The sequence below is a fragment of the Klebsiella sp. 141240 genome, from assembly GCF_050600805.1.
In the GTDB taxonomy this organism is placed as follows: Bacteria; Pseudomonadota; Gammaproteobacteria; order Enterobacterales; family Enterobacteriaceae; genus Klebsiella; species Klebsiella aerogenes.
In genome coordinates this window covers 1-115,343 of sequence record NZ_JAQIRK010000002.1, presented here as the reverse complement: position 1 = coordinate 115,343, position 115,343 = coordinate 1, and the positions used below count along the sequence as shown (strand labels likewise).

General features: G+C 53.1%; 110 protein-coding genes, 1 tRNA gene and 2 pseudogenes (1 of these 113 running past the window's edge). 40 read left to right on the top strand and 73 right to left on the bottom strand.

Going from position 1 to position 115,343, the window contains the following annotated elements; translation table 11 throughout:
• The 16 genes from PGQ95_RS03555 to PGQ95_RS03480 form a co-directional block, all read right to left on the bottom strand.
• A protein-coding gene (locus tag PGQ95_RS03555; RefSeq protein ID WP_395226814.1) for a hypothetical protein crosses the window boundary here: on the bottom strand, positions 1-873 show its 5' portion. Its footprint begins 516 nt before the window's first position; 873 of the gene's 1,389 nt are visible here — the first part of the coding sequence; its start codon is at positions 871-873; its stop codon lies beyond the left edge, outside the window.
• Positions 870-1,658 (bottom strand): outer membrane lipoprotein-sorting protein, encoded by a 789-nt coding sequence (locus tag PGQ95_RS03550; protein WP_271032001.1) that lies wholly within the window; start codon positions 1,656-1,658, stop codon positions 870-872. The genes PGQ95_RS03555 and PGQ95_RS03550 overlap by 4 nt, the downstream gene beginning before the upstream one ends.
• Before the next feature lie 8 nt (positions 1,659-1,666).
• Positions 1,667-2,977, bottom strand: coding sequence for an ABC transporter permease (locus tag PGQ95_RS03545; protein WP_348854123.1), 1,311 nt, complete (start codon positions 2,975-2,977; stop codon positions 1,667-1,669).
• Entirely contained in the window at positions 2,978-3,628 is a 651-nt protein-coding gene (locus PGQ95_RS03540) for a hypothetical protein (protein WP_228302394.1), read from the bottom strand.
• Entirely contained in the window at positions 3,603-4,319 is a 717-nt protein-coding gene (locus PGQ95_RS03535) for an ABC transporter ATP-binding protein (RefSeq protein WP_087860385.1), read from the bottom strand. The genes PGQ95_RS03540 and PGQ95_RS03535 overlap by 26 nt, the downstream gene beginning before the upstream one ends.
• Positions 4,320-4,330: 11 nt before the next feature.
• The gene (locus PGQ95_RS03530; protein WP_348854122.1) at positions 4,331-5,293 is read right to left on the bottom strand and encodes an ATP-binding protein; all 963 of its coding nucleotides are present in this window, start codon (positions 5,291-5,293) and stop codon (positions 4,331-4,333) included.
• Position 5,294: 1 nt separating this feature from the next.
• Complete coding sequence (locus PGQ95_RS03525) at positions 5,295-6,515, bottom strand: beta-ketoacyl synthase (RefSeq protein ID WP_348854121.1); 1,221 nt, start codon at positions 6,513-6,515, stop codon at positions 5,295-5,297.
• A 4-nt stretch (positions 6,516-6,519) separates the two neighbouring features.
• Positions 6,520-9,078 (bottom strand): beta-ketoacyl synthase N-terminal-like domain-containing protein, encoded by a 2,559-nt coding sequence (locus PGQ95_RS03520; protein ID WP_430916982.1) that lies wholly within the window; start codon positions 9,076-9,078, stop codon positions 6,520-6,522.
• Between the two features lie 71 nt (positions 9,079-9,149).
• Positions 9,150-10,319 (bottom strand): aminomethyltransferase family protein, encoded by a 1,170-nt coding sequence (locus PGQ95_RS03515; RefSeq protein ID WP_113373741.1) that lies wholly within the window; start codon positions 10,317-10,319, stop codon positions 9,150-9,152.
• Between the two features lie 29 nt (positions 10,320-10,348).
• Positions 10,349-10,630, bottom strand: coding sequence for an acyl carrier protein (locus PGQ95_RS03510; RefSeq protein ID WP_087860388.1), 282 nt, complete (start codon positions 10,628-10,630; stop codon positions 10,349-10,351).
• 19 nt (positions 10,631-10,649) lie between these two features.
• Positions 10,650-11,198 carry a 3-hydroxyacyl-ACP dehydratase FabZ family protein gene (locus PGQ95_RS03505; RefSeq protein ID WP_087860389.1) on the bottom strand — a complete coding sequence of 183 codons (549 nt, stop codon included), beginning with the start codon at positions 11,196-11,198 and terminating at the stop codon, positions 10,650-10,652.
• A gap of 3 nt (positions 11,199-11,201) precedes the next feature.
• Entirely contained in the window at positions 11,202-11,957 is a 756-nt protein-coding gene (locus tag PGQ95_RS03500; protein ID WP_308958229.1) for an SDR family oxidoreductase, read from the bottom strand.
• Positions 11,958-11,976: 19 nt separating this feature from the next.
• Positions 11,977-12,345: a holo-ACP synthase gene (gene acpS, locus PGQ95_RS03495; protein ID WP_308958230.1), complete on the bottom strand. Its 369-nt coding sequence runs from the start codon at positions 12,343-12,345 to the stop codon at positions 11,977-11,979.
• Positions 12,346-12,363: 18 nt separating this feature from the next.
• Positions 12,364-14,010 carry a ShlB/FhaC/HecB family hemolysin secretion/activation protein gene (locus PGQ95_RS03490; RefSeq protein ID WP_395226813.1) on the bottom strand — a complete coding sequence of 549 codons (1,647 nt, stop codon included), beginning with the start codon at positions 14,008-14,010 and terminating at the stop codon, positions 12,364-12,366.
• Positions 14,011-14,068: 58 nt separating this feature from the next.
• Positions 14,069-16,768: a filamentous hemagglutinin N-terminal domain-containing protein gene (locus PGQ95_RS03485; RefSeq protein ID WP_308958232.1), complete on the bottom strand. Its 2,700-nt coding sequence runs from the start codon at positions 16,766-16,768 to the stop codon at positions 14,069-14,071.
• 735 nt (positions 16,769-17,503) lie between these two features.
• Positions 17,504-17,995, bottom strand: coding sequence for a YajQ family cyclic di-GMP-binding protein (locus PGQ95_RS03480; protein ID WP_087860394.1), 492 nt, complete (start codon positions 17,993-17,995; stop codon positions 17,504-17,506).
• Positions 17,996-18,133: 138 nt separating this feature from the next.
• Between PGQ95_RS03480 and panE the strand changes: the two genes are divergently transcribed.
• The 3 genes from panE to PGQ95_RS03465 are packed head-to-tail and all read left to right on the top strand — an operon-like array spanning position 18,134 to position 20,130.
• Positions 18,134-19,045, top strand: a complete 912-nt coding sequence (gene panE / locus PGQ95_RS03475; RefSeq protein WP_308958233.1) for a 2-dehydropantoate 2-reductase — start codon at positions 18,134-18,136, stop codon at positions 19,043-19,045.
• On the top strand, positions 19,008-19,601 hold the full coding sequence (gene yajL / locus PGQ95_RS03470) for a protein deglycase YajL (RefSeq protein WP_308958234.1): 594 nt from the start codon (positions 19,008-19,010) through the stop codon (positions 19,599-19,601). Before panE ends, yajL begins: the two co-directional genes overlap by 38 nt.
• A 52-nt stretch (positions 19,602-19,653) precedes the next feature.
• Positions 19,654-20,130: an SRPBCC family protein gene (locus PGQ95_RS03465; protein WP_308958235.1), complete on the top strand. Its 477-nt coding sequence runs from the start codon at positions 19,654-19,656 to the stop codon at positions 20,128-20,130.
• A 57-nt stretch (positions 20,131-20,187) separates the two neighbouring features.
• On the opposite strand, the gene thiI is transcribed toward PGQ95_RS03465, so the two are convergent.
• On the bottom strand, positions 20,188-21,636 hold the full coding sequence (gene thiI / locus PGQ95_RS03460) for a tRNA uracil 4-sulfurtransferase ThiI (protein ID WP_087860398.1): 1,449 nt from the start codon (positions 21,634-21,636) through the stop codon (positions 20,188-20,190).
• Positions 21,637-21,870: 234 nt separating this feature from the next.
• Here thiI and xseB point away from each other — a divergent pair, with 234 nt between their 5' ends.
• The 4 genes from xseB to PGQ95_RS03440 are packed head-to-tail and all read left to right on the top strand — an operon-like array spanning position 21,871 to position 25,928.
• Positions 21,871-22,113: an exodeoxyribonuclease VII small subunit gene (gene xseB / locus PGQ95_RS03455; protein ID WP_015367987.1), complete on the top strand. Its 243-nt coding sequence runs from the start codon at positions 21,871-21,873 to the stop codon at positions 22,111-22,113.
• Positions 22,114-23,013, top strand: a complete 900-nt coding sequence (ispA, locus tag PGQ95_RS03450; protein WP_087860399.1) for a (2E,6E)-farnesyl diphosphate synthase — start codon at positions 22,114-22,116, stop codon at positions 23,011-23,013. It begins immediately after the preceding gene.
• 18 nt (positions 23,014-23,031) lie between these two features.
• Positions 23,032-24,894: a 1-deoxy-D-xylulose-5-phosphate synthase gene (gene dxs / locus PGQ95_RS03445; RefSeq protein WP_308958236.1), complete on the top strand. Its 1,863-nt coding sequence runs from the start codon at positions 23,032-23,034 to the stop codon at positions 24,892-24,894.
• A 59-nt stretch (positions 24,895-24,953) separates the two neighbouring features.
• Positions 24,954-25,928, top strand: a complete 975-nt coding sequence (locus PGQ95_RS03440) for an aldo/keto reductase (RefSeq protein WP_045381017.1) — start codon at positions 24,954-24,956, stop codon at positions 25,926-25,928.
• A 38-nt stretch (positions 25,929-25,966) separates the two neighbouring features.
• On the opposite strand, the gene pgpA is transcribed toward PGQ95_RS03440, so the two are convergent.
• From pgpA to nrdR, 6 genes are all read right to left on the bottom strand, one after another.
• On the bottom strand, positions 25,967-26,479 hold the full coding sequence (gene pgpA / locus PGQ95_RS03435; protein WP_259678433.1) for a phosphatidylglycerophosphatase A: 513 nt from the start codon (positions 26,477-26,479) through the stop codon (positions 25,967-25,969).
• The gene (gene thiL / locus PGQ95_RS03430) at positions 26,460-27,437 is read right to left on the bottom strand and encodes a thiamine-phosphate kinase (protein WP_087860403.1); all 978 of its coding nucleotides are present in this window, start codon (positions 27,435-27,437) and stop codon (positions 26,460-26,462) included. The genes pgpA and thiL overlap by 20 nt, the downstream gene beginning before the upstream one ends.
• 73 nt (positions 27,438-27,510) lie before the next feature.
• Positions 27,511-27,930 carry a transcription antitermination factor NusB gene (gene nusB / locus PGQ95_RS03425; RefSeq protein WP_015367993.1) on the bottom strand — a complete coding sequence of 140 codons (420 nt, stop codon included), beginning with the start codon at positions 27,928-27,930 and terminating at the stop codon, positions 27,511-27,513.
• 20 nt (positions 27,931-27,950) lie between these two features.
• Positions 27,951-28,421: a 6,7-dimethyl-8-ribityllumazine synthase gene (ribH, locus tag PGQ95_RS03420; RefSeq protein WP_430916977.1), complete on the bottom strand. Its 471-nt coding sequence runs from the start codon at positions 28,419-28,421 to the stop codon at positions 27,951-27,953.
• A gap of 86 nt (positions 28,422-28,507) precedes the next feature.
• The gene (ribD, locus tag PGQ95_RS03415) at positions 28,508-29,611 is read right to left on the bottom strand and encodes a bifunctional diaminohydroxyphosphoribosylaminopyrimidine deaminase/5-amino-6-(5-phosphoribosylamino)uracil reductase RibD (protein ID WP_087860404.1); all 1,104 of its coding nucleotides are present in this window, start codon (positions 29,609-29,611) and stop codon (positions 28,508-28,510) included.
• Between the two features lie 3 nt (positions 29,612-29,614).
• Positions 29,615-30,064: a transcriptional regulator NrdR gene (nrdR, locus tag PGQ95_RS03410; RefSeq protein ID WP_002890417.1), complete on the bottom strand. Its 450-nt coding sequence runs from the start codon at positions 30,062-30,064 to the stop codon at positions 29,615-29,617.
• 147 nt (positions 30,065-30,211) lie between these two features.
• Between nrdR and PGQ95_RS03405 the strand changes: the two genes are divergently transcribed.
• Together PGQ95_RS03405 and PGQ95_RS03400 are read left to right on the top strand one after the other, a co-directional pair.
• Complete coding sequence (locus tag PGQ95_RS03405) at positions 30,212-30,751, top strand: DUF3251 domain-containing protein (protein WP_213794264.1); 540 nt, start codon at positions 30,212-30,214, stop codon at positions 30,749-30,751.
• A 301-nt stretch (positions 30,752-31,052) separates the two neighbouring features.
• Entirely contained in the window at positions 31,053-31,937 is an 885-nt protein-coding gene (locus PGQ95_RS03400) for a nucleoside-specific channel-forming protein Tsx (protein ID WP_015367996.1), read from the top strand.
• A 56-nt stretch (positions 31,938-31,993) separates the two neighbouring features.
• On the opposite strand, the gene PGQ95_RS03395 is transcribed toward PGQ95_RS03400, so the two are convergent.
• From PGQ95_RS03395 to queA, 7 genes are all read right to left on the bottom strand, one after another.
• Positions 31,994-32,683 (bottom strand): helix-turn-helix transcriptional regulator, encoded by a 690-nt coding sequence (locus PGQ95_RS03395; protein ID WP_213794265.1) that lies wholly within the window; start codon positions 32,681-32,683, stop codon positions 31,994-31,996.
• A 24-nt stretch (positions 32,684-32,707) separates the two neighbouring features.
• Positions 32,708-33,073 (bottom strand): VOC family protein, encoded by a 366-nt coding sequence (locus PGQ95_RS03390; RefSeq protein WP_213794266.1) that lies wholly within the window; start codon positions 33,071-33,073, stop codon positions 32,708-32,710.
• A gap of 136 nt (positions 33,074-33,209) precedes the next feature.
• Positions 33,210-34,181: a protein translocase subunit SecF gene (secF, locus tag PGQ95_RS03385; RefSeq protein ID WP_015367999.1), complete on the bottom strand. Its 972-nt coding sequence runs from the start codon at positions 34,179-34,181 to the stop codon at positions 33,210-33,212.
• A gap of 10 nt (positions 34,182-34,191) precedes the next feature.
• Positions 34,192-36,039, bottom strand: coding sequence for a protein translocase subunit SecD (gene secD / locus PGQ95_RS03380; protein ID WP_015704558.1), 1,848 nt, complete (start codon positions 36,037-36,039; stop codon positions 34,192-34,194).
• A gap of 26 nt (positions 36,040-36,065) precedes the next feature.
• The gene (gene yajC, locus PGQ95_RS03375) at positions 36,066-36,398 is read right to left on the bottom strand and encodes a preprotein translocase subunit YajC (RefSeq protein WP_003859109.1); all 333 of its coding nucleotides are present in this window, start codon (positions 36,396-36,398) and stop codon (positions 36,066-36,068) included.
• Positions 36,399-36,420: 22 nt separating this feature from the next.
• The gene (gene tgt / locus PGQ95_RS03370) at positions 36,421-37,548 is read right to left on the bottom strand and encodes a tRNA guanosine(34) transglycosylase Tgt (protein WP_430917259.1); all 1,128 of its coding nucleotides are present in this window, start codon (positions 37,546-37,548) and stop codon (positions 36,421-36,423) included.
• Positions 37,549-37,656: 108 nt separating this feature from the next.
• A complete protein-coding gene (gene queA, locus PGQ95_RS03365) occupies positions 37,657-38,721 on the bottom strand; it encodes a tRNA preQ1(34) S-adenosylmethionine ribosyltransferase-isomerase QueA (RefSeq protein ID WP_015368002.1) in 1,065 nt (354 codons plus the stop codon).
• A gap of 150 nt (positions 38,722-38,871) precedes the next feature.
• On the opposite strand from queA, the gene acpH reads away from it, so the two are divergent.
• Together acpH and PGQ95_RS03355 are read left to right on the top strand one after the other, a co-directional pair.
• A complete protein-coding gene (acpH, locus tag PGQ95_RS03360; RefSeq protein WP_430916974.1) occupies positions 38,872-39,453 on the top strand; it encodes an ACP phosphodiesterase in 582 nt (193 codons plus the stop codon).
• Positions 39,454-39,622: 169 nt separating this feature from the next.
• Positions 39,623-40,225, top strand: a complete 603-nt coding sequence (locus PGQ95_RS03355; protein WP_015368004.1) for a peroxiredoxin — start codon at positions 39,623-39,625, stop codon at positions 40,223-40,225.
• A 102-nt stretch (positions 40,226-40,327) separates the two neighbouring features.
• Here the strand turns inward: PGQ95_RS03355 and PGQ95_RS03350 are convergent, their stop codons facing one another.
• The 3 genes from PGQ95_RS03350 to PGQ95_RS03340 all read right to left on the bottom strand — a co-directional run bounded on the left by PGQ95_RS03350 (position 40,328) and on the right by PGQ95_RS03340 (position 43,593).
• On the bottom strand, positions 40,328-42,196 hold the full coding sequence (locus PGQ95_RS03350) for an amidohydrolase (RefSeq protein WP_047740003.1): 1,869 nt from the start codon (positions 42,194-42,196) through the stop codon (positions 40,328-40,330).
• Between the two features lie 25 nt (positions 42,197-42,221).
• Positions 42,222-42,767 (bottom strand): antibiotic biosynthesis monooxygenase, encoded by a 546-nt coding sequence (locus tag PGQ95_RS03345; RefSeq protein WP_087860410.1) that lies wholly within the window; start codon positions 42,765-42,767, stop codon positions 42,222-42,224.
• 184 nt (positions 42,768-42,951) lie between these two features.
• A complete protein-coding gene (locus tag PGQ95_RS03340) occupies positions 42,952-43,593 on the bottom strand; it encodes a hydrolase (protein WP_020079504.1) in 642 nt (213 codons plus the stop codon).
• A 277-nt stretch (positions 43,594-43,870) separates the two neighbouring features.
• Here PGQ95_RS03340 and PGQ95_RS03335 point away from each other — a divergent pair, with 277 nt between their 5' ends.
• The gene (locus tag PGQ95_RS03335) at positions 43,871-44,773 is read left to right on the top strand and encodes a LysR family transcriptional regulator (protein ID WP_047740004.1); all 903 of its coding nucleotides are present in this window, start codon (positions 43,871-43,873) and stop codon (positions 44,771-44,773) included.
• Here PGQ95_RS03335 and malZ read toward each other — a convergent pair.
• The 5 genes from malZ to phoB all read right to left on the bottom strand — a co-directional run bounded on the left by malZ (position 44,770) and on the right by phoB (position 51,971).
• On the bottom strand, positions 44,770-46,587 hold the full coding sequence (malZ, locus tag PGQ95_RS03330) for a maltodextrin glucosidase (RefSeq protein WP_430917257.1): 1,818 nt from the start codon (positions 46,585-46,587) through the stop codon (positions 44,770-44,772). The genes PGQ95_RS03335 and malZ overlap by 4 nt on opposite strands.
• Positions 46,588-46,734: 147 nt before the next feature.
• Positions 46,735-48,108 (bottom strand): proline-specific permease ProY, encoded by a 1,374-nt coding sequence (proY, locus tag PGQ95_RS03325; protein ID WP_047044535.1) that lies wholly within the window; start codon positions 48,106-48,108, stop codon positions 46,735-46,737.
• A gap of 123 nt (positions 48,109-48,231) precedes the next feature.
• Entirely contained in the window at positions 48,232-49,551 is a 1,320-nt protein-coding gene (gene brnQ, locus PGQ95_RS03320; RefSeq protein ID WP_015368011.1) for a branched-chain amino acid transporter carrier protein BrnQ, read from the bottom strand.
• Between the two features lie 413 nt (positions 49,552-49,964).
• Positions 49,965-51,260 carry a phosphate regulon sensor histidine kinase PhoR gene (gene phoR / locus PGQ95_RS03315; protein ID WP_045390952.1) on the bottom strand — a complete coding sequence of 432 codons (1,296 nt, stop codon included), beginning with the start codon at positions 51,258-51,260 and terminating at the stop codon, positions 49,965-49,967.
• 21 nt (positions 51,261-51,281) lie between these two features.
• Positions 51,282-51,971, bottom strand: a complete 690-nt coding sequence (gene phoB / locus PGQ95_RS03310) for a phosphate response regulator transcription factor PhoB (protein WP_004099401.1) — start codon at positions 51,969-51,971, stop codon at positions 51,282-51,284.
• A 219-nt stretch (positions 51,972-52,190) separates the two neighbouring features.
• Between phoB and sbcD the strand changes: the two genes are divergently transcribed.
• Positions 52,191-53,393 carry an exonuclease subunit SbcD gene (gene sbcD / locus PGQ95_RS03305; RefSeq protein WP_113373725.1) on the top strand — a complete coding sequence of 401 codons (1,203 nt, stop codon included), beginning with the start codon at positions 52,191-52,193 and terminating at the stop codon, positions 53,391-53,393.
• Positions 53,390-56,524 carry an exonuclease subunit SbcC gene (sbcC, locus tag PGQ95_RS03300; RefSeq protein ID WP_308958598.1) on the top strand — a complete coding sequence of 1,045 codons (3,135 nt, stop codon included), beginning with the start codon at positions 53,390-53,392 and terminating at the stop codon, positions 56,522-56,524. Before sbcD ends, sbcC begins: the two co-directional genes overlap by 4 nt.
• Before the next feature lie 36 nt (positions 56,525-56,560).
• Here the strand turns inward: sbcC and mak are convergent, their stop codons facing one another.
• Positions 56,561-57,466, bottom strand: coding sequence for a fructokinase (gene mak / locus PGQ95_RS03295; RefSeq protein WP_087860416.1), 906 nt, complete (start codon positions 57,464-57,466; stop codon positions 56,561-56,563).
• Between the two features lie 91 nt (positions 57,467-57,557).
• Here mak and rdgC point away from each other — a divergent pair, with 91 nt between their 5' ends.
• Positions 57,558-58,469: a recombination-associated protein RdgC gene (gene rdgC / locus PGQ95_RS03290; protein ID WP_047050739.1), complete on the top strand. Its 912-nt coding sequence runs from the start codon at positions 57,558-57,560 to the stop codon at positions 58,467-58,469.
• Positions 58,470-58,523: 54 nt separating this feature from the next.
• Here rdgC and ppnP read toward each other — a convergent pair whose 3' ends face one another.
• The 4 genes from ppnP to aroL all read right to left on the bottom strand — a co-directional run bounded on the left by ppnP (position 58,524) and on the right by aroL (position 60,612).
• Positions 58,524-58,808, bottom strand: coding sequence for a pyrimidine/purine nucleoside phosphorylase (gene ppnP, locus PGQ95_RS03285; protein ID WP_015368017.1), 285 nt, complete (start codon positions 58,806-58,808; stop codon positions 58,524-58,526).
• An 87-nt stretch (positions 58,809-58,895) separates the two neighbouring features.
• Positions 58,896-59,573, bottom strand: coding sequence for an AroM family protein (locus tag PGQ95_RS03280; protein WP_015704547.1), 678 nt, complete (start codon positions 59,571-59,573; stop codon positions 58,896-58,898).
• Positions 59,574-59,824: 251 nt separating this feature from the next.
• Positions 59,825-60,016, bottom strand: a complete 192-nt coding sequence (locus PGQ95_RS03275; protein ID WP_015368019.1) for a YaiA family protein — start codon at positions 60,014-60,016, stop codon at positions 59,825-59,827.
• Between the two features lie 71 nt (positions 60,017-60,087).
• On the bottom strand, positions 60,088-60,612 hold the full coding sequence (gene aroL, locus PGQ95_RS03270; protein WP_213317087.1) for a shikimate kinase AroL: 525 nt from the start codon (positions 60,610-60,612) through the stop codon (positions 60,088-60,090).
• Positions 60,613-60,946: 334 nt separating this feature from the next.
• Here aroL and PGQ95_RS03265 point away from each other — a divergent pair, with 334 nt between their 5' ends.
• Positions 60,947-61,654, top strand: a complete 708-nt coding sequence (locus tag PGQ95_RS03265) for a DUF2076 domain-containing protein (RefSeq protein WP_087860417.1) — start codon at positions 60,947-60,949, stop codon at positions 61,652-61,654.
• Here the strand turns inward: PGQ95_RS03265 and PGQ95_RS03260 are convergent.
• Positions 61,651-62,109, bottom strand: a complete 459-nt coding sequence (locus PGQ95_RS03260; RefSeq protein WP_015368022.1) for a YaiI/YqxD family protein — start codon at positions 62,107-62,109, stop codon at positions 61,651-61,653. The genes PGQ95_RS03265 and PGQ95_RS03260 overlap by 4 nt on opposite strands.
• 115 nt (positions 62,110-62,224) lie before the next feature.
• Between PGQ95_RS03260 and proC the strand changes: the two genes are divergently transcribed.
• Positions 62,225-63,034, top strand: coding sequence for a pyrroline-5-carboxylate reductase (gene proC, locus PGQ95_RS03255; RefSeq protein ID WP_015368023.1), 810 nt, complete (start codon positions 62,225-62,227; stop codon positions 63,032-63,034).
• Positions 63,035-63,083: 49 nt separating this feature from the next.
• Here the strand turns inward: proC and PGQ95_RS03250 are convergent, their stop codons facing one another.
• From PGQ95_RS03250 to PGQ95_RS03235, 4 genes are all read right to left on the bottom strand, one after another.
• Positions 63,084-63,395 (bottom strand): PsiF family protein, encoded by a 312-nt coding sequence (locus tag PGQ95_RS03250; protein WP_045390969.1) that lies wholly within the window; start codon positions 63,393-63,395, stop codon positions 63,084-63,086.
• 91 nt (positions 63,396-63,486) lie between these two features.
• Complete coding sequence (phoA, locus tag PGQ95_RS03245) at positions 63,487-64,902, bottom strand: alkaline phosphatase (protein WP_087860418.1); 1,416 nt, start codon at positions 64,900-64,902, stop codon at positions 63,487-63,489.
• Between the two features lie 100 nt (positions 64,903-65,002).
• Positions 65,003-65,263 carry an anti-adapter protein IraP gene (gene iraP / locus PGQ95_RS03240; RefSeq protein WP_015368026.1) on the bottom strand — a complete coding sequence of 87 codons (261 nt, stop codon included), beginning with the start codon at positions 65,261-65,263 and terminating at the stop codon, positions 65,003-65,005.
• Between the two features lie 310 nt (positions 65,264-65,573).
• Positions 65,574-66,773, bottom strand: coding sequence for a multidrug efflux MFS transporter (locus tag PGQ95_RS03235; protein WP_430916969.1), 1,200 nt, complete (start codon positions 66,771-66,773; stop codon positions 65,574-65,576).
• Between the two features lie 302 nt (positions 66,774-67,075).
• Here PGQ95_RS03235 and ddlA point away from each other — a divergent pair, with 302 nt between their 5' ends.
• Positions 67,076-68,173 carry a D-alanine--D-alanine ligase gene (gene ddlA, locus PGQ95_RS03230; protein ID WP_063446054.1) on the top strand — a complete coding sequence of 366 codons (1,098 nt, stop codon included), beginning with the start codon at positions 67,076-67,078 and terminating at the stop codon, positions 68,171-68,173.
• A 52-nt stretch (positions 68,174-68,225) separates the two neighbouring features.
• Here ddlA and PGQ95_RS03225 read toward each other — a convergent pair whose 3' ends face one another.
• Positions 68,226-68,429 carry a DUF2754 family protein gene (locus PGQ95_RS03225; protein ID WP_047046270.1) on the bottom strand — a complete coding sequence of 68 codons (204 nt, stop codon included), beginning with the start codon at positions 68,427-68,429 and terminating at the stop codon, positions 68,226-68,228.
• A gap of 242 nt (positions 68,430-68,671) precedes the next feature.
• Between PGQ95_RS03225 and PGQ95_RS03220 the strand changes: the two genes are divergently transcribed.
• Positions 68,672-68,977, top strand: a complete 306-nt coding sequence (locus PGQ95_RS03220) for a DUF2755 family protein (protein WP_015368031.1) — start codon at positions 68,672-68,674, stop codon at positions 68,975-68,977.
• On the opposite strand, the gene PGQ95_RS03215 is transcribed toward PGQ95_RS03220, so the two are convergent.
• The 3 genes from PGQ95_RS03215 to PGQ95_RS03205 form a co-directional block, all read right to left on the bottom strand.
• Positions 68,974-70,077 carry a DUF1615 domain-containing protein gene (locus PGQ95_RS03215; RefSeq protein ID WP_430916966.1) on the bottom strand — a complete coding sequence of 368 codons (1,104 nt, stop codon included), beginning with the start codon at positions 70,075-70,077 and terminating at the stop codon, positions 68,974-68,976. The genes PGQ95_RS03220 and PGQ95_RS03215 overlap by 4 nt on opposite strands.
• A gap of 18 nt (positions 70,078-70,095) precedes the next feature.
• The gene (gene sbmA / locus PGQ95_RS03210; RefSeq protein WP_046884025.1) at positions 70,096-71,316 is read right to left on the bottom strand and encodes a peptide antibiotic transporter SbmA; all 1,221 of its coding nucleotides are present in this window, start codon (positions 71,314-71,316) and stop codon (positions 70,096-70,098) included.
• A gap of 116 nt (positions 71,317-71,432) precedes the next feature.
• Positions 71,433-71,945, bottom strand: a complete 513-nt coding sequence (locus PGQ95_RS03205; RefSeq protein ID WP_183269041.1) for an isochorismatase family protein — start codon at positions 71,943-71,945, stop codon at positions 71,433-71,435.
• A gap of 221 nt (positions 71,946-72,166) precedes the next feature.
• On the opposite strand from PGQ95_RS03205, the gene ampH reads away from it, so the two are divergent.
• The 3 genes from ampH (at position 72,167) to PGQ95_RS03190 (ending at position 76,738) form a co-directional block, all read left to right on the top strand.
• Entirely contained in the window at positions 72,167-73,327 is a 1,161-nt protein-coding gene (gene ampH / locus PGQ95_RS03200; RefSeq protein WP_020079517.1) for a D-alanyl-D-alanine-carboxypeptidase/endopeptidase AmpH, read from the top strand.
• A 107-nt stretch (positions 73,328-73,434) separates the two neighbouring features.
• The gene (gene hemB, locus PGQ95_RS03195) at positions 73,435-74,409 is read left to right on the top strand and encodes a porphobilinogen synthase (RefSeq protein ID WP_015704537.1); all 975 of its coding nucleotides are present in this window, start codon (positions 73,435-73,437) and stop codon (positions 74,407-74,409) included.
• A 628-nt stretch (positions 74,410-75,037) separates the two neighbouring features.
• The gene (locus tag PGQ95_RS03190; protein ID WP_430916964.1) at positions 75,038-76,738 is read left to right on the top strand and encodes a lysophospholipid acyltransferase family protein; all 1,701 of its coding nucleotides are present in this window, start codon (positions 75,038-75,040) and stop codon (positions 76,736-76,738) included.
• Positions 76,739-76,742: 4 nt separating this feature from the next.
• On the opposite strand, the gene tauD is transcribed toward PGQ95_RS03190, so the two are convergent.
• From tauD to PGQ95_RS03155, 7 genes are all read right to left on the bottom strand, one after another.
• Positions 76,743-77,594 (bottom strand): taurine dioxygenase, encoded by an 852-nt coding sequence (gene tauD / locus PGQ95_RS03185; protein WP_015704533.1) that lies wholly within the window; start codon positions 77,592-77,594, stop codon positions 76,743-76,745.
• The gene (tauC, locus tag PGQ95_RS03180; protein WP_430916962.1) at positions 77,591-78,418 is read right to left on the bottom strand and encodes a taurine ABC transporter permease TauC; all 828 of its coding nucleotides are present in this window, start codon (positions 78,416-78,418) and stop codon (positions 77,591-77,593) included. The genes tauD and tauC overlap by 4 nt, the downstream gene beginning before the upstream one ends.
• Positions 78,415-79,182, bottom strand: a complete 768-nt coding sequence (gene tauB, locus PGQ95_RS03175; RefSeq protein ID WP_045380937.1) for a taurine ABC transporter ATP-binding subunit — start codon at positions 79,180-79,182, stop codon at positions 78,415-78,417. Before tauB ends, tauC begins: the two co-directional genes overlap by 4 nt.
• Before the next feature lie 12 nt (positions 79,183-79,194).
• Positions 79,195-80,157 carry a taurine ABC transporter substrate-binding protein gene (tauA, locus tag PGQ95_RS03170; protein WP_047042419.1) on the bottom strand — a complete coding sequence of 321 codons (963 nt, stop codon included), beginning with the start codon at positions 80,155-80,157 and terminating at the stop codon, positions 79,195-79,197.
• Positions 80,158-80,378: 221 nt separating this feature from the next.
• The gene (mmuM, locus tag PGQ95_RS03165; RefSeq protein WP_015368104.1) at positions 80,379-81,311 is read right to left on the bottom strand and encodes a homocysteine S-methyltransferase; all 933 of its coding nucleotides are present in this window, start codon (positions 81,309-81,311) and stop codon (positions 80,379-80,381) included.
• Complete coding sequence (gene mmuP, locus PGQ95_RS03160; protein WP_430916959.1) at positions 81,298-82,707, bottom strand: S-methylmethionine permease; 1,410 nt, start codon at positions 82,705-82,707, stop codon at positions 81,298-81,300. The genes mmuM and mmuP overlap by 14 nt, the downstream gene beginning before the upstream one ends.
• A gap of 228 nt (positions 82,708-82,935) precedes the next feature.
• Positions 82,936-83,112: a hypothetical protein gene (locus PGQ95_RS03155; RefSeq protein WP_015368101.1), complete on the bottom strand. Its 177-nt coding sequence runs from the start codon at positions 83,110-83,112 to the stop codon at positions 82,936-82,938.
• Between the two features lie 280 nt (positions 83,113-83,392).
• Between PGQ95_RS03155 and PGQ95_RS03150 the strand changes: the two genes are divergently transcribed.
• The 4 genes from PGQ95_RS03150 to PGQ95_RS03135 are packed head-to-tail and all read left to right on the top strand — an operon-like array spanning position 83,393 to position 86,469.
• Entirely contained in the window at positions 83,393-84,202 is an 810-nt protein-coding gene (locus PGQ95_RS03150) for an ABC transporter substrate-binding protein (protein ID WP_430917255.1), read from the top strand.
• Between the two features lie 5 nt (positions 84,203-84,207).
• Positions 84,208-85,026, top strand: a complete 819-nt coding sequence (locus PGQ95_RS03145; protein ID WP_430916957.1) for an amino acid ABC transporter ATP-binding protein — start codon at positions 84,208-84,210, stop codon at positions 85,024-85,026.
• Positions 85,023-85,775, top strand: a complete 753-nt coding sequence (locus PGQ95_RS03140; protein ID WP_430916955.1) for an amino acid ABC transporter permease — start codon at positions 85,023-85,025, stop codon at positions 85,773-85,775. The genes PGQ95_RS03145 and PGQ95_RS03140 overlap by 4 nt, the downstream gene beginning before the upstream one ends.
• Positions 85,765-86,469 (top strand): amino acid ABC transporter permease, encoded by a 705-nt coding sequence (locus PGQ95_RS03135; protein ID WP_213794279.1) that lies wholly within the window; start codon positions 85,765-85,767, stop codon positions 86,467-86,469. Before PGQ95_RS03140 ends, PGQ95_RS03135 begins: the two co-directional genes overlap by 11 nt.
• On the opposite strand, the gene PGQ95_RS03130 is transcribed toward PGQ95_RS03135, so the two are convergent.
• Entirely contained in the window at positions 86,429-87,337 is a 909-nt protein-coding gene (locus PGQ95_RS03130) for a LysR substrate-binding domain-containing protein (protein WP_213794280.1), read from the bottom strand. The two genes, PGQ95_RS03135 and PGQ95_RS03130, sit on opposite strands and share 41 nt — an antisense overlap.
• A 134-nt stretch (positions 87,338-87,471) precedes the next feature.
• Here PGQ95_RS03130 and PGQ95_RS03125 point away from each other — a divergent pair, with 134 nt between their 5' ends.
• On the top strand, positions 87,472-88,665 hold the full coding sequence (locus PGQ95_RS03125) for an MFS transporter (RefSeq protein ID WP_430916953.1): 1,194 nt from the start codon (positions 87,472-87,474) through the stop codon (positions 88,663-88,665).
• Between the two features lie 11 nt (positions 88,666-88,676).
• The gene (locus PGQ95_RS03120; RefSeq protein ID WP_113373711.1) at positions 88,677-89,858 is read left to right on the top strand and encodes an amidohydrolase; all 1,182 of its coding nucleotides are present in this window, start codon (positions 88,677-88,679) and stop codon (positions 89,856-89,858) included.
• 17 nt (positions 89,859-89,875) lie between these two features.
• Here the strand turns inward: PGQ95_RS03120 and PGQ95_RS03115 are convergent, their stop codons facing one another.
• From PGQ95_RS03115 to ecpR, 6 genes are read right to left on the bottom strand one after another with little or no spacing between them, the layout of a single operon-like run.
• A complete protein-coding gene (locus PGQ95_RS03115) occupies positions 89,876-90,571 on the bottom strand; it encodes a fimbria/pilus periplasmic chaperone (protein WP_087859193.1) in 696 nt (231 codons plus the stop codon).
• Positions 90,540-92,132, bottom strand: a complete 1,593-nt coding sequence (ecpD, locus tag PGQ95_RS03110; protein ID WP_430917253.1) for a fimbrial adhesin EcpD — start codon at positions 92,130-92,132, stop codon at positions 90,540-90,542. Before ecpD ends, PGQ95_RS03115 begins: the two co-directional genes overlap by 32 nt.
• 43 nt (positions 92,133-92,175) lie before the next feature.
• The gene (locus PGQ95_RS03105; RefSeq protein WP_430916950.1) at positions 92,176-94,701 is read right to left on the bottom strand and encodes a CS1-pili formation C-terminal domain-containing protein; all 2,526 of its coding nucleotides are present in this window, start codon (positions 94,699-94,701) and stop codon (positions 92,176-92,178) included.
• 25 nt (positions 94,702-94,726) lie between these two features.
• Positions 94,727-95,395 (bottom strand): hypothetical protein, encoded by a 669-nt coding sequence (locus PGQ95_RS03100; RefSeq protein WP_047080978.1) that lies wholly within the window; start codon positions 95,393-95,395, stop codon positions 94,727-94,729.
• 57 nt (positions 95,396-95,452) lie between these two features.
• Positions 95,453-96,040, bottom strand: a complete 588-nt coding sequence (ecpA, locus tag PGQ95_RS03095; RefSeq protein ID WP_015704519.1) for a common pilus major fimbrillin subunit EcpA — start codon at positions 96,038-96,040, stop codon at positions 95,453-95,455.
• A gap of 60 nt (positions 96,041-96,100) precedes the next feature.
• On the bottom strand, positions 96,101-96,643 hold the full coding sequence (gene ecpR / locus PGQ95_RS03090; protein WP_047063962.1) for an ECP biosynthesis operon DNA-binding transcriptional regulator EcpR: 543 nt from the start codon (positions 96,641-96,643) through the stop codon (positions 96,101-96,103).
• A gap of 803 nt (positions 96,644-97,446) precedes the next feature.
• Between ecpR and phnC the strand changes: the two genes are divergently transcribed.
• The 4 genes from phnC (at position 97,447) to phnE (PGQ95_RS03070) (ending at position 101,085) form a co-directional block, all read left to right on the top strand.
• The gene (gene phnC / locus PGQ95_RS03085) at positions 97,447-98,289 is read left to right on the top strand and encodes a phosphonate ABC transporter ATP-binding protein (RefSeq protein ID WP_213794284.1); all 843 of its coding nucleotides are present in this window, start codon (positions 97,447-97,449) and stop codon (positions 98,287-98,289) included.
• Between the two features lie 31 nt (positions 98,290-98,320).
• A complete protein-coding gene (phnD, locus tag PGQ95_RS03080; protein WP_430916948.1) occupies positions 98,321-99,262 on the top strand; it encodes a phosphonate ABC transporter substrate-binding protein in 942 nt (313 codons plus the stop codon).
• A gap of 69 nt (positions 99,263-99,331) precedes the next feature.
• Positions 99,332-100,204: a phosphonate ABC transporter, permease protein PhnE gene (phnE, locus tag PGQ95_RS03075; protein ID WP_046884032.1), complete on the top strand. Its 873-nt coding sequence runs from the start codon at positions 99,332-99,334 to the stop codon at positions 100,202-100,204.
• Complete coding sequence (phnE, locus tag PGQ95_RS03070; RefSeq protein ID WP_430916946.1) at positions 100,201-101,085, top strand: phosphonate ABC transporter, permease protein PhnE; 885 nt, start codon at positions 100,201-100,203, stop codon at positions 101,083-101,085. The genes phnE (PGQ95_RS03075) and phnE (PGQ95_RS03070) overlap by 4 nt, the downstream gene beginning before the upstream one ends.
• A 57-nt stretch (positions 101,086-101,142) precedes the next feature.
• Here the strand turns inward: phnE (PGQ95_RS03070) and PGQ95_RS03065 are convergent, their stop codons facing one another.
• Positions 101,143-101,808 carry an HAD family hydrolase gene (locus PGQ95_RS03065; protein ID WP_087859187.1) on the bottom strand — a complete coding sequence of 222 codons (666 nt, stop codon included), beginning with the start codon at positions 101,806-101,808 and terminating at the stop codon, positions 101,143-101,145.
• A gap of 81 nt (positions 101,809-101,889) precedes the next feature.
• On the bottom strand, positions 101,890-102,687 hold the full coding sequence (locus PGQ95_RS03060; protein WP_430916944.1) for a sulfite exporter TauE/SafE family protein: 798 nt from the start codon (positions 102,685-102,687) through the stop codon (positions 101,890-101,892).
• Between the two features lie 101 nt (positions 102,688-102,788).
• On the opposite strand from PGQ95_RS03060, the gene PGQ95_RS03055 reads away from it, so the two are divergent.
• Both PGQ95_RS03055 and PGQ95_RS03050 read left to right on the top strand, forming a co-directional pair.
• Positions 102,789-103,586 carry an AraC family transcriptional regulator gene (locus tag PGQ95_RS03055; protein ID WP_430916942.1) on the top strand — a complete coding sequence of 266 codons (798 nt, stop codon included), beginning with the start codon at positions 102,789-102,791 and terminating at the stop codon, positions 103,584-103,586.
• A gap of 226 nt (positions 103,587-103,812) precedes the next feature.
• A complete protein-coding gene (locus PGQ95_RS03050) occupies positions 103,813-104,379 on the top strand; it encodes a C40 family peptidase (RefSeq protein WP_430916940.1) in 567 nt (188 codons plus the stop codon).
• Between the two features lie 64 nt (positions 104,380-104,443).
• On the opposite strand, the gene phoE is transcribed toward PGQ95_RS03050, so the two are convergent.
• Positions 104,444-105,496 (bottom strand): phosphoporin PhoE, encoded by a 1,053-nt coding sequence (gene phoE / locus PGQ95_RS03045; protein ID WP_015368078.1) that lies wholly within the window; start codon positions 105,494-105,496, stop codon positions 104,444-104,446.
• 289 nt (positions 105,497-105,785) lie between these two features.
• On the opposite strand from phoE, the gene proB reads away from it, so the two are divergent.
• From proB to PGQ95_RS03015, 6 genes and pseudogenes are all read left to right on the top strand, one after another.
• Positions 105,786-106,889: a glutamate 5-kinase gene (gene proB / locus PGQ95_RS03040; RefSeq protein WP_015368077.1), complete on the top strand. Its 1,104-nt coding sequence runs from the start codon at positions 105,786-105,788 to the stop codon at positions 106,887-106,889.
• A gap of 10 nt (positions 106,890-106,899) precedes the next feature.
• On the top strand, positions 106,900-108,153 hold the full coding sequence (proA, locus tag PGQ95_RS03035; protein ID WP_087859184.1) for a glutamate-5-semialdehyde dehydrogenase: 1,254 nt from the start codon (positions 106,900-106,902) through the stop codon (positions 108,151-108,153).
• 114 nt (positions 108,154-108,267) lie between these two features.
• Positions 108,268-108,343: transfer RNA gene (locus tag PGQ95_RS03030), tRNA-Thr, on the top strand.
• Between the two features lie 151 nt (positions 108,344-108,494).
• Positions 108,495-109,681: pseudogene (locus PGQ95_RS03025) on the top strand (tyrosine-type recombinase/integrase).
• Complete coding sequence (locus PGQ95_RS03020) at positions 109,665-110,591, top strand: HamA C-terminal domain-containing protein (protein WP_395226773.1); 927 nt, start codon at positions 109,665-109,667, stop codon at positions 110,589-110,591. The pseudogene PGQ95_RS03025 and the gene PGQ95_RS03020 overlap by 17 nt, the downstream one beginning before the upstream one ends.
• A 2-nt stretch (positions 110,592-110,593) precedes the next feature.
• Positions 110,594-113,125 (top strand): DEAD/DEAH box helicase, encoded by a 2,532-nt coding sequence (locus PGQ95_RS03015; RefSeq protein ID WP_430916937.1) that lies wholly within the window; start codon positions 110,594-110,596, stop codon positions 113,123-113,125.
• A 271-nt stretch (positions 113,126-113,396) separates the two neighbouring features.
• Here the strand turns inward: PGQ95_RS03015 and PGQ95_RS03010 are convergent.
• The 4 genes and pseudogenes from PGQ95_RS03010 to PGQ95_RS02995 all read right to left on the bottom strand — a co-directional run.
• Positions 113,397-113,743 (bottom strand): annotated as a pseudogene (locus PGQ95_RS03010) (phage polarity suppression protein).
• Between the two features lie 67 nt (positions 113,744-113,810).
• The gene (locus PGQ95_RS03005; protein ID WP_430916935.1) at positions 113,811-114,386 is read right to left on the bottom strand and encodes a hypothetical protein; all 576 of its coding nucleotides are present in this window, start codon (positions 114,384-114,386) and stop codon (positions 113,811-113,813) included.
• Positions 114,374-114,889, bottom strand: coding sequence for a DUF3304 domain-containing protein (locus PGQ95_RS03000; protein ID WP_430916933.1), 516 nt, complete (start codon positions 114,887-114,889; stop codon positions 114,374-114,376). The genes PGQ95_RS03005 and PGQ95_RS03000 overlap by 13 nt, the downstream gene beginning before the upstream one ends.
• Positions 114,890-114,993: 104 nt before the next feature.
• Positions 114,994-115,343: DUF3304 domain-containing protein (locus PGQ95_RS02995; RefSeq protein WP_430916931.1), on the bottom strand; the 350-nt coding region annotated here is incomplete at its 5' end.

The following is a 115,343-nucleotide window of genomic DNA, read 5'->3' as shown; positions in this document are numbered from 1 at the left end:
AGGATATTTCCCAGATAATATCTCATCTCGTTTTTCACGGGAAAAATGACGCCATTGTTGCGTTTTGTGTAAAGCCGCCTCGACGTTGACAACAAACTGCGGAGTTAGATTGTAGCTATCTGCCAGAGCCAATGAAGGAGAATCGCCAAGCATCATATCTGCTGCCAGTCGATGATTAACAAGACGATAATCGGTGTAAGTTAATAAATAATACTCACTACTGTTGCCCCGTTGATTGGCCGTCCAGTTACTGGATGACTCATAATATTTATCAATACTCACTAATTTGGGCATGATGGTAAGCGAGAATGCATAATCACGAAACTCTGCTGAAACTCGCCCTCCCCAAAACGGCTCATGATAGGAGGAATTAAACGCCGGGTCGTAAATTCTGGTAGGTTTAAATCCGGCATAATAAGTTGTCAGCAATGCGGCAGGCGACCTCAAATGAAAAGCGCCGGGATCCGGTCTAAGCCTTCCGCCTTCAAGACTGACGCTTTCGGATAACGTTGCGTTCAGTTTTAACCTATCGATTAAGCTTTTAGAGCGACTATCGTCTTCTTCGAATAGCCCGACACCTTTCATTGGTTGATACCCTAAGCCATACAATGAAAGATCCAGTGCCAACACATCATCAATAATGTCACAAGTGCTAGAAGCATTGATTGAAATATTATTGTAGGCATTATCAGTCGTATAAGGATTAGATCCACTGATACGCCATAAAGACTCATTTCTATGCGTAAAGGATATTTGCTCCGTCAAAACCAACTGGCCATTACGCTGTATCTCATCCGCGGAAAGACAGTCAGCCATTACCAACAATGGTATGAACGTTAGAATTAATAGTAATGCAGCCAGAAGCAATTTCACTTTGCTTCCCTCTGAATATACTCCTTCGTGAAGTGAAATTCCGGTAAGGATTCGAGACGAACGTTGCTATACTTCATGACAGAATATCCCTTTTCGTTGCGAGCATTCTGCACAATAATTTCTGTTGGCCGGTTCTTTCCTAATACCATTTGATAGTTTTTATACAAAACACTTTTGAGTAATTGATTATCAAGTGAGTAATACGATGCCTTAAATGGTCGGTACTCTGCATTTTTTTCTACCAGGTAAATCACTTTTGGATAAGTAATGGCCTCCGATTTACGGGTAAGAGATAAGCGATAGCAGACTTTATCACCACAAGGTTCCTCGCCCTCGAGCGTAGAATCATAGGCATATTCGAAGTTCGTTACGATAACATCGCCATTAGAGATCTGGCCTATTAATCGTTGTGAACGCGAAATGGGAACTGGCCTGCGAAGTTCCGGTGTATAAAACCATAAATCATACCAATCAGATAACATAACTTTACCTTTATCTCGCTGAGGATAGATAAAGCGTATAAGTGAACGAGCGTCAGCTTTCTTACCGCTTTCGGGCTTAATAAAACGCATCGAAATATCGAGAGATTGCTTATTTTCGGGTTCCTGCATTCCCTCTTTGAACTCCAACACGGTTACTTCATAGCGGAAAGGTTCATTTGGAGAACGAACCTCATCAGCCTTGCGAATTATTTCCAAAGCCTGCAGGTCAACTTTCGTCGCTTGCGCCGCAGATGAATACAGTAATACTGCCAAAGAGCATAAATACCACACACCAATTTTCATACTAGCCTCTATGAAGATTTAAATGCATCAGTAATATTAAGCCGCGATGCACGATATGCAGGAATAATGGAAGCCACGGCTGATGTTAAAATTGGCAACGTTAAGGTAAACCAAATTAACTCTGCATCATTGGTTATAATAAATGCAGTATATCCAACAGACTGGCCAGGTGAAGGCGGCATCGCAATACCGGAAATATTAATAATTGATGCAATGGCATAGCCAAAAGCAAGACTACCTAATGCACCTAAAATACCTATATATACACCTTCCAACCAAAATAAAAGCGTCACACGGCTGGACTGTAAGCCGATGGCTCGTAGTGTGGTGATCTCTTTAGTCCGTTCAACGATATTCATGGTCATTGAATTACCGATCATGAATACCACGATAAGTGCCACGATAACTTTGATAAAAAAATAGATACCAGATAGCATGCCTTCAACTTGCTGGTAAAAAATAGAACTTTCCTTCCAGTCCTTAACAATGAGAGGTAAATCCTGTTGAGCGATAAACTCTCGCATTTGAACAATAAATGGCGCGACATCATCATGTTTTAATAAAATAACTATTTTACTCACGCCATTGGTTCCCATGATTCGCTGCGCAGTATCAAGAGGTATCTTTAGTACAACATCATCATAATCCTTAATCCCCGACTCAAAAATACCACGAAGCTTTACTGAAATCGCGCCCTGTCCTCCTGACACATTAACCGCCAGGATATCAAGCCAGTCACCATAATGGCTATCAAGAGTTCTCGCCAGACCGCTTCCTATCGTAATTTCATTATGTTTTACGCGAGACAGATCGCTTCCATAAACTATCTTATCAAATGCTCCTAACTTTAGGCCTGGTAATGGCTCAACGCCTTGTGCTGAAAAATAATTTGATGTTTCGCTTTCGTAGTGAGAGATAATCCCGCTAAACTCAAGCTGACCGGAAATTGTCGAAATAGCATTAGAAAAATAGGTGTTTTGCAATATCTTATGTTTTAGTGCACCGTAGTCAGCAATAAGGCTCTTATTCTTATTGGCTGTTTCAAAGTAGGATTTATTATAAATTTGCACATGGCCAATATTCGTTCGTATCGTCTGCTCTTTGAGTATCCAAAAAGAGTATTTGATAAAACCGCCATATAAAAATATCGCACCACCGCCTAAAATAATTGCAAAAACCGTAGACAGTGTTCTACGCTGATGTCGTAGTAAATTCAAGAATGAAAATTTAGCATCACCATAGTTGAAAATGATATTATAAATCACAAAAAGCAATAGCAACACTACAATACCATTAATGAATATCACATCCCTTGACATTTAATCACCTTTAATAACCGGAACAATAACCTGCAAAACTTCAGCCATTTCCCAAGGGGGTGGATTGTTATTTTCATAATCGATTTTAAGGTTTTGGCCCACGCTTCTCAGCTGCTGAAGGAGTTGTTCTTCTTGTTGTTTGTTATGGCACTGGTGGAGCGCTCGTAAACGCATCTCGTTTATCTTTCTAACAATCTCGGCGCTGAATTTATCTTTATTCCTCATCAGCGAGTCGGTATCTTCAATCGTAATCACGCAGCGCCCCAAATTAGCCGGAAGCCACGCATCAACACGCGCACGTAAATATCTGATCAGCAAATTATCTTCATGGGTATCGACCGACTCATCCAGATAGAAAAATCCCGTCTTTGCATATTCAGAAGCGTGAATCAAATCATTAACATTCTGATAATGAGCGGCTTGCCGTAGCATCCCCCATGAATAAAAAATCAGCACACCAACGTTATTAGTGCGTTCATATTCTTTAAACAAATGTGTAGTGATCGATGCTAATGACGCTGGCTCATGTGGAAACCCATCCTGTAACACACGATTGGCCACAGGTGTAGCTACCGATTCAGCGAATGCTGAAAATGTAACCGCGGTTAAACACAGAAGCAAAACTCTACAAAGATTGCTTCGCTGAATCATATATTATTGCTCCATCTTTAATTTCCACTCTCCGACGCGCTCGTTCTTGTAGCTGAGTCGAATGTGTGGAGATAATAAACGTCGTTTCCGTTCGCCGATTAATATCTAACAGGAGGTCGAGAATCGCATCGCCAGTAGCCAGATCCAAATTTCCGGTAGGTTCATCCGCAACAATGATTTCAGGGCTATGTGCTAACGCTCTTGCAATCGCGACACGTTGCTGTTGGCCACCTGATAATTGGCCTGGTTTTCTCTCCACTAAATGGGCTAAATCAACACTATCGAGAAAATGTAAACTCCGCGCTCTCGCCTCTTTTGCACTGAAATGTCCATTTAGCATTAGAGGATAAAAAACATTATCAAATACGCTCAGCACCGGAATTAAATTGAAAAACTGAAAAATAAACCCTAAATGACGACTGCGTAGGGACGCCAAATTCTTTTCAGACAACGCATTTAGATTTTTCCCAAGAAAAAAAACATGGCCCGTCGTAGGTTTATCAATACCTGAAAGTATATTAAGCAGGGTACTTTTACCGCTACCTGAAGGGCCACATAATGCCAGGAACTCACCTTTTACAACATCAAGATTGATATCATTCAGTGCAGGAGTCATATTATCCTGAGATCCATAATATTTATGTATGCCGTACAGAGATATATCGGGTAGTTCTGTTATATTACTGCGCATATAGCCTTCTATTAGTACCAGGTGTCAAAGTAAGCATAGCCAGCGGCGACCCCGGGGATAACGGTTCGAAGACAACCATTATGCAAAGCATGTTGTGTAATGTATTGCCAACTCAAGGCGGGGGTCATGCAGCCACTACAACCATAACGAGTAATGAGATCGATTCCGTTGTTAGAGGGTGGCTTTGATTTATTGATACCACCGGCATAGGCAATAAAGTCAATATCATTATTGTTTTCTGATTGCGATACAAACAAGCTACCTGGCCCATTAGGTATATATGGGCCACAATTCACTCGCAAATGACTTTCCCTTCTACTAAATATAAAGCACCCCACTCTTTCAATAGAAAAATTTACACCTGGAACATACTTATGCGGTTTTTTTGTTTCACAATGGCGAAGGCTTTCTGCCGTAAACGCCAACAAGGGCACCGCACGGTAACCTCCGCAGATCACTACAAAATCAAATACATCCCAAGCAAGATAATCTTGAGCTAATGCCATTGCCTGGAATAGAGAATAGTTTTCACCTCGTATTTTACAAGTCACATTATTAATAGAGAACTTCTTAATTATATTCTTAGGTAAAGTATCAATAGTTGATAAATTAAGGCTACTTATATTGTATTCAAACACGCCTGATTCGCCCCATGAATCAATATAGATAAAGGCGGTGCGTGATTTCAAAAGCAACATTCGCTCTTTTGCTGACAAACTATGTAATGCATCATCCGACACCCTTTCCATAGCATTAATATAAGGTATATGATCTGGCCGCCTTGTGATTTCACGATTATATATTTCGGCTCGTGTGCCAAAGCGTTTAAATCGCCAACCATTTGCTCCCGTGGCCTTCAACGCTGTATTGAATGAATGTGATTCCCAAACATTTAACCAGTTTGGGTAATATAAATAAAACGGTTCTTCAGGTTCAACAAATGAATATGAAGACAAATACATTTTACTATTCATATTAGCCACAGTGCTTATTCAAGTTAGTCATTAATAAAGCGACAACTGAGCCATCGACGCCTAGCCCGGTCTTCAGAAGATGTTTTTTCTCATGTTTTCTCACCCCGCCATCTACAGAGATATGGTGAGCGACGTCATCTATGATTTCATCATTAATAACAGGAAAAATTAACTCACTCGTGATGAGTAAATGATAGCCAATAATCAAGTCTATTAGTCCAGACCCGGTTGCGGTATAACCAATCTGCCCCTTATAGGCCAATATGGGAAGCGGGGTTTCACCAGCAAACATAGCGATCGCTTTTGCTTCAACTTTATCACTGGATGAGGTTCCATTACCATGGGGGATAAACCCACAAAGGTCTTCTTTTCTCACCCCGACATCATTTAATAGTGAATTAATCAACTTGAAAATACTGGTACTTTGCCAGGAAGAGTCATTACTGCGACCAGCATTGATTTGCTTATATGCCGAAGTAATACACACGCCCGGACTTTTTCCGCGCGCCATTCGGTGCTGATGACTTTCCAGTAACATAACGCTATAGCCTTCAGCAAAATGCACACCATTGCTGTTTACGCCGAAGGGTTGGACAATTTCACTATCTAACATCCCCTGACTTGCCAGAAATCCGAGATCCTGATATTTGATTTTTGAGATATTAATGATAAGCCCTAGATCGATTCCCCCACTCTCTATTGCCCTGGTAACCAAATGAATCGCCGTCAGTGACGAGTTACTTGTACAATTCATATTTGGTGGCAAATAGTGCAGTTCATACCTCTGTCCAATCGTATAGGAAACATTATCCTGCGACATATTTTTCACAGAAAGGTTTTTAATGGAGGATGTTACCGAAACATCTTCCATGTCATTGTAATTATAGAAGTTCCTGTAATCCATGACATCAACACGAGGACCTATTCCGGTAATGTATACTCTAACCCTATTACCTTTCAGACTTTCATTACTAAGACCAGCCTGAAGCAAGGCGTCATCGATAAGTTTGTATACCAGTTCAAAAGCGCTATCGTTTTCTCGTTGTAGTTTCGCAATGAATATATTCCCCGCAAATCCACATTCTCTAGCTTGGTTATCTGATATAAACCATGGCGACAAATGCACCCGTTTGCCTTGCTGCAGATTTCGAATTAACAGCGAACTATTCTCAGCATAAGGCAAGCATACACTGAAGCCAGAAATAATAGCTCTCCCACTCACCTTATTATCCTTTAATGACGATAGCGTAATAATTCCCACCTTCGGTAGCGCCAATCAAAAGAACATATTTGATAGTTATTTCTCGCGTTTCATTGACAAAATTAATTCTTTTATCGGCAAAGGTTTGTGTATAAGGAATAGCAGGAACGGATTGTCTTTGAATACAATCAAGAATCACCGCAAGATTTAAAAGCCCTGCAGATGAAGCAACAAAGCCAAAGAATGCGTTATAATTCACTACTGGCACATGTGGATTATGGCAATGGAAAGAATTATAAATCGCATTAATTTCTATTATTGAGCTCACTTCGCTACCATTACTGGTTCCACAGACTAGATCAATTTCCTTTGCGGTAATACCCGCGTCTGCAAGCGCGCGCGCGATCGCCAGAGACATCGCGATAGATTTTTCTTCAATTTGCGTTGCATCAAAGTAGGTATTACTGCATGACTTACCGTAACCCGCAATTTCCCCCAGTACTTCAGCGCCACGGGAAGCAGCGGCAAGCGCGTCTTCCAATAACAGCATACAAGCACCCTCACCCGGAACATATCCATGCGCTTCTTTGGCATATATCTGATAGTCAGCGGCATTCGACGTCATATGAATCTTATTGGTCACCGCATCCATATACAGAGACATCGACGGAAAGTGTTCATCAGCCCCACCAACAATGACCTGCGGCTGTAGTTGCTGACGAACAATTTCGTAGCCATAGGTCAATGCGCCAAGTGCCGCATTTTCACCGGTCGCTAACGTTGTCGTATATCCTTTTATACCTTCTGAAATCCCACAAAACGTCGTCATCGAGTTCATCAGTGAACCAGGGAACTCTGATGTGCGTACTTTGCGCGGGTCAGGTTTTAAACTTTGTAAGTACTTATAGGTAGTTTCTTGCGGTCCACGGGCCATCCCCAGAACCATTCCCAGATCATCGCCATCGCGTTTAATCTTACGTTTCGCCAAATTCAGCGCTTCTGAAAGTGCCATCAGCGCAAACGTACCGCCGCGTGTTGCTTTGCGCGGGTCATAGCGGCGTAGATGTTTACGTGGTTCGAGGTCTTTCACCTGATAAGTTTTAAAGTGCTTTTCTGACTCCGGTTGTTGATAGGCCGCGTCTTGATATTCTGCGCCAAATATTTCCGCAAATTGATGGGTTTTTGCTACAACGTCCAACAGCACTTTAGCCTCATCGAGAGTGTCATCAGGAAAGACTACGCCGCTCAACTCCACCGTTTTGTCGCCTTCATGGATATAGCGAAGAATTTCATTAAGAGTATGTCCAATAGCCGATACGGCACCTATCCCAGTTATGGCAACACGTTTAGCATCATAGGTGGTAAGAGGAACTGAACATGGTTTCGTACTGACAATCATGCAGCAATTATTACCGCCGAATGCGTAGTTATTCTTCATAAAGATGTTGATATCTTTGTGTCGAAATTCATTCGCAACGTAGTCCAGATCGCAGTTAGGGCGCGGCTGCGAAAAATTCAACGTTGGCAGAACATGCTTCTGCGGAAGGGTGACTAAGCATGCAATGAGCTCGACAATACCGGCGGCGCCAATATTGTGACCAAAATAGGATTTAGTTGAGCTGATCAATATATGTTCGGCGCCAGAGAAAACTTTCTTCATCGCCAGAGTTTCTATTTGGTCATTAGCTTGCGTCCCCGTACCATGCGCATTAACGTAATCAATTTGCTCCGGTTTGAGACCTGCATTCGCCATAGCTTTTTGCATAACCTTCACTGCGCCGCTGGCGCGCGGATCGGGTCCCGTTTCATGATATGCATCACACGAGGTGGCGTAAGAGAGAATTTCTCCGAGAATCGTCGCGCCGCGTGCGACGGCATGCTCATACTCTTCCAGTACTATTGCCCCTGCTCCTTCGCCAATAGACATCCCTGAATGTCCCGAAAATGGCGAACACGATTGCGGGTGCATAACATTCAGAGCATAAAAACCAGCAAAGGTTGGTAAATAAATGGGTTCCGTTCCAATAGCCAGCATAGCCTTGCTTTTGCCATTTTGAATGTAATCAAAAGCCATGCCGACGGCGTTCGGGCTCGCCGTACAAGCTGTTGCGACGAGTTCCACTCCCCCCTTCAAACCCAATAAGGTAGAGGCGCTGGAACAACACGATGAAAAGCTGCCTGAAAAAAGAGCCTTACGTAACGAAAAGTCCTGAATACGCTGCTCAAATAGCGGAAGGAAAGCTTCAGTACCCGCCGAAGAAACGCCAACAATCAGCCCCATCTGTTCCAGGCACGGTCGATTGGTCGCCAGTCCTGCCTGCTCGAGCGCTTCCTTGCCAACTTTGTAGGCCCAAAGCGCAGCATTATCTAGCGATGAGATAACCTCTTTTGATAATTCGGGGCAATGAATTTGATGCAGCATTTCAGCCGCACGAGCGTTCGCAAACCATTTAGAGAAACGCGCACTATCAGCGATGCCATTTTTTTTCTCCAGCAGTGCTTGCCTGAAGTCTGTTATATTGTCAGCCAGAGACGACAAAATCCCCATGCCGGTAATAACCACTCTTTTTCTGCTCGTTTCCATAATTTTATTTTCTATCCCGATTTTTATTCTCTACCGACCGATGCTGGATACAATATTGTCGTCGCTAAATGTTATACCGTGACAAGCGCGCTCTTTGCTTTCGACGCATCAACATAGCTATGTGTTGTTGGGTTAACCAATAAGCTCAAGTTATAAATAAATGGTAAATTTTGTGTTTTTGCGGTGATTTCGCCATTTGCGGTTTTAAGGCTAAAACCTGCAATATCAGCTAACGCATAACCCTCATCAATAAGGGCCAGCGCAATCCATGCTTGCCTTGCCGGAGAATATGCTGCATTGACAATAACTCCAACCTGACATCCATTAACTATCACCAGATCATCTGAGTCGATCCGGCTACATTCATCGCAGGGGGAGATCCCAACAAGCTTACGTTTTGCGCCATTTCGTGATAACTCCACTACTGCATTCTTACCTATGAAGTCCTCTTTGTCATACTGGATAGCCCACTGCATTTGTAGTTCAACAGGATTACTGGAATAGCGAGGATAAATACTTTCATCCCATCCTGTATTTTCAATCCTCACCAAACGTTGAAAATCTAAGCCACCGGTTTTCAGCGAATATCTGGCGCCTATTTCTTGTAATTTCATCCACATCGTAACAAGCGTTGCTTGTGCGCCAATCAATTGATATGCGAATTCGCCATGTTTTCCACAACGAAAAATCATTAGCCCATCATCGGTGTTCATATATTCATAATAAGGCAAGCCAATGATATCAAAACCATAAACCTCAGCCATTACCTCCCAGGCATACGGCCCTTCCAGCATAATGACGCCCCAGTCATCCTCTTCCATCGATTTTATCTCAGGAATTTCCTGGATATCTAAATCATCGGCCTTTATAAGGGTTTCATTCAGGATATCTACAACTTCTTTCGCGGTGAGATTCTCGGATAAAATATAATAACCTTCAGCGGCACACAGAATATAAGCATCACCGCGGATGGTTCCATCTGCGTTGAGCAGCAAAGAATAAATACCCTGTTCATCACGAATGATTGATACATCAGCAGAGACCATATAGTTCACAAGCGCCCATGCATCTTCACCCATCACGCTGGTAATGGACATATGAGAATAATCTACCAACAAGACATTTTCACGAACTGCTTTATATTCTTCAAAAACATCATGATATGAAGATGGTACGCATTGATGATTATAGATTCCCATAACCGCATTGTTTTTAAAATGGAGGTCAGAAAGTAACTTCATAGAATGCCCTTCAATGTAACTGTTTCAATTCAGGATGCTTTTTTCTTTAGTATGAAAGATGCCAGATTATTTATACTTCGCATATAAGCGGGATCATCGCCTTCCGATACCTGGATGTTGAAGGTTTTATCAAGCATAACGATAATTTCCGTTGCATCTACAGAGTCAAGTTTCAATCCGTTACCAAACAACGGCGTGTCATCATCTATTTGATGAGCCTCACGCTGAACATTTAGACGTTGAATAATTTCGCTTTTAATCGTAACGATTATTTTTTTTCTTTCATTGATTTCATCATGGATGTTTGTCACACCGAATCTCCTTGGAAAACTAAATGGTTTCTCTAAAGTTAATAATGACGCCCTGACTAATGACTCTTTTGCCAACGTTGGCTGTAACTAAATAATGTTTAAACCCGCGTTCATCAGAAAATGAGAGTTTACTTACCACTTCAATCGTATCTCCCGGGTAAGCCGCTTCTTTAAACTTCAGGTTCTGTGAGGCTAATACACCCCGTACCTCAGCACGCCTTGTATGTATTATGTTCAACATATCCGGATGCTTGATATAAGTATGGATGTCACGCAATGTCCTGAGCTCTTCTCCCGTGTGATGTTGATAAATGTCACAGATATCAGTGAGGAAAGAATAATACTCGCTTGCCTGGCCAAATATTTCAGAAATGATAGCCCCCGGCATAATGGGGTCTTCTGGAAAATGCCCAAGCAGATAAGGATCATTATAAGTTACATGTTTTATAACTTTGATGAAGCCATTCTCTCCATATTTATAATCGACTATTTTATCTACCATGAGTAGAGGTTGACGCCAGCCGCCCATGGCAAGAAAAATTTTTGGCGGTATCGAATACTTAGACATAAATCACCGCATTACCATGCCACCATCGACCACGATGGTTTGCCCTATGATGTAGCTGGATGCCGTAGAGCTTAAATAAACAATAACGTTGGCTACTTCGTCACATTTCCCGAGTCGTTTTAAGGGAATTGAATTAGTCACTTCACGAACAACTGTACGTGGAACCTTCTTCGCCATTTTGGATTCAATCATCCCCGGCGCAACCGCATTAACGCGTACGCCCCGAGGCGCCAGCTCAGCTGCAAGAGTCCTGGTGAAACTTAATATTGCACCTTTTGATGCGCTATAGTTTGCCTGACCAACGCTTGGTACAAGAGCAGCCACAGATGCGACATTGATAACCACAGGGCTTTCTGCGGAACGTAATAACATTAATGCTTCTTTCGTTAACCGGAACAGGCTAAGTAAATTAATGTTGATAACCGAATAAAAATCATCAAAGGTCATTGATGCAAAAAGGCTATCCTTGACAATGCCCGTGTTATTCACCAGCACGTCCAGTCTTCCGGCTTCGATGGCCAACTGCTTACACAACGCAATGACTTCTTCCTGGCTTGTGAGATCACACGGCAAAATATTAAGTAAATCACCATTAGCATGATGTTCTTTCAGAGAAAGCAAGGGCTCGACATTTGATTTATATAACGCATAAACCGTGCATTTTTGCTCAAGAAATTTCCCACAAATTGCAAGACCTATATCGCCGCTGGCACCAGTAATCAGCACTTTTTTACTTACAAGATCGCTATACCTATACATTTTACATAAATGCCTTTAATTAATAGATTATGGTTGCGGCTATCGCATATGTCCGGCAGTGAGAAATACTTAAAGATATATTCATAATCTTTTGCTCGTTAAGTATGTACTTTACCCTCCCTGACAATAGAAACTCAGGTTTTCCATTTTCGTCATGGACAACCTCGATGTCATGGAAACGAATTCCGTGACTAAATCCATACCCAATAGCTTTTACCAGCGACTCCTTAGCAGCCCAAAAGCCTGATACTCGTTCGTAATTAATGGTAGTAATACCAATATCTTTTATTTCATTATCCGTAAATACTCGATGAAGAAATCCTGACTTATCATTAGCAATGGCTTTTTCTATTCTTGCCACTTCAACAATATCTGTACCAATACGCATTACAGAGTTCCCGATGAATTAAATCTGGTACGCAAGATTGAAATTAATTTTATATTTATCGACATCCAAATCATGGGGATAGATAAAGGGTACTGATATCGAACCATCATACTCCAAAGCTCTGACACTCCCTTTGACACCTAAAATACCACCCATTAATTTCTTGCCGCTAAGATTTTGTGAAGGTAACTCACCAATTATTTGACCGTAATCAGCGCCGATATAAGGTATGAGACCTTTATATCCTGTAACAACATTTAGCGTGTTTTGTAAAAAGAAGCCTTTATTGCCATAGATACCATCACTGTTTTGAAAGCCACGTACACTCCAACGATCGCCTATCGTGAATTGATCTTGTAACGTCAAATTATCTGGTGAGTATTGGGCGCTAAAATTAAGTTCATAATAGGCGTTAGTTGGCAGCATTGTTAACCATTTCACGTAATTCACATTAAGGTTCACAATCTGACTTTTCTTACTAACAGTGCCAGTGCGCATATCAGGCGTGTCGGTACCGCCAAAAGCTTTGGTAAACCGCTGCCAGCTCAGCGTTGAGTCCAGCGCAGCTCCGGTAAAGTTTCTCTTATAATTTAAACCTAACCGTACATTACCCATATCACGTTTTTGCAGTACCAGTTCTGTCCCGCCCAATGTGTAGTCATATTTACGTCTGATCAGTTCAGCACTGGTAGACAATTTTGAGTTCACATTGCGGTATAGCATTCTATTGCCCTTGAGACTGAAGTATTCCGTCTCTCCAACATAATCAAAAGTATATGCACCGATATCTATACCTTGATGGGATTTACTTTTACTATAATAAAGACTGAATTCAGAATATCCGAATGGCACACTATAATAAGTACTCACGTTCTTATAACCACCAGTGTGGCTACCTGTTCCTGCCAGATAAAAAAGATCACTCAAGCCTGTAACATTATATAAATAACTTGTCCCACCTATAAGTTCACTACCAGTACTCTTATCCCCGAAATTATTATAAGAAGCCCTTAAGCTCCACTTTTTTTTACGCTGGGGATTTATTAGCACTTTGCTTGTACCATTTTCAGCGCCTGGTAGGATGTTTATCTTGACATCCACTTCAGGGGTTCTCTGGATATTTTCCAGCCCTTGCTCTAAATCTCTGATGTTTAGTATATCGCCATCTGAAAACGGTAAAATCCACCTGCTTACATCATTATCAGCCACAACAATCTCGGAAATTCTTCCTGGAACTACCGTCAGATTTAATTTTTTCGTTGACAAATCCTGTGAGGGAATTTCAACTCTCGTGGTTATATACCCGGCATTTATATAATAATCCTGGAACAGCACAGCGGCCTTTTTGAGCCCATTCATTCCCAGGCATTTACCAATCACCTTATTTTTTATTTCCTTTAATCCATTGTTATCTAAAAAGTCATTACTAAGAATCAATTCATTGATCTGAAAACAAGGTGTTTCTTGCGGGAATGTGCTATCAGTGTGCTTCTTTGTCGTGGCATCAGAATACACATCTTTCTGCTCTATTTTTCTGTCTTGTAAGGACGCATTATCGTTACTTTGCTGTTCTTTTATAAGTCGCCCTAACTGAACATCAGCGGCGGTCACGGGTAGCGTGGCTAAAAAAAGAGAAGCAATGATAAAGGTGTATCGAATATCCATTTCATATCCTGATAATGTGAAAGCAGTAATCCCTTACTGCTTTCACCCACTACCTAATTTATTTACCGACAACGGTACCAAATACGTTTACAACATTGGCTGTAGTCTCAAATCCTTGAGCCCCACCTAATACAGCCCAGAAACCGGTATTGACGATTTTCTTAGCATTGATTACCGCCTTACCCGCTGTATAAAGATTGCCATAGTTGTAGATGTTATTACTTGCAGTGACATTCAACTGGCTATCAGCAACCAGGTTTGACCAGTTTGAGATATTTTTAGCGGTGACATTAGTAGTCTTAGCTGTAATATTCGCGCCGAGATTATTAGTCAAATCATTAGCAGTGGTGATATTAAGCGTATTACCCGCTGCAATGTCGTTGTTATTAGTAATAGTTTTGCCAGTCAGATTTAAATCACCACCTGCATTAAAGGCGTGATTATTTGTCAGGTAACCGGAAGTATTTACTGTCAGATTGCCTGCAGCATTCACCCATCCAGTGTTATTATAGTCACCAGTAATATTAATTAAAATATCACTATCTGAAGAGATGATGCCGGTTGCGGTATTTTTAGCAACAGAACCACTTGCTTTTGATGATATCGCAGTTGCGTCAATCTGCATATTTCCTGAACTATAAATTGTTGCGTAATCAGCAGCCACTTTCTTCGCAGCAATCGTCATCTTCCCTGAATTAGCAACAATCTGCCCTTTGTTACTTGCGAGATCGCCAGTCAGATTAATATTTACATCACCGGTTTGCGCAATGATACGACCTGATTCGTTATTCAGGCTTTTCGCCGTAATATCAACACCCTCGCCGCCAATTAAACCACCTTGTTGGTTTCCATAACCGAAGTATTGGCCGACATAGAAGCCAAACTTGTCGCTATCGGTGCTGGTGATTTTGCCTGCCGCATTAAGCGCTAGTTTTTGATCAGCAACCATCATAGTATACTTAGCATCGATATCAGCTCCGGACTCAATACTGATATTTTTTGCTTTAATGACTGAACTATCTGTGCTCACGGTGTTGGCTTTGATAGTAACATCACCGTTTACTGAAGTTATCACTCCCAATCGGCTGTAGTAATTATCGAGATCGATATTTACACCATCTCCGCCGTTAATACCGGATTGGCTGGTATTTATGTCGCGACCAGTAATTGAAACAGTCTTACTGCTTTCAATTTTACCCATATAGTTATCAATATCACTGGTGGTTTGGATGCTCACATCACCATCTGAGGCAATTTCGCCAGCCCAGTTGAATAAGTAGTCAGCAGCAATCTCGATGCCGTTACCTGAGACGATGCCCAAGGATTCACCGCCCGTGGTATCGGCCGATTTGTTGTCGTTGTTTTTAACTGCTTTAGTTGTCGTTAATTTTACAGCACCAGCACTGGAGCGGATCAAACCAGTTACGTTTTCAATGTTTCCAGTACTTTCAACTTCGACATTGCCCGTTGAATCAATAGTGCCGCCATTATTGGTTAACGATGTATTTTTCAGGCCAACATAGCCAGCATGAATCTGACCGTCGTTATTATTAAAATCACCTGATTCGATTGCAACGACACCCGCCTCAATACCCGCCGTTTTAGCTTTGCCGGTATTGGTAAAAGAATTACCACTGGTATTGACAGCCAGCGTTTGTCCGGCAGCCAGTTTACCATTACTATTATCGAATTTACCGCTGGTAATATAGTTATTAGTGGTTGCTAAAATATTGCCACCGTTGATATTACTAACTTTATTACCCGCAGTATCAATAGCGATCATTTTATCGCTGTTGATTTTCCCTGCGCTATTTTCTAAAACACCGTTGGTGTTCAGGGTGATATCGCCGCTGGATTGAATAACCGCATTGTTGTTAAGCAGTTTACCGTTACTGGTAATCTTAATACCGCTATCCCCGGCAGAAATCGTTCCCAGATTACGTACGCCTACGCCGCTTTCAGTGCTGACAAGGCTAATTTTATTCGCATACATACCACCGAGCTTAGAAACATCCACACCATAGGTACTTGCGTTACCGGTAGGCGTTACGGAGTCGGTGACTACACCGTCGGCGTTGACCGCATTACTCCCCGCGACGATCTTAAGCTCACTGGCAGAAAGCGCGCCATTCACAACGATACTACGCGCCAGGATTTCGGTTGGTGATTCGCTCTGAAATCCACTTACAGTAATCGTTCCGCCATTAACCGAATAGCCATTTAATAACCCATCGTCACCTATCTTTGGCGTACCCGTGGTTAATGTCCCTTTTTCAGCGTTGATGAACCCGCCTCCCTGAGTCGTGATGCCATTAGGGTTGGCAATGATCAAGTGAGCGGAATCACCGGCAACTTCCATCATACCATTAATAGTACTGGCATTCGTTGAAGTCACTTCATTAAGAATAACCATTGCGCTACCGTCCGTAAGGTTCGGGTTGGCCGCAATCTGTCCGGCCAGTACGGACTGTGCTGCGCTTGTCGCGTTATTAAAAATGACGCCTTCAGCGCCAACATTCAGCGTGTCGTATACGTTATGTGAAAGGCCATTGCTATTCGGTTTCGCGATATTAACAATCGGCACCCCATTGGAAGCTTCAGTAACGCTGCCATTTTTAATAGAAATTTCCGCTTGCGCCATTACGGGCATCAGCAGTAATAATGACGCTGCAATCGGGTTTAATTTCACTGACCTTTTTTTGTTTTCGTGGTATTTCATATAAACCTTTCTAAGATAGTATTGATTGAGTGCAGCCATAATGAATAACCTGCACTTATGCAGCGTTACTCACTCTGACTATTTTAAGTACGAGTCATGCGTACAAAATCCCTGTGAAAAGCACGTAAACTCATCAAATGTTATATGCAGCTCTATTCAACAAATTAATTTTAAATACATAAAAATGTATTTCTGCGCCCACCTACGCCGAATGCATATACTTACCTGGAACAAAGAAAGCTGATTCAATTCATACAAAATATGAGACATTCCCTGTCCACGCATCGAGCGTAATAATTCGTTTCAACGCTGGTAGCTCATCATTTCTCATCTCGCCTGCTAAACCAAGTCGGAATATGTTTTAGCGACACACAGTAAACAATGACATACACAACTCCATATCCTTACTCCGTTACAGTTTCCCCGATTAAAATAATGAATAAAAAGTGAATTCGTTCCATACAGAAGCAACTTCCTTTACTTCATGATTGAGATCAATGCTGCATGCCCACTTCCCGCGGGTATTATTCACTCTCAAGTTTGAACCGATCAGTATGAATTCATATTCATGAATTTCAATTTGAGAAAATAATCAGAAAATTTAACTTGGCGTTGATAATGAAACAAATATGCTGAACGCCTTGAGGAAGGATTAAAAAACAGGTCAGAAGAGTTAAGTAGTAAGATTTTTATTTGCCGGAGAACGGCTTAAATCTTCTCCGGCATCGACATCAGCGCAAAGCCTGATGGCATTGCGCCATCAGGCTTTGCGTGTTAATCGCGGAAGTTCTTGAACTGGAATGGCTGGCCTAGGTCGCCACCGCGCACTAAGGCCATAACCGACTGCAAATCGTCACGAGATTTACCAGTGACGCGAATTTCTTCGCCCTGGATCTGCGTCTGTACTTTGAGTTTGCTGTCTTTAATCAGTTTGACGATTTTCTTCTGAATCGCACTTTCAATGCCCTGCTTCAGCTTAGCTTCGACAAACCAGGTTTTCCCGCTATGTACAAAGGCTTCCGGCACATCGAGCGAACTTCCCTCAATGCCGCGCTTGAGTAGCTTGGCGCGAAGAATATCCAACAGCTGATTGACCTGGAAATCAGACTCGCTCAGTACCTTGATGGTTTTACTGGTTTCGTTCAGCTCAAAGGTGGCTTCAACATTACGAAAATCAAATCGTGACTCGACTTCGCGGCTTGCGTTTTCGACCGCATTACGCGCTTCCTGAAGATCGACTTCAGAGACAATATCGAAAGATGGCATCTTTTCCTCTCCTTCCGTTTCTTTTGCGTTGCATAATACCCACAACGCGGCATAACTCAACTTGTTATCCCGGAAGCTTAGCTGATAACGCTATACTTTAGCTACAAGCGCCTGGGAAGTCGCAGGTGAGGAGGAATAATGAAAGTAACCGTACTGGGATGCGGTGCACTGGGACAATTATGGTTAACCGCGCTGTATAAAAACGGACATGAGGTCCAGGGCTGGTTACGCGTCCCGCAACCATTTTGTAGCGTTAATCTTATTGAGACTGACGGTAGTAATTTCAATGAATCAATGACCGCTAACGATCCTGATTTTCTCGCCACCAGCGATTTGCTACTAGTGACGTTAAAGGCATGGCAGGTTTCGCAGGCGGTGAAAAATCTGGCCGCTATATTACCGGCTTCAGCCCCTATTTTGCTTATTCATAACGGCATGGGCACCTTGAATGAATTAAAAAGCATCAAGCAACCTCTGTTGCTGGCGTCCACCACCCACGCCGCACGCCGCGATGGCAATGTCATCATTCACGTCGCGCAGGGGACTACCCATATCGGGCCTGCTAAAAGCTATAGCCAGGATTACAGCGGCCTCGCTGACATCCTGCAAAACGTACTGCCGGATGTCGCCTGGCACGACAACATTCATCCGGCATTATGGAGTAAGCTGGCCGTCAACTGCGTCATTAACCCCCTGACCGCGCTGAAAGATTGCCGAAATGGCGATCTGCGTGATTTCCCGCATGAGATCAATGCCATTTGTCAGGAAGTCGCAGCGGTAATGGAGCGCGAAGGAATTCATACATCGGCGGAAAACCTGTTATTGTATGTGAATCAGGTCATTGAAAGTACTGCAGATAATATTTCATCGATGTTGCAGGACATCCGCGCGCAGCGGCATACGGAAATCGACTATATCACTGGTTTTCTGCTTAATCGCGCACGCGCCCACGGCCTGCCTGTGCCGGAAAATGCCCGTTTATTTGAACAGGTAAAGCGAAAGGAGAATATTTATGAACGCGTCGGCACTGATTTGCCTCGCCCCTGGTAGCGAAGAGACCGAAGCGGTCACCACTATCGATTTATTAGCGCGCGGCGGCGTGAAAGTGACCACCGCCAGCGTCGCCAGTGATGGCAATCTGACCATTATCTGCTCGCGAGGCGTGAAGCTCGTCGCGGATGCGCCGCTGGTCGAAGTCGCCGATGGCGATTTTGATATCATCGTTTTGCCTGGCGGTATTAAGGGCGCCGAGTGCTTTCGCGACAGCCCTTTGCTGGTAGAAACCGTACGACAATTTCATCTATCCGGGCGCATTGTGGCGGCTATCTGCGCCGCGCCAGCGACCGTTCTGGTGCCACATAATCTGTTTCCTATCGGCAACATTACCGGTTTCCCGGCGCTAAAAGAGCAAATCCCCGCCGAACAGTGGCAGGATAAGCGCGTCGTTTGGGATCCAAGGGTTAATTTGTTGACCAGTCAGGGTCCAGGAACATCCATTGATTTCGCTCTCAAAATGATTGACCTGCTGGTTGGCCGTGAAAAAGCGCATGAAGTTGCTTCGCAGTTGGTCATGGCTGCTGGCATCTATAATTACTACGAATCCTGATAGCCGGTCCGCGCAGCGGACTGGCGCCCCTTATTTCCTGAGGAGCCGTAGCATGTCCCGTAGCGCAACCGATTCTCGTGACCTCGTCATCAGCCGCTGGCTCAGCGCCCCCACTGCAGCTCTCTGGCGCGCGTGGGCCGATCCGGCATTACTCAAAACCTGGTGGTGCCCGAAACCGTGGTATACCGACGTCCTGGCTTTTGATTTGCGTCCTGGCGGGGCTTTCCACACCGTGATGCACGGCCCTGACGGTGAACGTAGCGATAACCCCGGCTGTTTTCTTGAAGTCATTCCGCAGCAAAAAATAGTTATGACCTCAATGCTAACTGAGAACTTTCGGCCGGCCGTTACCCCTTTTGCCATGACGGCTATTATTACCTTTGTGGATGAAAACGACGGTTGTCGCTATACGGCAACGGTACTGCATGCGGACGCGGAAACCCGAGAGCAGCATGAAAAGATGGGATTTTTTGAAGGCTGGAATATCGTTATCGATCAGTTGAATGCACTGGCGATGACGCTACGCTAACCCCCAGATGTAAAAAAGCCTTCCCTTAGGGAAGGCTTTTTCATAAGTACAGGCGAATTACGGACGATACACTTTCACGTTAGTAAAGCCCTGCTCGCGCAGGTATAGCGCCTGCAGACGGCTCATCACGCCGCGTTCACACCACAACAGCCAGGTTTTACTCTGATCGAGATTGCCAAATTGGGTGCTCAGTTTATAGAACGGCAGCGAAACAACATCGACGCCTTCCACTTTCAATGGCTTATCATCCTGCTCATCGACAGAACGAATATCGAGAATCACGTCGTTCGCGCTGAAGCCGCTGACGGTTTCGACTTCCACCACGTCCTGCTGCGTTTGCTGAGCGATGTCGCGAATGTCGATGTTATTCGCTTCCTCAACCACTTTATCCAGAATGCTAAAATCGAAGTTTTCTTCTTCCGCTTCGATCTTCGCTTTTACCGCTTTCACGGTTGGGCTCTTCGAGATAACGCCGCAGTATTCCGGCATGGTGCGGGCAAAATCTTCCGTACCGATTTCGCGTGCAAGATTGATGATGTGTTCTTTATCATGCGAAATCAGCGGACGCAGGATCAGCGTGTCGGAGACATTGTCGATAAGACGCAGGTTGGTCAGCGTCTGACTGGATACCTGGCCCAGCGCTTCGCCGGTCACCAGCGCCTGCACGCCATAACGCTCAGCAACTTTCGATGCCGCACGCACCATCATACGTTTGAGCACCACGCCCATCTGGCCATCATCGACTTTTTCAAGGATTTCGCCAACCACCGGCTCAAAATTGATTGCCACGAAGCGAACACGATGAGAACTGCCGAAGCGGTTCCACAAATAGTGCGCCACCTGGCGAACACCGATTTCATGCGCGGCGCCGCCGAGGTTGAAGAAGCAGTAGTGTACGCGACAGCCGCGACGCATCAGCATATAGCTGGAGACGCCGGAGTCGAAGCCGCCGGAGATGAGCGACAGCACATCTTCCTGAGTACCGATAGGGAAGCCGCCAATACCTTCATAGCGCCCTTTCACCAGCAACAGACGATCGTTTTCGATCTCCAGATTAACCGTCACGTCCGGGTCGGTGAGCTTCACGCGCGCCGATTCGATATGCTGGTTCAGGCCGCCGCCAACGTAGCGCTCAACCTCAATTGAGGTGAATTCATGTTTACCACGGCGCTTCACACGTACGCAGAAGCTTTTGCCTTCGAGCTGCTCGCGCCACAGCGGTAATGTCTGCTCAAAAATATTGTGCAGCGAGGTGAAAGGAACGTCTTCCACTTCCAGAATATGGTGAATGCCCGGGATACGGGTCAACGCGTCGCGAATAGCCGGTCGCTGGTTTTCGTCTTTCGCGCGAACTTCGATATGATCCCAATGACGAACGACGGCGAGCGTCTCATCATAGTTTTTGAGAACGTTACGAATGTTCCCGGTTAAAATTTTAATAAAGCGCAACCGCACAGATTGGCTTTTGATGGTGATTTCCGGGAACAATTTAATGATAAACTTCATAGCGACATTAGTTCGTTGGCAAGCCCGACGGGGCTTTAAGCAAAAAAATTGTACAGGCGCAACACAGCGTCTGCATCCAGGGCGCGGAGTATACCATCATTGTTCGCTTTTCGCCTGGCATTGCGCATTTTCGCAAAAATGTATCCGTAGGGTGAATGCCGCGAGTTTGCTTAACCGCCCGACTCCGTTACCATACTGATAGCCATCGAGACATAACAAGAGTCTATATTCACTATGCCAAAGAAAAATGAGGCCCCGGCCAGCTTTGAGAGCGCTTTAGGCGAACTCGAGCAGATCGTTAATCGTCTGGAAAGCGGCTCACTACCGCTGGAAGAAGCGCTCAGCGAATTTGAACGCGGCGTGCAGCTCGCGCGCCAGGGGCAGACGAAACTGCAACAGGCCGAACAGCGTGTCCAAATCCTGCTGGCCGATAGCGAAGATGCGCCGTTGACTCCCTTTACGCCGGACGCTGAATAAATGGACTTCCCGCAACAATTACAGGCCTGTGTCTCCCAGGCCAATGACGCGCTGCGCCGTTTTATCTCTCCGCTGCCGTTTCAGAACACTCCGCTGGTTGAAGCCATGCACTATGGCGCATTATTAGGCGGTAAACGCCTGCGCCCTTTCCTGGTTTACGCCACCGGCGAGATGTTCGGCGTTAGCCGTTCTACGCTGGATGCCCCAGCCGCCGCCGTCGAATGTATTCATGCCTACTCGCTGATGCATGACGATCTGCCGGCGATGGACGACGACGATCTGCGCCGCGGTCAACCCACGTGCCACATCAAGTTTGGCGAAGCGAACGCAATTCTTGCCGGCGACGCCCTGCAAACGCTGGCATTTTCTATACTGAGTGATACGCCGATGCCGGAAGTGCCGGATCGTGACCGTCTGGCGATGGTTTCCGAACTGGCCCAGGCCAGCGGCGTCGCCGGAATGTGCGGCGGTCAGGCGCTGGATCTCGAGGCGGAAGGCGAACAGGTCAATCTACAGGCGCTGGAGCGAATTCATCGCCATAAGACCGGAGCGCTTATCCGCGCGGCGGTTCGTCTTGGCGCGCTGAGCGCCGGCGAGCGTGGCCGTCAGGCGCTGCCAGCGCTCGATCGCTTCGCTGAGAATATCGGCCTCGCCTTCCAGGTGCAGGATGACATTCTCGATGTGGTAGGTGATACTGCGACTCTTGGCAAACGTCAGGGTGCCGACCAACAGTTAGGCAAAAGTACCTATCCGGCGCTTTTGGGTCTTGAGCAAGCCCAGCAGAAAGCGCGCGATCTGATTGCCGATGCCCGCCAGGCTTTAGATGAGCTGGCAGCGCAATCGCTGGATACCACGGCACTGGAAGCGCTCGCTAATTACATTATTCAGCGCGATAAATAAACAATAAATGAGTCTCTGATGAGTTTTGATATTGCCAAATACCCAACCCTGGCGCTGGTAGATTCCACCCAGGAGTTGCGCCTGCTGCCAAAAGATAGCCTGCCTAAGCTTTGCGATGAGCTGCGCCGTTATCTTCTGGACAGCGTGAGCCGCTCAAGCGGCCATTTTGCCTCTGGCCTTGGCACGGTTGAACTGACCGTGGCGCTGCACTATGTCTACAATACGCCTTTCGACCGCTTAATCTGGGACGTCGGCCATCAGGCTTACCCGCACAAAATTCTCACCGGCCGTCGCGATAAAATCGGCACTATTCGCCAGAAAGGCGGGTTGCATCCGTTCCCGTGGCGCGGCGAAAGCGAATATGACGTACTGAGCGTCGGTCACTCCTCTACCTCTATCTCCGCGGGTATTGGGGTCGCTATTGCCGCCGAAAAAGAAGGCAAGCAGCGGCGCACCGTTTGCGTCATTGGCGATGGCGCGATCACCGCCGGGATGGCATTTGAGGCGATGAACCACGCGGGCGATATCAAACCAGACATGCTGGTCGTATTGAACGACAATGAAATGTCGATCTCAGAGAATGTCGGCGCGTTGAACAACCATCTGGCGCAGCTGCTGTCCGGCAAGCTGTACTCTTCGCTACGTGAAGGCGGCAAAAAAGTCTTCTCCGGCGTACCGCCGATTAAAGAACTGCTTAAGCGTACCGAAGAGCATATTAAAGGTATGGTGGTGCCCGGCACGCTGTTTGAAGAGATGGGCTTTAACTACATCGGTCCGGTAGATGGCCACGATGTACTGGGTCTGGTCAATACGTTGAAGAATATGCGCGATCTGAAAGGACCGCAGTTCTTGCACATCATGACCAAAAAAGGCCGTGGATATGAACCGGCTGAAAAAGATCCCATCACCTTCCACGCGGTACCGAAATTCGATCACACCAGCGGTGTGCTGCCAAAAAGCAGCGGCGGCCTGCCAACCTATTCGAAAATCTTTGGCGACTGGCTGTGCGAAACCGCGGCGAAGGATGACAAACTGATGGCCGTCACCCCGGCGATGCGTGAAGGTTCGGGCATGGTCGAGTTCTCGAAGAAATTCCCCGATCAATATTTTGATGTCGCCATTGCCGAACAGCACGCGGTCACCTTTGCCGCCGGGATGGCAATTGGCGGCTATAAGCCGATCGTGGCGATTTACTCAACCTTCCTGCAGCGCGCTTACGATCAGGTGATCCATGATGTCGCCATTCAAAAGCTGCCGGTACTGTTTGCAATCGATCGCGCGGGCATCGTCGGCGCCGACGGTCAGACGCACCAAGGGGCATTCGATCTCTCCTTCCTGCGCTGCATTCCGGAAATGGTGATCATGACCCCGAGCGACGAGAATGAATGTCGCCAGATGCTCTACACCGGATACCACTATAACGACGGCCCTAGCGCAGTACGCTATCCGCGAGGCACAGGTACTGGCGCAGAACTGGCACCACTGGCGTCGCTGCCGATCGGGAAAGGCGTGGTGAAACGTAACGGCGAGAAGCTGGCAATTCTTAACTTCGGGACTTTACTGCCGGAAGCCACTCAGGTTGCGGAAAAACTCAATGCGACGCTGATCGATATGCGTTTTGTGAAACCGCTTGATGAGGCGCTGATCCTGCAGCTTGCCGCCGATCACGATGTGCTGGTCACGCTTGAAGAGAACGCCGTCATGGGCGGCGCTGGCAGCGGCGTCAACGAGCTGTTGATGGCCCACCGTCGCGCGGTACCGGTGCTGAACATCGGCCTGCCGGACTTCTTTATCCCGCAGGGGACTCAAGAAGAAGTTCGCGCCGACCTCGGCCTGGATGCCGCCGGTATCGAAGCCAAAATCCGCGACTGGTTGGCATAATTGCCCATACCGCTCCTGCTATGCTTAAAGGATTCCCTTTAAAGTAGCAGGAGCGTCTTATGCACTACATCCCTCTTGGCGATACCCATCTTCGCGTTTCCCGACTCTGTCTCGGCTGCATGACCTTCGGCGAGCCTGACCGCGGCAATCACGCCTGGACGCTGCCCGAAGAAAGTAGCCGTCCACTGATTAAACGTGCGCTGGAAGGCGGAATTAACTTCTTTGATACCTCGAACAACTATTCCGATGGCAGCAGCGAAGAGATCCTTGGCCGCGCGCTGCGGGAATATGCTCGCCGCGATTCGGTGATCGTCGCCACCAAAGTTTATCATCAGGTCGGCGATCTGCCGCAGGGGCTGTCACGCGCGCAAATCATGCGATCCATCGACGATAGCCTGCGCCGTCTGGGAATGGACTATGTCGACCTGTTGCAGATCCACCGCTGGGATTACGCCACGCCCATCGAAGAAACGCTGGAGGCGCTCAGCGATGTCGTTCGCGCCGGGAAAGCGCGCTATATCGGCGCATCATCTATGCATGCCCGACAGTTCGCCCAGGCGCTCGCTCTGCAGGAACAGAACAATTGGGCGCGCTTCGTCACCATGCAGGATCACTACAACCTGATTTATCGCGAAGAAGAAAACGAGATGTTGCCGCTATGCCAGCGCAAAGGAATTGCGGTCATGCCGTGGAGCCCGCTGGCGCGCGGCCGTTTGACGCGGCCATGGGGAGAAACGACTGCACGCCTCGTCTCCGATGAGTTCGGTAAATCGCTGTATAGCGCCACCGACGCCAATGATGAGCAGATAGCGCAGAAGCTGGAGGAAGTGGCTGAAGAATTAGATGCCAACCGCGCACAGGTGGCGCTGGCCTGGCTCTTAAGCAAGCCCGGCGTGGCTGCGCCGATTATTGGCGCCTCGCGTCAGGAACAGCTGGATGAGCTCCTGCATGCCGTCGATTTAACCCTGACGCCGGAACAGATCGATAAGCTGGAAGCGCCCTATCGGCCCCACCCAATCGTCGGCTTCAAGTAACACCGCAATTTAAACCCCGGCCGTGCCGGGGTGCAGATTTAAATTAGACCTATCGGCCAGTGGTGGCCTATCAGATAAAGTACGCCGGCGGAGATCACCCCGGCGACGATATCGTCGACCATGATCCCCATTCCGCCATGGATGTTGCGGTCGAACCAACGAATTGGCCATGGCTTCCACATATCGAAGATACGGAAAATAACGAAACCGGCAGCCACCCACTGCCAGTCCATCGTCGGTAACGCCATCAGGGTGATCCACATCCCGACAAACTCATCCCAAACGATGCTGCCGTGGTCATGGGTGCCCATATCTTTGGCCGTACGGTGACAAAGATAGACGCCGATACAGATGCTCATCATCACCACCAGCGAATAGAGCTGCCAGGGGAGAAAGGTCATCAGATACCAGAACGGAATCGCCGCCAGCGACCCCATCGTTCCCGGAACCACCGGACTCAGCCCGCTACCGAACCCGGTCGCCAGCAGGTGCCAGGGATTGCGCATATTAAGGCGGCTTTTCGCCTCGTCTCTACTGCGTGCCAAAATGATCGTACCCCTTTAAATCCAATTTAATCGGCTTACCCTCACGGGTAAACTGCAGTCCATCTGCTTCCGCCACGATCTGGCCGATACAGGTAAAACGCGCGCCTAGCTGACCAATCGCGACATCGAGCGCCCCGCGGTTGAGCTCAGGTACGGTAAAGCACAGCTCATAATCTTCGCCGCCGGCGAGCGCCCAGCGCAGCGCCTGCTCAGGATCAACCTGGCGCAGCATGGCATCGGAATACGGCATCGCATCGAGATCGATACGCGCGCCGCAGGCGCTGGCCTTCAGGATATGACCAAGGTCAGAAATCAGACCGTCAGAAAGATCGATCGCTGAATTGGCCAGATCGCGCAGCGCCTGGCCCTGCAGTACGCGGGGCATCGGACGCAAATGGCGCGCCAGCAGGTAATCGGCATCCGCTGGCGAATCAACCGTTAACCGGTCCTGTAAAAGCGCCAGCCCGGCGGCGCTATCACCGGGCGTGCCGGTGACATAAATCCAGTCGCCTGGCTTGGCACCGGAACGCTTCATCGCGCGGCCCGGCGGTACAAAGCCGTGGATACCCAGCGTCATCGATAGCGGCCCACGCGTGGTGTCGCCGCCGATTAGCTGCATATCGTAATAGTTAAGCTGGACAAACAGACTGTCGCTAAAGGCTTCAAGCCACGCTTCGTCTGCTTCCGGCAAAGTGAGCGCCAGCGTCAACCACGCCGGTTCCGCGCCCATCGCCGCCAAATCGCTCAGGTTCACCGCCAGCGCTTTATAGGCCAGGTCGGCAGGGTCGATGTCGGCTAAAAAGTGGTTGCCCGCCACCAGGGTGTCGGTGCTGATTGCCAGCGTTTTTTTCTCAGGGATATTCAGGAGCGCGCAGTCATCGCCGATGCCGGTTTCAACATCAAGGCGGGCGCTTTTAACGCGATCAAAATAACGGGCAATCAGGGAAAATTCGCCGCATGCCATACGTTATGCCTCAGCAAAGAAAAGAATAAGGCCGGGTTCGCAGGATCTGATCCTACAAAGCCCGGCCTGCAGTTTACTTTTTGCGGGGACGGATTACCGGGGCCGCTTTATCCAGCACGCCGTTGACAAACTTGTGGCTATCTTCAGCGCCGAAGGTTTTCGCCAGCTCGATAGCTTCGTTGATAGCCACTTTATACGGCACGTCGTCACGCTTCGACAGCTCAAACAGCGCAATACGCAGTACCGCTTTTTCTACCTGACCCAGCTCTTCCAGCTGGCGCGACAGGTATGGCTTCATCAGACCGTCGAGATACGCGCTGTTAGTCGCCACTCCGGACAGCAGTTCACGGAAATACAGAACGTCTACATCTTTTACATCCTGTTCCGCCAGGAACTGGTATTCAACATCAGCGATGTCGTTCTGGGACAACTGCCAGGAGTAGAGCGCCTGGACGGCACACTCACGGGCGCGGCGACGAGCAGCAGGTTTCACGGAATTCCCCTTACAAAAAATCAGGCCTTGATGGCTTTCAATACGTTAATCATTTCCAGCGCGGTCAGCGCGGCTTCTGCGCCTTTGTTACCGGCTTTGGTGCCAGCGCGTTCGATGGCTTGTTCAATACTTTCAGTAGTCAGAACACCGAAGGCTACCGGGATTTCACTGTCCTGAGCGACGTGCGCCAGGCCATTGCTTGCACCGCCAGCCACATATTCAAAGTGGGCGGTACCGCCGCGAATCACCGTACCCAGCGCGATCACCGCGTCATATTTACCGGTTTTTGCCAGTGCGCCAGCCGCCAGCGGCAGCTCATACGCGCCTGGAACCCAAACAACGGTGATGTTTTCATCTTTTACCTGACCAATGCGCTTGAGGGCGTCAATCGCGCCTTTCAGCAGGCTGTCATTGATAAAGTTGTTGAAACGCGCAATGGTGATGGCGACGCGAGCGTCCGGGGTAGCAACGTTAGCTTCAATAATGTTCATACTCTTCCTTCGGGTTCATGTGCCCCGCAAGGGGGGCGGATTTTATCATAATATTCTGGGCGCTGCTTCCTAATATTAGGAATACATCACGCAGTCGTTAAATGCAGGCAGACATCGGGTCCGACCTGACGTATCTCGTTGAATTTGAAATGGGGGGCCTGGCTCAGTTTCTCAAGCCCCGGCAGCGCGCATAAACCGCGCGCGTCACTGCCTAACAGTTTAGGCGCAATGTAGACGATAAGCTCATCCACCAGCCCGGCCTGTAGCAAAGCGCCGGCCAGCGTCGGCCCCGCTTCCACCCAAATGCTGTTCACCTGCTGTTTACCAAGCTGCATCATCAGCAGCACGAGATCGAGATGGCCGTTATGTTCCGGCACCAGCAAGGTACGCACATTGTCAGGCCAGGTACGTTCATCGGCATGGGTGCGGGCAAACAGGGTTTCACCTTGCTGATGAACAATTCGATGCTCAGGCGTGACGCGGTTTTGGCTATCGATGACGATACGCAGCGGTTGACGCAGATTTTCCTGCGGATAGAGCGCCTGCGTATCGGCGCTCAGCTCTTGCCAGCGCACGGTCAACGCCGGATCGTCCGCCAGCACGGTCGCGCTGCTGGTCAGAATAGCGTGGCTCTGCGCGCGCAGGCGCTGCACGTCGCGCCGCGCCTGCGGCGAGGTGATCCACTGGCTTTCGCCGCTGGCCATCGCCGTACGGCCATCAAGCGAAGCGCCCATCTTCAGTTGGATCCACGGAAAACCGGTGCGCATCCGCTTCAGAAAACCTTTATTCAGCGCTTCCGCTTCATTCATCATCAGCCCATGGCTGACGTCAATACCTGCCTGCTGCAGGCGATACAGGCCGCGACCGGCCACCTGCGGATTCGGGTCCTGCATTGCCGCTACCACGCGAGCAACGCCCGCGGCGATCAGCGCATCGCAGCACGGCGGCGTGCGGCCATGGTGGCTGCAGGGCTCGAGAGTGACGTAGGCGGTCGCGCCTTTGGCTTTCTCGCCGGCCATACGCAGCGCGTGCACTTCGGCGTGCGGCTCGCCGGCCCGATAGTGGAAGCCCTCGCCGACGATCTCGCCGTCTTTTACAATCACGCAGCCGACGTTGGGATTAGGATGGGTAGTAAAGCGTCCGCGCGCGGCAAGCTTCAGCGCTCGCGCCATGTACATTTCGTCCTGCATGGCTTAGTCCTGTAAACGGGCGATTTCTTCGCCGAACTCTTTAATATCTTCGAAACTGCGATAGACGGAAGCGAAGCGAATATAGGCGACCTTGTCGAGCTTCTTCAGCTGTTCCATCACCAGATTACCGATCATTTTACTCGCGACTTCACGTTCACCGGTGCCGCGCAGATGGGTTTTGATGTGATTTACCGCCATTTCGACGTCATCGGCGCTGACCGGCCGCTTTTCCAGCGCTTTCAACATCCCGCTACGCAGCTTGTCTTCGTTGAAAGGTTCGCGCACGTCGTTGCTTTTTACCACCCGCGGCATTACCAGTTCCGCCACTTCAAAAGTGGTAAAGCGTTCATTGCAGACCAGACACTGCCGACGACGACGCACGGAGGAGCCTTCGCCGACCAGGCGAGAATCGATGACTTTGGTATCCACGGCGAAACAGAAAGGGCAATGCATGGCGCGTCCTGACAGGTAGTTAATCTGAAGGGTAGTTTACCCTGAAGTCAGCGGACTACAAAGAAAGAGCTTTTGAGACAAAGGATCTATGGTAGGCCAATTCAGTTTAGCTACCATTAATCATCCTCTGTAAACGGAATCCTGACCATGACAAGACGTTACCTACAACTGGCTATCATCGGCAGCCTGTTCACCCTTACCGCCTGCGCCCAGCAAAGCGAAGTTCGTCAGATGAACGAGAGCGTCAGTACGCTGAGCAAAGAGATGACCCAGCTGAATCAGCAAACGATAAAAATCACTCAGCAAAACGCACTGAATGCTAAATCCACCAGCGGCGTCTACCTGCTACCGGATGCTAAAACGCCGGCGCGGCTGGAGAGCCAGATCGGCACCCTGCGCATGTCGGTGGGCAGTATTACGGCCGATGGCGACGGTTCGCGCCTGACCTTACGTATCCAGGGCGAGTCTAACGATCCGCTCCCGGCCTTCACCGCGACCGTCGCTTCCGGGCAGATCAGCGGTACCACCCACAGCTATCAGGAAGTCAACGTCCAGGATCAGCTGATTAGCGCCCCGGCCAGCATCCTGGCGCCCAGCGATGTCGATATCCCGCTGCGCCTGAATGTGACGCCTGATAAAGTCGGCTTTATTCGTATCCACGATATCCAACCTGCCAGCGCGCAGTAAGCGCTCACGCCGGGCAAAACGGCCCGGCGCCCCACTTTTCATCTATCGAAGTTATCCATTTACAACTTTTCATAAGAGTTCATTAGAAATCGCTCCTGAAGGCGATTTTCAGTAGCATTTTGTCAAGAAATGCATAGAATCGTGAACGCAATCGATTACGCATGTTCTGGTTATGTGAAACAACACGTATTTTTGTGAGCAATGATTTCTATAATAGACCCCCACAGAAAGACGAAATATTTAGCAACGCTTCGGCAATTTTCTTAACGCCTTTTGGCTTAATTTAAACAGTGGCATCAACATGAAAAAAACATTACTGGCAGCGAGCGCTGTTGTGGCGCTTTCCGCTTCTTTCACCGCTGGCGCGGCAGAAACTGAAAAACCGCAGTACCTGTCTGATTGGTGGCACCAGAGTGTGAACGTGGTCGGTAGCTACCACACTCGTTTTGGACCGCAGATCCGTAACGATACCTATCTGGAATACGAAGCGTTTGCTAAAAAAGATTGGTTTGATTTCTACGGCTATATCGATGCGCCGGTCTTCTTCGGCGGCAACAGCACGGCGAAAGGTATCTGGAACAAAGGCTCCCCGCTGTTTATGGAGATCGAACCGCGTTTCTCTATCGACAAGCTGACCAACACCGATCTGAGCTTCGGGCCGTTCAAAGAGTGGTACTTCGCGAACAACTATATCTACGATATGGGCCGCAACGACTCTCAGGAGCAAAGCACCTGGTATATGGGTCTGGGTACCGACATCGATACCGGTCTGCCGATGAGCCTGTCGCTGAACATCTATGCTAAATACCAGTGGCAGAACTACGGCGCCTCCAACGAAAACGAGTGGGACGGCTACCGCTTCAAGGTGAAATACTTCGTTCCGCTGACCGACCTGTGGGGCGGTTCGCTAAGCTATATCGGCTTCACCAACTTCGACTGGGGTTCTGACCTTGGCGACGACAACTTCTACGATATGAACGGTAAGCACGCGCGTACCAGCAACTCTATCGCGTCCAGCCACATCCTGGCGCTGAACTACGCGCACTGGCACTACTCTATCGTCGCGCGTTACTTCCATAACGGCGGCCAGTGGGCTGATGATGCTAAGCTGAACTTCGGCGATGGCGATTTCAGCGTACGCTCTACCGGCTGGGGTGGTTACTTCGTTGTCGGTTACAACTTCTAATTGCTAATACAGCAAGACAGCGCCCGGGACGCGTTTTACGCCAACCGGGCGTTTTTTTATTGCTCCTCACATCTCACCTTACGTAAGAAATCGCTCAATGAACGGTCGGCGCACTCGCTGAAACGACGCTCGATCGCCCTTACCTCCAGACAACGGTCGAGTCGAAAGTTACGATAATCACTGCGCAGTTCGCACCAGGCCACCAGCAGCCAGCGCTCCCCCCAGAAAAACAGCCCCAGCGGCAGCACTTCACGCCGCGTTACCTGACCGGATTCATCCTGATAGTGAAGCTGCAACACCTGCTGATTGGATACGGCCTGATGGATAACGTCAAAATGGGTTTTAGCATAACGATGCGCGCCAAGGTCGGGGGCAAACAGCCGGGTCTGCTCCGCTTTGCGCCGCCTCTCTTCCGGCAAAATCGCCAGCATTTTTTCCTGGGCTGACTCCAGCGACTGCGAAAGCGCATCGCCGCCCCAGGTTTTTAACAGTCGAATCGCCGCAATGAGCGCTTCGGATTCTTTGGTGGTCAACATGAGTGGCGGCAGGTCGTAACCCGCCAGCAGACGATAACCGCTCCCGGCCTCGCCCTCAACCGGGACGCCTGAGAGCGAGAGGTCGCGGATATCGCGATAGACGGTACGCTCCGACACGCCCAACCGTTCCGCCAGCAGCGCGGCGGTAGTTAGCCGCCTGCCGCGCAGGATCTGCACTATCTGAAATAAACGGTCGGCGCGTCGGGTCATTTCTCGTTTCGCTAAATAGTCAGGTTAAGCTGGTTGATGCAAACCTACACGGTTGCCTTCGCTGTCGGTAAACAGGGCGATGGTGCCAATATCATTCGGCAGCGCCAGCGGGCCAAATACGCACGCTCCTCCCGCCGAGGCGATACGATCCAGCGTCGCGGCAAGGTTGTCGGTATGCAGATAAATAATAGCGCCCTGCGGCGATGGCGCGATACCGTCAAATTTAGCCAACGCGCCGCCGGGGGCCGGGTCCTGATGTGGGAAGACGGCCAGGTCCGCGCAATCCATGGTTTCACGACGTAACGTCACCTGCATTACCGACTCATAAAACGCGACGGCGCGATCCATATCTGCGACCGGAATTTCAAACCAGTTAATCACGTTGTTCATACTTCCTCCTGCTCGTTAGTGAGTTCACAAGCAGTGTACGAGAGGGCTCCTGACAGCATACTGTCAGCAGGTTTCAGGCAGGCAAAAAAAATCCCGGCCATCGAGGCCGGGATTGCTTTATCTCAACTGAACTCTATTACGGCAGAATGGACGGCTGATCCGCCCCTTCTTTTTCGACCTTCTGCTGGATCAGATGCTCGCGCTTCATGCCCAGTTTCAACGCCAGCGCGGACGCGACGTAGATAGAAGAAGCCGTACCGATGGATACACCGATCAGCATGGTCAGCGAGAAGCCTTCCAGAATCGGGCCGCCGAAGAGGAACAGCATCAGGATCACCATCAGGGTGGTACCGGAGGTGATCAAGGTACGGTGCAGCGTCTGGGTCAACGACACGTTAAAGATTTCGTACGGCGTACCGCGACGGATCTTACGGAAGTTTTCACGGATACGGTCCGATACCACGATACTATCGTTCAACGAGTAACCGATGACCGACATCAATGATGCGACGATGGTCAGGTCAATCTCGATATGGAACAACGACAGCACGCCCATGGTAATCACCACGTCGTGCGCCAGTGCGATAACGACCCCTGCCGCCAGTCGCCATTCAAAGCGGAAGCCGACATAGATAAGGATACACACCAGCGCCGCAATCAGCGCCAGAGCGCCAGTTTGCGCAAGGTCCGCGCCCACGCTCGGGCCAACGAACTCAATACGTTTCACCGTCGCGCTTTGGCTGGTCGATTCGTTAATTACGTTAACGACTTTGCTGCCCAGCTCCTGGCTGCCGTTGGCATCGTGTACCGGCGGCATACGCACCATGATGTCGCGGCTGCTGCCGAAGTTCTGCAGCTGCGGCTCCTCAAAGCCCGCTTTCTGCAGCGAATCGCGCAGCTGGTCCATATCAACCGGTTTTTCGAGGGTAATTTCAATCACCGTACCGCCGGTGAAATCGAGACCCCAGTTAAACCCGCGGACGCCGATGATGGCGATCGACACAATCAGCAGAAAACCTGAAATGCCGAAGGCCCAGTAGTCCCAGCGCATAAAGTCCCAGACTTTACGGCCGTGGTTCAATTGTTCAACAGTATATTCCTGTGCCACAACGCACTCCTCAGATAGACAGCTTTTTCACGCGCTTGCCGCCGTACAGCAGGTTCACGATGGCACGGGTGCCGACGATAGCGGTAAACATTGAGGTCGCGATACCGATACCGGTAGTAATCGCAAACCCTTTAATGGCACCGGTACCGACCGCGTACAGGATGATAACCTTAATTAGCGTCGTCACGTTGGCGTCGAAGATAGAGCTAAATGCGCCCTTATAACCTTCGTCAATCGCCTGCTGAACGGTACGTCCGTTGCTCAGCTCTTCTTTGATACGCTCGTTAATCAGTACGTTAGCATCGACCGCCACCGCAAGGGTTAAGACGATACCCGCGATCCCCGGCATGGTCAGCGTTGCCCCAGGAATCAGGGACATAATGCCGACAATCAGCACCAGGTTAGCAATCAGCGCAGAGGTCGCAATCAGGCCGAACTTCTTATAGAAGAAGATCATAAACAGGATAGAGACCACCAGACCGGCCAGACACGCTTCCAGGCCCTGCTTGATGTTCTGCATACCCAGAGTCGGGCCGATAGTACGCTCTTCAACAATCTGAATCGGCGCAATCAGGGCGCCCGCACGCAGCAGCAGAGAAAGCTGACGCGCTTCGGTCGGGTTGCTGATACCGGTGATACGGAAGCTATTGCCAAGGCGAGACTGGATATTGGCGATGTTAATCACCTCTTCCTCTTTCGCAAGGATAGCGCGACCGTTGGCATCTTTCTTACCGCTGTCTTTGTACTCCACGAACAGGGTCGCCATCGGTTTACCGATATTGTCCTTGGTGAAGTTAGACATGATGTTGCCACCTGCGCTATCGAGCGAGATGTTAACCTGCGGCTGGTTGTACTCGTCCATGCTGGAAGTGGAGTCGGTGATATGGTCGCCGGTCAGGATCACGCGCTTATACAGCACCACCGGACGGCCTTCACGGGTGTCTTTCACTTCCGAATCGCCCGGTACGCGGCCAGAAGCGGCTGCGGACTGATCGACGTTGGTGTTCACCAGACGGAATTCCAGCGTCGCGGTCGCGCCAAGGATTTCCTTCGCACGCGCGGTATCCTGGATACCCGGCAGTTCAACCACGATACGGTCGGAACCCTGACGCTGAACCAGCGGTTCGGCCACGCCGAGCTGGTTTACACGGTTACGCAGAATGTTGATGTTCTGCTGAACGGCGTATTCACGGGCTTCTTTCAGACGTTCGTCGGTCATCACCGCTTTCAGCGCATTGTTACCCTGGCTTGAAATAACCAGATCGCGATGGCGCGGGCTGAGATAAGAGATAGCCTGGTCGCGCGCCGCGCTGTCGCGGAAGACGATGCTCAGACCGTAGTTGTCTTCCTTACGCACGGTAGAGTAAGGAATGCCTTTGTCACGCAGCTCGCTGCGCAGGCTATCGATGTTTTGTTCCTGCAGTTTGCCTAATGCGGTGTCCATGTCCACTTCCATCAGGAAGTGCACGCCGCCGCGCAGGTCAAGACCCAGCTTCATCGGCTCGGCATACATCGCCGCCAGCCAGCGCGGGGTAGCAGGAGCAAGGTTTAGCGCCACGACGTATTTGTCACCCAGCAGATTAACCAGCGCTTCGCGCGCTCGCAGCTGAGTGTCGGTGGTGTCGAAGCGCGCAAGAATTGCGCCCTCTTCCAGTGCCACAGACTTCGCGGTGATTTTTTCTTCTTGTAAAGTTTTCTGGACCTGGATCAGCGTTTGCTCACTGGCGGCGACGCCGCGCGCGCCAGTGATTTGAACAGCCGGATCCTCACCATACAGGTTGGGAAGCGCGTAAATCAGGCCGACGATAATCACGACGACCAGCATAACGTACTTCCACAAAGGATAACGGTTTAACACGGCAGTTCCCTTAGGGAAAATGGTAATTACAGCGCCTTCATGGTGCCTTTCGGCAGAACGGCAGCTACGAAGTCACGTTTGATAACCACTTCGGTGGTATCGTTCAGCGCGATAGCGATGTAGCCGTTTTCCGCGACTTTAGTCACGCGACCAACCAGACCGCCGTTAGTCAGGACTTCATCACCTTTGGCGATGGAGTTCATCAGATTCTTGTGCTCTTTAGTACGTTTCTGCTGTGGGCGCAGGATCATGAAGTAAAAAATCAGACCGAACACCACCAGCATCAGAATCAGAGACATTGGGCTGCCCTGCGCCGGCGCGCCGGTTGCTGCTACCGCATCAGAAATAAAAAAGCTCATTGAAATTCCCTCATTATTAAAATTAATCAACGTTCAAAGGAGGAACGGAACGCCCCTGACGTTGGTAAAAATCGGTCACGAAGCTCTCTAATTTACCCTCTTCGATAGCCTTGCGTAAACCAGCCATTAAACGCTGATAGTAGCGCAGGTTATGAATGGTATTGAGGCGCGCGCCCAATATTTCGTTGCAACGATCAAGATGATGCAAGTAAGCACGTGAATAATTGCGACACGTATAGCAATCGCACTCGGCATCCAGCGGCGATGTATCGCTTTTATGCTTCGCGTTGCGGATTTTCACTACGCCATCGGTCACGAACAGATGGCCGTTACGCGCGTTGCGCGTCGGCATAACGCAGTCAAACATATCGATGCCGCGACGTACCCCTTCCACCAGGTCTTCCGGTTTCCCGACGCCCATCAGGTATCGCGGTTTATCTGCCGGGATCTGCGGGCAAACGTGCTCCAGGATACGGTGCATGTCTTCCTTCGGCTCGCCGACAGCCAAACCGCCGACAGCGTAGCCATCAAAGCCAATCTCTACCAGACCTTTAACCGAGATATCTCGTAAATCTTCGTAAACGCTGCCCTGAATGATGCCAAAGAGCGCGTTTTTGTTGCCGAGGCCATCGAAACGGTCGCGGCTGCGCTTGGCCCAGCGCAGAGACATTTCCATCGAACGCTTAGCGTAATCCCAGTCCGCCGGGTACGGCGTACATTCGTCGAAGATCATCACGATATCGGAACCGAGATCGTACTGAATCTCCATCGATTTTTCCGGATCGAGGAAAATCGGATCGCCGTTGATCGGATTGCGGAAGTGCACGCCCTGTTCGGTGATCTTACGGATATCGCCAAGGCTGAAGACCTGGAAGCCGCCGGAATCGGTGAGGATCGGCCTTTTCCACTGCATGAAATCATGCAGGTCGCCGTGCAGCTTCATGATTTCCTGGCCCGGGCGCAGCCAGAGGTGGAAGGTGTTGCCGAGGATGATTTGCGCGCCGGTGGCTTCAACTTCTTCCGGCGTCATCCCTTTGACGGTGCCGTAGGTGCCAACGGGCATGAAGGCTGGCGTTTCAACCACGCCGCGATCAAACACCAAACGGCCGCGACGCGCGCGGCCATCGGTGGTATCAAGTTCAAATTTCATCATTGCTCCTGCGTCAGAAAAACAGTCCGACGTTTAAATACTCGCCACGGAATGATTCCGTGGCTAAAAAATGCGTCAAGGCGTCAGAAAGCCGGCGTGCCGGCCTTTTTAGGGACGCTCAGAAATAGCCTGCGGATTGTACGTGATAAACATCGCGTCCCCGTAGCTAAAAAAGCGATATTTTTGTTCTACCGCAGCCTTATAGGCGTTCATGGTGTGCTGATAGCCAGCGAAAGCGGAGACCAGCATAATCAGTGTGGATTCAGGGAGATGGAAGTTAGTCACCAGCGCATCGATGACTTTGTACTGATATCCCGGATAGATAAAGATCTGCGTATCGGCAAAGAACGGCTCAATCAGGCCATTTTTAGCCGCCTGCGCCGCGCTTTCCAGCGAACGCACGGAAGTGGTGCCGACGGCGATGACGCGGTTACCGCGCGCTTTCGCCGCCAGAACCGCATCGACCACATCCTGCGGCACTTCCGCATATTCAGAGTGCATGATGTGCTCTTCGATGCTGTCAACGCGCACCGGCTGGAAGGTTCCTGCGCCAACATGCAGCGTCACAAACGCCATCTCAATGCCTTTCGCGCGCAGCTTTTCCAGCAGCGGATCGTCAAAATGCAGGCCGGCGGTCGGCGCGGCGACCGCGCCCGGCTTGGTGCCGTAAACCGTCTGGTACAGCTCGCGATCCGCGTCTTCGTCCGGGCGGTCGATATACGGCGGCAGCGGCATATGACCGATGCTGTTCAGGATATCGAGCACCGGGCGCTCATCGTTGAATTCAACTTCAAACAGCGCGCCGTGGCGCGCCAGCATCGTGGCGTTAATGCTTTCGTCATCGCCTAACAGCAGCTCCGCCCCCGGCTTCGGCGCTTTAGAGGCGCGAATATGTGCCAGAATACGTTTATCATCCAGCATGCGCTCGACCAGCACTTCAATCTTGCCGCCGCTGGCTTTACGCCCAAACAGACGCGCCGGGATCACCCGGGTGTTGTTAAAGACCAGCAGATCGCCAGGGTTGAGCTTATCGAGTAGATCGGTGAAAGTACCGTGCGTCAGCGCGCCCGTCGGCCCGTCCAGCGACAGCAAGCGGCAGCTACTGCGCTCCGGCTGCGGATAGTGAGCAATCAGGGATTCAGGTAATTCAAAGGAAAAATCGGTAACGCGCATGACGATGACTCAGACTAAATAAAGAGGCGGGTAGTCTAGTGCCGGGCGGGTCTTCCTGCAACCGTTACCCTATTCAACGCTGGATATAATAGCGGAATACCATGATTAACCAGCAAGAACGGCATGGCCGTGTGAAGGATTGAAGTCGATATGAATTTTCTCGCGCATTTACATCTCGCCCACCTTGCGGATAGCTCGCTGCCGGGCAACCTGCTGGCCGATTTTGTCCGCGGTAACCCGCAGGGCGAGTATCCTGCGGATGTGGTTGACGGCATTTATATGCATCGGCGTATAGATGTAATAACCGACAATCTGGCGGAAGTCAAAACGGCGCGCGAATGGTTTCGCCCCGAGACCCGCCGCGTCGCGCCAATTTCCCTCGACGTGATGTGGGACCATTTCCTGTCGCATCACTGGGCGCAGCTGTCGCCGGATCTGCCGCTAAACGAGTTCGTCCGCTACGCCCACGCGCAGGTGGCGCAAATTCTGCCGGATTCGCCGCCGCGCTTTGTTAATCTCAACGAATATATGTGGTCCGAACGCTGGCTGGAACGTTATCAGGATATGGAATTCATTCAGCGCGTCCTGAACGGTATGGCCAGCCGCCGCCCGCGCCTCGATGCGCTGCGTGATTCATGGTACGACCTTGATAACCACTATGGACAACTGGAACAGCAATTCTGGCGTTTTTATCCGCGAATGATGGACCAGGCGAAAAAGAGAACGCTGTAAAACCTTGCGCTTTCTCACAAAACGATTATTCTGAAAGCGCTATTGAATAATTATCAATAGGCAAAACCTATCTCATCGATTGTCAGCGCCGCATTGAGTTCCTGCCCGCCTCTGCCTATACTGGCCCGCGTTGCGTTCCAATTAACCTTAGTAATAACAGGAGAATCATATGGTTCTGGTTACTCGTCAGGCTCCGGACTTTACCGCTGCAGCAGTATTAGGTAACGGCGAAATCGTTGAAAAATTCAACTTCAAACAGCACACCAACGGTAAAGCTACCGTCCTGTTCTTCTGGCCAATGGACTTCACTTTCGTTTGCCCGTCTGAACTGATCGCTTTCGACAAGCGCTACGAAGAATTCCAGAAACGCGGCGTAGAAGTGGTTGGCGTTTCCTTCGACTCCGAGTTCGTTCACAACGCATGGCGTAACACCCCGGTAGACCAGGGCGGTATTGGCCCGGTTAAATACGCGATGGTTGCCGACATCAAACGTGAAATTCAGAAAGCTTACGGTATCGAGCATCCGGACGAAGGCGTTGCGCTGCGCGGTTCCTTCCTGATCGACGCTAACGGCATCGTTCGCCACCAGGTTGTTAACGACCTGCCGCTGGGCCGTAACATCGACGAAATGCTGCGTATGGTTGACGCGCTGCAGTTCCACGAAGAGCACGGTGAAGTTTGCCCGGCTCAGTGGGAAAAAGGAAAAGAAGGTATGGCCGCTTCTCCGGAAGGCGTAGCTAAATACCTGACTGAAAACGTATCCAGCCTGTAATCGGCTAGACGTTTCCATAAAAAGGCTCGCCAATGCGAGCCTTTTTTGTACCTGTTATATTCGCTGTAGTCCCGGTAAGCGTGGCGCCACCGGGCAAAAGTATCAGAACGCGAAGCAAGAACAGCCTAATACGCCCCAGAAAGCCTGCTCATCCGCCACCGGAATCGACGACTTGCGCGCAATATCATGCTGATGTCCGTGCACGCCGCAGCTGCCGCAGCACTGGTGCATCTGCACTACCGCGCCAATCTTCGCGGCCGCAGGCGGCGCCGAGCGATAATGCCCTGGCACTTTTACCACCGGCGACCACTCCGGCAATACCGGAATTGGCGGCGGCGCCAGCGGCGAGAAATGACCGGCCGCGTACACTACCTTGCCATCCACTACCGTCAGCACTGACTCTATGCCCTTAATTTCTTCTTCGGCAACGCTGAAGTAGTCTTTTGACAGCACCACCAGGTCAGCCAGTTGCCCTTTCTCAATGCGTCCTTTTTTACCCTGCTCGCTGGAGAACCACGCGCTACCGGCGGTCCATAGCTCAAGGGCGACGTCGCGCGGCAGACGGTTGTTATCGTCGTACATCGCCATGCCGCCGACGGTACGCCCGGAAACCAGCCAGTACAGCGCGGTCCATGGGTTATAACTGGCGACGCGGGTCGCATCGGTCCCCAACCCTACCGGCACGTCCAGTTCCAGCATTTTCGCCACCGGCGGCGTATGTTTCACCGCCTCTTTGCCGTAACGATCGACGAAATATTCCCCCTGGAAGGCCATCCGGTGCTGTACCGCGATGCCGCCGCCTAACGCCTTCACGCGTTCAATATTACGTTCGGTGATGGTTTCGGCGTGGTCAAAGAACCAGTGCAGGCCGTTAAATGGAATATCGCGGTTCACCTTCTCGAACACATCCAGCATTCGGCTAATCGACTCATCGTAGGTGGCATGCAGACGGAACGGCCAGCGGTGTTCTACCAGATGACGAACCACCCGCTCCAGCTCATCCTCCATGCCTTGCGGCAGATCCGGCCGCGGCTGCAGGAAGTCTTCAAAATCCGCCGCCGAGAAGACCAGCATTTCACCAGCGCCGTTGGCACGGTAGAAATCGGTGCCCTGCCCCGGCTTCAGCATGTCGGTCCAGCGCTCGAAATCTTCCAGCTCCTGCTTCGGCCTCTGGGTAAAGAGGTTGTAGGCGATACGCACGGTCATCTGCTCTTTGGCGTGCAGTTGCTCGATAATTTCGTAATCTTCCGGGTAGTTCTGGAAACCACCGCCGGCATCGATAGCGCTGGTTAATCCTAAACGGTTCAGTTCGCGCATAAACTGGCGCGTGGAGTTAACCTGGAGATCGAGCGGCAGCTTCGGTCCTTTGGCCAGCGTGGCATACAGGATCATGGCATTCGGTTTGGCGATCAGCATCCCGGTCGGGTTGCCGTTGTTATCGCGAACGATCTCGCCGCCCGCCGGGTCCGGCGTCTCTTTGGTATAGCCAACGGCTTTCAGCGCCGCGCGGTTAAGCAGCGCGCGATCGTACAGATGCAGCACGAATACCGGCGTGTCAGGCGCCGCTTCATTCAGCTCTTCCAGCGTCGGCATGCGGCGTTCGGCAAACTGGAATTCGCTCCAGCCGCCGACCACCCTCACCCACTGCGGCGACGGCGTACGATCGGCCTGATCTTTTAGCATACGCAGCGCATCCGCCAGCGAGGGCACGCCTTCCCAGCGCAGCTCGAGGTTATAGTTCAGGCCGCCGCGAATCAGGTGCAGGTGGGAGTCGTTAAGACCCGGGATCACCGTATGGCCTTTAAGATCGACAATTTGCGTCCCCTCGGCGGCGAACGTCATGATTCGATCGTGGCTTCCGGTCGCGAGAATTTTTCCATCGGCGATGGCCACGGCTTCCGCCAGTGGGTTCGCGCGATCGAGCGTATGAATCTGACCGTGGGTCAGAATCAGTGTGGCAGTTTGCGACATAACGCACTCCTTTAAGCTGGTTGAGCTAGTTTTTTTTCAACCAGCCGGCAAACAGACGGGTCACGATAGGCATCCACAACCAGACCACCAACGCAACCACCAGGGCATCGTTTATCAGATGCAGTAACAAGCTTCCCCGTAACTCCGGCAGCGCCATGCCGGTCAGCCACGGCACCAGGTTGGTACTTGGGAAGATGACCAGCAGGGTTATCAGAAACTGTTTCCAGCGCAGCGGCTGGCGAACATTAGCCGCAGGTGGGGTAAACCAGAACGCCGGTTCGGTGCGGATTTCGGTACGATCGCCATCATTGAGAAACGGCGCGATTTCCGCGACTAACTCGCGACGGGTTTCCGACTGCGTCCAGGCATAGAGATGTTCTATGGTGTCGAAGCGAATAATCACGCTCCAGAGATTTTGCCCAGCCGCCGGACGGATCACGTTGGCGCCAAGATGGCCGGGAAACTCCGCCGCAACCGGCATGATTTTCCCCAACCATGCTTCATAGCGCTGGCCGTTTTGTGGATCGAGATGATGACTGATGACCAGCGTCACTGATTTCTGTTGCGCCATTAAGAGTTCCTTGCTTCAGGGGAATGACGGGATTTCTCCCGCCATCAGCCATAAATGACAATACACAAAATCATTCATGCCGCATTGAGGCGGCAAGATTGCCCGCCCTCGAGCACTGACATCAGCCAGTGACCGGGGCGGGCAAGCGAAGCCAACAAAGAGGCAGCTTGCAGGATGAAGTGTTTTAGGCTTTACGTTCCGGCGCGCCGTGCACCATGGTATAAGCATAATCCACGCCCATACCGTAGGCGCCGCTATGTTCGCGAACCAGATCCATCACCGCATCGTAAGTCTCTTTACGTGACCAGTCGCGCTGGTACTCCAACAGAACCTGCTGCCAGGTCACCGGTACCGCGCCGGCCTGCACCATACGGTCGATGGCGCGCTCGTGAGCGTCAACGGAGGTACCGCCGGAGGTATCGGTGACCACGTACACTTCATAACCTTCTTCCAGCGCCATCAGCGCCGGGAAGGTCAGGCACACTTCGGTCCACAGCGCGGAAATAATCAGTTTTTTACGTCCAGTGGCTTTCACCGCATTAACAAAACCGGCGTCTTCCCATGAGTTCATAGAAGTACGTTCAATTGGTTTCACTTCAGGATGAACCGCCAGCAGTTCCGGCCAGATATAGCCGCTGAAGCTTTTGGTTTCGACAGAGGTATAAATAACAGGAACGTTAAAAATCTTGCCCGCTTTGGCCAACGCGACGGTGTTATTTTTCAGCGTCTGGCGATCGATATTGGCCACGCCAAAAGCCATTTGCGGCTGGTGGTCAATAAAAATAAGGGTGGAATTAGACGGATCAATCAGTTCACGAATAGACATAACACATCCTATTAATCAATTAGTTAGGAAGATAATACACTGCCGTTGTGCTGTGCTGATTGTGGCCAATAACGCATGATGAGTATAGTCAGTAATTTCTAACGAGTTATTAAAGAATTCTTTCCGTTTTAATTCACTTGAGTAAAAATAATGGCCGTTTGAATATTTAAATAAAGCTAATCAAAAAATTACGGGAAACTGTTCTAATTTATTCACTGGAATTGAACATGGCCCTTCGGTAAAACAACGTTATTATTAGACTGACGGATCGAAACTAATGCGTTTAAACCTTGATGTACTTTTGATTCTTGATGCTCTGGATAGACATGGCTCGTTCGCGCTGGCGGCCGAGTCGCTATTTAAAACCCCCGCCGCGCTGAGCTATATGATCCAAAAACTGGAAAACGATCTGAACATCAGTCTGCTGGATCGTTCCGGGCACCGGGCGAAATTTACCGATACCGGTAAAATGATGCTGGAAAAGGGGCGCCTGCTGCTCAATGCCGCCAACGATCTGGAAAAACAGGCGCAGCTACTGAGTTCCGGCTGGGAGCGGGATCTGGCGATTGCGCTGGACGACTCTTTTCCTTTCCAGGCCCTATTGCCGCTGATTGAAAAGTTTTACGCGCAATATCCGCAAACCCGGCTCAACTTTACCCACCATACTCTGGCGGGCTCTTGGGAAGAGCTGACTCACAACGGCGCGGATATTATTCTTGGGGCGATTAACGAACCGCCGACCTCCGCGGAATGGTCATGGAAAATGCTCGGCGCGATGGACAACGTGTTCGTTGTCGCGCCCGGCCACCCGCTGGCGGCAACGACCCAGCCGCTGACCAACAAACAACTCAGCCTGCATCGCGCGGTGGTTATTAGCGATAGCGCCCGCTACTGTCATCCACTGAACAGCAACCTGCTCGATGAGCAGGAGCAAATCCGGGTAGATGATTTCGCCACCAAAGTCGCGCTCCTGCGCGCCGGTTTGGGATGCGGATTCCTGCCCCGCCACATCGCCCGCCCGTGGCTGGAGAGCGGTGAGTTGCTGGAGAAACCGGTGATTTCGAGCCGTGAGAAAGATATAACCTATATGGCCTGGCGTAGCGGCAATAACGGTCTGGCTCAGCGCTGGTGGCGAGAGGCTATTCTCGAAGATAGCTGTCTGAGCCAGCTCTACCGTTAACGGCTACACCAGACGCTTGCGGAAATCGCGGGCAAACTCAGCACATCATCGTGCATGTCGCCCGCGCCTTCTTTTCGCTGCCACGTTTTCCCCTCCAGCAAAGGCGATGCGTCGATTACCACCTCGCAGGCATGACCGCGGTTTATCGCCACCAGCACCCGCTGCTGTTTGTAAACGCGAACAAAGACCACCACGTTATCTTCCGCATAGATGACCTGGCAGCCGCCGTAGCGCAGCGCCTGATGCCCCTTACGCAAGGTGGCCATACGCTTATATAACGCCAACAAGGTTTCATCCTGCAGTGCCGGATCCCATGGGAAGGGTTTACGGCAGAAGGGATCGTTGTTGCCATCGACGCCGACTTCATCACCATAGTAAATACACGGAACGCCCGGCCAGCAGAACAGCCAGACCACCGCCAGCGGCAGTCGCGCCACATCTTTACCCAGCAAGGATTTGAAACGCGCGGTATCGTGGCTATCCAGTTGGTTAAACATCCGCAATTGCTGCTGATGCGACAGTCCGGCGCGATAGTTATCCATCCACGCCATACAGGTTTGCGCATCGATGTGCTGCGGATCGTAGGAAATATCGGTATTAGCGAGGAACCCCCACAGCGGGAAGGTAAAACCGCGATAGTTCATCGCCGCATCTTCGGCATCAGCCTGCAGCCACTGACGCGCATCGCCAAAATGCTCGCCGAATACAAAAGCCTCTGGCTGCTCCCGCTTCGCCGCCTGGGTGATACCGGCAATATGGCGCAGGTTATTACGCGCGCCGCCATCTTCGCCCAGCATATGCACCACGTCCAGCCGCCAGCCGTCCATACTCCACGGCGCTTTTAACCAGTGGCGCACCACGCTGTCTTCGCCCGCATAGATTTCGTTAACCAGGCTCGATGAACGGTAGTCAAGTTTTGGCAGACTGGCGTAACCCAGCCAGTTATGCGCCACCCCTTCCTGCGAAAAATTAAACCACTCACGCCAGGGTGAATCCGGCTGGTGGCAGGCGCCATTGCTCGCCTGCTGGTGGCGATCGAACCACGGGTGCGAATCACCGGTATGGTTAAACACGCCGTCGAGGATTAGGCGCATCCCTTCACGCTGCGTATTGTGGCGCAGACGCAACAGCGCGGCATCGCCGCCGAACTGCGGATCGACACGGCGGTAATCAGCGGTATCGTATTTATGTACGCTGGGCGCGACGAATACCGGGTTAAGATACAGCGCGGTCACGCCAAGCTGCTTCAGATAGGGAAGTTTCTCGCTAATACCGTCGAGGTCGCCGCCATAAAAGGTCGAACCGCCCGCTTCGCCGGTCAACGGCTCGTCCCACGCTTTTAGCACAATATTCTGGCCTGCGGCATGATGGTAATAAACCTGGTCCTGCCCGGCTTCTCGCGCCTCGCTACGGGCAAAACGGTCGGGAAAGATTTGATAAAAGACCTGATCGGCGACCCACTGCGGGCCGCTATCCGGCACATCAACCGCAAACTGTTCCAGCCGCGCGGGCGGAAAACGCTGGAAACCCTGCGGCGTAAACCACAGCTGGCGGTCAGCCCACAGCAGCTTAAAGCTATAGCGGCGGCGCGGCTGGCCGTTCGCCAGTTTAATCTCCCCACGCCAGGCGACGACATCAGTATGTGGGGATTGGCGCAGGCGCTGCATGGGCAACGACAGCTCTTCATTGTCTTCTTCCGCGCGCAGCGTGATCCGCTGCGGCATTGTTTCGCCGCTTAGCCACAATGTGATAACGAGTCGTTCCTGCTGCTCTTTAATAAAAGGAGCAACCGGCAGGTGCCAGGCCTTCAACATCATCATTCCTCTTTTTGCGTAATGGCCACACCTTGCCACAGTGAACAGGCGTATAACTCATCATCAATAGAATAATTGGGGGAGGAGAAAGGAGGAGGATGTGATTTTTCCGGGCCGCGACAAAGCCGGACCCGGAAGAGCGGAGAATTACTGCGCCTGTGCTAACTGGCGGTCGCGGCGGGTCTTAATTTTCCAGCCAACCAGCAGCAGCGCGATCCACGCAAAGCCGACGTACAGCGAAATGCGGGTATCCGGATGGTAGCCGATAAGCGCGATGATAAAGACCAGGAACAGCAGGCCGACCACGGTAGTTGCTACGCCGCCCGGCACCTTAAACTTCAGCGCTTTCACCTCTTCCGGCGACAGGCGACGACGGAAAGCGATTTGCGACAACAGGATCATAATCCACACCCACACGGTGGCGAAGGTCGCCAGCGAGGCAATCACCAGGAAGACGTTTTCCGGCATGATGTAGTTGAGATAGACCGCAAACAGCAGCGCCACGGTCATCACCAGTACCGTCACCCAGGGCGTACCGCGACGCGACGTTTTGGCGAACACCTTCGGCGCGCTCCCCTGTTCGGCCATTCCGTGCAGCATACGGCCAACGCCAAATACGTCGCTGTTAATCGCCGATAGCGACGCGGTTAACACCACGAAGTTCAGGATGCCGGCGGCAAAGGTAATTCCCATATGCTGGAAGGTCAACACGAACGGGCTGCCGTTAGTGCCCACCAGGTTCCAGGGATAGATAGACATAATGACGAACAGCGTCCCCACGTAGAACACCAGGATACGCATCGGCACCGAATTAATCGCCCGCGGAATGGATTTTTCCGGATCCTTCGCTTCACCGGCGGTGATACCGATAATCTCAATCCCGCCGTAAGCGAACATCACCATCTGCAGCGACATCACCATTCCCAGCCAGCCGTTACTGAAGAAGCCGCCGTTACTCCATAAGTTATGAATACCGGTTGGCTGACCGCCGTTGCCGATACCCCAGATGATGATGCCGAAACCGGCAAGGATCATGATGATAATCGTGGCGACTTTAAAGAATGAGAACCAGAACTCCAGTTCGCCGAACACCTTCACGCTCATCAGATTGACGGCGCAGATAATCAGCACCACGCTCAGTACCCATATCCAGTGCGGCACCGCCGGGAACCAGACGCCCATATAGATACCGAAGGCGGTCACGTCGGCAATCGCGACGATCAGGATTTCAAAACAATAGGTCCAGCCGGTGATATAGCCGGCCAGCCCGCCGAGGTTCTCCTGCGCATAACGCGAGAAAGAGCTGGCGGAAGGGTTATGCACCGACATTTCGCCCAGCGCGCGCATGATGATATACGCCGCCACGCCGCCGATAATGTATGCCAACAATACGCTCGGCCCCGCCATTTTAATGGCGTCTGCCGAACCATAGAACAGGCCGGTACCAATAGCGGAACCAAGGGCCATAAAGCGAATGTGCCGGGTACTTAGCCCGCGCTTAAGCTTGTTACTACTTTCCATCGTGTTCCATGCCGTTTTTCTCGTTTGTGCTTTGCGGGGGCAAAACGCAAAAGGGAATGACCAAAAAAACAAAAAACCACGGGACCTTAAGTCCCGTGGTTAAACACCTGCGTAAAGCGTCGGTTAGTGGGCTTTTGAGACCACCGGGCTACCCGCTGCGCGATCGATGATCGCGGCCAGCACAGCCATCACCGCGGTTGGCAGCAACCATGCCAGACCTTGCGCTGCCAGCGGCAGGCTCGCGGTCCATTGCGGCAGGATATCTGCGAACGCCGATGCTTTAACACCGTCAATGATACCAAACATCAGGCTGATAAACATTGCCGGCGCGATAACGCGGGAGGAATTATGCCACCAACCGCGGGTAAAGCTTAATACCACCAGTGCGATACACGGCGGATAAATAGCGGTTAACACCGGAATCGAGATCTGAATCAGATGGCTGAGCCCCAGGTTAGAAACCGCCATGGAGAACAGGCCGAGAATAAACACCAGCGAACGATACGACAGCGGCAGATACTGCGCGAAGAACTCAGCGCAGGCGCAGGTCAGGCCAACCGCGGTGACCAGACAGGCGATAAATATCAATGCCGCCAGCAGGAAGCTGCCCGCGCCGCCGAAGGTATGCTGCACGTAGGAGTGCAGAATAGCCGCGCCGTTTGCCGACTGATCGACCAGCGTCGCGCTATCGGAACCCAGGCGGAACAGCGCCAGGTACAGCAGCGTCAGGCCCACGCCGGCCATCAGACCAGCCCAGACGGTGTAGCGAGTCAGCAATCGGGCTTCGCTAACGCCGCGGGAACGCGCGGCATTAACGATAACGATACCGAAGACCATCGCTCCCAGCGTGTCCATGGTCAGATAGCCATTAACGAAACCATTAGAGAACGGCGCGGTACGATAGGCTTCCATCGCGTCGCTAATCGGGCCAGCCGGCCAGATTACCGCGGCCACCGCGAGCACGACCAGGGCGATAATTTTCAGCGGCGCCAGGAAGTTGCCGACGGTATCCAGCAGTTTGCCCGGATAGAGGGAAACCAGAATCACCAGCGCGAAATAGATAACGCTATAGATAAGCAGCGGCAGCGCGCCGTCGCCGGTCAGCGGAGCAATCCCCACTTCAAATGAAACGGTGGCGGTACGCGGGGTCGCGAACAGCGGCCCAACCGCCAGGTAGCACACCACGGCCAGCAGAATGCCCGCAACTTTGCCGATTGGCGAGCTCAGACGCTCAACGCCGCCGCCGACTTTCGCCAGCGCGACTACCGTTAGCACCGGCAAACCCACGGCGGTAATCAGGAAGCCAATGGCTGCGGTCCAGACGTGTTCGCCGGCCTGTAAGCCAACCATCGGAGGGAAGATAATGTTGCCTGCGCCAACGAACAGCGCGAAGGTCATAAAGCCCAGCGCGATGATGTCGCGAGATTTTAACTGATGGGTCATAAATTCATTACTGCCTGTGGATGTGGTGTTGTAAAAAACGGAAAAATACCGTGCCTTCCTTTCGGGATGATACAGCGGCCATTGCCTGTAAACTCAGCGAGATATGCTCTCGAAGCGGCGTGGAAAAGAATTGTTTTTTGAATTACCACGCAAAAGCAGTCTTACCGGGACTGCATAGGGGGCAATTTAAACGCTTATAACGTTTTAAAGCAAGGTGGGATCGTAAAACCAGATGATTATGCTAACTATGATTTTGAACCTGGATTAATTGACCATAACGACGCAAAACGCGTGGCTAATCATGCGAACAATAAATAACCAGGCGTTCGTTTAATACGCAACGAAAAGTTGACTGCAAATGAAAATGACCAGCCGAAGCTGGTCATTGGCAAGGAAAGCTGACAGACGCCGCGTCAGGCGACATTTTTGGCAATTAAACGTTCCGGCAGCAGGAAGCTAAAGCGCGTTCCCTTCCCAACCGTACTTTCGATTTCCAGCCGGCTTTCGTGATGGCTAACCGCATGTTTCACAATAGCCAGCCCTAAACCGCTGCCGCCGGTTTGCCGGGAACGCGCCTTGTCGACGCGGTAGAACCGCTCGGTTAGCCGGGGTAGATGCTCAGGCGCAATGCCCGGGCCGTTATCCTCAACGCTAAACAGCGCGCCGTGCGGCGCCCGCTGCCAGACGACGCGGATCTCGGTTCCCGCTGGCGTATGGTTTACGGCGTTGTACACCAGATTGGAAATCGCGCTGCGCAACTGCTCTTCGTTACCCATCACCTGGAGCGTTTCGTCGACGCTAAAGTGCAACTGATGCTTACCCTGGCTTAGCGTTTGCGCCTCGCGCTCAACCACCCGCAGCATCATCGGGACGTCGATTTTATCGTTCATCGCCAGCACCGGCGCGGCTTCAATACGCGAGAGCGTCAGCAACTGCTTCACCAACCCTTCCATCCGCTGCGTTTGCTCACGCATGGTATGCAGGGCTTTTTCCCGCGTCGGCCCTTCCAGCACCTGCTCCTGCATCATCTCGAGATAACCCTGCAGTACGGTGAGCGGCGTGCGCAGCTCGTGGCTGACGTTGGCGAAAAAGTTACGCCGCGCGCCTTCCAACTGGTGCATTTGCGTGACATCGCGCGCCACCATCAACCACTGTTTATCGCTATAAGGCATCACGCGAATTTCCAGATGACGGGCGTTATTGAGCACCAGATTAAGGGGCTTGGTGAAATCACGGTTTTTCAGATAGTTAGCAAACTCTGGGTAGCGCAGCAGGTTGAGGATATTCTGCCCGCTATCGTCCGGCCAGCGTAGATTAAGGATTTGTTGCGCCAGGCCATTACACCAGAAGATGGCGCCCTCTTCGGTGGTCAGCACCACCGCATCGGGTAAGGATTCCGCCCCGCTGCGAAAGCGCTTGATAAGGCTTCCCAGCTCGCGGCGACGTTTTTTATTACGCATCTGCATTTGATGCAGACCATACAGCAGCGGTTCCCAACTGCCGCTTCCCGGCGGCGGCGTCATACTGCGGTCGACCCACAGCCACCATGACAGACGTAACAAATTCCAGAAATGCCAAATAAGCAACCCGGTCACCGCCGCCAGTAAAAACCACGGCAGATGACCGAAAAACGCCCCGAGGATCAGGGCCGGGATACAACATAAGAAAAGCTCAAGCGCCAGCCTTTTCCATGACAGCCGTTCCAGCACGGGTCACACTCCTGTCAAAATTCAGAAACGGGCGGAGAAACGATATCCCGTGCCGCGAACCGTCTGTACCATTCGGTCATGGCCGCTATGTTCCAGCGCTTTGCGCAGGCGGCGAATATGCACATCCACCGTCCGGTCTTCAACGTAAACGTTGGTTCCCCAAACGTGATTCAGCAGCTGTTCACGGCTGTATACGCGTTCCGGGTGGGTCATAAAGAAGTGTAATAATTTAAACTCGGTCGGCCCCATATCCAGCGGATTTTCACCGGTCATGACGCGATGCGAGGAAGGATCCAGGCTCAGCCCCTGCATCTCAATCACCTCTTCAACCGCCATTGGCGAAATACGGCGCATCACCGCCTTAATTCGCGCCACCAGCTCCTTCGGCGAAAACGGTTTGGTAATATAATCATCCGCGCCGGTTTCCAGACCGCGAACGCGATCTTCTTCTTCGCCGCGCGCCGTCAGCATCACCACCGGAATATCGCGGGTCATCGCTTCGCGCTTAAGCTGTTTAATAAACTGTAGCCCCGATCCGCCCGGCAACATCCAGTCGAGGAGAATCAAATCGGGCCAGGGTTCATTGAGTTGATTCACCGCACTGTCAAAATCTTCCGCCTCGACGGGCTGAAAGCCGTTTTGCTCCAGAACAAAGCAGACCATTTCGCGGATTGGAGCTTCATCTTCAACGACCAGAATTCTTCTCGCCATTATTTACCCTGTGTTTTTTAGCCATCAGTATAGAAGTGCGCGGCCATTATGCGTCAGATTTGTGACAGATTTATGAAAAAATGACCGTCTGATGAATACGGATTTTTAATGATGACACGCACTTAACGCATCCAGTCTCACCGTAATATGGCAAAAGGAATACGGGCGGCGGGATCGACGTTATAATGGCCGCCTGGCTTTTATCGCAACGGAATTTTTATGCGCATCCTTCATACCTCCGACTGGCACCTCGGCCAGAACTTCTACAGCAAAAGCCGCGCGGACGAACACGCCGCCTTTCTCGACTGGCTGCTGGCGCGCGCGCAGGAACACGAGGTGGATGCCATTATCGTCGCTGGCGATATTTTTGATACCGGCTCTCCGCCGAGCTACGCCCGCGAACTGTATAACCGTTTTGTCGTTCAGCTGCAGCAAACCGGCTGCCAGTTGGTGGTGCTGGCGGGCAATCACGATTCGGTGGCGACGTTAAACGAGTCGCGCGAAATTCTCGCCTTTCTGAAAACCACCGTGGTCGCTAACGCCGGCCACGCGCCCTTTATCTTACCGCGGCGCGACGGCACGCCCGGCGCGGTCTTCTGCCCGGTGCCGTTTTTGCGCCCGCGCGAACTGGTGGTCAGCCAGGCTGGCCACTCCAGCGGTGAAAAACAGCAGCAGTTACTTACCGCCATCAGCGACTATTATCAGCAGCAATATCAGCAGGCCTGCGATCTGCGCGGCGAACGCGTATTACCGATCATTGCCAGCGGCCACCTGACCACCGTCGGCGCCAGCAAAAGCGACGCGGTCCGTGAAATCTATATCGGCACCCTCGACGCCTTCCCGGCCAACCGCTTCCCGCCCGCCGATTACATCGCGCTCGGCCATATTCATCGCGCCCAGGTGGTTGGCGGCTGCGAGCATATTCGTTACAGCGGTTCGCCGCTGCCGCTGAGCTTTGATGAAACCGGAAAAAGCAAAAGCGTTAATCTGGTCTCGTTCAGCGAAGGCAAGCTCAGCGAGGTGACGCCGCTGCCGGTGCCGATCACCCAGCCGCTGGCGGTACTGAAAGGTGATTTCGCCAGCATCAGCGAACAGCTTCAGCAGTGGCAGGATAGCGCGCAGCAGCCGCCGGTCTGGCTGGATATCGAAATCACCAGTGATGAATACCTGCACGATATCCAAAGAAAAATTCAGCAGCAGACCGAATCGCTGCCGGTGGAAGTGCTGCTGGTGCGCCGCAGTCGCGCCCAGCGTGAACGCATTCTGGCCGGCGTTCAGCGAGAAACGCTGAGCGAACTGCAGGTTGAAGAGGTGTTTGCCCGCCGCCTGGCGCTGGAAACCCTTGATGCTCCGCAGCAACAGCGGCTGGAGCAACTGTTTACGGAAACGCTGCATAGCCTGAACGGTGAGGAACACCTGTGAAAATCCTGAGCCTACGCCTGAAAAACCTTAACTCGCTGAAAGGCGAATGGAAAATCGACTTTACCGCTGAACCATTCGCCAGCAATGGGTTATTCGCGATTACCGGGCCGACCGGCGCCGGGAAAACCACCCTGTTAGATGCCATCTGTCTCGCGCTGTACCACGAAACGCCGCGCCTGAGCAGCGTATCGCAATCGCAAAACGATCTGATGACCCGCGACACCGCCGAGTGCCTGGCGGAAGTTGAATTTGAGGTACGGGGCACCGCCTATCGCGCCTTCTGGAGTCAGAACCGCGCCCGCAACCAGCCGGATGGCAATCTGCAGGCGCCGCGCGTTGAGCTGGCGCGCTGCGACGACGGTAAAATTCTTGCCGACAAGGTCAAAGACAAACTGGAGCTGACGGCATCGATCACCGGCCTCGACTATGGGCGCTTTACCCGTTCAATGCTGCTTTCGCAGGGGCAATTCGCCGCTTTCCTCAATGCCAAACCGAAAGAGCGCGCCGAGCTGCTGGAAGAGCTGACCGGGACTGAAATTTACGGGCAAATTTCCGCGCAGGTCTTTGAAAAACATAAACTCGCCCGCATTGAGCTGGAGAAGCTGCAGGCGCAGGCCTCCGGCGTCGTACTGTTAAATGATGAGCAAGAGCAGGCGCTACAACAAAGTTTGCAAGTACTTACTGCTGAAGAACAGCAGCAGCTTGCCGAACAAACCCGTCAGCAAAATGGCCTACAGTGGCTGCGCCGCCGTCAGGAGCTAAACGCGGAAGCCACCCAGGCGCAGGCCGCTTTACAGCAGGCGTTACTGGCGCAGGAAGCCGCCGCACCGCAGCTGGCTGCGCTACAAGCCGCGCAGCCGGCAGAGCAACTGCGCCCAATATGGTCGCGGCTGCAGGAACACAGTACCGCGCTGGCGCAAACCCGCCGTCAGGTTGAGGAAGTAAATACTCGCTTACAGGATAGCCTGCGCCGTCGCGCCGGGATCCGCCAGGCTGCCCAACAACGGCTGGCTCAACTTGAAACCAGCCAGCAATCGTTGAATGAGTGGCTTAAAGCGCACGAGCGATTCCAGCAGTGGAGCACGGCGCTGGCGGGCTGGAAAGCCACCTTCCAGCAGCTTAACCGCGACGCTCAGCAACAGTTGACGCTACAACAGCGCCTGCAGGATGCCAGCCGCAAGCTCGGAGAATTGCCGGCCACCGCGCTAACCCTCGATGCGCAGCAGGTCAGCCGCGAGCTGGCACAGCATGCCGCCGCCCGCCCGCTGCGCCAACGGCTCTCAACCCTCCATCGCCAGCTGCAACCGCTGTACCTGCGTTTGCAGCAGCTGCAGAGCGCGGAAAACGCATCACAGCAGGAAAAAGAGAAGCTTGAAGCCGCGCTACAACAGCGGCGTCAGGCTTGGAAGGAAAAAAACCAACAATTCAGCGATGTAAAAGCCATCTGCGAACTGGAAGCGCGTATCGCCGGGCTGGAAGCCGAGCGCGCCCGCCTGCAGCCAGGCGCGCCTTGTCCACTGTGCGGTTCCGAGCATCATCCGGCGGTCGCGGAATACCAGGCGCTGGTGCCCGGCATCAACCAAACTCGCCGCGACGCGCTGGAGCGTGAAGTGCGGCAGCTGGCGGAAGAAGGCGCGCAGCTGCGCGGCCAGCTTGAAGCGCAGCTTAAACAACAGCAAAAAGACGCTGACGAGAAAACATCGCTTCTGCAGCAGGAGCAAGCGCTCACCTCTCAATGGCAAGACACCCTCGCGGAATTGGCGATTACGCTGACGCCGCAGGATGATATTGCCGGTTGGCTTGATAGCCAACAGCAGCATGAACAGCAGCTGTATCAGCATCAACAACGTCTGGCCTGGCAGGCGCAACAGCAGGAGAGCCAGCAGCAGCTGCAGCAGTTACAGCAGGATCTCGAACAACGCCGTAGCGCGCTGCATGCAGAGCTTGCTGTGTATTCGCTGGAACTGCCGCCTGCCGCGGAGGCTGACGGCTGGCTGGCCCAGCGTGAAGCCGAAACCCGCGGCTGGCAGGCGAAACAAAATGAAGCCGCCGCCCTGCAGGAACAGCGCCAGCAGTTAACGCCGCTGCTGGAAACCCTGCCTGAGTCAACGGAAACCGCGGATCCCGTGCCACTGGAGGGCTGGCGGCAGGTGCACGATGATTGCCTGGCGCTACAGAGTCAGTGGCAAACGCTGAGCCAGCAGGAAAGCCAGCAGCAGGCGCTGGTGAAGGAAAGCGAAAAGCAGTTTACCGCCGCGCTGGCCGCCAGCCCGTTTGTCGATCGGGCTGCATTTCTTGCCGCTCTGCTTGACGAGGCAACCCGCCAGCGGCTGGAACAACTCAAGCAGACGCTGGAAAAAGAAGTTCAGCACAATCAAACGCTGGCCCTGCGGGCGCAGACGTCGCTTGAACGCCATCAGCAACAGCCGCCCGGCGATATTGATATTAACCAGCCGCTGGAGCAGCTAGAGAATAGGCTGGAGCAGCTGGCGCGCCAGTTGCGGGAAAACAGCGCCCGTCAGGGTGAGATCCGCCAGCAGTTGAAGCAAAACAGCGATAACCAACAGCGCCAGCAATCATTACGTCAGCAGATGGAACAAGCCGCGCAGCAGGTCGAAGACTGGGCCTGGCTGAATGCGCTCATCGGTTCAAAAGAAGGCGATAAGTTCCGTAAATTCGCCCAGGGGCTGACGCTGGATAATCTGGTGTGGCTGGCTAACCAGCAGCTCAACCGCCTGCATGGTCGCTACTTGCTGCAACGCAAAGCCAGCGAGGCGCTGGAGCTGGAAGTGGTGGATACCTGGCAGGCCGACGCGGTGCGCGATACCCGCACGCTTTCCGGCGGCGAAAGCTTCCTTGTGAGCCTCGCGCTGGCGCTGGCGCTATCTGACCTGGTGAGCCATAAGACGCGGATTGATTCGCTATTCCTTGATGAAGGATTCGGCACCCTGGATAGCGAAACGCTGGATACCGCGCTGGATGCGCTCGACGCGCTTAACGCCAGCGGCAAAGTTATCGGCGTGATTAGCCACGTCGAGGCGATGAAAGAGCGTATCCCGGTGCAGATTAAAGTAAAAAAAATAAACGGTCTGGGATACAGTCGGTTGGAGAAAACGTTTGCGGTAGAGTGAAGTCTTCCCCTCTCCCACTGGGGAGAGGGAATGAGATCATAGCGGCCACAGCCATGCCGCGCCGCGTACGCCGCTGGAATCGCCGTGCATCGCCTGGCGAATCGGCGTCTCGCATTCTCCGCCGAATACCCACTGCTTCACCAGCCCCGGTACCGTTTGATACAGGCGTTCGACATTGCTCATCCCGCCGCCTAACACAATGACATCCGGGTCGAGGATATTCACCACATGCGCCAGCGATTTCGCCAGCCGCTGTTCGTAGCGGCTAAGCGCCAGTTCGGCCTTTTCGTCACCGTCACCCACCAGGCGCATAATCTCGCTGCCGGTTAACGGTTTTCCGCTCAGCCGCTGATAGTCGGTAGCGAAGCCGGTGCCGGAAATAAAGGTTTCAATACACCCCTGCTTGCCACAGTAACAAGGGACCTGTTGGCGGTAGATCAGCTCATCTTCATCCATCCACGGCAGCGGGTTGTGTCCCCATTCGCCGGCAGTGCCATTGCCGCCGATATGCGCGCGCCCGTTCAACGCCACCCCCGCGCCGCAGCCGGTACCGATAATGACCGCAAACACGGTTTGCGCCCCCGCGGCCGCGCCATCAACTGCTTCCGAAACCGCCAGGCAGTTAGCATCGTTGGCAAGCCGGACCTCACGATTGAGGCGCTGGCTGAGGTCTTTATCGAAGGGTTGTCCGTTCAGCCAGGTCGAGTTGGCGTTTTTCACCACCCCGCTATACGGCGAAATCGAGCCGGGGATGCCCATACCGACGGTGCCGCGCTGCCCGGTCGCCTGCTCGGCCATCTCCACCAGCGAGGCAATGGTCTCGATGGTCTGGCGATAATCCTCCCGCGGGGTTGGCAAGCGGTGGCGAAATAACTGCTGGCCCTGCTCACTCAGGGCGATGACTTCTGTTTTTGTTCCACCTAAATCAATACCAATACGCACAGTCTGCTCCTCACCCCGATTAACAATGCAAGCATAGCGACAATTCGCTATCATGCCCGCCTGATTTAACGACAAAGCCGTGGAAATTATCATGCTGTGGTTCAAAAATTTAATGGTTTACCGTCTGAGCCGCGATATCGAATTGCGTGCCGAAGAGATGGAAAAACAGCTGGCCGAGCTGACATTTACCCCTTGTGGCAGCCAGGATATGGCGAAAACCGGTTGGGTATCGCCGATGGGATCGCACAGCGACGCGCTGACGCATACGGCAAACGGCCAGATCGTTATCTGCGCCCGTAAAGAAGAAAAGATCCTGCCGTCGCCGGTGATCAAACAGGCGCTGGAAGCGAAGATCCTCAAGCTCGAAGCCGATCAGGGCCGCAAGCTGAAGAAAACGGAAAAAGATTCGCTGAAAGATGAAGTTCTGCACTCGCTGCTGCCGCGCGCCTTTAGCCGCTTCAGCCAAACGATGATGTGGATCGATACCGTCAACGGCCTGATCATGGTGGACTGCGCCAGCGCGAAGAAAGCGGAAGATACGCTGGCGCTGCTGCGTAAAACGCTGGGCTCGCTGCCGGTGGTGCCGCTGACGCTGGAAAATCCGATCGAGCTGACGCTGACCGAATGGGTGCGCTCCGGTAGCGTGGCTCAGGGCTTCCAGCTGCTTGACGAAGCCGAATTGAAAGCGATGCTGGAAGATGGTGGCGTGATCCGCGCGAAGAAACAGGATCTGGTGAGTGATGAGATCGCCGTACATATCGAAGCGGGTAAAGTGGTCACCAAACTGGCGCTCGACTGGCAGCAGCGTATCCAGTTTGTGATCTGCGACGACGCATCGATTAAACGTCTGAAGTTCTGCGACGAATTACGTGACCAGAATGAAGATATTGACCGCGAAGATTTTGCGCAGCGTTTTGACGCCGACTTTATTTTAATGACCGGCGAGCTGGCGGCATTGATTCAAAATCTGGTGGAAGGCCTGGGCGGCGAAGCCCAGCGCTAACGCGCCACCTTCCTGCCGGGCCCGGAAAGTGGACGCGGCAGGAAGGCGCTTAAATTACAGATAACGGCACAGGTAGGAAGTCGGTTCCGCCACCTGCAGGTGGAATTCGCTATTACCCGGCACGTTAAACACTTCGCCTGCCGCGTAAACTTTCCATTCAGTTTCACCCGGCAACAGCACGTTCAGCGCACCGCTGACCACGGTCATCTCTTCCGGCTGGGCGGTGCCAAAGGCGTATTCACCCTCTGCCATCACCCCAACGCTGGCGCGGCCGGTACTGCTGCTGGTGAAGCCGATAGATTTCACTTTCCCTGAAAAATACTCATTGCTTTGAAGCATAAACAAGACCTTATCATCGTTGGTTGAAGCTTCAATATAGGGGGCGCTCCTTGCCCCTGTCACGTAAAATTAATCGATAACGTCGGGTTAAACTAATAGTTCTGCCGCCAGTCGCGAAACCAGCACATTTGACAATAATACCGGGACATCCAGCGCCTTTTGTAATACGTCGCGGTGATGCTGATGATAGCCAAGACAGTCGAGCACCAGTACATCCGCCCCCTGTTCGACTAAACCTCTTCCTGCATCCAGCAAATCGCTATCGCTGCCGCCCATCGGATTCGCCAGCGCATAGTAAGGCGTATTTTCTAAAGTGAGCCACTTTTGCCGCTGCAGGGGCAGGACTTCTTCAACGGGTACAATCACGCCCACCTGATGGCCATCGACAATCGATGCCACCAGCGGAGGAATAATCCGTTCAGGCTCAAGAAGGATAGCGTTGTGCGTCGCAAGGCCGCTCAACTGCTCGGAACTGAGAAGAAGAATGACATCATATTCCTGCCGATCCAGCATCTCGATAACGCAGCGCAGATCGCGCTCCACCTTTTGGCGGGAGACTTCCACCAGTTGGTTGTCATTGAGTAAGGTCAGCAGCCCCTGGTCGCCGGATTCCACGGCATAATCTTCCATAACGTCTTCACGCGTCATTTTACCTAACAGGCTAATATGGGTGATCTGCTCTTCCCTGATATGTTCGGTTAACAGCGGCAAAACTTCCGCCACCGGCGCTACGCCAATGGTCAAAATTGCCATCGTTGCACTCATATCATGTACCTTTTCACTACCACTGCTTCAACACAGGCTTTTCACACACGACATCCGCCCCCCTGGTGAGTAAAAATCAACCGTCGAGAAGCGTAGCAGCTCAGCGCCGCTGCGGAATGTAAAGATTCCAGAAGTTTCAGAGTCGCTCCTGAAAAATCCGTATGTTAGGTATTCATTAGTACCATTGATGAATTAAAAATGTGAGCTGGGCCCGGTATTGCCATCTTCATGACGCAAACCGGGCCGGGGGATTAGGTTTTCTCGGGATCTTCGTAACGCCGTTTGGCGTCTAACGCTTCCTGCTCGGAGGGATGTTCGCTGATTAGCGAATCGGGTGTCGGGTAATCCGCACGCAGCTGATACCAGGTGACCGTCTGACCCGCGGCGCCTTTTTCGACGGCGACAACGCGTGCTTGTCTCGGATAAGGGGGTCTGTTTGGCATTGTTCTTCCTTTTTCGGCTGTCAGAACAATTAAGTATAGGCTCCGCTTTCCCCCCTGACCCAGGTAAAATCCTAACTTACCGTCACATCGCACAGCATGGTCATAATCTGTTCAACCACCTCATCCGGCGTCGCGGTGGCGTCTACGGTATGATGGGCGGTTTCGCGGTACAGGGCTTCCCGCTGCGCCAACACTTCGCCGACTTCCTCGCGGACGGGCTTACCGGTCAGCGTTGGACGCTGTTCCGCCTGTGGGTATGCTTCCAGACGCTCAATCAAGGCGTTAACAGAAGCCTGCAGATAGATCACGATACCGTTTTCACGCATAAACAGACGATTGCGTTCAGCAAGAATAATCCCTCCGCCGGTCGCAATCACCGTATCCGGCAGCGTAACGGCCTTCAGCGACAGCGTCTCCAGTTCACGAAAGCGCTCCCAGCCCTCTTTCTGCACGATTTCCGCTACCGTGCGTTTCTCATGAGCCTGTAAACGATGATCGGTATCGGAAAACTGGAAATGCAGCGCGCGCGCCAGGGCATGGCCGATCGTCGTTTTACCGCAGCCTCGCGGCCCGATGAGAAAAATTGGTTGTGTCATTACCGAAGACCCCCTGGTTCCGCGTGTCGCGGAGAAATAAAGGCGAAAAGTACGCCATGATACCTGCAAATGCCTGCCACGATAACCGTAAAATAATCGTTACATTTTTTAGGGAACCCTATTTACCATAGAGTTTGAATGGATTCCGCATGTAAACTTATCATTGCATTTAGTGTTATGCCAGCTTTACTTAAAATCGAAGGATTATTTTTTATCCATCGTTTGCCGTAAACGGTAACACATTTCTGCACAGCTTTACGCTGCAACATATTTACAACACCGGCCGACCGTCGCACTCTGACGGTAAATGACCCGTGTGACAGAGGAATGTATCATGCAATCTGAAGAACAACGCCTTATTGATGGCCTGTTTTCCCGTTTAAAAGAGGCCGAGACGCACAGCGCATCGCGCGACGCCAGCGCCGAGGAGCGGATTGCCCAGCACGTAACCCAGCAGCCGGCGGCCCCGTACTATATGGCGCAAACTATCCTGATTCAGGAAGCGGCTATCAAACAGCTTAACGACCGCATTCAGGCGCTGGAGGCGCAGGTTAGCCAGCTGCAGGCGGCAAAACCGAGCAGCGGCGGCTTCCTGTCGGGCCTGTTCGGCGGCGGCCAGTCCCGCGGCGCCGATCCGATTCCCGGGGCCGAGCAATATGGCCGCCCGCAGGCCAATAACGCGCAACCGCAGTATGCGCCGCAGCAAAACTATGCCCCGCAGGCGGCCGGGCGCAGCGGCGGCGGCTTTATGGCGGGCGCGCTACAAACCGCGGCCGGGGTGGCAGGCGGCGTGGTGCTGGGCAATATGCTGACCAATATGTTCAGTGGTTCACACCCGCAGGAGATCGTGAACATCATCGATGAACAGCAGCCGCAGCAGCAACAAGACGTCAGCCCGGCGCTGGATAATAACGCCGCCGAGGATCCGTTCCGCCAGCAGGACGATCCTTTCCTGGCGGACAACAACACCCTTGACTCCGATTTCGACGCCGGCTTCGGCAATGACGATGATTTCGGTAGCGATGACGACAGCTGGGTTTAATCCTGCTGACGTTTAACCGCAAGCAGCCACTTTTCCAGCTCGGCGGCAAATAACTGCCGATCGCGCTGCGATAAACTATCCGGGCCGCCGGTCTGTACGCCGCTGGCCCGCATCGTCTCCATAAAATCACGCATCGTCAGGCGCTCGCGAATGGTCGCTTCACTGTAGCGCTCGCCCCGCGGATTCAGCGCCGCCCCCCCTTTCGCCAGCACTTCCGCCGCCAGCGGGATGTCGGCGGTGATCACCAAATCGCCCGGTTCACAGAGACGGACAATCTCGTTATCGGCAACATCAAAACCCTGCGCCACCCGCAGCGCGCGGACGTAGCGCGACGGCGGAACCCGCAGCGACTGGTTGGCGACCAGCGTCAACGGCGTCTGCGTGCGTTCGGCGGCGCGGAACAAAATTTCTTTAATGACATTCGGACACGCGTCCGCATCTACCCAAATCGCCATTTCGGCTCCTGTCGTTGGCAAAGGTTGCGACATTGTCGCCTGCTTTTCTCCCCCAGAAAAGCGCCAGGATGATAAGCTAGTGGGATCGTAACGAAAAATGCAGAGGGGAAAGGTAATGGATAAGAAAATTGGCTTTATCGGCTGCGGCAACATGGGTAAAGCCATTCTCGGCGGCCTGATCGCCAGCGGACAAGTGCAACCGGCGCAAATCTGGGTCTATACCCCATCGCCGGACAAAGTTGCCGCCCTGCATGACCAATACGGTATTAATGCGGCGGAAAGCGCACAGGAAGTCGCTCAGGTCGCCGATATCGTCTTCGGCGCGGTGAAGCCGGGGATCATGACCAAGGTATTAAGCGATATCGCATCCAGTCTGAACAAAGATTCGCTGGTGGTTTCGATAGCCGCAGGCGTCACGCTGGATCAGCTGGCGCGGGCGCTGGGCCACGATCGCAAAATTATTCGCGCCATGCCGAACACGCCGTCGCTGGTGAACGCCGGGATGACCTCCGTAACGCCAAACGCGCTGGTCAGCGCGGAAGAGATCGCCGAGGTGTTAACCATTTTCCGCTGCTTCGGCCAGGCGGAAACCATCGCCGAACCGATGATTCACCCGGTGGTTGGCGTCAGCGGTTCCGCGCCGGCTTACGTCTTTATGTTTATCGAAGCCATGGCCGATGCCGCCGTTCTCGGCGGTATGCCGCGCGCGCAGGCCTACAAATTCGCCGCGCAGGCGGTGATGGGGTCAGCGAAGATGGTACTGGAAAGCGGCGAACATCCGGGTGCGCTGAAAGATATGGTCTGCTCGCCGGGCGGCACCACCATTGAAGCGGTTCGCGTACTGGAAGAAAAAGGTTTCCGTTCCGCCGTTATCGAAGCGATGGCGAAGTGTATGGAAAAATCAGAGCAACTGAGCCGTTCCTGATAAGCCTGAAAGAGACTACGGGTGAGGCGCCACCGCCCCACCCGTCATCTTATTTCTTCAGGCAGGTACTCATAAACTTATTACGATCGTCACCCTTCAGCGATTTCGACGACGCTTCTTTGCTACAAGCGCTCATCTTCTGCTGTTGAGGCGTCAGCGTCTTGCCGGCCGCTGGCGCATCTTTCTTCAGGCAATTGCTCATAAAGGTTTTACGTTCATCACCCTTCAGCGACTTTGACGCCGCTTCGGTATTACATACGCTCATTTTCTGCTGCTGAGGCGTTAACGTTTTATCTGCGGCACTCACCGCGGCAACAAAGACCAAACCAAAAAGTAGGGTTACCAGAAATGTTATTTTCATCACACCATCCCTCTGTTAGTGGATCTCTGTAAGTCTGGTCGCTATCAGCAAAAAAACCAGCCGGTAACGCAAATTCATTACCGGCGCCGGGTTATTTCAGACCCAGCGCGTCTTTCATGGTGTAAAACAGATCGGTTTGATCGGTGAGCCCCACCACGTTGCCCGCATGCGGTCCGTATGCGGCAATGCGCAGTTGGGTACCGGTGTGCTCCATTGACTCTTCTTCAGAGTTGCCATAGCTCATCACCATTACCGCGCCATCTTTAGTGGTCAGCGCCTGGGTCAGGCCCGGAGCCTTGGTGTCTGCCGGGATAATCTGGCTGGAGTGGGCGTGATCGGCGGTGACGATAACCAGGGTATTGCCCTCTTTTTTGGCAAATTCCAGCGCTTTCTGTACCGCTTCATCGAGGTCGACGGTTTCGCCAATCTGGCCGCAAGGGTTTGCGGCATGGTCCTGTTTATCGATAGACGCTCCCTCAACCTGCAGGAAGAAACCTTTCTCGTTGCGGCTCAGGAGATCAATCGCTTTTTCGGTCATCTGCGCCAGCGTCGGTACGGAAGCATCGCGTTTCGGGTTTGGCGTACAGGTTACCGGCGGTTTGTCGATATTGCCGTGATAAGAGGCTTTCGGGCCTTCCCACCGCACCGGCATATTGCCATCGGAGAACAGACCGAGCAGCGGTTTACCCTGATTTGCTTCGCTGATAGCGGCGAGTGAAGCGGCGTCGGTCACAATCTGATAGCCGCGAGCGACCGCCTGCTCATGCAGGGTTTTCCCCTGCCACTCCCCCGCGGTCGCCGTTTCAGCAAAGGTCTTCGCCCCGCCGCCTAAAGAGACATCCGGACGGGCATTCAGCAGTTGTTCGGTGATAGAGCCCTTACCGCCTTTTTCCAGCGCGTTGCTGGCGCATTTTTCGCTGGTCACGCTGGGACCATAGCATTTACGCGAGGTCACATGGGCAACCTGCGCCGCCGGCGTCGCATCCTGCAGTTCAGCCGTCGAGACATTGCCGGTGGCAAAACCCGCGGCTTTCGCCAGCTCAAGGATGGTCTGATGATCTTTTTCGTGGATATCAACGCCCAGCGCGCCGTTATAGCTTTTCACGCCGGTGGTCCACGCGGTTGCCGAAGCGGCGGAATCCGTCACGTAATCCGGTTTGCCGGTTTTTTTATCCAGAGAATAATGGGTATATTGGCCCGTCAGCGGCAGGGCATCAATACCTTTAAAGAAACCGCCGGCGCCTTCGGCATAATTTCGTGCGGCGGTAATTTCTGAATCGCCCATACCATCGCCAATGAGCAAAATAATATTTTTCGCCGGTTTATTGATTAACGAAGCGCGCAGCGCTTCGGTCTGATCGCCCGTTAAACGGCGCGCGCCGCCTGGGGTCGTGATATCGCCCTGCGCCGCGCGATTTTCCAACACCGGCGAAGAAGTGGTTTGCGCATGAATAACCGGGGGAGCCAGCAGCGGTAACAGGGCAATAAAGAGGGCAGATAATTTCACTTTGTCGTCTCCATGTAAAAAATACTTAAAAAACAAAACGAGGGAGACTTTATAAAAGTGGTGTGACAGAAAAATGACAGCATCCTTACTGGTCACATGATTAGTTACGAGGATGCCGGAGCAGCTTTTTTATATATTGCTGCAGAAGCTGGGTGTCACGGTCGTCCACCAGCGGCCCGGGCTTTACCTGCTCCATTGCGGTTTCGATATCCTGAATCAAACGTTGCTGCGCATCCTCAGCCATATGGCGCAGCAGCGCGGTGACGACAATTTCCAGCGCCTCAACCTGTACCGTCAGTTCTTTTGCCTCTTCTTCTTTTTGCGCCAGATTGACCAACAGCTCGGCAATGAGATTTTTCATTACGCATTATCCTTAAGCAACATCCATAATGGCCTAGTTATGTCATACATCGGCATATCGATACCAGAATTATTTTCAAATAATAGGGTTATTCCTGCAATAATATTCAGCGAAACGTTTTTATTACCGCCAGGCAACAAAGGCAAAGCCCCTATTATTAATAGCCAAAAGATAATTCTATAACCAAATTTAATAGTAAATAATAAAATGGAATATGCGTCGCACTATTTAAGGATAACTAAAGGTAATGGTTAATAGCTATATCAGCTGATTAATATAAGGCGCCCTTATGAGCGCCCAATATTTTTATTTAAACGGCCGCGCGGCGGCTTCGGCGTAACATAATCGCCAGTTGCCAGATATTAATCAGGACAATCAACGCAGTGGCAATAAACACCCAGCGGAAACCCGCCATTGCCGAGACCGAAGCGCCAATGAGCGGCCCGGCGACATTACCCAGATACATAAATGACTGGTTATAACCGAAAATACGCCCGGTGACGTTATCGCTGCAGTATTTCAAGAGCAGCGTCTGGACCGCCGGTAACATCGCGCCGTCGGCAAAGCCCAGCAGGAAGCGCAATACCCCGAGCTGCAGCGGCGAAGTCACGAACGACATCGCAAAGAACATCACCACCGCGCAACATAACGTCGCCAGCAGAATACGCGACGTCCCGATGCGATCGCCGAGTTTCCCCAGCCGAGGCGCGGAAATCAACGCCGAAATCCCCGGTACGGCGGCAATCATCCCCGCCAGAAACGCGATATTGTTGCTGTCTGGCGCCATCGACTTGATAAATAACGCCAGAATCGGCCCGATAGAGCCGTTACACAACTGGATAACCAGGGTGGTGAAAAACAGGCTAATCACCAGCCCCGGATGCGTTAGCGTAGCAAAGACCGCTTTGCCGCTCAGACGCTCGGCTTTGCTTATTTGCGGCCGGGCGCCTTCTTTAATCAGAAATAACGTCACAAGGAAGCTGACCGTCAGTAAAATCGCGGTAATGAAAAACACCGCCCGCAGGCCGACGTGGTCGGCAAGAAAACCGCCGAGCAGCGGGCCGCCGATCACGCCGCTTATCTGCGCTGTCGAGAGGGTACTCAGCGCCCAACCGCTGCGTTCACGCGGCACCTGCGAGGCCACCAGCGCCATGGCGTTGGGTATATAGCCTGAGGTCAGCCCCATTACCGCCCGCAAAATAAATAGCTGCCAAACGTTGGTCGCAAAAGCCTGCAGTAAAATGGCTATCGCCATGCCAAGGGAGGCGCGCAGCAGCATGAGTTTGCGCCCTTTGCGGTCTGCCAGGCTCCCCCACATCGGCGAGACAATCGCCGACACCAGGAACGTGACGCTAAAGGTCAAGCCCGACCACATCGACAGCGCTTCGTGTGAGGTAACGCCCAACTGAGAGACATACAGCGGTAAGAAGGGCAGAATTTGACTGATGGCGAGTCCGGTAAAAAAGCAGCCGAACCAGACAGAAATGAGATAAACCTTCCAGGATTCCATAACTACGCGTATTCATTAGTGTTTCGTTAATTATTATCTAGCTTAGCAATTTCCGTCTTCGCACGTAGTACCAGAGATGCGCATGCCGCGAGTTTGGTGTTTTATCGCCCTGACCGCGGAGTAGACAAACATAATCGAAGATAACCGCATTTTCGTCAGTGCGATGTGCTGACGCACACCGGCGCATAGCGGCGAATGCGCAGCATTTAACCCTCTGCGGCAAAGGGTAAAGATTCAGGCAGCCATCTCGCTAAAACACATGCTATGTTATGTGTTTTGATGTAATCAGGATGGAAGTTGAAATGGCTAAAATGAGGGTTGGGATCGTTTTTGGCGGTAAGTCGGCAGAACATGAAGTGTCGCTGCAGTCAGCCAAAAATATCGTCGAAGCAATTGATAAAACGCGCTTTGATGTTGTGCTGCTGGGAATCGATAAACAGGGGCTTTGGCATATCAACGATGCCAGCAACTATCTGCTGAACCCGCAGGATCCCGCCCATATCGCGCTGCGCCCATCGGACGTGACGCTGGCGCAAATTCCCGGTCGCGATGCCCATCAGTTGATCAACGCCGATAGCGGCCAGCCGCTGGCGGCCATCGACGTCATCTTCCCGATTGTTCACGGCACCCTTGGCGAAGATGGCTCGCTGCAGGGAATGCTGCGGATGGCGAATTTGCCGTTCGTCGGATCCGATGTGCTTGGCTCCGCCGCCTGCATGGATAAAGACGTCACTAAACGCCTGCTTCGCGATGCCGGTCTGTCAATTGCGCCGTTCATCACTCTGACTCGCGCCAACCGCCAGCAGTTCAGCTTTGCCGATGTCAAAGCGAAGCTGGGGTTACCGCTGTTCGTGAAGCCCGCAAACCAGGGTTCTTCCGTCGGCGTCAGCAAAGTGAAGAGCGAAGAAGAGTACCTGCAGGCCGTCGCGTTAGCCTTTGAATTCGACCATAAAGTGGTAGTTGAACAAGGGATTAAGGGCCGTGAAATCGAGTGCGCGGTGCTGGGCAATGATTATCCTCAGGCCAGCACCTGCGGGGAGATCGTTCTCAATAGCGAATTCTATGCCTACGATACCAAGTACATTGATGACAAAGGCGCGCAGGTGGTGGTTCCGGCAGCCATCGCCCCGGAGATCAACGACAAAATCCGCGATATCGCCGTCCGCGCTTACCAAACGCTCGGCTGCAGCGGAATGGCCCGCGTGGACGTCTTCCTGACGGAAGATGACGAGGTGGTGATCAACGAAATCAACACGCTGCCGGGCTTTACCAACATCAGTATGTATCCGAAGCTGTGGCAGGCCAGCGGTCTGGATTACACCAGCCTGATAAGCCGCCTGATCGAGCTGGCGCTGGAGCGCCACGCTGCCGACCGCGCGCTGAAAACCTCAATGAACTAAGCCTCTTTCCCGGGTAGCGGCGTACCGCCTTACCCGGGCTACCACGTCGTTATTACGCCTCTCCCACCGGACGGCGGCGAATAACAAATCCCGCCAGCCAAAAGCTCACGACCCACGTCGCCAGACCGACGGCATAAGATTGCCACCCCTGCGCGTCAAACCCCAGCAGCCCCACCACGCCATTCAAAATAAAAATTAACCCCAGCGCGAACGCGTAGTAGTGCCAGTCACGGCGGATTTTGTCGGTCAGCTTCATAACGACTCCTGCAGAAAAAAAACATCATCGCATAGCCGCCCGCCGCGCCAACAAGATTGTTCGCACAATGCGAAGCCGCTCTCCCTTTTGTGCAATGCGGGCCCGCCGACAGTTTTGTCAAAACAGGATTATTCCTGGCAGAAATTACCAGCAATCTGATACAGGGAAACGCCCGCCGCTGCCAGAATTCCTGTCTATAGAGCTGGGGGAAAACCAGCGGAACAGGTGTTGCGGAGGTTTATATGGCTGAATTTACGTTTTCAAAGACGCTGATGGGGAGCAACAAAAAGAAGGTATCGGTCACCAGCGGTAACATTGCCTACGCGCTTTTTGTTCTGCTGTGCATCTGGGCCGGCGCGCAAATGTTGAGCATGCTGGTACACGCGCCTGGCGTATTCGAACATCTCATTCAGATTCAGGATACCAACCGCCCGCGTATTGAAATTGGGCTCGGCGTCGGTACCCTGTTCGGTTTAATTCCGTTCCTGTTTGGTAGCCTGCTGGTCGGCGCGCTGGGGCTTATCCTGCGCTGGTACCATAACCGTTAACGACGCGCCATACAGCTGGCGCGGCGATCGTCGACCCGCTTAGCAAACCACGCGGTGGTGAGATTGCGGGTGATTTTCGGGCTTTCCAGTTGGATCCCTGGCAACATCTCGCGCGGAAGTGTTTTCCCGGCCTTTTTCTCGGCGATTTTGAATATTTTCTTATACAAATCGCTCTCTTCAAACGCCAGGCTGTCACCCTTCTTCAGTTGACGATGGATATCGCTATCGCTCATCCCCAACTGCCCGGCTAAACGGCGCACCGCCAGCTCAGTCGTTCCGGGTTCATCGCTGTCATAACGAATAAGATCGCCATCCAGCGCCAGCTTAACGCCGGTGGCTTTAACCACCGCATTCTGGAAGGCGGCATTACGGCTGGCATACCAACCGGCATTGAAATCAGCAAAGCGGTACAGCGGCACGCTGTAGTTAGCCGGGTAGTTGAGCAGATGATAGGTGCCGAACCACAACCCGCCACGTAGACTGAAAACCTCCTGGCGCACGGTGCCGTCCATTTTCCACGGATAACCATCGGTGTGCTGCTGGGCAAAGGCGATGCTTACCTGCATTGGCCCGCCGGTATGCACCGGGTTGAGAGAGCCGAACAGCTTCTGGCCCATCGGCACCATGCCAATGAAGTCATCAAAAATCGCGCTCAGCTGTTTTTCCGTTTTGACGTTATCCAGGCGATCGCTGTAACTTTTACCGTTTGGTGAGGTGATTTTCAGCGCGGTATGCACCAGAAATACCGGGATATGCATTTTTTCCGCCCGGCGGTCAATTTCCTGCCAGGCGATTTTATTCAGGCCCGGCACCGCCGGATCGGCCTGATAGTTTGATTCCTGCTGCGCGACCGCCAGCACCGAACAGACGTTTTCTTCCGTCGGCGCCAGCTTCTGGCTGTCAAAGGTTTTGGCAATCGCCTGCGCCCAGGCCTCGCGGTCTTTGACGCTGGCGGGCATTTTTTGCCGCACCACGGCGGCAACATCCACCGGCTTCTCGCCTTCTTTCAACTTAGGCGCCTGCTGGCTGGTACAGGCGCTCAGCACCAACCCGGCCAGCAGCGTTAAAGAGAGTGAAACACTGCGAGAAACCTGCGCCATAAACCTTCCTTGCATTCATTAATTAACAGTTGAAGAGACTTCCTGCAGCCCTTTGTTATCCAGTTCGCGCTCAAAGCTGCGCAGACGTTTATAGATGGACATCAGTTCCACCAGCGTGGTCCACGAACTAATCAGATACTGGAACGAGCCGCGTACTTGGCCGAACACGTTGGTGATCTGGGTCATCAGGCCGAGCGTAATCGTACCGGCGACAATCGACGGAAACAGCAGGAACAAGCCGAAAACGTTATCCACCTGCAGGTAAAGAATACGGGCGATATTGAAATACATATAGTGGAAATAGAGACGGAAGTAGTTGTGGCGCACCGCGCTGAACAGCTCGCGCACGGTCGGCGGCGTGGCGCGGTTGGCGTCGTCCTCGCCATACACCAGCTCTTTACGATAGGCGGCTTCTACCCGCTGGTTTTTAAATTGCAGGCCCGGCAGCTTGATCCCGACCACCGCCAGCAGCCCGGTTCCCATCAGCGACCACACGATAGCGGCGATCACAAGTCCATACGGTAAATGACCAACGATCGGCAGGTCCGGCACATGCGCCGACAGCGAAACTAGCACCGGCAGGAAGGCAATCAGGGTCATGACCGCATTAATAAAGCTTACGCCCATATCTTCAAGCGTCGCGGCGAAGCGCATGGTGTCTTCCTGCACACGCTGAGCGGCACCTTCGATATGGCGCAGATGCTGCCAGTGCTCCATATAGTGTTCGTTCATCGCGGTACGCCAGCGGAACACATAGTGGCTGACGAAGAAGTTATTCAGCACGCCAATCACCACCGCAATCAGCGCGATACCGAGAAAAATACCAATCTCGTGGTAGAACTGATTGATGCTGACCTTATGGGGCGTGGCCAGCGCGCTCTGAATCAAATCATAGAACGGCGCATACCAGGCGTTGATCGCCACCCCAACTTCCACCAAAAACCAGGTGACAAAAATAATCAACGAGGTGCCGAGAATCGACCAGTATTGCCAGCGATGCGGGCTATAGATAAACCAGAACAGCGCGAAGGCGCCGACGCAGAACAGGTAATACGCGTAAAACACCAGATAGTTGAGCGACCAGAACCGCGCCGCGCTGATGGCGACATCCTGCGATGCGCCGGTTATCCGCAGCAGCCAGTCGCCGCCGCCCGCCTGCCAAAAGATCACCGCCAGCAGCGACCAGATAAAGGCAGAAATAAAAAACGGCCCCGGTTTGGGGAAAAAAGCTTTAAACATCGTACTCTCCTGCTAACTTCTTATCGTTCTGTTTTTGCTGTGTACCACACGTACGCCCGCCGCAACGCGCGGCGGCGATGTAAAGCGGACCCATGATGAGACCGGATATCAGCGACTTAGTTCGTCTGCCATTCGGCAAGAATTGTTTCTACGGGTTTCACGCGTAAAGGATTACCAGGGAGGATGAAGGTCCGCCACACCTCGTTATAGTGAGCGATCAGCGTTTTGGCTTCAGCGGCGGCGCGGTTAGCGGTGGTATGGGCATCTTCGGCGATGGTGATGGCATAGCCGCGGCTGGCGCCGTTTTTGATGGTGGTATCGACGCAATAATCGGTCGCGCAGCCGCAAATAACAAAATCGTGAGTTCCGCTCTCGCGCAGCACCTGTTCAAGATCGGTTTTATAAAATGCATCACAGGCCGTTTTGGTGACGTAGCGCGCCCCGGCGGGTTGCGCCAGTTCAGGCAGCAGCGCAAACCCCTCGCTTCCCTCTTCCAGGCCTCCCGCTTCAGCGTGCTGAATGAAAATAACGCTATCGGCGGCGTGAATCAGGCGATTGATTTGCGCCACGCAGCGTTCGCGATCGATACGCGGCGTCTCGAATACGCCGTTTTGCATATCCACTACCATCAGAACCCGTTGAGATGCCATCACCACTCTCTTTTATAAGATGAATAAGAGCTTAATCATACGCGTCAGGCGGAAAAGCAGATATCTGAAAGCGGAAAAAAGTCATTTTTACGCACCGTTACGCTTTTCTGTGAAATATTGTCGTTATTCCCACTTTGCTCGCCGCGACTTCGTAGTATAAATACGGTGTATATTCCCCTAATAAACGATGGATGCCTCCGTTGAAACGTAGTTTGCTCATTTTTGCTGCGCTGTGCGCGGCGTCGTGGACCTCAGCCCAGGCGGTTCAGCCGAGCGTTGATCCGGTATTTACTTCTGATGTGGTCGACCGCTTCGCCGAACATATTTATTACGGCAGCGGCGCCACCGGCATGGCGATGGTGGTTATTGACGGCAACCAGCGCGTATTCCGCAGCTTCGGCGAAACCCGTCCGGGTAATAATCAGCATCCGCAATTGGATTCCGTTATCCGTATCGCCTCTCTGAGTAAGCTGATGACCAGTGAAATGCTGGTGAAACTGCTCGATCAGGGAGTGGTTAAGCTTGACGATCCGCTGAGTAAATACGCCCCGCCTGGCGCGCGCGTGCCAACCTACCAGGGTGTACCGATTACGCTGGTCAATCTCGCGACCCACACCAGCGCCCTGCCGCGCGAGCAGCCGGGCGGCGCGGCGCATCGCCCGGTTTTCGTCTGGCCGACCCGCCAGCAGCGCTGGAACTGGCTGTCGACGGCAACGCTTAAAACCACGCCGGGTTCGCAGGCGGCCTATTCCAACCTGGCCTTCGACCTGCTAGCCGATGCGCTATCGACCGCCGCCGGTAAGCCTTACCCGCAGCTGTTTGAAGAACAAATCACCCGCCCGCTCGGCATGAAGGACACCACCTTTACGCCATCGCCGGACCAGTGTCAGCGCCTGATGGTGGCGGAGAAAGGCGCCAGCCCGTGTAATAACACCCTCGCGGCCATCGGCAGCGGCGGTGTGTATTCGACGCCGGGCGATATGATGCGCTGGATGCAGCAGTTCCTCTCTTCAGATTTCTATACCCGCGGCCAGCAGGCCGATCGCATGCAGACGCTGATTTATCAACGTACCCAGCTCACCAGAGTGATTGGCATGGATGTCCCGGGTAAAGCCGATGCGCTGGGTCTGGGCTGGGTTTACATGAAGCCGAAAAACGGCCATCCGGGTATTATTCAGAAAACCGGCGGCGGCGGCGGATTTATTACCTATATGGCGATGAACCCGCAGGCTAACGTCGGGGTCTTCGTGGTGGTGACCCGTTCCGCGTTGACCCGCTTCAGCGCCATGAGCGACGGCGTCAACGACCTCGTCAGCGCCTTAAGCGGCGTGCAGCCGAATATGGAAACCGCCAGCCAGTAATCGTTGCGGGATGTTTTGCCACTGATTGTTAAGGATCGTTTTGGCGAAACATCCCGCTGTCGTTTGCGGTACACTACCTTCTTTCATTTCACAAAATCAGGCAAACCATGACAGATTTAATCACTCGCCCACGCCGCCTGCGTCAATCCGCCTCGCTGCGCGCCATGTTTGAAGAGACAACACTGAGTTTGAACGACCTGGTGTTGCCGATCTTTGTTGAAGAAGAAATTGACGATTACAAAGCCATCGAAGCGATGCCTGGCGTCATGCGTATTCCGGAAAAACATCTGGCGCGCGAAATTGAGCGCATCGCCAACGCCGGTATTCGTTCAGTGATGACCTTTGGCATCTCCCATCATACCGACGCGACCGGTAGCGATACCTGGAATGAAAACGGTCTGGTGGCGCGCATGACCCGTATCGCCAAACAGGCGGTGCCGGAAATGATCGTCATGTCCGATACCTGCTTCTGCGAATATACCTCGCACGGCCACTGCGGCGTGCTGTGCGAGCACGGCGTCGATAACGATGCGACTCTGGAAAACCTCGGTAAGCAAGCGGTTGTCGCCGCGGCCGCCGGCGCTGATTTCATCGCGCCTTCCGCCGCGATGGACGGCCAGGTACAGGCGATCCGCCGTTCGCTGGATGCCGCAGGCTTTACCAATACCGCAATTATGTCCTACTCGACCAAATTCGCCTCATCGTTCTACGGCCCGTTCCGTGAAGCCGCCGGTACCGCGCTGAAAGGCGATCGTAAAACCTACCAGATGAGCCCGATGAACCGTCGCGAGGCAATCCGCGAGTCGCTGCTCGATGAAGCGCAGGGCGCGGACTGCCTGATGGTGAAACCGGCTGGCGCCTATCTGGATATCCTGCGTGATATCCGCGAGCGCACCGACCTGCCGCTCGGCGCTTATCAGGTCAGCGGCGAGTACGCGATGATCAAATTTGCCGCGCAGGCTGGCGCTATCGACGAAGAGAAAGTGGTGCTGGAAAGCCTTGGCGCAATTAAACGCGCAGGCGCGGACCTGATCTTCAGCTATTTCGCCCTCGATCTGGCCGAGAAAAAAATCCTGCGTTAAACCTTCCCTCTCCCCGGTGGCGCTAACGCTTACCGGGGCTACCAACCAAATTCCAAATCGTAGATATTATTATCAGTTTGCAACTGTTTCATTCCTGGAGAAACGGTTGTTCTATGCTGTTTCCGGGCACATTGCGCTCCCGAAATGTCTTCTGCGTTATGTCTCTCATGGCATAGGGAGCGCACAGGGGGCGGCCAGTCGCCGCCGCCCCCTGTACCCCCGGGCTCTGGCCGCCAAAATCGCCACTTCGTGGTTCCTTCGACTTATCCCTACAGGCTTCGGGTCGGGCCGAGGCAGCGTCCCTGCAAATCACGGCCCTCAGCCCGCATCCATGCGGGCTGCCCCGGCCTGCCGGGAACGTCTCAGCGATTTTGAGGCCACCAACACCGGCAGTTTCAGTAGCCATGGATACAACGGTAGAGCTCTGCAGCGCGCAATGGCACGGACTGTAGGTCGGGTAAGGCGTAGCCGCCACCCGACAAAAAAACGGCGCTGCGGGTCGCCCGGATAAGGCGCATCGCGCCGCTATCCGGGAAACCTCACCTGCTGAGACCGAATCTTCACCGAATTGTAATCTGAACGACATCTGCGCCTTCTACTGTCTGGGCAGGACAGAGGAGGAGTCACTATGTTTAGTCTCGACAACGTTCTCGATGACCTGTGGCCTCAGGCAAGGCCCGCCCCCTGGCAGAAAAAGGTGTTGAAAAAGCTTCTACATGAAGAAGAGTTCCAGCAATTTGCCGCCCGCCATCGTCACCTGAAAGGACTGGATACGGTCGAACAGGTCCTCGAACATCTCAATATCCGCTGCGCTATCCCGGCGCATGACCTTGAACAAATCCCCGAACATGGCCCGCTGGTGATTATCGCCAACCATCCGACCGGAACGCTCGATGGACTCGCTCTGCTCTATGCGGTCTCCCGCGTACGGCGCGATGTCAAAGTCGTCACTAACCGCATGCTGACCCATCTTGAACCGCTGAGCTCGCTGTTTATTCCGGTGGATAATATCAACGGCCGTACCGCCAAAGCAGCGCTGCAGCAGATGGACCAACAGCTTCAGCAGGGCGGCGTGCTGATCTTCTTCCCGGCGGGGGAAGTCTCGCGTCTGACCCGCCGCGGCATCCGTGATAAAAAATGGCATCCCGGCTTCATCAAGCTGGCGGCGAAATACCGCGCGCCGCTGCTGCCGGCCTGGATCCGCGCCCACAACAGCCCGCTGTTCTACGCCAGCGCCCTGCTCTCCGATAATCTGCCGCTGCTGCTATTAATGCAGCAGATGTTTCGCCGCCGCGATAGCAGCTTGCCGTTACGCATTGGCCAGCAAATCGCGTGGTCATCGTGGCATCAGCCGCCGCTTTCCGCCCGCGAACTGGCGGACCGCTGCTACCGCCACGTCGAGCGCCTCGGTAAAGGACATCCCGGCCTGTTTAAAAGCGAAAGCGCGATCGCCCGCCCGGAAGACCGCGCGCTGCTCAAACGCGAGCTGGCAAAAACCGAATGTCTGGGCAAAACCGCGGACGGTAAGCTGATTTATCTATGGCAGCGCAACGGTCAGGAAGAGGCGCCGCTGCTTCGCGAACTGGGCCGTCTGCGGGAGATAGCCTTCCGGGCGGTCGGCGAAGGCAGCGGCAAACGCCGCGATATCGATAGCTACGATGATGACTACCTGCACCTGATTTTATGGGATGAAGAAGATCTGGAGATCGTCGGCGCCTACCGTTTTATGCCTACCGCCATGCAACTGGAAAAACGGGGACTGGAGGGCATCTACAGCTACAGCCTGTTCCACTACGACGCGCGGATGGACGATATTCTACAGCACGGGATTGAACTGGGGCGCAGTTTCATTCAGCCGCGCTACTGGGGACGCCGGGGGCTGGATTATCTCTGGTCAGGCATCGGCGCCTGGCTGGCGCGAAACCCGAACTATCGCTATCTTTTTGGCCCGGTCTCGATTTCAGGCGGACTGCCGCCCGATGCCCGCGATTTGCTGGTCGCCTTCTACCGCTTATGGTTTCCGGCGACGCATCCGCTGGCCAAATCCCGCCGCCCCTACCCAGCTTCGCTACCCGAGGTGCTGGCGCAGTTTGGCGGCGAGAATTACACCGAAGACCTGACGCGGCTGAAGTCGCTGCTCGGTAACCTCGGCTGCGGCATCCCGCCGCTGTATAAACAGTACTCGGAAGTGTGCGAGCCGGGCGGCGTGCAGTTTATCGATTTCGGCAGCGACCCGGACTTTAATCACTGCGTCGATGGGCTGGTACTGGTGGATTTAACCTACCTGAAAGCCAACCGTTACCAGCGCTACATCGGCGCGCATCTCTAGCCGTTTATCCCGCCCGGTAGAACGGCTTATCGCCAAGAATTGTCGCGCGGTGCATGATGCGCCGCTGCGGCAGATAGTCGGCGTTAGCGTAATGCTGCGTCACCCGGTTATCCCAAATCGCCACGTCGTTCGGCTGCCAGCGCCAGCGCACCTGGAATTCCGGTTTAGTGACGTGAGCAAACAGGAAGTTCAGCAGCGCCTCGCTCTCTTTCTCGCTGACATCCACAATGCGGGTGGTAAATCCTTCATTGACAAACAGCGCCTGCTTACCGGTTACCGGATGGGTACGTACCACCGGGTGCAACAGCGGCGGGTTCTTCGCCACCGCCTCACGCCAGCGCTGATGCTCCGCTTCCGTCTTGTTGTACTTATACTCCTGGAACGATTTGCGGAAATCGTGCTCCGCGCGTAACCCGCTCAACAGTTGGCGAAACGGTTCAGAGAGCGCCTCCCAGGCGGCAATACCGCTGGTCCATAGGGTATCGCCGCCGGTAGAAGGTAACTCCTTCGCCGCCAGAATCGCCCCTGCCGGCGGCGTGTCGATAAAGGTCACGTCGGTATGCCAGTTATCGTTGTCCGGCGGATTATCGTTATGGGTATCAAGCACGATAATTTCATCCACGCCCGGCGCATGCGGATAGACCGGATGGATATGCAAATCGCCAAAACGTAACGCCAGATCGCGCTGCTGTTGCGGGGTGATATTTTGCTCGCGCAGGAACACCACCTGATGGCGCAGCACCGCGTGGTATAGCTGCTCAAACTGATTGTCGCTTAACGGACGGGTCAAATCGGCTCCGGCCACCTGCGCGCCAATATACGGTCCCAACGGGGTAATGCTCAGACGTTCACTCATTGTACTTCTCCATGCCAGGGCGTCAGGCGGCGCTGCAACGCGCGCAGTCCCAGTTCCAGAACAAATGCGATTATCGCAATCACCGCGATCCCGGCTAACACCACATCGGTCGCCAGGAATTCACCGGCGGATTGCACCATAAAACCTAAGCCGCGAGTGGCGGCAATCAGCTCCGCCGCCACCAGCGTCGACCAACCGACGCCAAGGCCAATGCGCAGGCCGGTGAGAATTTCCGGCAGCGCGCCCGGTAGGATCACCAGCCACAGCACCTGAGCGCGACTGGCCCCTAAAGACTGCGCGGCGCGAACGCGGACCTGCTGCGCGCTTTTTACCCCCGCCAGCGTTGACATCACTACCGGGGCAAAAATCGCCAGATAGATCAGTAAGATTTTCGGCGTTTCGCCAATGCCGAACCAGATGATCACCAGCGGCAGCCACGCCAGCGGCGGTACCGGACGATACAGTTCGATCAGCGGGTCGAGGATCCCGCGTACCGTTTGGCTCAATCCCATAGCGATCCCCACCGGCACGCCGACGATCGCCGCCAGTACCAGCGCGATGGCGATACGCGTCAGGCTCGCCGCCAAATGCTGCCACAGGGTCGCGTCCATAAAGCCTTGCGGCCCGGCAATGGTGAGTAGCTTCTGCAATACCTGCCACGGCGAGGGTAAAAACAGCGGGCTAATCAGCTGCAACGCGGTCACCGCCCACCAGATAGCCAGCAACACCGCCAGCGTCGCTACGCTAAGGGTCAACTGCCGTGATAGCGGCCAGCGCCACTTCAGCGCGCGCTGGCGCGGTTTATCATTGAGGACCACGCTCATGAGAAAGCCTCCCGTTGTTCGAACACCCGGCTAAGCACATATTCGCGCTGGGCGATAAATTGCGGATCCGATTTAATGCTACGGCAGGATTCACCGGCGACAAAACGGCGGCCAAACTCCAGCGGCAGGCGTTCCTGCACCCGCCCTGGCCCCGGCGACAGCAGCACCAGCTCGCTGGCCATAAATACCGCCTCTTCGATATCGTGGGTAATCAACAGCACCTGCTTGCCGGTTTCATGCCACAGGCGCAGCAGCAGGGTTTGCATCTGTTCGCGAGTAAAGGCATCCAGCGCGCCGAAGGGCTCATCCAGCAGCAAAAGCTGCGGATCCGCCGCCAGCGCGCGCGCAATACCGACACGCTGGCGCTGGCCGCCGGAAAGCTGCCAGATAAAGCGCTTTTCCGCCCCCTGCAGGCCGACTTTTTTTAACATCTGCGCGGCGATTTCCCGGCGTTGGGTCTTTTCAACCCCCGCCAGCTGTAATCCCAGCGCGACGTTATCCAGCACGTTGCGCCACGGCAACAGGCCTTCATTTTGAAACACCACGCCGCGATCGGCGCCCGGCCCGTCGATGCGGCGGCCTTCGAGAGTGATGCTGCCGTGCTGGTAAGGCACGAATCCGGCAATCAGGTTCAGCAGCGTGGTTTTGCCGCAGCCGGAGGGGCCCAGCACCACCAGCAGTTCGCCGCTGTCCAGCGTCAGGTTGATATCCGCCAGCGCTGGTTTACCGCCATAATCAGCGGAGAGATGCGAGATTTGCAGCATCGGAGCCTCCTTTTATTTCACGAAACGGTCGGTAACGAACTGGCTATAGTCGGTTCCTGCGGCCGGCACTTTCCCCTGCTCTTTGAGGAATTTCGCGGTATCGATAATCGCCTGGTTCACCGGGCCGTTAAGCTCCTGCGCCTGCTGGGCGGCGGTAAGATAGGTATTGCCTTTGACTAACACCGGTACATCCGCCTCCGGCACGCCGCTCAGACGCGACAGCTTGCTGAGATTTTCCGGCTGCTTCAGCCACGCATCCGGGTTGGCGATATAGGGCTGCTGCGCGTCGATGGCGCTTTTAGCGAAAGCTTTCACGATTTCCGGATGCTGCTCGGCAAAGTCTTTACGTACGACCCAGACATCCAGCGTCGGCGCGCCCCATTGCCCCACCTGCGCGGAGTCGGTCAGCACCTTGCCCTCTTTTTCCAGTTCGTTAACGGCTGGCGCCCACACGTAAGCGCCATCGATATCGCCGCGCTGCCAGGCGGCAATAATCGCCGGCGGCTGCAGGTTGATAATCTGTACCTGGCCCGGTTTGATTCCCCAATGTTTCAGCGCGGAAAGCAGGCTGTAGTGGGTGGTCGAAATAAACGGTACCGCAATGCGTTTGCCAATCAGATCTTCCGGCTTAGTGATATCTTTCTTCACCACCAGCGCTTCGGAATTCCCAAGCTTTGAGGCCAGCAGGAACACTTCAATCGGTACCTGCTGAGTGGCGGCCACCGCCAGCGGGCTGGAACCGAGGTTGCCGATTTGCACATCGCCTGAGGCCAGCGCGCGTACGATGCTGGAGCCGCTGTCGAATTTACGCCAGTCAACGGTGGCGCCGCTGGCTTTGGCGAAGGTGTTGTCCGCCTGGGCGACTTTCGCCGGTTCAGCGGAGGTTTGATAGGCGACGGTGACGTTAACCGCCTGCGCCTGGAAGGCAGCGAAAGCCAGCGCCGCCAGAAGAGTAATTCGCGATGTGAATGCCATAGTGTCTGCTTCCCCTTAGTTGTTATGGGTGCAGTATTTCCGGCATCAGCGTGGAGATGAAGTAATTAAAAATTCTGCCTAATAGCGAATCGTTTTTAGAAGAAAATCGGGATTAGATAGTTAAAAACAGGGATTAAAGAAATGGGTTCCCCCGGCTCGCGGTACTGGTAGCCCGGATCAGGCGCGGAGCGCCGCCATCCGGGGGGAAAGAAATACAGGTGTTAGCGGCCCGCCGCCAGCGCGGCGATATCCTGCGGCGTGGTGCGACAGCAGCCGCCAATCAGCCTGGCGCCAGCCGCCAGCCACTGCGGCAGATAGGCCGCAAGCGTCGCGCAGGCTTCGCCGTGATGATGCCAGGTCTTGGTCAGCGCATCATAGTGCTCGCCGGAGTTAGGATAGACCACCAGCGGCAGCGACGTCAGGCTGTGCAGATGCTGCAGCGCGGCGGTGGTATTTTCCAGCGCGATACAGTTAATCCCCAGCGCCAGCACCTGAGGATTATCGGCCAATACCGCAACAACCTCGCGCAGCGGCGTGCCGTCACTGAGATGTTCGGCATCGCGCAGGGTCAACGAGAACCAGGCGCGGGCGCGCGGGTAGTCACGCAGCAGCGCCGCCAGCGCCGTGATTTCGGCAAACGACGGCAACGTTTCACAGGCCAGTAGATCCGCCCCGGCATCCAGCAGCGCTTCGACGCGCGGGCGGTGGAACGCCTGAAACGCCTCCGCGCTGCGCTGATAATCGCCACGATACTCAGAACCATCCGCCAGATACGCGCCATATGGCCCGACCGACCCGGCCACCAGCAGCGTTCCCGCCTGCGGGTTTTCCGCCAGATACGCCTCGCGGGCTTTACGCGCCAGCTCGACGCTTTTACCTATCAGCGCCTTCGACTGCGCCTCATCCAGTCCGCGGGCGGCAAAGCCTGCCGGTGTTGCCTGATAGCTGGCGGTGATCGCCACCTGTGCGCCAGCGCGGAAATAGTCGAGATGCACATCGCGGATCAGCTGCGGGTTTTCCAGCAGTACCTTCGCCGACCATAAACTATCGGCCAGATTGCAGCCGCGCGCTTCCAGCTCCGTCGCCATCGCGCCATCCAGCAGCACGAACGGTTGCGTTTCAAGGATAGCGGTTAGCGGATTATTCTGCGGCATGTTGCGGCTCCTGAGTTAATTTCCGTGTACGAGTCAGATAGAAAGCACCATAACACAGCGCGACGAACGGGATCCCGCACCACAGCGCAATACGCTGGCTTGGGTCAAAGGCCAGCCCCACGCAGGCCACCAGGCAGAGGACAAACCCCAGCGCCGGCACCAGCGGATACCACGGCGCGCGATAGTGCAGCTCGCTTAACGCTTTGCCCTGCTGCAGATGGCGGCGGCGGAAGACAAAATGCGACGCGCAGATGCTCAGCCATACCGCGACCACCGCAAAACCGGAAATCGCCGACAGCGCAACAAACACCGTATCCGGCGCGACTACGCTGGAAAATAGCGCCAGCACGCCGCCCAGCATGCTCACCGACAGCGCGGTTAGCGGCACGCCGCGTTTATTCACTTTGGCAAAGCAGGCTGGCAACGTCTTCTCATTTGATAGCGACCACAGCATCCGTCCGGAGGCATACAGGCCGGAGTTGGCCGCCGACAAAATCGCGGTCAGGATCACGAAGTTAAAAATATCCGCCGCATAAGGAATACCGACCTTTTCAAACACCAGTACGAACGGGCTTTTTTCCACCCCCGCCTGCTGCATCGGGATCAGCGCCGCGAGCACGAAAACGGTGCCGATAAAGAAAATAATCAGCCGGGCAATAGTGGTGCAGATCGCGACCGGTATCACCTGATGCGGGTTTTGCGTCTCGCCGGCGGCGATGCCGATAAGTTCGGTGCCCGAGAAAGCGAAGTTCACCGCCACCATGGTCATCAGGATCGGCAGGCCGCCATGAGGGAACCAGCCTTCGGCGGTGATGTTATGCAGCCCCGGCGCCGGTGAACCGTCAGTCAGCGGAATAAAGCCGAAGATGGCCGCGCCGCCGAGAATAATAAAAGCAATGATGGTGATCACTTTGAACAGCGAGAACCAGAATTCGCCTTCGGCAAAGAAGCGGGTAGAGATAACATTCAGGGCGAAAATCACCGCGCAGAAAATCACGCACCAGACCCACACCGGCACCTGCGGGAACCAGTACTGCATACAGAATCCGGCGGCGGTAAAGCTCGAGCCGAGCGCCACGGTCCAGGTCAGCCAGTAGAGCCACGCCACGGTATAGCCGGTCGCCGGGCCAAGATAACGCGCGGCATACACGTGAAAGGCGCCGGTTTCCGGCATCGCCACCGACAGTTCGCCAAGACACTGCATCACCAGCCAGACCACCAGCGCGCCGATCAGATACGCCAGCAGCGTGCCCGCCGCGCCGGTGGTCGAGATAATATAGCCGGTATTGAAGAATAACCCTGTGCCAATGACGCCGCCCAGCGAGAGCATAATCAGGTGGCGCGTTTTCATGGTGCGCTTAAGTTGCCCACCTTGTTGTTGTGATGTTGTTTGCATATTGCCTTCTTTATGTATGGACGTCTAAACATCCAAATGAAGGTCATTTATACCGTGACGGCGGGGAAATTGCAAAACGGGGAGGGAAAAAACAGGACCAACAGGCTTTGGGGACCGGGTTTAAAGCTGCTTGGGCTGCGGAGCCTCTCCTTTTTACCGCAACCGCAAGCAGCCTTCGGCTACACAGAGCACACCTCGTTCCAGTAGGCTTCGCGCGTCCAGCGCCGCTCAGTATGTTTTGTCATGGCGAAACCACCGGGTTTCCACGTTGCCGAGATCCACGCCATACAGGCTGGCGACCGGCAAGATCGCCTCCATCATCCGTTGACCATCTTGCTGCCCGGCTTCTCCGTTAGATAAAAAAGCCAGCCAGCCGGTAATCCGTTGCCACAGCGCTACTTTCATTTCTCCTCCATCGGTCGGGTTTGCGTTGTTGTTATTTCAACCACAATCGCCGACGGGCGGGAAATATCAATTCCGAATTTGTAATCCTGGAAGATGCATATTCGCCGCTGCGCTTCGGTGACTAACCCCTTCCTGTAAAAGCGATTTGGTTAACAGCAATACCCCCATTTTTATTAAGAGATTTTGGTTATAGATAAGAATTTTTTCTTCTTTGCCGGACGAGGCGCTTTTGTGGGAGCGTGATAAACACAAAACAAAACAGGGATTCAGGGGAATGATGATGCATAAAACTTATACCAAAATCGCTTTTGCGCTGGGCGCGCTGCTGCTGGCCACCCAGGCGCAGGCCGACCAGTTAGCCGATATCAAAGCCGCCGGGGTGGTGAAGGTCGCCACCTTCGACGCCAACCCGCCGTTTGGTTCCGTGGATGCTAAAACCCATCAGCTGGTGGGTTACGACGTCGATTTCGCGCAAGCTCTGGCAAAATCTCTTGGCGTCAAGCTTGAGCTGGTGGCCACTAACCCGGCTAACCGTATTCCGCTGTTGCAGTCCGGTAAGGCCGACCTGATCGTCGCCGATATCACCATTACCCCGGAGCGCGCGCAGGTAATTGATTTCTCAACGCCCTACTTTGTGACCGGCCAGCAGTTCCTGGTTCCGGCTAAGTCGCCGGATAAACTGGATGACTACAGCAAAGCGCGCATCGGCGCGGTAAAAGGTACCACCGGCGAACAGGCGCTGCACCAGCGCTTCCCGCAGTCGCGGGTACTCTCCTATGACGATATTCCATTGGCGCTGACCGCCCTGCGAAACGGCAACGTGCAGGCGATTACCCAGGACAGCACCATTCTCGCCGGGCTGCTGGCGGACGCGCCGGATAAAGCCAACTTTAAAATTCTGCCGGACCTGCTGAGCAAAGAAGAGATTGGCGTCGGCGTGAAAAAAGGCGAACCGGCGCTGCTGAAAGCGGTAAACGACGAGCTGGTTAAGCTGGAAAAATCCGGCCAGGCGGCGAAAATCTACGACACCTGGTTTGGCCCTGGCACCGCCTCTCCGCAGCCGCGCGCCTTTACCATAGAAGCGAAATAACCCTGATGTTTTCCGCCTTATTTTCACGCTCCGCGGCTTCGGCCGCGGATTTCTCGCATCTGCAGCAGGCCAGTATTACCTTTCGCGACGTGGTTAAACGCTACGGCGATCATCAGGTACTAAACGGCGTTAATTTAACGGTCAACCCCGGCGAAGTGGTGGCGATCCTCGGGCCATCAGGATCGGGTAAATCAACGCTGATCCGCCTGATCAACCAGCTTGAATCCTTAAGCGACGGCGAGATCCTCATCGATGGCAAACCGACCCGCCACCTGACCGGCAGCGCGCTGCGCCAATTACGCAGCCGGATCGGCTTCGTTTTTCAGCAGTTCAATCTCTACGCTCACCTGACGGCGCAGGAGAATATTACCCTCGCGCTGGAGCGCGTGCACGGCTGGCAACACGATGCCGCCCAAAAGCGGGCGCTGGAATTACTCACCCAGGTCGGTCTCACGGATAAAGCGCGGCAGATGCCCGCTCAGCTCTCCGGCGGCCAGCAGCAGCGCGTCGCCATCGCCCGCGCCCTTGCCTCCTCGCCGCAAATCATCCTGTTCGATGAACCGACCTCGGCGCTGGATCCGGAGATGATCGGCGAAGTGCTGCAGGTGATGAAAGCCCTGGCCCACAGCGGTATCACCATGGTGGTGGTCACTCACGAGATGCAGTTTGCCCGCGAAATTGCCGATCGGGTGGTGTTTATCGACGGTGGCGAAATCCTCGAAACCGCGCCGCCGGCGGAATTTTTCGCCCGCCCGCAGCATGCGCGTACCCGCCGTTTTCTGCAGAAGGTGCTCGACCCGCTGCATCAGGAGAGCATTGAGTGATGGCAATTCTCGACTGGCATGGCGTACTTAGCGGCCAGCCGCTACAGTGGATTATCTCCGGTTTTCTCACTACCGTCTGGGTCAGCGTGGCCGGGATACTGCTGGCCACCGCGCTGGCGATCCTGCTGCTGGCCCTGCGTCTCGGCGGCGGACGCCCCGGCCGCTGGCTGGTGGCGGCGTGGGTATCGCTGTTTCGCAATACGCCGCTGCTGGTTCAACTGCTGTTCTGGTACTTCGCCGCCTGGAACCTGCTGCCGCTGGCGGCGCGCGATTTTATCAACGACTCCCATAGCTGGTCGATTCTACCGGGCGACGTCTGGTGGCTGACGCCGGAATTTCTCTGCTCAATGTGGGGGCTCGGTGTATTTACCTCGGCATTTCTGGTGGAAGAGATTGCCGCCGGGTTGCGCGCCGTGAGCCACGGCCAGCGCGAAGCGGCGCTGTCGCAGGGATTTAGCCCGTGGGGGGAATTACGTTTTATTCTGCTACCGCAGGGGCTGGCCAACGCCTGGCAACCGATTGTCGGCCAGTACCTGAACCTGATGAAACTCTCTTCGCTGGCCAGCGGTATCGGCTTTGCCGAACTCACCTATCAGGTGCGGCAAATCGAAAGCTATAACGCCCACGCGCTGGAGGCCTTTGCTATCGGCACCGTACTGTATCTGGCGCTGGGTATCGCTATGGGGCTGGCGCTGACGCGCTTCGGTCCGGGATATCGTCAGCCACGGAGCGCACAACATGAACGCTAACCTCGCGGTGATCGCCGACAACCTTGATTATCTGCTGTGGGGACGGCTGGCGGAAGGCCAACCCGGCGGCGTGGCGCTCACCTTACTGATGGCCATCGGCGCAACCGCGCTGGCGCTACCGGGTGGGATCCTGCTGGCCTGCGCCGCCTGGCGCTACGGCGGAGCGGTCCGTCGTCTGCTGTTCCTGTGGGCGGAAATTATTCGCGGTATCCCGCTGATCTTCGTTATTTTTTGGCTATGGTATCTGCTGCCGATGATGACCGGCGGCGATCTGCCGGGCGCGGTGACGGTCACGCTGGCGTTGGCGTGGTTCACCGCCGCCTCGGTGATGCACTCGGTGCTGGCGGGGCTGCGCGCCCTGCCCGGCGGCCAGCATGAAGCGGCGCTGACGCAGGGATTCGCCCCCGGCCAAACGCTACGCTTAATCCTGCTGCCGCAGGCGCTGCGCAACGTCCAGCCGTCGCTGGTCGGCATTTTTATCGGCCTGCTGAAAGACACCTCGCTGGCGTTTATCGTCAACGTGCCGGAACTCACCACCGTCGCCGGGCAGGTCAATAACCGGGTGCAAATCTATCCGCTGGCGATATTCGTCTTTACCGGCGCGGTTTACTATTTGCTGTGCTGCGCCCTCAGCCAGCTGGCGAGCCGCCGTTTTACCAGGCGTAGCGCTGACAGGCGCTTCGCAGTCGATTGAGAAACAGCCGGGCATTGGCGGTGAGCGCCGATTTTTGCGACCATACCGCGCAATACTGCGCCGCCGGGAGCGTGGATACCGGCAGCGTGACCAGCTTATCGCCAAGCTGCAGCGGCTGGCTCATGGCGCGCGCGACGATGGTCAGATAATCGGATTCCAGTACCATCTGCAAGCCGACAATCACCGAGTCGGTGCGCAGCGGGGTAATCGACACCTGGCGATAAAAGTGAATCAGCTCGTTTTGTAGCTGCTGATAGTAACCCATCGGCGACTCCGGCAGCAGCCAGCGGGCTTTACGCAGCGCCAGCAGATCGCTCTCCTGGGCCAGCGGATGCCCCTTGCGCGCGATGACGCAGAACGGCGCGGTAAACAGCGGTTCCAGCATCACCCCTTCCGGCGGATGCATCGGGTCGACCGATCCGATCGCCAGGTCAATCTCTCCGCTGCGGACGCCCGGCAGCAGCGACGAAAGCTGCCCCTCTTTCACCGTCATCTGTACCTGCGGCAGCGCTTGCTTAAATCCTTCGGCCACCTGCGGAAACACCGTCAGGGCAATCAGCGACGAAAAACCGACCGTCAGCCGACCGTGGGTGACATGGTTTATCTGTTCCACCTCATCCGCCGCGCGCCGCAGCTCCTCCAGCACCCACTCCGCGCGCTGTAAGAAAGCGATTCCCGCTTCGGTCAGGGCGACGCCTTCTTTGCTGCGCAGAAAAAGTTGCGTGCCGAGGATTTGCTCCAGCTCACGTAATGTCCGGCTCAGCGCCGGCTGCGATTGCCCCAGTTCACGCGCCGCCGAGCGGATGCTGCCGCTACGCGCCACCTGCCGTAGCGCCTGCAGCTGGTTCAATTTGGGAAGATATTTCACCGCTCACCCCTATCAGAAAAAAGCATCACCTATAGAAAAATTATATCTTCCCGCCGCGCGGGTAAAGCCTGAGGATGCAGTGGGGGAATTCCCCACGACAACACATGCAACCATGAGACACCGGGCGGAAAAAAATGAAAAGTCAGTCTCAGATGATCTTCTTACTGTTTATCGGCTACGTAGTCGTTTACATCGACAAAACCGTCACCGGCTTCGCGCTGCTGCCTATCGAAAAGGAGTTCGGCCTCAATGCCGAACAGCTGGGCTACATTACCGGCATCTTTTTTCTCGCCTATTCGCTGTTTCAGGTGCCGGCGGGCTGGCTTAACGATCGCATTGGCTACAAAACGATGCTGGTGCTGTCGCTGGCGGCGCTGGGGCTATTCGCGCTGTGCTTTGGCCTGCTAGGAGCGAGCTTCGGCCTGCTGCTGCTGTTCCGCTTTCTGTCAGGCATCGGCCACTCCGGCTATCCCTGCTCTTGCGCCAAGGCGGTGGTAAGCAACTTCACTCTTGAACAACGTACCTTCGCCCAATCGATATTGCTGTCGTCAGCGGGACTGGCAATGACCATTGGGCCGATTATCGCCGTTAACGCGCTGGCGCTGCTTGGCTGGCATCTGTCGTTCACCGTACTGGGGATCGTTGCCTGCGCTATCGCCCTGCTGATCGCCCTGCGCGTGCCGCGCCGACAGCCGACGGCGGTGGTCGCGAAACAGAGCGCCGCTGGCGCCGCCCTGTGGCGTACCCCCACGGTTATCCTGCTCTTTCTGGCTATCTTTTGCGTCAATATTCCCAGCTATGGCCTGATGGCCTGGCTGCCGAAGTTTTTTGTTCAGAGTATGGGAATGTCGCTTTCTGCATCCGGCTACGTGGTGGCCGCGGGGGGGCTTGGGATCTGGATCTCATCGCTCGGTACCGGCTGGCTGGTGGGTAAATATTTTCTTAATCGCGAACCGCTGGTGATTGCTATTAGCGCGCTAATCAGCGCCGTGGCGATCTTCGCCATCTTCCACGCCCGGACGCCGCTTATCGCCAGCCTGCTGCTGTTTATCGGCGAAATTTTCCTGATGTCGACCTTCGTTACCGCCTTTACCCTGCCGATGAAGCGCCTGCCGGAAAATATGATGGGCTCGGCCATCGGTCTGATTAATACCGGCGGTACCCTCGGCGGCTTTGTTTCACCGATCGTCATTGGCTATCTGGTGGAGAAAACCCACGGCTACGCCAGCGCTTTCCTGTTTCTTTCACTGGCGATGGTTTGCTCCGCGCTGGCGGTGCTACCGCTCATGAAACGTAAAACCGTCGTCAGTCAGCCCGTAATTGATTGAAGGAGTCACTGATGCATCACGCCACTGAACAATTCATTTCCGCCGCGGCCGAGGAAGCGCTGCGCTGGCGTCGGCATATCCACGCCCACCCGGATCTGTCGTTTAACGAGAAGCCGACCGCCGATTACATCGCCCGCGAGCTGGCGCTATTTTCCGGCCTTGAGATCAGCCGCCCGCTGGAAAATAGCGTGATTGCCGTACTGCGTGGCGCGCATCCTGGGCCCATGTGGGCGCTGCGTGCCGATATCGATGCCCTGCCGCTCCAGGAAGAGAGTGGTGAAGCATTCTGCTCAACGAAGCCCGGGGTGATGCACGCCTGCGGTCACGACGCGCATACCGCGATGCTGATGGGGGCGGCGAAAGTCTTGTGCCAGCTTCGCGAACAGCTGCACGGCAGCATTAAATTCATCTTCCAGCCAGCGGAAGAGGTGCCGCCGGGCGGCGCGCGTGAGCTGGTTGAGCTGGGCGTGGTTGACGACGTTGAACATATTTTCGGCCTGCATGTTTTCCCCACCAGCCCGGTTGGCGTGATAACCCTGAAAGAGGGGGTGTACGTCGCTTCCAGCGATAACTTTGATATCACCATTCGCGGCAAAGGCGGCCACGGCTCGATGCCGCAGCACTGTATCGATCCGGTGACCATCGGCGCGGAAGTGGTCGGCGCGCTGCAGCAGATCGTCGCCCGCCATATCGACCCGGCCAACGCGCCGGTGCTAACTATCGCCACTTTTCAGGCCGGCGATAGCTATAACGTGATCCCCGACAGCGCGCGCCTGGCCGGAACGCTGCGTACCCATAGCCAGCAGGTGCGCGAGGCGGTACCGCCGCTGATGGCGCGGATTATCGACGGCATCACCGCCGCCCACGGCGCCAGCTACGAAATCAAATGGCAGCAGGGCTATGCGGTGGGCAACAACCACGACGCCACCAATCATATCGCCCGCGAAGCCATAGCCCGCCATTTCCCGGCAGGCACGCTGCAGCTGCAGGATAAGGCGCTATTCGGCAGCGAGGATTTCTCCTCCTACCAGGAGAAAATCCCCGGTACCTTCCTGTTTATCGGCTGTGGCAACCCGCAAAAAGGGGCGACGTGGAACGTGCACAACCCGCATTTTCGCATCGACGAAGATGCGCTGGCGGTCGGCATTAAGACCCATATCGCGCTGGTGAGTCAGTTGCTGAACGAGGAATAAATCAGGCGAATGCCCGGCTATTTCACCGGGCAATCATTGCTGATTTTAATAAATTTCTCGTTATAGATGATGTAGTGGTTGCCGGGCTTACGCAGCGACGACTGGCGAACGACATCGCCGGGGCGCAGATACCAGGCGTCCCCCTCCTCTTCCGTGGTGTCGCATCCCGGTTTGATCAGCAGCTTAAACCAGGTATTGCCGGTATTACTGACGCTTCCCGCCGCTTTATCGAACGCCCATTTAAACTGAACCTGCCGCGGGCGCACCACCAGAATGGTATCCATCACCACCACTGGCTCCATGCTGATCTGCCCGCCCGCCGGGGCGCGCATCACCAGGTTGCGGGTGGGAATTTCACGAAACGAGACCCGATAGTAGCGTTCGCGGTTATCCTTCGGCCCGTGATAATAGAACTTAAAATATTCGCTTTCGCCCGCCTGCAGCGTCAGCTGGCGCGGGGCGAACAGCAGTTCGCCGTCCGCCGGACGCAGGCGCACCTCACGGCCGCCGGGCCGGTCGATGCCAACGATCGACACCCGATATAGCCGCGCGCTTTTATTGTTGTTGATAACTCTCTTCGCCGCAAACTCAGCGTCAGAGGCCAGCGAAAAGGTCAGATTACCGACAGAAATCGCCTGCGCCAGCGGCGTAGCCAGCAGCCACAGGCTCGCCAGCGCCAGCTTAATTAATGTTACGCCACGTCGCCTGGACATGAATCTCTCCTGAAGCGCTGACCTCGCCAAACCAGCCGTTGTCGGTGATAGTGCGCAGCGAGATAGGATCGTCCATAGCAATCGAGAAGCGCACCGTTGTTTTATCCATCTGCCCCACATCGCCGGAAATATCAGTCCACGGCGTGGTCAGCCATAGCGCATCGGTCATGTCGTGCCAGCTATCGTCGCAGCCGGCATCGTAACTTTTCGTCGCCCCGCTTTGGGTAATGAAAGAGAGCGACGCCGGAAACGGCACCTGCGCGGTACCGTCCGCCGAGCTGAACAGGCAATACGAGCGCCCGCTAATCGCCTGTGACGGGCCGGTCACTTTAATCAACACCTCATCGGCGGCGGTTTTGCCGCTGGTGGTGACGATGTAGCCGAAATCCAGCGCCGGTTCGCCGCTGCCGACGTAACCCTCACGCGTAGGCGCCGAAGTGTACTCATCGGAGATAATGCTGATGCTGAAATCACGCGGTTTGATAATCAGGCTATTGGATGTCGAGAATTCATACCAGCCGGATTCCGGCGAAGTGGTGTTATAAAAACGGAAGTTAAACAAGTCTTTGGTGTTAATGTCGCTAATGCCCAACGCCACCATCTGCTTGAAAAAGTTACTGGAGAAAAAGACATAGATAGAATCAGAGCTCTTCATCTCGTTAAAAGTGTAATACTGCAGAATGCCGTTGACCGGTTTCCATGAGTTACCATCAAGACTGAACTGCATATCGTAGTTACCTACTGCCGATGCCAGCGCAGAGTTACTGATAGCCGGGAAAATGTGAATCGAACTGTTGCTTAACCCATTAGTCTGCAGCGTATAGTTAACCATTTTGCAGCTTAAACCGGAGCGAGAACCAATCGTTTGTGTACGGCAATCGGCATTGCCTTCACCCAGCGTGGGCACGCCGTCGCTGTTGATAAACACTTCCGCCAGTGAGTGGGTGTTTATCAGGCGTAAGTGCCCCGCTTTGGTATGGGTTACGTCACGGATATACCAGGTACCTGACGCCTGATCTTTACAACGCTCGCCTTTGCTCGCATCGTAAGCGACCGATGTCTGGCAGGAATTAATCGTCATCGTAAAACTACCGCCGATCGGCATCTGCTGCAGGTATTGATAAAAGGCATCGGACATCATCCCGTGCCGCCATTTCGTCCCGCTCCCCGTTGAGACGCCGTAAAATCCATTAGCATCGGTTGACTGGGGTAAAATCAGGCTGGTTGCCAGGTCGCATCCCGAGTACCAGTTAATACACCGTAAACCCAGTAAAGGGTGAGAGACCGGCGCATTCTCCAGCCACATATCAAACCGGTAATTAGCGGAGATCCCATGGTTGTGACCATCATCGATATAACCCAGACTGACCTGACGGTACGCGGTATCGCCAGAACCGGTTGATTTTAACCCGGTCCAGCGGTTTGAGCCGGTCAGACGGGGATCCAGCGCGCCGCCAGGGGTGACAAAGAAGTTGTCATCAGAGTTGTTCTCGACAAAGACAAATTCGCGCGCCGGAGCAGCAGCTTCAGAATATTTTGTCACCGCCGCCTTAGCGTTCATCGCCAGCGACGCAATCGTCAGCGTCGCCAAAGCGAGTAGCCACTTAGCTTTCATTACCTTCTCCTGTCTGCTGCGCCGCCGCCCATGAAGAAAGACCGCTGCATACTACGTCCCCTACCCATACCGCGCCGCGCGCCTGGCTGAGCTCCAGCGCCACTTCGCAGGTTTTATTTCCGCCGTAGCTAAAATCGATGGTGGGATATTTTTTATCGACATCCATGACAAATTCACCGTTCTCATCGGTGCGGGTGCGCCCGATATGGTTATTAATGCGCGCGTTCGCCAGCAGCGTGCCGTCTTCGGCGCGGATGCGCCCGGAGACGGTGACCATTTGCTTCACTTCCGGCTCGATCACCGCCACGTTACCGGGATAAAGCGTCAGGTGACTCTTGCGACCGCTGACAATGTCGTAACTGTCGATCGAGTTTTTACTGTTCTGCAGTTCGACTTCATAGCGGCTGTACGGCGACAGCGGCAGGTAGTTGCGTTTACCGCTGAGCTGCACGATGTGCCCGTTAACCTTAGCGCTGAGCTTGCCGTCGTCTTCCAGCCCGGTATTGAAGATCACTCCGGCGTTGCCGTCGGTTCGCCCGCTGGCGGCGATGTTTTTCCCCTGCCAGCCGACGCTGCCGCTGGCGGTCAGATTGGTGTTCACGTAGCCGTCGGCGCCGCTGTTGACGTTCAGCGTACCGTTGGTATAACGCGTTTCAAACTGCGTATAAGCGCCGCCGCTTAAGGTTTTGTCGTCGCCGGTATCGCCGGAAATCGCCCGCGAAATATTGGCGCCGACGGTTCGAATCGCCCCTTCATTAAACTGCTTACGCGCCGAAATGTTGGCCATGGTATAGCCATTCTGATGGGTCATCCCGGCGCTGAACCAGTTGCCCAGCGGCAGCGATAAATCGAGGGCGATATATTTCCCGGTGTTGGCGTTGCTATCACCGTTGTTATAGCGCTGTAAGCCCGCGCGCAGGCCTAGCGAGCCAAAAGAGCCGCTATAAATCGTCTGGTAATAATCCGCCGTGTAGTAATGGCTGTTGTAGCGGCGGTCATCGTTGTAGCTGATGCTAAAAGTGCCTAGTTTTGACCATAGGGCGTTCAGGTTCAGCGTGCCGCCGATCGCCCGGTTATCGGCATCGCTGCGGCGCAGCTTATCGCCGATAACGGTCTTTTCCTGGTTAATCCACAGCGAGCTAAAGCCGCCGGGCAAAGTGGCGCTAACGCTGCCGATACTGCTCCAGGAGCTGTCGCTGGCCAGCATGTTTTGCAGATTAATATTCACCGCCTCGGTCAGCGGCAGCGTGATGCGCGTTTCGCCGACGGCATTGTTATCGTAACCGTAGCCGGTGGCCGCCCAACTGAACGTACTCAGCGATCCGGAAGCCGATGCCCCCGCCAGCCAGCTCTCTTTCGCCGGCTGCGTCTTTTTACCGCTTTCCGACCAGCGATCCATATGGAAACTGCCGCCCCAGATTTGCCAGGCCAGCGGCGCGCCCGCGCCGCGTCCGCGAGTAAACAGCTTGTTGACGCGTTGGGTGCGTTTGCTGACCACTCTTCCGTTGACGATAACTTCGACGTCAACGTCGTAAATACCGTACGGCAGGCCTCGGGTATCAACTTCATGATTCCCCATGACGAAGTTCTGCACGCTTAACAGGCGCCCGTCACGCATCAGGTGGACCTCGCCTGACGCCGGTAAGAATGCCACCACCGGCGTCGCCGACTGGCTGTTATCAAATACCGTCGAGCTAGCCTGGTTGCCCCACGACGCGCCGTAGATTTTACCGGCCGAAATCGCGGTCATCGGCCCCAGCGATTGTAAGTTCCAGGTATCCAGCATCCCGCCGGCAAAACGGTGCCCGGCGAAGTCGCGCTCGTACATCGCTTTATACAGTTCGTTGTCCTGGTGGCTGGTGCCGATGCCGTACAGCGAGCCGTCGAGCACCACGTGATGCTCGCGCAGCGCGCTAACGCTATTGAGTGACAAATAGCTGGAGGTATTACTACCGCCGCTACGCATCTGGTTGTTGTAGACCCCGAGGTTGTAGGTAAGGTTATTACTGAAGGTTTTAACGCTCGACTGGCCAATATCCTCGCTGCGCGACCGCAGCACGGTTCCCAGCGCCTCACGTTTCACCACCAGTTGTAGCAGCAACTGGCGCAGACTAAGTTGCAGCTGCGCGGCATCGGTTAAGGGGATCTTCAGCGCATCGTTGAAAGCCTCATTGGATAAACGGCTGAGCTGTTGACGTGTCTCGTCGCTGACGCGAGCGTTGTCATCGCCCTCTTCAAGGGTGATTTGCCGAACCCGCAGCACATCGCCATCAAGCCAGATATACGCGGCGCCGATACGCTGATCGTTCTGATTATCGCGGCTGCCTTCAAGATGAATAAACAGAGGGATGCTCATGCCGTCCTGCAAAGCCTGGCTGAAAGCCTGCGGGATAATCACGCCGCCGATTTGCTGCACGTGCTCGGCGGCCATGCTGTCGCTATAAGGCGCCAGCAAAAGAACCATGCCGGAGGCAAGCAGCGCGTTCAGTCCAGGGGTGATCCGTCGTAAAGGCATAGTCTTAATCCATCAGCACACATGTCTATTTCACGGGAACAAACTGCTCGCCCTGCCAGAGCGCGACCCGTCCTTTTTTGTCAGCAATATTGACGCGCGTGAAGCGACGCGATTTCCCCGGCATCAGGTAGTAGTTTTCTTTGCACTCTTTGCCATCGGCGATTTTCAGACACGGGCCATAGGCGATGATGCGCAGGGTGGCGTTCCCGGTATTGGTCAGCGTGTCGCCGGCAAACTGATAGCGAAAATTAGCCTGACGCGGCGCCACCACCAGAATGGTGCCGATGCGGGCTGAAGCGGTGGCCACGGCGCTGCGCTGGGAGCCATTGCGCTGGGCATCGCTTAAGGCCTGATCGAACCAGACAATGCGGTAGTAGCGCTCTTTATCATCCGCCGGGCCTTTGTAGAAAAAGCGCACCACTTCACTGGCCTTTGCGGGCAATAACAAGCTAGCGGGGGTCAGCAGGACTTCATCCTGTTTATCCATCGGGATCACTTTGCCGCCATCCAGCGGTGAAGAGAGACGTTCCAGATGAATGTTGATTAAGCGGCCGCTGTCGGTGGTATTTTTAATCTCTTTACTCAGCGTGCTGCTGCCGCTGTTCATAAAGGAAGAGATATCGCCGACATCCAGCGCCCGCGCAGGGTTAGCCAATCCAAGCAGCAGGCCAATGGCCAGGAGATGTTTTTTCATAAGCGTTCAGTCCATGAAGAGGCAGGGGTATTCCCCCTGCCCGGTGCTACGAGAAAATCAGCTGGTCCAGGTTGCGTCGAACTGCACGCTCACGTCACCGCTCCAGATCCCTTCCGGCAGCGTGCTGTAATCGGTTACCGCGGTGGTGCCGTCGGTGGTACCGCTGATGATGGAGAAGTTAAAGCCGTCCTGCGCGGTGGTGCGGCCTGCGGTGTTGTAGCCGTTAGACAGCGCGCTGAGGTTGCCGCCCAGTACGCCGTTAGCGGTGTCGATCATGATGGTGTCAGCACTCTTTTCTACCGCGGCGCCGTTATAATCCACGCCCACGCTCAGCGTTGAGCCGGAGGTATCCAACTGAGTCAGAGTGTTAGTGATAAGACGTGAAGTCAGTTTGAAGGCAGTCGCCGTGGTATCGCCTTCAACCGCAACATCAAACAGACCTTTTTGTGAGTTAAAGCCTTTAATCCCTTCGGCATACTGGAAAGCCAGGCTGCCAAGCGGGGTAACAACCAGTTTGCTGGAAGTGTCTTTTTTCGCGGTTGCAGACCAGGTAGCAACGGCCTGAGCAGTGACATCAGCAGCCTGAGCAACACCCATTCCAGCAAACGCCGTTACCAGAGCAATAGCAATAACCTTTTTTTTCATAGCTTTTTCATCCTGAGTTTAATTAAGGACAAGTCGTCCCGGTGTACCACTAAATAAACGTTACATAACTAATTTATAAATTTTTGAATACAGCTTGGCCTCAGCATTTCGCCGATGGGTATAAATAGTTTTCACACTGCAATTTTCAATTCTGGCGATAGATTTCGGATGCATTCCCTGGGCCGTCATTCTGATCACCGTCATTTCCCGGTCAGTAATTTTTTCTTTCTTTATATCTTTACGCAGAAACCGGCCATTAATTACATAGGCCAGATCTTTTCTTATATCGCGCGCGAGGTCGACATACACCACGCCGCGAATATCACCGTTGTAATACCAATAATTGGCTAACGCTTCTGACTTTCTCGCGGCAATCAGAATGATTTGTTTGCCCTTGGCCTTGGCTAACCAGTCGTTGTCATAGCGAATAAAGTAATTTAATGCATTGGTACTCAGATTGATAAACAAAAAATCCTTACATATTTTATCCAGTGACAAATAAATAAGTTCTTCGATATCTAAAATGAGTTCCGATAAGCCTTTTAAAAAATAAGTATCATGGGCTGGCCAAATACACTTATCAAGGGAGCATTGTTCGTCCATATACTGTTTATCCTCTTCATCCTGGAATACTACCTTTCACCCCATCGCCGATAGCCAGGCCTGCAGAGATTAAACCTGCAAATTACCCCTGTTTAAATTGGTTATAATAAAACACCAGCGGCATTATTTAATAATTAATAATGTCGAAATTATTTATCGATTTATATTTTTTGTTGGATTCAAATTTAGGTTTTTTCTGATTAAGTGTCAACAAGCAGGATGTGAAGCTAATTCTCATTTATGTCAATTTTTTGCTTTTTGGCGAAATCCTATTTTTTGCTCAAAAACAAAAAACATTTAATTTCATGTGGTTATTGATCGAAAATTCCTACAATCCGAATCGATTATTATATCATCCAGGATCATAACCCTAATTCATTAGGAATATTCTTAATGGACAAGATAAGTGACGCTGCGAAAAATCTTAATAACACACAAAAGTAAGAGGATAATGCCACACAATCATTATTTACAAGACGATTCACCCAATCATAAGCTGCATGAATGGTTTTAAGCACCGCACAAAAAGCCTAAACATAAACAAAAAAACCACTTGCAGAGGACTATTAATCCAATGAAAGAATGATATCTAAGAGAATGAGATTACTTCTCATATTTCTTTCTTATTTACTCTCATTTTCATTAGTGTAGTCCATTACGCAATGATTGCCGCTGACATGTTCCTCTTGCCTTGCAGATAAGCGTTTCATCACGCTTTCATTATTTGTTCGCCTTACCGTCATCGAAAGTTCACACAAAACGCGATTAATAGTGGCCAGTTTATGACGAACCAGGACACTCTTATGAACAGCTCTCTTGCCGCGGTGGCGGAAACCGAATTTTCGCTAATTACGCCCATCACCCCAACCCGGCAGCGGAAAGTCTTAAGCGTGCGCAACCTGAGTAAATCTTATAATGCGCAGCAAACCGTCCTCGATAACATCAGTTTTGACCTGCATGCCGGCGAGCTGGTGGGAGTGATTGGCCGCTCGGGAGCCGGGAAATCTACGCTGCTGCATGTCCTTAACGGCACTCACAGCGCTACCGGCGGTGAAATTCTCAGCTTTCCGGAAGTCGGTATGCCGCATGATGTTTCACGCCTGAAAGGACGCGCGCTCAACGCCTGGCGCAGCGAGTGTGGCATGATTTTCCAGGACTTCTGCCTTGTGCCGCGTCTTGATGTGCTGACTAACGTACTTCTGGGCCGCCTGAGTCAGACCTCAACTCTGAAGTCGCTGTTTAAGGTTTTCCCCGACGCCGACCGGGCTCGCGCCATCTCTCTTCTCGAGTGGATGAACATGTTGCCGCACGCGCTACAGCGGGCGGAAAACCTCTCCGGCGGCCAGATGCAGCGCGTGGCGATTTGCCGCGCGCTGATGCAAAACCCCGGGATCCTGCTGGCGGATGAACCCGTCGCCTCGCTCGATCCCAAAAACACCCAGCGAATTATGAACGTATTGCGGGAAATCAGCGGCCAGGGGATTAGCGTGATGGTCAACCTGCATTCGGTCGAACTGGTCAAAGAGTACTGCACCCGGGTCATTGGCGTCGCCAAAGGCCGCATCATTTTCGACGATCATCCCGCACAGCTGACTCAGGATGTCCTGCATCGGTTGTACGGCGATGAAATTAGCCAATTGCATTAATTTCCTTTAGTAAAAACACACGGGCAAAATAATGAACAAACATATTAATGGCGCAGTTCGTTTATCCGCAGCACTCGCAGCTCTGTTACTGACGTGGCAAGCGAGCGCCGCTGAACAGCCGAAGGAATTAAATCTGGGGATCCTCGGCGGTCAAAACGCCACGCAGCAAATTGGCGATAACCAGTGCGTGAAACAGTTTCTTGATAAAGAGCTGAAGGTCGATACCAAATTACGTAACTCATCCGATTATTCTGGCGTCATTCAGGGACTGCTGGGTGGTAAAGTCGATGTCGTATTAAGTATGTCGCCTTCTTCTTATGCCTCGGTCTATATCAATAACCCGAAAGCCGTCGATATTGTCGGTATCGCCGTTGATGATAAAGATCAGTCCCGCGGCTACCACTCGGTGGTCATCGTCAAAGCTGACAGCCCGTATAAAACGCTGGACGATTTAAAAGGCAAAGCCTTTGGCTTCGCCGACCCGGATTCCACTTCCGGTTATTTAATTCCAAACCACGCCTTTAAACAGAAATTCGGCGGCGACGCGGATAACAAATACAATAACTTCTTCTCCAGCGTCACCTTCTCCGGCGGCCACGAGCAGGACATTCTCGGCGTGCTGAACGGCCAGTTTGCCGGTGCGGTCACCTGGACCTCAATGGTCGGCGACTACAACAGCGGCTACAGCGTAGGCGCTTTTAATCGCCTGATTCGCATGGATCATCCGGATTTGATGAAGCAAATCCGGATTATCTGGCAATCGCCGCTGATCCCGAACGGCCCGATCCTCGTTAGCAATGCGCTGCCGGCGGACTTCAAAGCCAAAGTCGTCACCGCGCTTAAAAAACTGGATACCGAGGATCACGCCTGTTTTGTGAAAGCGATGGGCGGTACTCAGCACATCGGCCCGGGCAGCGTGGCCGATTTCCAGCAGATCATCGATATGAAACGCGAACTGGTTAGCGCGCGTTAATCCCGTACTGATGCCGCCGTTCGCAGATCAATGCGGACGGCGGCGCTACGTTAAAGACCTTTTCGCCGCATGAATAATACCCATACCGAATTTGAACGTTATTACCAGCAGGTCAGGACGCGGCAAAAGCGCGATACCTTCGGCTGGTCGCTGGTGCTGCTGGCGCTCTACTTTGCCGCCGGGCACGCCGCCGAGTTTAATCTGTTCACCATCTGGCGCTCGTTGCCAAACTTTCTCGATTATATGTTCGAGACGCTGCCGACGCTGCATCCTGGCGTCCTGTTAGCCGATTCTCATACCAAAGGCTCGCTGGCGTACTGGGGCTATCGCCTACCGATTCAGCTGCCGCTGATTTGGGAGACGCTGCAGCTGGCGCTGGCCTCCACGCTGGTGGCGGTCGCGGTAGCGACGATACTGGCTTTCCTCGCCGCCAATAACGCCTGGTCACCGGCGCCGCTACGCTTCGCCGTTCGCGTGCTGGTGGCCTTTTTACGCACCATGCCAGAGCTGGCCTGGGCGGTCATTTTCGTCATGGCGTTCGGTATCGGCGCGATCCCCGGTTTTCTGGCGCTGATGCTGCATACGGTCGGCAGCCTGACCAAACTGTTCTATGAAGCGGTGGAAAGCGCGCAGGATAAACCGGTGCGCGGGCTGGCGGCATGCGGGGCATCAGCGCTGCAGAAGGTGCGTTTTGCCCTGTGGCCGCAGGTGAAACCGATTTTTCTCTCTTACGGCTTCATGCGCCTTGAGATTAACTTCCGTTCATCCACCATTCTTGGTCTGGTGGGCGCCGGCGGGATCGGCCAGGAGCTGATGACCAACATTAAGCTCGATCGTTACGATCAGGTCAGCATGACGCTGCTGCTGATCATTATTGTGGTGTCGCTGCTGGATATGCTTTCCGGCCGCCTGCGCCAGTGGGTTCTGGAGGGGAAAAAATGAGCCAATGGCAACATCAACCGGATATCGCCGCCAGCCGCCGCCAGCATCAGGCGCTGTATAAGACTCAGGGGCGATATCTGCGCTACGTCGGCGTGCTGGCGCTGGCGAGCATACTTTATTACGTCTGGTTCTTTATGCAGTTCGGTATCAGCAGCGAACAACTGGCGACTGGTCTACAGCAGATGGGGCGATATCTGCTGCGGATGTTCGTCTGGCACGATTTCTGGAACTGGCCGTTTGCCTATTACTTCACGCAAATCGCCATTACGCTTGCCATCGTCTTCGCCGGGACGATTACCGCGACGGTCATCGCGCTGTTGCTGTCATTCCTGGCGGCGCGCAATATTATGCGCGGCGTGATTCCCGGCATTATCGCCGTGTTGATGCGCCGCTTGTTCGACATGCTGCGCGGTATCGATATGGCTATCTGGGGTCTGATTTTCGTGCGCGCCGTAGGGCTCGGGCCGCTGGCCGGGGTACTGGCGATTATTATGCAGGATACCGGCCTGCTGGGCCGCCTGTATGCTGAAGGCCACGAGGCGGTAGATCGTTCGCCGGGACGCGGCCTCACCGCCGTCGGCGCTAATGGTCTGCAGAAACACCGCTTCGGCATTTTCACCCAGTCGTTCCCGACTTTCCTGGCGCTGAGTTTATATCAGATTGAATCCAACACCCGTTCCGCCGCGGTGTTAGGTTTTGTCGGCGCGGGCGGGATTGGCCTCATCTACGCGGAAAATATGCGTTTGTGGAACTGGGATGTGGTGATGTTTATTACCCTGTTGCTGGTCGCGGTGGTCATGGTCATGGACACCCTCTCCGCCTGGCTGCGCCGCCGTTATATCGGCGGCAGCGTAGTGCCGTTGTATCAAAGTCAGCAATAACCCCTCTCCCCGGTGGCGCTACGCTTACCGGGGCTACGAACCAGGGAAAACGTCTCGTTATTCGATCCGCCACGCCAGCACCGGCCAGCCGTGCCGGGCGTTGGCTGCCAGCAGCTGCGGACAGGGGTTGACCAACCGCACGCGATCCGCATGCAGGCACAGGGGCAGGTCGTTTATCGAATCGGTATAAAAAGTGACTTCGCCAGTATAGTCAGGATGCGCCTCGCGCCACTGCGCCAGGCGCGTCACTTTGCCCTGCTGATAGCTCGGGGTACCGGCAATCACACCGCTGTAGCCGCCATCCGCCATTTCAACATCAATACCCAACGCCTGTTCAATTCCCAGCTCGGCGGCTATCGCCTGCACCAGCAGCGTTACCGAGGCGGAGATCACCAACATTTTTTCCCCTCGCGCCTGTAAGGTACGAATAACGTCCCATGCCTGCGGGTAGACCCGCGGCAACACCTTTTCGCGCACGAATCGCGCCACCAGCGTATCCACCTGCCCCTGCGGGATGCCGATCAGCGGCGCCTGAATCAGCGCGACATAATCGGCGATATTCATTTCCCCGCGGTCGTAATCCGCCATCAGCTGCGCCTCGCGCGCCAGATATTCCGGATCGCTCACCCAGCCTTCGCGCACCATAAACTGGCTCCACAGCGTACTACTGTCCCCTTTAATCAGGGTGTTATCCAGATCGAAAATCGTCACAGCATTAGACATCAGTCATTTTCCATAATCAGTAATATAAGCCTGCGAGAGCATGTATAAAGAAGATGACAGGAGCATGATCCGCCAGCGCTTTCAGCCCACCCCGCCAAAGCACATCGCCAGCAGCACCAGTAGCAATAGTAGCGGGTAGATCCGCACGTGCCAGCGATCGGGAAGTTTTGCCAACCAGCGCGATGCGCCCCGCAATCCCAGCCAGCTTCCGGCTACCAGCAATCCGGCCGCCAGCCACCAGATATTGCCGATGAAACCGGAGGGCAACGCCGCCATCGGCGCCATCAGCAGCCACGCCAGGCTGGCGGTCGCCGCCAGCGGCAACGTCAACAGATTGGCCATCGCCGCGGCCTGCGCCATCGTCGCGCCACGCCGGCGCATCAGCGGTACGGTCATCACGCTGCCGCCAACGCCAAGGAAGGCGGCAATCAGGCCAATCCCGCCGCCAAGGATAGTCTCGCGCCCTGCACTCGACGGTGCGCAAGCCGTCGACGGCGCCATAAAGCCGGGGCGAACGTAGCAATCCACAATGGTCACCGCCAGGTACAAAATGAACAGCCAGCGGATCCACTCGCCGTTGACCCTCAGCGCCAGCGCCGCGCCGGCAATACCGCCGATGGCGATGCCGCTAAGTATCGGCAGCAGGGAGCGCCAGTGAACCGTTCCGGCGCGCAGATGGCGGCCGCTTGCCAACAGCGACGTGCACAGCATCACCAGCGCCGACGTCGCTACCGCTATTTGCATCGCCTGACCGCCTACTGCGCCCTGATGGCTCAGCAGCAGGTAAAGCAGCGGCACGGTAACAAAGCCGCCGCCGAAGCCAAACAGCCAGGTGGTTACCCCGGACAACAATCCGCAAACAAAAAGCCCAAATATCATCTACCGTTCCTCCATTCAGGGAGGTAACGATATAGAATAGCGGAATGGCTGACTTACGATTAAAGGCCAATGTATTACGATTTTCAGCCAGGAGTGTACGCATGCGTAATATCGCGATTAATGATGTCGATCATCTGCCGCGCCGGGTATTGGGCCTGGGTAGCGATTATCCGCCTGACACCCTTTTACCGCGCCATCATCATCGGCGAGCGCAGTTTCTCTATGCCGTGAATGGCTTAATGAAAGTCGAAACCGATGACGGCCAGTGGCTGGTGCCGCCGTTCAGCGGCGTATGGATACCCGCTAATAAACCGCATCGCGTCTGGATGCCAGGCGTGAGCACCCATAGTCTGTATATCGAACCGCAGGACGCGCCGCGCGCCGGCGTGCGCTGCGAAGTATTGCAGGTTTCGCCGCTGCTACATCAACTGCTATTGGCCGCCTGCCAGTTGCCGCTGTTGTATGAAGAGAGCGGACATGATGCGGCGCTTATCGCCCTATTGCTGTTTGAACTGCAGGGCGCCCCGCCGCTGCCGATGTTTACGCCGCTGCCGCAACATCCGCGGCTGGCTGAACTATGCAGCGCGTTTCTCCGCCAGCCGGAGATTCACAGTACACCGGAGCTGTGGGCCAAAAAGATGAGTCAAAGCCTGCGCACCTTCAACCGCCGCTTTTTGCAGGAGACCGGAATGGCATTTCGCGACTGGCGTCATAAAGCCTGCCTGATGTACGCTCTCACCGCCCTGCGAGAAGGCCGTAGCATTACCGACGTGGCATTAAGCCTTGGCTATGAGCATCCGGCGGCGTTTACCGCCATGTTCCGCAAAGCGATGGGCTATGCGCCAGCCTCTTTTATCCGCCATCTTAAAGGAGGCACGCCTGTCTCTCACGCCAGATAAATAAGAACATCCTGATTCTGGCCTGTTATATTTTGATTTAGATAGTAAACATTTATTAATAAATAAAATCACCGCGTTTACTATCTGAAAAATGTGCTTATTACGGTACCGGCGAATTTATGCCTGCAGTACGTAAGTTTTCGTAAATTTTGCGTTTCATCATTCTGGCGTTTCCCTGAATACGCTATAAATGGCGACGGTCGATCCCTAACATGAAAATAACGACATGAAGCCCAAACTCAGCCACGCTTTATTACTTGTTCCTTTATTGATTTTGGCAGGATGTTCATCTTCCCCAAAAAAACCGCCCAAGGCGGTGACGCAGCATCATTATGAGCCGATCGACAGCGGCTCCGACGATCTGATACCGGTGCTGGCCGCCCTGCACGATCAGATGCACACCTGGGACGGCACCCCTTATGAATGGGGCGGCACCGACCAGAGCGGCGTCGACTGTTCCGGCTTTGTCTGGCGTACGCTGAAGGACCGCTTCAATCTGCCAATGGACCGCGTGACCACCGGCGATCTTCTGCATATGGGCGTGCGGGTTAGCAAGCAGCAGCTGCGACCTGGCGATTTAGTCTTCTTCCGCATTCACGGCGGCATGCACGTCGGTTTCTACGATACCGACCACAATTTCCTGCACGCCTCCGCAAGCCAGGGCGTCATGCGTTCGTCGCTGGATAATCCGTACTGGAACCGCGTATTTTATCAGGCGCGGCGCTTGCCGAAGGAATATAACGCGCAGATCACCATGAATAACGACAATCTGCATCTGGCGAAAAACCGCTAATCCTGACAAATAAAAACCGCGGCGCTCAGGGCCGCGGTTTTTATTTTTCTTGCGCTCAGTTTTATCAGAACTGATAGGTCATCCCCAGCGCGACGATGTCATCATCGTTAATACCGAGCTTATTATCGCTCTTCAGCTGGTTAATTTTGTAATCCACAAAGGCGTTCATGTTTTTGTTGAAGTAGTAGGTCAGGCCGACGTCAATATAGTTGACCAGGTCTTCGCTGCCGACACCTTCAATATCCTTGCCTTTCGACAGTACATAGCCCAGAGACGGACGCAGACCGAAATCGAACTGATACTGGGCGACCGCTTCAAAGTTCTGCGCTTTATTCGCAAAACCACCGCTGATCGGGGTCATTTTGCGGGTCTCAGAGTACATTGTCGCCAGGTAGATATTGTTGGCGTCGTACTTCAGGCCGGTAGCCCAGGCTTCCGCTTTGGAACCCTGGCCGCGCGCCAGCAGGTTCTGATCGTTGGTACGGTCAGAGCTGGTATAAGCCGCGCTGACGGCGAAATCACTGCCGCCGAAATCATAGCTTAAAGAGGTGCCGAACCCGTCGCCATTCTGTTTTTTCGCTTCGCGGCCTTCGTTTTTCCCCTGGTATTGCAGGGTCATATTCAGACCATCGACCAGGCCGAAGAAATCGGTGTTGCGGTAGGTCGCCAGGCCGCTGGCGCGTTTGGTCATGAAGTTATCGGTCTGCGCGGAAGAGTCGCCGCCGAACTCCGGGAACATATCGGTCCAGGCTTCAACGTCGTACAGCGCGCCGAGGTTACGACCATAGTCAAATGATCCAAACTCTTTTAACTTCACGCCGGCAAACGCCAGACGGGTTTTCTGCGAGGAATCGCTTTCGGTTTTATTGCCGGAGAATTCGGATTCCCAGCGGCCATAACCGGTCAGTTGATCGTTGATCTGCGTTTCGCCTTTGATACCGAAGCGAACGTAGGTCTGGTCGCCATCCTTGCTGTCATAATCGCTGAAGTAGTGCATGGCTTTCACTTTGCCGTACACGTCCAGTTTATTGCCGTCTTTATTGTATACTTCCGCTGCCTGTGAAGCCGAAGAAGCAACAAAACCCATCATCATTAATGCCAGTGAACGCTTTTTCATTATGTGGTCCTGGTGATTTATTTACACGCGCTTATCAATTCCGGGCGAAGGCCCCGTCAAAAACTGGAGGTTTTTTAACGCTGTAGTGTTAAATATTTATGACGAAATGGAACTTTTTATAAAAAAGAATGTTTAAATATTTCCGTCATAAATATGTCATCTTGCCTGCGCAGAATGCCCGATCCGCGCAATAAAATGGCTTGACCAATACGCCAGCAGTTGGCAAGCGGCCTGACTCCTGTTACAACATCAGCTCGATCTCGATATTCCTTTTGAACGGCAGAAAATCATGAGTGATAGCCAGACGCTGGTGGTAAAACTGGGCACCAGTGTTTTAACGGGCGGATCCCGCCGCCTGAACCGCGCCCATATCGTTGAGTTAGTGCGCCAGTGCGCGCAGCTGCATGCCATGGGGCACCGCATTGTGATTGTAACTTCCGGGGCCATCGCCGCCGGACGTGAACACCTCGGCTACCCTGAACTGCCCGCCACCATTGCCTCAAAACAGCTGTTGGCGGCAGTCGGCCAAAGCCGTCTTATCCAACTGTGGGAACAGCTTTTCTCTATTTACGGCATTCATGTCGGCCAGATGCTGCTGACCCGTGCCGATATGGAAGATCGCGAGCGGTTCCTCAACGCCCGCGATACCCTGCGCGCGCTGCTGGATAACAATATTGTGCCGGTCATTAATGAGAATGACGCCGTCGCCACCGCTGAAATCAAAGTCGGCGACAACGATAATCTTTCCGCCCTGGCGGCCATTCTCGCCGGCGCCGATAAACTGCTGCTGTTGACCGATCAGCCGGGACTCTTTACCGCCGACCCGCGTAGCAATCCGCAGGCCGAGCTTATTAAAGATGTCTACGGCATCGATGACGCGCTGCGCGCCATTGCAGGCGATAGCGTTTCCGGCCTCGGCACCGGCGGCATGGGCACCAAACTTCAGGCCGCGGACGTCGCCTGTCGCGCGGGCATCGATACCATAATCGCCGCCGGCAACCGCCCGGACGTTATCGGCCACGCGATGGAAGGCCTGCCGGTGGGCACCTGTTTCCACGCTCAGGAATCACCGCTGGAGAACCGCAAACGCTGGATCTTCGGCGCGCCGCCGGCCGGTGAAATCACCGTCGATGCCGGGGCGACCCAGGCTATTCTGGAAAGAGGAAGCTCATTGCTGCCAAAAGGCATCAAAACCGTCAGCGGGAATTTCTCCCGCGGCGAAGTTATCCGAATCCGCAGTAGCGAAGGCCGCGATATCGCTCACGGCGTAAGCCGCTATAACAGCGACGCCCTACGCCTGATCGCCGGGCAGCACTCGCAGCAAATCGATGCCATCCTCGGCTATGAATACGGCCCGGTGGCCGTCCATCGCGACGATATGATTACCCGTTAAGGAGCTGAAAATGCTGGAACAAATGGGCATTGCGGCCAAAGCAGCCTCTTACCAACTCGCGCTGCTTTCCAGCCGCGAGAAAAATCAGGTTCTGAACAAGATTGCTGATTATCTGGAAGCGCAGACCGAAGACATCCTGCGCGCCAACGCCGAAGACCTCAGCGACGCCCGCGCCAATGGCCTGAGCGACGCGATGCTCGATCGCCTGGCGCTGACGCCGGCGCGCCTGCGCGGCATTGCCGATGACGTGCGTCAGGTGTGTAGCCTGGCGGATCCGGTCGGCCAGGTGATTGACGGCGGTCTGCTGGATAGCGGCCTGCGTATCGAACGTCGCCGCGTACCGCTGGGAGTGATCGGCGTGATTTATGAAGCGCGGCCGAACGTAACCGTCGATGTCGCCTCTCTGTGCCTGAAGACCGGCAACGCGGCTATTCTGCGCGGCGGTAAAGAGACCTGGCGTACCAACGCCGCGACGGTGAAAGTGATTCAACAGGCGCTGCAGGAGTGCGGCCTGCCGGCTGCCGCGGTGCAGGCAATCGAGAGCCCGGATCGCGCGCTGGTCGGCGAAATGCTGAAGATGGATAAATACATCGATATGCTGATCCCGCGCGGCGGCGCAGGCCTGCATAAGCTGTGCCGCGAGCAATCCACGATCCCGGTGATCACCGGCGGTATCGGCGTGTGTCATATTTTCGTCGACGATTCGGCAGAGATCGTACCGGCGTTGAAGATCATCGTTAACGCCAAGACCCAGCGCCCGAGCACCTGCAACACCGCCGAGACGCTGCTGGTGCACCGTAATATCGCCGATACCTTCCTGCCTGCGCTGAGCAAACAGATGGCGGAGAGCGGCGTGACGCTGCATGCCGACCCGGCCGCCCTGCCCCTTCTGCAGAACGGTCCGGCAAAAGTGGAGCCGGTGAAAGCGGAGCAGTACGACGACGAGTATTTGTCGCTGGATCTGAACGTGAAAGTTGTCGCCGATCTCGATGATGCGATTGCCCATATTCGCGCGCACGGTACCCAGCATTCAGATGCTATTCTGACGCGTACCCTGCGCCATGCGAATCGCTTTATTAATGAAGTGGATTCGTCGGCGGTATACGTTAACGCTTCTACCCGCTTCACCGACGGCGGCCAGTTCGGCCTCGGCGCGGAGGTGGCGGTCAGCACCCAGAAGCTGCACGCCCGCGGGCCGATGGGCCTGGAAGCGCTGACTACCTATAAGTGGATTGGTTTCGGCGACGATACCATTCGTGCTTAACGCTAAGCGGGTGATGCAAAAGTAGCCGTTTGATTCGAAAGGGCATTGACGCATCACCCACTTAGTTTTAACCTTCTACCCCGTGCTTCACGCAGGTGAACGCGTCCTTTCAGGGCCGATATAGCTCAGTTGGTAGAGCAGCGCATTCGTAATGCGAAGGTCGTAGGTTCGACTCCTATTATCGGCACCATTTCAACTTCCCAAAACGTCCGTATTCATCCATAAATAACCTGATTTATAACGATTTTACCGATTTTTAGTCCATCGTTGTCCGTGACCATCCAGTAGAATCCGATACAGAATGTGTATATGTTCCTGTTCGGCCTTGGATTCCTATACACATGCCTTTAAACGATATGCAGATTCGCCGCGCTAAGCCTGAAGATAAACCCTATACGCTTGGGGATGGGCAAGGCTTGTCATTGCTTATAGAACCTAATGGAAGCAAGAGCTGGCGGTTCCGCTATCGCTATGCCGGTAAACCCAAGATGATCTCGCTTGGCGTTTACCCAACGATCACCCTTGCTGATGCGCGTTCCCATCGTGATGAAGCTCGAAAACTTGTGGCAGAAGGAAAGAACCCTAGTGTGGTTCGAAAAGAGCAAAAGCTGGCTCTGCAAGCAGAGTCAGATAACGCCTTCGAAAAGATAGCCAGAGAGTGGCATCAACTTAAATCTGCTAAATGGTCGGCAGGATATGCATCAGACATCATGGAAGCGTTTAAGAACGACATTTTTCCTTATGTTGGACAAGGCCTGTGGGAGAGATTAAACCGTTAGAGCTGCTGAACGTACTGCGTAAAATTGAGAAGCGTGGTGCGTTGGAGAAAATGCAGAAAGTGCGTCAGCGTTGCTCTGAAGTGTTTCGCTACGCAATTGCAACGGGTAGAGCGGAGTACAATCCTGCGGCAGATCTTTCCAGCGCTCTCGAAGTACACCAATCCAATCATTTCCCGTTCCTAAAAGCTGATGAGATACTCGAATTTCTGCGTGCCTTAGAGAGTTACACCGGGAGTAAGCTTGTCCAGATAGCAGCGAAATTACTGATGATTACGGGCGTGAGAACCATCGAATTACGCGCGGCATTATGGCAAGAATTTGATCTGGATAACGCTATTTGGGAAATTCCTGCTGAAAGGATGAAAATGCGCAGGTCACACCTTGTACCTTTGTCGACTCAAGCGTTAGATTTACTCAATGAACTCAAGATAATGACAGGGAACTATCGTTATGTTTTTCCGGGACGGAATGATCCGAGTAAGCCTATGAGTGAGGCGAGTGTCAATCAAGTTATCAATCGAATAGGCTACAAGGGGAGGGTTACTGGACACAGTTTCAGGCATATGATGTCAACTATCTTATACGAACATGGGTTTGATTCCCGTTGGATAGAGTTACAGTTAGCTCATGTAGATAAAAATAGCATCCGAGGGACCTATAATCATGCGGTTTATCGTGACGAGAGAACTACTATGATGCAGCATTTTGCCGATTTATTATTATGGAATTCTCATGACGATCATAAATGAGGTAAATAAATATGTGTCTGTAAAAAAGAAGGATTTTGATGCTTGCATCGATGTTGTTGAGCATTCTTTTTGTATAAAATCGCTCTGTGCTCAGGTCAGGTTTCATCATTTAAAATTTGATGGTAATGGACGACCGATGGTAAAGGCTCTAGCTGAAAAACTTTATGAATATATAATCGATTATTGTTTTTCAATGCAAGATAGAGTTGAGCCACTGTCTTCGCAACAATGGCTTGCTCTGGCTAAACAGGCTCGTTCGCTATTTAGACATCCTAAGATTACAGATGATTCACCTGATAAAACAGGTGAAGCAGGAGAAACTTTATTATTCTTTCTTATGGAGGCTATAATTGGTGCTCCTCAGTTAGTAGCAAAAATGGAGCTCAAAACTAATTCTAATGATGAAGTAAAAGGATCCGACGGAATACATATAAAATGGAATGAAAAAGATAAAATTGTTGATTTCTACTTTGGAGAGTCAAAGCTTTATCAGAAAATATCATCTGCAATGGACTCCGCACTAAAAAGTATTGATGATTTTCATACAAATGAAATGTATAAACATGAATTTTGTATGGCGACTAAGCATTATAAGTATGCAAAAGATGAAGTCAGAGATGCTGTTAAAAACCTTTTTGTTTCTGGTGAGCCAGGTTCCGATGTTCGTGTGAATCATGCATGTTTAATTGGTTTTGACTGGAATGGATTCGATAAGTTTGACTATAGCTCGTCTATCCCTATCAATGAACAATTCCTTGCCGAGTTAACTAATACAATGCCGCAATGGATTGAATTATTAGATGAGAAGTTTAATAAATTTGACCGAAAGCATTTGAGGTTTGATGTCTTCTTTATCCCATTCCCTTCAGTGATTGATTTCAGAAATGAGTTTAATAAGGCACTGGATTGATTATGTTAAAAATTGATGAATTATACTCCAAGCTTGTTAAGGTCAGTGTTAATAATATATTTGGGATAATAAATGATCTAAGCATTACCATAGGTGATATTTATCAACTTTTATCATACAGTTCTATATTGTCTTTATCAGAGAGAGAGTCTGATATCAAAAAAGCATACGACATTGTTAGCCGGATTTTAGAGGTTAACAACTCGTATAATGAAAATGTTATTTCAGCTTGTGACCTTATTCTATCTAGGATCGGTAATTTCCCGGGGAGGGGGCTATTAAGAGATAAGTATAATAAAGGTGAGTCACCAGCACTAAATTTATCACTTTCTTTAGAACGTATAGGACGCGAGACAGAGAATACATATAATGATATAACTTTAACAAATTTTCAGTGTAGATTGCTTAAATCGCTAACGAATAATAATTATCTTAGTGTATCTGCACCAACATCGGCGGGAAAATCTTTTGTTCTTTCACTAGCTGTGATTGATAAAATAAAAGCTTATGAAAAAGAGTGTATTGTTTATGTAGTACCAACTAGAGCTTTAATTAGTGAAGTGTCAAATAAGTTTCGGCATGAATGTAAGCAAGCAGGTCTTAGTAAGGTTATTATAAGGACAGCGCCTGAAATAATAGAGACCAATAGTATAGAACAAGGTTTGATATATGTGCTAACACAAGAAAGGCTTGTCAGTTTACTCTCGGGTTCTTATGGAAATAGCCATTTTCATATAGATACATTGCTTATAGATGAAGCACATGAAATTCAAAAAGGGAAAAGGGGAATAGTACTGCAAAACGCTATTGAATTAGCTCTTGAAAAACATCCTTACATGCAGGTTATGTTCTCTAGCCCTTTAATAAGCAATCCGGAGTATTTTTTCTCTATATTTAGATGGCGCAAAGATGGCAAGGCTTTTATTGAAACTATATCGCCTGTTACTCAAAATGTTCTGCTTATAAATCAGGTAAGAAATAATACAAAAGCTATTAATGTAAAATTGAATGCAGACGGAAACCCTATTGACCTTGGAGTTTATGAACTAGATTTCGTTTTGCGCGACAATCGTAAAGTTCAGAAAGCAAAACTCGCTGAGTTTATTTCTCGCACCGGTGGGGCTGTGATTGTATTTGAAGATACGCCATCCAATGCAGAAGGTGTAGCTATAAATATAGCTGAGCATTTCGGTGAGTTAACCCTGGAGAACGACTTCAAAGAATTTATATCTTCGATTGAAGAGGAAATGCATGAGCAATATACATTAATAACATGCCTCCGTTCTGGAGTAGCTTTCCATTATGGAAATATGCCATCTATAATAAGAAACGGGATTGAATACTTCTTCAAACGAGGCGATATTAAATTTATTGTGTGTACGAGCACCCTGTTGCAAGGTGTTAATTTACCAGCTAAGCATCTTATTTTAGAGAATCCTCATAGTGGCGATGAACCTATGTCTAGGGCTGATTTTTTGAACCTTGCAGGTAGAGCTGGTCGCTTGAGATACGAGTTTCAGGGAAATGTATGGTGTGTAAGAAGTAATATGTGGGACAATAAATCATTTGAAGGCGAAAATCTTCAAACAATATCATCTGCCATGTCAAAAGTAATGGAAGATGGTGGGAGTATTATTTCAAATGCTATTGATAATGTGTTTTCACCAACTGATGACAAGGAACTGGCAGATGTAGCATTTGCTCGTTTTTATCATGAAGTTCAAAGGGATGGGTTCCAGCTTCCCTATTTTTATGAATTGGAAGGGACTGAATCCAACGAAATGTTGGAGTATAATTATGATAAAGTCCGCCGAATGAAAATAAACATTCCTGAAGAGTTGTTGAAACTAAATTCAGGAACCCGACCTGATTATATTCAGCGACTTTATGATTTCTTTAACCAGCAGGATGATTTAGATGATTACATTCTACACAGTCCTTACCAAAAAGGAGGTAAGGCGAGAATGGATCGTGCCATCGAAGTAATTATTGACATTTTCTCTTGGTCAATAACACCCCAGTATGCCAAATTAATAAGTGTTATGGCTCACCAATGGATGACATCTCACTCTCTTAAATCCATGATTAATTATAAAATTAGAAATTCGCACGACTTATCAGAGCTTATTAATCGTGGGGGAACTGTTGATAAAATAAGAAAGAAAACATCCTCCCTTATTAGGGATGTACTTAATACACTTGAGAATCAAGTAAGGTATAACTTGGTTCGTTATTTGAAAATATATAGAGAGATTCTTATTTACGTTTTGGTTGCAAAAGGACAAAAAGATAAGGCTGACAAAGTGGAAAATATTAGTGCCTATCTCGAGTTTGGATCTTGCAACCCTACTGAATTGAGTCTGATGTCGTTAGGCCTCTCACGAAGTACCGCTTTGTTCTTAAAAAATAAGTTTAATTTCCCTCGTGAATCTTCCCCTGAAGGTCTAATTGATTTTTTATTAACAAAAAATATGAACTCTAAAAATACTCCAGAGTTTAGGCTAAGAGAGCTTAAAGATGTGCTTGGAGTATAATTTATCATCGTGGTCATGTCGGCGCAAAAGATATAATTACGGATGGTAGCAGTTAATTTTGACGTTATTTAATCGTTACCAGCGCGCAATGCTCTCCCCGCCACGCCTGCCCGCTTCTGGGACGCTTTTAATGCAGGTGCATGAAGGGCTTCAGGCCGCGCCAGTGCTGGTGCGGCGGGGTGTGGAAAATTCAGGGTTTTGCATGCAAAGCCATGCAGCGTAGGCATGCATGGCTATTTTTCTTAAAAAAGACGGGGATTTTCGGGGCTTTTTATGCGGATTTTTTGCGGGTCTGCGCGGCCTGTCGGCACATGAAAATCTGACTCTGTTCAGGTGTATATTTTGCCCGGTTGTCTTCTCTGGACGCTCTGTCAGGCCGGAACCCGATAGTCGTCAGTATATCCCGGTCATCCTCTGCATAATGAATATCGCTTCCGCTGGCCAGATGAACCGATAGTGCTTCGCGAACGCTGGCGGCCGCCCGGTCGAGAGCCCGTTCTCTGGCGATTTCTGGTTGCTCTCTGAGGGCATTAATTCCGGTGCCAGTGCTGCGACCAGCGCGTCGCCACTGACCTGCATAAAGGCATGGAGCTGGCGGCGCATGCTGACACGCTGCACGGCCTCATGCGACCGGATATACTGACCGGCAGACTGGTTCACCGCCCATTTTTTCAGGTGGCCAAATTCAGTAAACCACTACAGTATCGCCGCTTAAAGGCCAGCGGGCGGCCATTCCAGACAGCTTCCCTTTTGCTTCAAGGGCTGTAATGCGCTTCTCTTTTTTCGAGAGCGAGAACATTAAGGCATCTGCCAGCATAAGTAACGCCCAGTTAATACGGTTTTCTCCGCCCGTGGCATATTTTAACCCGGCGTCGCTGTAGTCCATTTCACCTATCTCCGGGAAAGCGGTCCCTACTCCGGGCATGTAATAAGAGAAATAACCATCACTTTCAGCACCGGGTGGATATGCAGCGTGAAACAGCTTTGCAATATTGGTTGGATGAATCGGGTTTGCACGTTTGGTATCGTTATTCTCGTTATTCCCCGTACCATCAAAAAAGAAGCTGATATGCAGACTTCTTGCACAAGTAAAGCCAGCCCCATTTCGCCGTCCTGTTTGCTCATTGAAGGCATTAAGGTATTCATCTTCTTCTCTACGCTGCTTTAGATAATTATCCAGTACGTCTTTTTGCGCCCCAGGTAAACGCCCATTCAAAGGGAATGACGGAGGAACCCAGGCAGACGCTTTTATTTCTGACATGTTGCGGGTTCCTGCATATTCATCGGCTCTTTAATGGGATATGAAGGAGAATTTGGCCCCTCAACACCTGTATAAATCTCAACCTTCTGGCAAGGAAGAATATGAACAGAAAACTCACCAAGATGATTGTACTGAGGAATTTCAACATCAACGCTGTAATGTAGATAATTTGCTTTATGCTGAATATAAGCTTTATTGTAAGCGTCAGTTCCCAGAGGTGGTAAACGCGCATAAGAATTAGGATCTACCTCCCATTCAATACGCGCAACCATTTCTGGCCGCCATTGATCAGGAAGGGTCACGCAGCAATACCCACCACCTAATCCGGGAACCCGGTATCCATTGACTGCAAACCAATTTATTCTCTGACCCGCCACATGATTATAAGCGCCTACCGTAATAGCGGTGGTATCACTTTCATCAGCCTGTAAAGGCGAACATCCCGATAACAACACTGACACAAATAAAGCAATGCCCCGGATAATCCATTTTATTCTGCTCACTCTTCCTCCCTGCGCTTTTTGCCTGGTGAATGGTATAACTTGTGCCCTGCGGTTATCTGGCACACATCATTTCACTCGTTGGCTAATAGCCCTGCCAGACACTTTTATTTCTGACATGTTGCGGGCTCCTGCATATTCATCGGCTCTTTAATGGAATACACATCTGCCCCATAGCCAGCGATACCCGCATAAATTTTCACCTGATGACAGGGGAGAAAATGGACGTTAATACCCGCACTCTCTTTATATTGCGGAATGGGAACGTCAGCGCTGAAGTGCTGGTATTTGGCCTCGTGCTGAGCTAAGGCCATTGGTTCAAAACCAACCCCCATTTTCAGTCTTGGAATTTTTTCATCCGCGTTAGGATCAACCTCCCACTCAATATGTGCAGTCATCCCAGGTCGCCACTGGTCCGGGATCATAACGCAGCACACATTTCCATTTAGCGTCGCAT

Coding starts and splice junctions, on each gene's coding strand:
- PGQ95_RS03340 (WP_020079504.1), bottom strand. CDS start 43,593: ATGTCTATTCGTGAACTGATTGATCCGTCTAATTCCACCCTTATTTTT.
- PGQ95_RS03100 (WP_047080978.1), bottom strand. CDS start 95,395: ATGAAAAAACATCTCCTGGCCATTGGCCTGCTGCTTGGATTGGCTAAC.
- PGQ95_RS03505 (WP_087860389.1), bottom strand. CDS start 11,198: ATGTCTAAGTATTCGATACCGCCAAAAATTTTTCTTGCCATGGGCGGC.
- queA (WP_015368002.1), bottom strand. CDS start 38,721: ATGCGCGTTACCGATTTTTCCTTTGAATTACCTGAATCCCTGATTGCT.
- phnD (WP_430916948.1), top strand. CDS start 98,321: ATGAACAAACATATTAATGGCGCAGTTCGTTTATCCGCAGCACTCGCA.
- ribD (WP_087860404.1), bottom strand. CDS start 29,611: ATGCAGGACGAAATGTACATGGCGCGAGCGCTGAAGCTTGCCGCGCGC.
- phnC (WP_213794284.1), top strand. CDS start 97,447: ATGAACAGCTCTCTTGCCGCGGTGGCGGAAACCGAATTTTCGCTAATT.
- yajL (WP_308958234.1), top strand. CDS start 19,008: ATGAACGCGTCGGCACTGATTTGCCTCGCCCCTGGTAGCGAAGAGACC.
- PGQ95_RS03250 (WP_045390969.1), bottom strand. CDS start 63,395: ATGAAAATAACATTTCTGGTAACCCTACTTTTTGGTTTGGTCTTTGTT.
- PGQ95_RS03350 (WP_047740003.1), bottom strand. CDS start 42,196: ATGTCGCAAACTGCCACACTGATTCTGACCCACGGTCAGATTCATACG.
- phoB (WP_004099401.1), bottom strand. CDS start 51,971: ATGGCGAGAAGAATTCTGGTCGTTGAAGATGAAGCTCCAATCCGCGAA.
- PGQ95_RS03550 (WP_271032001.1), bottom strand. CDS start 1,658: ATGAAAATTGGTGTGTGGTATTTATGCTCTTTGGCAGTATTACTGTAT.
- acpS (WP_308958230.1), bottom strand. CDS start 12,345: ATGCGTATTGGTACAGATATTGTTGAAGTGGCAAGAATAGAAAAAGCC.
- PGQ95_RS03145 (WP_430916957.1), top strand. CDS start 84,208: ATGTTTTCCGCCTTATTTTCACGCTCCGCGGCTTCGGCCGCGGATTTC.
- PGQ95_RS03020 (WP_395226773.1), top strand. CDS start 109,665: ATGACGATCATAAATGAGGTAAATAAATATGTGTCTGTAAAAAAGAAG.
- PGQ95_RS03050 (WP_430916940.1), top strand. CDS start 103,813: ATGAAGCCCAAACTCAGCCACGCTTTATTACTTGTTCCTTTATTGATT.
- rdgC (WP_047050739.1), top strand. CDS start 57,558: ATGCTGTGGTTCAAAAATTTAATGGTTTACCGTCTGAGCCGCGATATC.
- PGQ95_RS03440 (WP_045381017.1), top strand. CDS start 24,954: ATGCACTACATCCCTCTTGGCGATACCCATCTTCGCGTTTCCCGACTC.
- yajC (WP_003859109.1), bottom strand. CDS start 36,398: ATGAGCTTTTTTATTTCTGATGCGGTAGCAGCAACCGGCGCGCCGGCG.
- PGQ95_RS03155 (WP_015368101.1), bottom strand. CDS start 83,112: ATGAAAGTAGCGCTGTGGCAACGGATTACCGGCTGGCTGGCTTTTTTA.
- nrdR (WP_002890417.1), bottom strand. CDS start 30,064: ATGCATTGCCCTTTCTGTTTCGCCGTGGATACCAAAGTCATCGATTCT.
- PGQ95_RS03260 (WP_015368022.1), bottom strand. CDS start 62,109: ATGGCGATTTGGGTAGATGCGGACGCGTGTCCGAATGTCATTAAAGAA.
- ispA (WP_087860399.1), top strand. CDS start 22,114: ATGGACTTCCCGCAACAATTACAGGCCTGTGTCTCCCAGGCCAATGAC.
- PGQ95_RS03400 (WP_015367996.1), top strand. CDS start 31,053: ATGAAAAAAACATTACTGGCAGCGAGCGCTGTTGTGGCGCTTTCCGCT.
- PGQ95_RS03465 (WP_308958235.1), top strand. CDS start 19,654: ATGTCCCGTAGCGCAACCGATTCTCGTGACCTCGTCATCAGCCGCTGG.
- PGQ95_RS03395 (WP_213794265.1), bottom strand. CDS start 32,683: ATGACCCGACGCGCCGACCGTTTATTTCAGATAGTGCAGATCCTGCGC.
- brnQ (WP_015368011.1), bottom strand. CDS start 49,551: ATGACCCATCAGTTAAAATCTCGCGACATCATCGCGCTGGGCTTTATG.
- PGQ95_RS03190 (WP_430916964.1), top strand. CDS start 75,038: ATGTTTAGTCTCGACAACGTTCTCGATGACCTGTGGCCTCAGGCAAGG.
- sbcD (WP_113373725.1), top strand. CDS start 52,191: ATGCGCATCCTTCATACCTCCGACTGGCACCTCGGCCAGAACTTCTAC.
- ecpR (WP_047063962.1), bottom strand. CDS start 96,643: ATGGACGAACAATGCTCCCTTGATAAGTGTATTTGGCCAGCCCATGAT.
- tauB (WP_045380937.1), bottom strand. CDS start 79,182: ATGCTGCAAATCTCGCATCTCTCCGCTGATTATGGCGGTAAACCAGCG.
- PGQ95_RS03335 (WP_047740004.1), top strand. CDS start 43,871: ATGCGTTTAAACCTTGATGTACTTTTGATTCTTGATGCTCTGGATAGA.
- tauA (WP_047042419.1), bottom strand. CDS start 80,157: ATGGCATTCACATCGCGAATTACTCTTCTGGCGGCGCTGGCTTTCGCT.
- PGQ95_RS03540 (WP_228302394.1), bottom strand. CDS start 3,628: ATGATTCAGCGAAGCAATCTTTGTAGAGTTTTGCTTCTGTGTTTAACC.
- PGQ95_RS03215 (WP_430916966.1), bottom strand. CDS start 70,077: ATGGCGCAGGTTTCTCGCAGTGTTTCACTCTCTTTAACGCTGCTGGCC.
- PGQ95_RS03205 (WP_183269041.1), bottom strand. CDS start 71,945: ATGGTAGTGGATATGCAAAACGGCGTATTCGAGACGCCGCGTATCGAT.
- hemB (WP_015704537.1), top strand. CDS start 73,435: ATGACAGATTTAATCACTCGCCCACGCCGCCTGCGTCAATCCGCCTCG.
- xseB (WP_015367987.1), top strand. CDS start 21,871: ATGCCAAAGAAAAATGAGGCCCCGGCCAGCTTTGAGAGCGCTTTAGGC.
- dxs (WP_308958236.1), top strand. CDS start 23,032: ATGAGTTTTGATATTGCCAAATACCCAACCCTGGCGCTGGTAGATTCC.
- mmuM (WP_015368104.1), bottom strand. CDS start 81,311: ATGCCGCAGAATAATCCGCTAACCGCTATCCTTGAAACGCAACCGTTC.
- sbmA (WP_046884025.1), bottom strand. CDS start 71,316: ATGTTTAAAGCTTTTTTCCCCAAACCGGGGCCGTTTTTTATTTCTGCC.
- tauD (WP_015704533.1), bottom strand. CDS start 77,594: ATGAGTGAACGTCTGAGCATTACCCCGTTGGGACCGTATATTGGCGCG.
- PGQ95_RS03135 (WP_213794279.1), top strand. CDS start 85,765: ATGAACGCTAACCTCGCGGTGATCGCCGACAACCTTGATTATCTGCTG.
- phoE (WP_015368078.1), bottom strand. CDS start 105,496: ATGAAAAAGCGTTCACTGGCATTAATGATGATGGGTTTTGTTGCTTCT.
- PGQ95_RS03015 (WP_430916937.1), top strand. CDS start 110,594: ATGTTAAAAATTGATGAATTATACTCCAAGCTTGTTAAGGTCAGTGTT.
- phnE (WP_046884032.1), top strand. CDS start 99,332: ATGAATAATACCCATACCGAATTTGAACGTTATTACCAGCAGGTCAGG.
- PGQ95_RS03005 (WP_430916935.1), bottom strand. CDS start 114,386: ATGTCAGAAATAAAAGCGTCTGCCTGGGTTCCTCCGTCATTCCCTTTG.
- proA (WP_087859184.1), top strand. CDS start 106,900: ATGCTGGAACAAATGGGCATTGCGGCCAAAGCAGCCTCTTACCAACTC.
- PGQ95_RS03535 (WP_087860385.1), bottom strand. CDS start 4,319: ATGCGCAGTAATATAACAGAACTACCCGATATATCTCTGTACGGCATA.
- aroL (WP_213317087.1), bottom strand. CDS start 60,612: ATGACACAACCAATTTTTCTCATCGGGCCGCGAGGCTGCGGTAAAACG.
- PGQ95_RS03405 (WP_213794264.1), top strand. CDS start 30,212: ATGACAAGACGTTACCTACAACTGGCTATCATCGGCAGCCTGTTCACC.
- PGQ95_RS03530 (WP_348854122.1), bottom strand. CDS start 5,293: ATGAATAGTAAAATGTATTTGTCTTCATATTCATTTGTTGAACCTGAA.
- proB (WP_015368077.1), top strand. CDS start 105,786: ATGAGTGATAGCCAGACGCTGGTGGTAAAACTGGGCACCAGTGTTTTA.
- ecpA (WP_015704519.1), bottom strand. CDS start 96,040: ATGAAAAAAAAGGTTATTGCTATTGCTCTGGTAACGGCGTTTGCTGGA.
- PGQ95_RS03125 (WP_430916953.1), top strand. CDS start 87,472: ATGAAAAGTCAGTCTCAGATGATCTTCTTACTGTTTATCGGCTACGTA.
- malZ (WP_430917257.1), bottom strand. CDS start 46,587: ATGTTGAAGGCCTGGCACCTGCCGGTTGCTCCTTTTATTAAAGAGCAG.
- PGQ95_RS03120 (WP_113373711.1), top strand. CDS start 88,677: ATGCATCACGCCACTGAACAATTCATTTCCGCCGCGGCCGAGGAAGCG.
- PGQ95_RS03280 (WP_015704547.1), bottom strand. CDS start 59,573: ATGAGTGCAACGATGGCAATTTTGACCATTGGCGTAGCGCCGGTGGCG.
- panE (WP_308958233.1), top strand. CDS start 18,134: ATGAAAGTAACCGTACTGGGATGCGGTGCACTGGGACAATTATGGTTA.
- PGQ95_RS03275 (WP_015368019.1), bottom strand. CDS start 60,016: ATGCCAAACAGACCCCCTTATCCGAGACAAGCACGCGTTGTCGCCGTC.
- PGQ95_RS03105 (WP_430916950.1), bottom strand. CDS start 94,701: ATGCCTTTACGACGGATCACCCCTGGACTGAACGCGCTGCTTGCCTCC.
- iraP (WP_015368026.1), bottom strand. CDS start 65,263: ATGAAAAATCTCATTGCCGAGCTGTTGGTCAATCTGGCGCAAAAAGAA.
- PGQ95_RS03390 (WP_213794266.1), bottom strand. CDS start 33,073: ATGAACAACGTGATTAACTGGTTTGAAATTCCGGTCGCAGATATGGAT.
- thiL (WP_087860403.1), bottom strand. CDS start 27,437: ATGGCATGCGGCGAATTTTCCCTGATTGCCCGTTATTTTGATCGCGTT.
- ppnP (WP_015368017.1), bottom strand. CDS start 58,808: ATGCTTCAAAGCAATGAGTATTTTTCAGGGAAAGTGAAATCTATCGGC.
- tgt (WP_430917259.1), bottom strand. CDS start 37,548: ATGAAATTTGAACTTGATACCACCGATGGCCGCGCGCGTCGCGGCCGT.
- ddlA (WP_063446054.1), top strand. CDS start 67,076: ATGGCTAAAATGAGGGTTGGGATCGTTTTTGGCGGTAAGTCGGCAGAA.
- PGQ95_RS03055 (WP_430916942.1), top strand. CDS start 102,789: ATGCGTAATATCGCGATTAATGATGTCGATCATCTGCCGCGCCGGGTA.
- phnE (WP_430916946.1), top strand. CDS start 100,201: ATGAGCCAATGGCAACATCAACCGGATATCGCCGCCAGCCGCCGCCAG.
- acpH (WP_430916974.1), top strand. CDS start 38,872: ATGAATTTTCTCGCGCATTTACATCTCGCCCACCTTGCGGATAGCTCG.
- PGQ95_RS03515 (WP_113373741.1), bottom strand. CDS start 10,319: ATGAAGTTACTTTCTGACCTCCATTTTAAAAACAATGCGGTTATGGGA.
- PGQ95_RS03060 (WP_430916944.1), bottom strand. CDS start 102,687: ATGATATTTGGGCTTTTTGTTTGCGGATTGTTGTCCGGGGTAACCACC.
- thiI (WP_087860398.1), bottom strand. CDS start 21,636: ATGAAGTTTATCATTAAATTGTTCCCGGAAATCACCATCAAAAGCCAA.
- PGQ95_RS03520 (WP_430916982.1), bottom strand. CDS start 9,078: ATGGAAACGAGCAGAAAAAGAGTGGTTATTACCGGCATGGGGATTTTG.
- PGQ95_RS03500 (WP_308958229.1), bottom strand. CDS start 11,957: ATGTATAGGTATAGCGATCTTGTAAGTAAAAAAGTGCTGATTACTGGT.
- PGQ95_RS03235 (WP_430916969.1), bottom strand. CDS start 66,773: ATGGAATCCTGGAAGGTTTATCTCATTTCTGTCTGGTTCGGCTGCTTT.
- proC (WP_015368023.1), top strand. CDS start 62,225: ATGGATAAGAAAATTGGCTTTATCGGCTGCGGCAACATGGGTAAAGCC.
- PGQ95_RS03480 (WP_087860394.1), bottom strand. CDS start 17,995: ATGCCATCTTTCGATATTGTCTCTGAAGTCGATCTTCAGGAAGCGCGT.
- PGQ95_RS03545 (WP_348854123.1), bottom strand. CDS start 2,977: ATGTCAAGGGATGTGATATTCATTAATGGTATTGTAGTGTTGCTATTG.
- PGQ95_RS03265 (WP_087860417.1), top strand. CDS start 60,947: ATGCAATCTGAAGAACAACGCCTTATTGATGGCCTGTTTTCCCGTTTA.
- ribH (WP_430916977.1), bottom strand. CDS start 28,421: ATGAACATTATTGAAGCTAACGTTGCTACCCCGGACGCTCGCGTCGCC.
- PGQ95_RS03225 (WP_047046270.1), bottom strand. CDS start 68,429: ATGAAGCTGACCGACAAAATCCGCCGTGACTGGCACTACTACGCGTTC.
- PGQ95_RS03355 (WP_015368004.1), top strand. CDS start 39,623: ATGGTTCTGGTTACTCGTCAGGCTCCGGACTTTACCGCTGCAGCAGTA.
- tauC (WP_430916962.1), bottom strand. CDS start 78,418: ATGAGCGTGGTCCTCAATGATAAACCGCGCCAGCGCGCGCTGAAGTGG.
- PGQ95_RS03065 (WP_087859187.1), bottom strand. CDS start 101,808: ATGTCTAATGCTGTGACGATTTTCGATCTGGATAACACCCTGATTAAA.
- PGQ95_RS03220 (WP_015368031.1), top strand. CDS start 68,672: ATGGCTGAATTTACGTTTTCAAAGACGCTGATGGGGAGCAACAAAAAG.
- PGQ95_RS03150 (WP_430917255.1), top strand. CDS start 83,393: ATGCATAAAACTTATACCAAAATCGCTTTTGCGCTGGGCGCGCTGCTG.
- mmuP (WP_430916959.1), bottom strand. CDS start 82,707: ATGCAAACAACATCACAACAACAAGGTGGGCAACTTAAGCGCACCATG.
- PGQ95_RS03490 (WP_395226813.1), bottom strand. CDS start 14,010: ATGGATATTCGATACACCTTTATCATTGCTTCTCTTTTTTTAGCCACG.
- PGQ95_RS03115 (WP_087859193.1), bottom strand. CDS start 90,571: ATGTCCAGGCGACGTGGCGTAACATTAATTAAGCTGGCGCTGGCGAGC.
- PGQ95_RS03345 (WP_087860410.1), bottom strand. CDS start 42,767: ATGGCGCAACAGAAATCAGTGACGCTGGTCATCAGTCATCATCTCGAT.
- PGQ95_RS03485 (WP_308958232.1), bottom strand. CDS start 16,768: ATGGCTGCACTCAATCAATACTATCTTAGAAAGGTTTATATGAAATAC.
- proY (WP_047044535.1), bottom strand. CDS start 48,108: ATGGAAAGTAGTAACAAGCTTAAGCGCGGGCTAAGTACCCGGCACATT.
- ecpD (WP_430917253.1), bottom strand. CDS start 92,132: ATGAACGCTAAGGCGGCGGTGACAAAATATTCTGAAGCTGCTGCTCCG.